Origin of the sequence: Tropicimonas omnivorans (assembly GCF_031846565.1) — a bacterium.
GTDB classification, from domain to species: Bacteria; Pseudomonadota; Alphaproteobacteria; order Rhodobacterales; family Rhodobacteraceae; genus Tropicimonas_B; species Tropicimonas_B omnivorans.
Map to the genome: position 1 here is coordinate 165,962 of NZ_JAVRHL010000001.1, position 110,827 is coordinate 276,788.

116 protein-coding genes and 2 tRNA genes (2 of these 118 cut by a window edge) are annotated in these 110,827 nt (G+C 68.2%); 42 read left to right on the forward strand and 76 right to left on the reverse strand.

Annotation, left to right across the window (positions count from 1 at the left end):
* From RM543_RS00830 to RM543_RS00855, 6 genes are all read right to left on the reverse strand, one after another.
* Positions 1–1,269 carry the 5' portion of an MFS transporter gene (locus RM543_RS00830; protein WP_311688716.1) on the reverse strand. Its footprint begins 105 nt before the window's first position, so only the first 1,269 of its 1,374 coding nucleotides appear in the window; it begins with the start codon at positions 1,267–1,269; its stop codon lies off the left edge, out of view.
* 102 nt (positions 1,270–1,371) lie between these two features.
* A complete protein-coding gene (locus tag RM543_RS00835; RefSeq protein ID WP_311688718.1) occupies positions 1,372–2,025 on the reverse strand; it encodes a YggS family pyridoxal phosphate-dependent enzyme in 654 nt (217 codons plus the stop codon).
* Positions 2,022–3,473, reverse strand: a complete 1,452-nt coding sequence (locus RM543_RS00840; RefSeq protein WP_311688720.1) for a tetratricopeptide repeat-containing sulfotransferase family protein — start codon at positions 3,471–3,473, stop codon at positions 2,022–2,024. Before RM543_RS00840 ends, RM543_RS00835 begins: the two co-directional genes overlap by 4 nt.
* A 104-nt stretch (positions 3,474–3,577) precedes the next feature.
* Entirely contained in the window at positions 3,578–4,798 is a 1,221-nt protein-coding gene (locus RM543_RS00845; protein WP_311688722.1) for a porin, read from the reverse strand.
* Positions 4,799–5,057: 259 nt separating this feature from the next.
* On the reverse strand, positions 5,058–6,281 hold the full coding sequence (locus RM543_RS00850; RefSeq protein ID WP_311688724.1) for a porin: 1,224 nt from the start codon (positions 6,279–6,281) through the stop codon (positions 5,058–5,060).
* 269 nt (positions 6,282–6,550) lie between these two features.
* Complete coding sequence (locus tag RM543_RS00855; protein WP_311688726.1) at positions 6,551–7,651, reverse strand: porin; 1,101 nt, start codon at positions 7,649–7,651, stop codon at positions 6,551–6,553.
* A gap of 245 nt (positions 7,652–7,896) precedes the next feature.
* Between RM543_RS00855 and RM543_RS00860 the strand changes: the two genes are divergently transcribed.
* The 3 genes from RM543_RS00860 to RM543_RS00870 are packed head-to-tail and all read left to right on the forward strand — an operon-like array spanning position 7,897 to position 10,280.
* Entirely contained in the window at positions 7,897–8,385 is a 489-nt protein-coding gene (locus tag RM543_RS00860) for a DUF3576 domain-containing protein (RefSeq protein WP_311688727.1), read from the forward strand.
* A gap of 19 nt (positions 8,386–8,404) precedes the next feature.
* Entirely contained in the window at positions 8,405–9,421 is a 1,017-nt protein-coding gene (locus RM543_RS00865) for a class I SAM-dependent methyltransferase (RefSeq protein ID WP_311688729.1), read from the forward strand.
* Positions 9,422–9,464: 43 nt separating this feature from the next.
* Entirely contained in the window at positions 9,465–10,280 is an 816-nt protein-coding gene (locus RM543_RS00870) for an SDR family NAD(P)-dependent oxidoreductase (protein ID WP_311688731.1), read from the forward strand.
* A 30-nt stretch (positions 10,281–10,310) separates the two neighbouring features.
* On the opposite strand, the gene RM543_RS00875 is transcribed toward RM543_RS00870, so the two are convergent.
* Entirely contained in the window at positions 10,311–10,721 is a 411-nt protein-coding gene (locus RM543_RS00875) for a hypothetical protein (protein WP_311688733.1), read from the reverse strand.
* Between the two features lie 113 nt (positions 10,722–10,834).
* Between RM543_RS00875 and hemF the strand changes: the two genes are divergently transcribed.
* Entirely contained in the window at positions 10,835–11,716 is an 882-nt protein-coding gene (hemF, locus tag RM543_RS00880; RefSeq protein WP_432280427.1) for an oxygen-dependent coproporphyrinogen oxidase, read from the forward strand.
* 327 nt (positions 11,717–12,043) lie between these two features.
* Here the strand turns inward: hemF and RM543_RS00885 are convergent, their stop codons facing one another.
* From RM543_RS00885 to RM543_RS00895, 3 genes are all read right to left on the reverse strand, one after another.
* Positions 12,044–12,388 carry a DUF2853 family protein gene (locus RM543_RS00885; protein WP_311688735.1) on the reverse strand — a complete coding sequence of 115 codons (345 nt, stop codon included), beginning with the start codon at positions 12,386–12,388 and terminating at the stop codon, positions 12,044–12,046.
* 148 nt (positions 12,389–12,536) lie between these two features.
* Positions 12,537–13,925: an adenosylhomocysteinase gene (gene ahcY / locus RM543_RS00890; protein ID WP_311688737.1), complete on the reverse strand. Its 1,389-nt coding sequence runs from the start codon at positions 13,923–13,925 to the stop codon at positions 12,537–12,539.
* Positions 13,926–14,007: 82 nt separating this feature from the next.
* On the reverse strand, positions 14,008–14,301 hold the full coding sequence (locus RM543_RS00895) for a hypothetical protein (RefSeq protein WP_311688739.1): 294 nt from the start codon (positions 14,299–14,301) through the stop codon (positions 14,008–14,010).
* Between the two features lie 140 nt (positions 14,302–14,441).
* Here RM543_RS00895 and RM543_RS00900 point away from each other — a divergent pair, with 140 nt between their 5' ends.
* Entirely contained in the window at positions 14,442–15,038 is a 597-nt protein-coding gene (locus tag RM543_RS00900) for an HD family hydrolase (RefSeq protein ID WP_311688741.1), read from the forward strand.
* 3 nt (positions 15,039–15,041) lie between these two features.
* Here RM543_RS00900 and RM543_RS00905 read toward each other — a convergent pair whose 3' ends face one another.
* The 7 genes from RM543_RS00905 to RM543_RS00935 all read right to left on the reverse strand — a co-directional run bounded on the left by RM543_RS00905 (position 15,042) and on the right by RM543_RS00935 (position 22,364).
* Complete coding sequence (locus RM543_RS00905) at positions 15,042–16,544, reverse strand: ArnT family glycosyltransferase (RefSeq protein ID WP_311688743.1); 1,503 nt, start codon at positions 16,542–16,544, stop codon at positions 15,042–15,044.
* Positions 16,516–16,827, reverse strand: a complete 312-nt coding sequence (locus tag RM543_RS00910) for a lipid-A-disaccharide synthase N-terminal domain-containing protein (RefSeq protein WP_311688745.1) — start codon at positions 16,825–16,827, stop codon at positions 16,516–16,518. The genes RM543_RS00905 and RM543_RS00910 overlap by 29 nt, the downstream gene beginning before the upstream one ends.
* Entirely contained in the window at positions 16,824–17,561 is a 738-nt protein-coding gene (locus tag RM543_RS00915) for a glycosyltransferase family 2 protein (protein ID WP_311688747.1), read from the reverse strand. Before RM543_RS00915 ends, RM543_RS00910 begins: the two co-directional genes overlap by 4 nt.
* 79 nt (positions 17,562–17,640) lie before the next feature.
* The gene (locus tag RM543_RS00920; RefSeq protein WP_311688749.1) at positions 17,641–18,678 is read right to left on the reverse strand and encodes a LacI family DNA-binding transcriptional regulator; all 1,038 of its coding nucleotides are present in this window, start codon (positions 18,676–18,678) and stop codon (positions 17,641–17,643) included.
* Positions 18,679–18,722: 44 nt separating this feature from the next.
* The gene (locus tag RM543_RS00925) at positions 18,723–19,793 is read right to left on the reverse strand and encodes a DUF1513 domain-containing protein (RefSeq protein WP_311688751.1); all 1,071 of its coding nucleotides are present in this window, start codon (positions 19,791–19,793) and stop codon (positions 18,723–18,725) included.
* A gap of 1 nt (position 19,794) precedes the next feature.
* Positions 19,795–20,742 carry an imelysin family protein gene (locus RM543_RS00930; RefSeq protein ID WP_311688753.1) on the reverse strand — a complete coding sequence of 316 codons (948 nt, stop codon included), beginning with the start codon at positions 20,740–20,742 and terminating at the stop codon, positions 19,795–19,797.
* 44 nt (positions 20,743–20,786) lie between these two features.
* Positions 20,787–22,364, reverse strand: a complete 1,578-nt coding sequence (locus RM543_RS00935; protein ID WP_311688755.1) for a di-heme oxidoreductase family protein — start codon at positions 22,362–22,364, stop codon at positions 20,787–20,789.
* Positions 22,365–22,460: 96 nt separating this feature from the next.
* Here RM543_RS00935 and RM543_RS00940 point away from each other — a divergent pair, with 96 nt between their 5' ends.
* Both RM543_RS00940 and RM543_RS00945 read left to right on the forward strand, forming a co-directional pair.
* Positions 22,461–22,889, forward strand: coding sequence for a hypothetical protein (locus tag RM543_RS00940; RefSeq protein ID WP_311688757.1), 429 nt, complete (start codon positions 22,461–22,463; stop codon positions 22,887–22,889).
* Positions 22,890–23,024: 135 nt separating this feature from the next.
* Complete coding sequence (locus tag RM543_RS00945; protein WP_116085265.1) at positions 23,025–23,498, forward strand: Dps family protein; 474 nt, start codon at positions 23,025–23,027, stop codon at positions 23,496–23,498.
* A gap of 27 nt (positions 23,499–23,525) precedes the next feature.
* Here RM543_RS00945 and RM543_RS00950 read toward each other — a convergent pair whose 3' ends face one another.
* The 4 genes from RM543_RS00950 to hemP all read right to left on the reverse strand — a co-directional run bounded on the left by RM543_RS00950 (position 23,526) and on the right by hemP (position 25,817).
* Positions 23,526–23,777, reverse strand: coding sequence for a DUF1289 domain-containing protein (locus tag RM543_RS00950; protein ID WP_311688760.1), 252 nt, complete (start codon positions 23,775–23,777; stop codon positions 23,526–23,528).
* An 81-nt stretch (positions 23,778–23,858) separates the two neighbouring features.
* A complete protein-coding gene (locus RM543_RS00955) occupies positions 23,859–25,130 on the reverse strand; it encodes an imelysin family protein (protein WP_311688762.1) in 1,272 nt (423 codons plus the stop codon).
* 67 nt (positions 25,131–25,197) lie between these two features.
* On the reverse strand, positions 25,198–25,650 hold the full coding sequence (locus RM543_RS00960) for a hypothetical protein (protein WP_311688764.1): 453 nt from the start codon (positions 25,648–25,650) through the stop codon (positions 25,198–25,200).
* A complete protein-coding gene (gene hemP / locus RM543_RS00965) occupies positions 25,647–25,817 on the reverse strand; it encodes a hemin uptake protein HemP (protein WP_311688765.1) in 171 nt (56 codons plus the stop codon). Before hemP ends, RM543_RS00960 begins: the two co-directional genes overlap by 4 nt.
* Before the next feature lie 186 nt (positions 25,818–26,003).
* Here hemP and RM543_RS00970 point away from each other — a divergent pair.
* Positions 26,004–26,080, forward strand: a tRNA-Arg gene (locus RM543_RS00970).
* A 218-nt stretch (positions 26,081–26,298) separates the two neighbouring features.
* On the opposite strand, the gene RM543_RS00975 is transcribed toward RM543_RS00970, so the two are convergent.
* Together RM543_RS00975 and RM543_RS00980 are read right to left on the reverse strand one after the other, a co-directional pair.
* Complete coding sequence (locus tag RM543_RS00975) at positions 26,299–27,003, reverse strand: winged helix-turn-helix domain-containing protein (protein WP_311688766.1); 705 nt, start codon at positions 27,001–27,003, stop codon at positions 26,299–26,301.
* On the reverse strand, positions 26,975–27,259 hold the full coding sequence (locus RM543_RS00980) for a hypothetical protein (RefSeq protein ID WP_311688768.1): 285 nt from the start codon (positions 27,257–27,259) through the stop codon (positions 26,975–26,977). Before RM543_RS00980 ends, RM543_RS00975 begins: the two co-directional genes overlap by 29 nt.
* 208 nt (positions 27,260–27,467) lie before the next feature.
* Between RM543_RS00980 and RM543_RS00985 the strand changes: the two genes are divergently transcribed.
* From RM543_RS00985 to RM543_RS00995, 3 genes are all read left to right on the forward strand, one after another.
* Positions 27,468–27,890 carry a hypothetical protein gene (locus RM543_RS00985; protein WP_311688770.1) on the forward strand — a complete coding sequence of 141 codons (423 nt, stop codon included), beginning with the start codon at positions 27,468–27,470 and terminating at the stop codon, positions 27,888–27,890.
* Between the two features lie 224 nt (positions 27,891–28,114).
* Complete coding sequence (gene rnhB / locus RM543_RS00990; RefSeq protein ID WP_311688772.1) at positions 28,115–28,759, forward strand: ribonuclease HII; 645 nt, start codon at positions 28,115–28,117, stop codon at positions 28,757–28,759.
* Positions 28,760–28,852: 93 nt separating this feature from the next.
* Complete coding sequence (locus tag RM543_RS00995; protein ID WP_311688774.1) at positions 28,853–29,968, forward strand: site-specific DNA-methyltransferase; 1,116 nt, start codon at positions 28,853–28,855, stop codon at positions 29,966–29,968.
* A gap of 96 nt (positions 29,969–30,064) precedes the next feature.
* Here RM543_RS00995 and RM543_RS01000 read toward each other — a convergent pair whose 3' ends face one another.
* The 3 genes from RM543_RS01000 to RM543_RS01010 all read right to left on the reverse strand — a co-directional run bounded on the left by RM543_RS01000 (position 30,065) and on the right by RM543_RS01010 (position 32,322).
* Positions 30,065–30,994, reverse strand: a complete 930-nt coding sequence (locus RM543_RS01000; protein WP_311688776.1) for a DMT family transporter — start codon at positions 30,992–30,994, stop codon at positions 30,065–30,067.
* 66 nt (positions 30,995–31,060) lie between these two features.
* Positions 31,061–31,915 (reverse strand): SDR family oxidoreductase, encoded by an 855-nt coding sequence (locus tag RM543_RS01005; protein ID WP_311688778.1) that lies wholly within the window; start codon positions 31,913–31,915, stop codon positions 31,061–31,063.
* Complete coding sequence (locus tag RM543_RS01010; RefSeq protein ID WP_311688780.1) at positions 31,912–32,322, reverse strand: DUF1810 domain-containing protein; 411 nt, start codon at positions 32,320–32,322, stop codon at positions 31,912–31,914. The genes RM543_RS01005 and RM543_RS01010 overlap by 4 nt, the downstream gene beginning before the upstream one ends.
* Before the next feature lie 104 nt (positions 32,323–32,426).
* Between RM543_RS01010 and ade the strand changes: the two genes are divergently transcribed.
* The 5 genes from ade (at position 32,427) to RM543_RS01035 (ending at position 37,546) form a co-directional block, all read left to right on the forward strand.
* A complete protein-coding gene (ade, locus tag RM543_RS01015; protein ID WP_311688782.1) occupies positions 32,427–34,232 on the forward strand; it encodes an adenine deaminase in 1,806 nt (601 codons plus the stop codon).
* Between the two features lie 2 nt (positions 34,233–34,234).
* Entirely contained in the window at positions 34,235–35,725 is a 1,491-nt protein-coding gene (locus RM543_RS01020) for an AMP nucleosidase (RefSeq protein ID WP_311688784.1), read from the forward strand.
* A gap of 150 nt (positions 35,726–35,875) precedes the next feature.
* Positions 35,876–36,163 (forward strand): HU family DNA-binding protein, encoded by a 288-nt coding sequence (locus RM543_RS01025; RefSeq protein ID WP_116085198.1) that lies wholly within the window; start codon positions 35,876–35,878, stop codon positions 36,161–36,163.
* A gap of 109 nt (positions 36,164–36,272) precedes the next feature.
* On the forward strand, positions 36,273–37,163 hold the full coding sequence (locus RM543_RS01030; protein WP_311689835.1) for a DMT family transporter: 891 nt from the start codon (positions 36,273–36,275) through the stop codon (positions 37,161–37,163).
* A 29-nt stretch (positions 37,164–37,192) separates the two neighbouring features.
* On the forward strand, positions 37,193–37,546 hold the full coding sequence (locus tag RM543_RS01035; RefSeq protein WP_311688787.1) for a PRC-barrel domain-containing protein: 354 nt from the start codon (positions 37,193–37,195) through the stop codon (positions 37,544–37,546).
* Positions 37,547–37,566: 20 nt separating this feature from the next.
* Here the strand turns inward: RM543_RS01035 and aroC are convergent, their stop codons facing one another.
* The 5 genes from aroC to petA form a co-directional block, all read right to left on the reverse strand.
* Positions 37,567–38,676: a chorismate synthase gene (aroC, locus tag RM543_RS01040; RefSeq protein WP_311688789.1), complete on the reverse strand. Its 1,110-nt coding sequence runs from the start codon at positions 38,674–38,676 to the stop codon at positions 37,567–37,569.
* 32 nt (positions 38,677–38,708) lie between these two features.
* Positions 38,709–39,656, reverse strand: a complete 948-nt coding sequence (locus tag RM543_RS01045) for a Gfo/Idh/MocA family protein (RefSeq protein ID WP_311688790.1) — start codon at positions 39,654–39,656, stop codon at positions 38,709–38,711.
* Between the two features lie 121 nt (positions 39,657–39,777).
* Positions 39,778–41,121: a cytochrome c1 gene (locus RM543_RS01050; RefSeq protein ID WP_311688791.1), complete on the reverse strand. Its 1,344-nt coding sequence runs from the start codon at positions 41,119–41,121 to the stop codon at positions 39,778–39,780.
* A 20-nt stretch (positions 41,122–41,141) separates the two neighbouring features.
* Positions 41,142–42,503 (reverse strand): cytochrome b, encoded by a 1,362-nt coding sequence (locus tag RM543_RS01055; protein WP_311688792.1) that lies wholly within the window; start codon positions 42,501–42,503, stop codon positions 41,142–41,144.
* 13 nt (positions 42,504–42,516) lie between these two features.
* Positions 42,517–43,098: a ubiquinol-cytochrome c reductase iron-sulfur subunit gene (gene petA, locus RM543_RS01060; protein ID WP_311688794.1), complete on the reverse strand. Its 582-nt coding sequence runs from the start codon at positions 43,096–43,098 to the stop codon at positions 42,517–42,519.
* Positions 43,099–43,380: 282 nt separating this feature from the next.
* Between petA and RM543_RS01065 the strand changes: the two genes are divergently transcribed.
* Positions 43,381–44,043: an outer membrane protein gene (locus tag RM543_RS01065; RefSeq protein WP_311688796.1), complete on the forward strand. Its 663-nt coding sequence runs from the start codon at positions 43,381–43,383 to the stop codon at positions 44,041–44,043.
* Positions 44,044–44,162: 119 nt separating this feature from the next.
* Here RM543_RS01065 and RM543_RS01070 read toward each other — a convergent pair whose 3' ends face one another.
* From RM543_RS01070 to dapF, 9 genes are all read right to left on the reverse strand, one after another.
* Positions 44,163–45,221 carry an endonuclease/exonuclease/phosphatase family protein gene (locus tag RM543_RS01070; protein ID WP_311688798.1) on the reverse strand — a complete coding sequence of 353 codons (1,059 nt, stop codon included), beginning with the start codon at positions 45,219–45,221 and terminating at the stop codon, positions 44,163–44,165.
* A gap of 73 nt (positions 45,222–45,294) precedes the next feature.
* A complete protein-coding gene (locus RM543_RS01075) occupies positions 45,295–46,680 on the reverse strand; it encodes an aspartate aminotransferase family protein (protein WP_311688800.1) in 1,386 nt (461 codons plus the stop codon).
* A gap of 48 nt (positions 46,681–46,728) precedes the next feature.
* Positions 46,729–47,811 carry a DUF3419 family protein gene (locus tag RM543_RS01080; protein WP_311688802.1) on the reverse strand — a complete coding sequence of 361 codons (1,083 nt, stop codon included), beginning with the start codon at positions 47,809–47,811 and terminating at the stop codon, positions 46,729–46,731.
* Complete coding sequence (locus RM543_RS01085; protein WP_311688804.1) at positions 47,808–49,037, reverse strand: CoF synthetase; 1,230 nt, start codon at positions 49,035–49,037, stop codon at positions 47,808–47,810. The genes RM543_RS01080 and RM543_RS01085 overlap by 4 nt, the downstream gene beginning before the upstream one ends.
* Entirely contained in the window at positions 49,034–49,804 is a 771-nt protein-coding gene (locus tag RM543_RS01090; RefSeq protein WP_311688806.1) for an MBL fold metallo-hydrolase, read from the reverse strand. The genes RM543_RS01085 and RM543_RS01090 overlap by 4 nt, the downstream gene beginning before the upstream one ends.
* Positions 49,801–50,772 (reverse strand): NAD-dependent epimerase/dehydratase family protein, encoded by a 972-nt coding sequence (locus tag RM543_RS01095; RefSeq protein ID WP_311688808.1) that lies wholly within the window; start codon positions 50,770–50,772, stop codon positions 49,801–49,803. The genes RM543_RS01090 and RM543_RS01095 overlap by 4 nt, the downstream gene beginning before the upstream one ends.
* Entirely contained in the window at positions 50,762–51,739 is a 978-nt protein-coding gene (locus RM543_RS01100; RefSeq protein WP_311688810.1) for a 3-oxoacyl-[acyl-carrier-protein] synthase III C-terminal domain-containing protein, read from the reverse strand. The genes RM543_RS01095 and RM543_RS01100 overlap by 11 nt, the downstream gene beginning before the upstream one ends.
* 72 nt (positions 51,740–51,811) lie before the next feature.
* Positions 51,812–53,074 carry a tRNA (N(6)-L-threonylcarbamoyladenosine(37)-C(2))-methylthiotransferase MtaB gene (mtaB, locus tag RM543_RS01105; RefSeq protein ID WP_311688813.1) on the reverse strand — a complete coding sequence of 421 codons (1,263 nt, stop codon included), beginning with the start codon at positions 53,072–53,074 and terminating at the stop codon, positions 51,812–51,814.
* Positions 53,074–53,910: a diaminopimelate epimerase gene (gene dapF / locus RM543_RS01110; RefSeq protein WP_311688815.1), complete on the reverse strand. Its 837-nt coding sequence runs from the start codon at positions 53,908–53,910 to the stop codon at positions 53,074–53,076. Before dapF ends, mtaB begins: the two co-directional genes overlap by 1 nt.
* 96 nt (positions 53,911–54,006) lie before the next feature.
* Here dapF and RM543_RS01115 point away from each other — a divergent pair.
* Positions 54,007–54,082, forward strand: a tRNA-Lys gene (locus tag RM543_RS01115).
* 113 nt (positions 54,083–54,195) lie between these two features.
* Here RM543_RS01115 and nusG read toward each other — a convergent pair.
* The 8 genes from nusG to RM543_RS01155 all read right to left on the reverse strand — a co-directional run bounded on the left by nusG (position 54,196) and on the right by RM543_RS01155 (position 62,383).
* On the reverse strand, positions 54,196–54,732 hold the full coding sequence (nusG, locus tag RM543_RS01120; protein WP_311688817.1) for a transcription termination/antitermination protein NusG: 537 nt from the start codon (positions 54,730–54,732) through the stop codon (positions 54,196–54,198).
* 166 nt (positions 54,733–54,898) lie between these two features.
* Complete coding sequence (gene nagB, locus RM543_RS01125) at positions 54,899–55,660, reverse strand: glucosamine-6-phosphate deaminase (RefSeq protein ID WP_311688819.1); 762 nt, start codon at positions 55,658–55,660, stop codon at positions 54,899–54,901.
* Positions 55,657–56,730 carry an ROK family protein gene (locus RM543_RS01130; RefSeq protein WP_311688821.1) on the reverse strand — a complete coding sequence of 358 codons (1,074 nt, stop codon included), beginning with the start codon at positions 56,728–56,730 and terminating at the stop codon, positions 55,657–55,659. Before RM543_RS01130 ends, nagB begins: the two co-directional genes overlap by 4 nt.
* Positions 56,730–57,770, reverse strand: coding sequence for an ABC transporter ATP-binding protein (locus RM543_RS01135; RefSeq protein ID WP_311688823.1), 1,041 nt, complete (start codon positions 57,768–57,770; stop codon positions 56,730–56,732). Before RM543_RS01135 ends, RM543_RS01130 begins: the two co-directional genes overlap by 1 nt.
* Complete coding sequence (gene argH, locus RM543_RS01140) at positions 57,770–59,275, reverse strand: argininosuccinate lyase (RefSeq protein WP_311688825.1); 1,506 nt, start codon at positions 59,273–59,275, stop codon at positions 57,770–57,772. The genes RM543_RS01135 and argH overlap by 1 nt, the downstream gene beginning before the upstream one ends.
* Before the next feature lie 2 nt (positions 59,276–59,277).
* On the reverse strand, positions 59,278–60,135 hold the full coding sequence (locus tag RM543_RS01145) for a carbohydrate ABC transporter permease (RefSeq protein ID WP_432280421.1): 858 nt from the start codon (positions 60,133–60,135) through the stop codon (positions 59,278–59,280).
* Complete coding sequence (locus RM543_RS01150; RefSeq protein WP_311688827.1) at positions 60,132–61,070, reverse strand: carbohydrate ABC transporter permease; 939 nt, start codon at positions 61,068–61,070, stop codon at positions 60,132–60,134. Before RM543_RS01150 ends, RM543_RS01145 begins: the two co-directional genes overlap by 4 nt.
* A 62-nt stretch (positions 61,071–61,132) precedes the next feature.
* Positions 61,133–62,383, reverse strand: a complete 1,251-nt coding sequence (locus tag RM543_RS01155; protein WP_311688829.1) for a sugar ABC transporter substrate-binding protein — start codon at positions 62,381–62,383, stop codon at positions 61,133–61,135.
* Positions 62,384–62,592: 209 nt separating this feature from the next.
* Between RM543_RS01155 and RM543_RS01160 the strand changes: the two genes are divergently transcribed.
* From RM543_RS01160 to RM543_RS01170, 3 genes are read left to right on the forward strand one after another with little or no spacing between them, the layout of a single operon-like run.
* On the forward strand, positions 62,593–63,825 hold the full coding sequence (locus tag RM543_RS01160) for an ROK family transcriptional regulator (RefSeq protein WP_311688831.1): 1,233 nt from the start codon (positions 62,593–62,595) through the stop codon (positions 63,823–63,825).
* On the forward strand, positions 63,822–66,203 hold the full coding sequence (locus tag RM543_RS01165; RefSeq protein WP_311688833.1) for a PIG-L family deacetylase: 2,382 nt from the start codon (positions 63,822–63,824) through the stop codon (positions 66,201–66,203). The genes RM543_RS01160 and RM543_RS01165 overlap by 4 nt, the downstream gene beginning before the upstream one ends.
* Positions 66,204–67,094 carry a DMT family transporter gene (locus RM543_RS01170; protein WP_311688835.1) on the forward strand — a complete coding sequence of 297 codons (891 nt, stop codon included), beginning with the start codon at positions 66,204–66,206 and terminating at the stop codon, positions 67,092–67,094.
* A gap of 13 nt (positions 67,095–67,107) precedes the next feature.
* On the opposite strand, the gene RM543_RS01175 is transcribed toward RM543_RS01170, so the two are convergent.
* The 3 genes from RM543_RS01175 to RM543_RS01185 are packed head-to-tail and all read right to left on the reverse strand — an operon-like array spanning position 67,108 to position 70,450.
* Complete coding sequence (locus RM543_RS01175; protein WP_311688837.1) at positions 67,108–67,428, reverse strand: hypothetical protein; 321 nt, start codon at positions 67,426–67,428, stop codon at positions 67,108–67,110.
* On the reverse strand, positions 67,425–69,896 hold the full coding sequence (gene ctaD / locus RM543_RS01180; protein WP_311688839.1) for a cytochrome c oxidase subunit I: 2,472 nt from the start codon (positions 69,894–69,896) through the stop codon (positions 67,425–67,427). The genes RM543_RS01175 and ctaD overlap by 4 nt, the downstream gene beginning before the upstream one ends.
* Positions 69,893–70,450 (reverse strand): cytochrome c oxidase subunit II, encoded by a 558-nt coding sequence (locus RM543_RS01185; RefSeq protein ID WP_311688841.1) that lies wholly within the window; start codon positions 70,448–70,450, stop codon positions 69,893–69,895. Before RM543_RS01185 ends, ctaD begins: the two co-directional genes overlap by 4 nt.
* Positions 70,451–70,579: 129 nt before the next feature.
* Here RM543_RS01185 and RM543_RS01190 point away from each other — a divergent pair, with 129 nt between their 5' ends.
* Complete coding sequence (locus RM543_RS01190; protein WP_311688843.1) at positions 70,580–71,104, forward strand: DUF2231 domain-containing protein; 525 nt, start codon at positions 70,580–70,582, stop codon at positions 71,102–71,104.
* Here RM543_RS01190 and RM543_RS01195 read toward each other — a convergent pair.
* Both RM543_RS01195 and RM543_RS01200 read right to left on the reverse strand, forming a co-directional pair.
* Positions 71,074–71,586, reverse strand: coding sequence for a CopD family protein (locus RM543_RS01195; RefSeq protein ID WP_311688845.1), 513 nt, complete (start codon positions 71,584–71,586; stop codon positions 71,074–71,076). The genes RM543_RS01190 and RM543_RS01195 overlap by 31 nt on opposite strands.
* On the reverse strand, positions 71,580–72,284 hold the full coding sequence (locus tag RM543_RS01200; protein WP_311688847.1) for a cytochrome c oxidase assembly protein: 705 nt from the start codon (positions 72,282–72,284) through the stop codon (positions 71,580–71,582). Before RM543_RS01200 ends, RM543_RS01195 begins: the two co-directional genes overlap by 7 nt.
* 448 nt (positions 72,285–72,732) lie before the next feature.
* Between RM543_RS01200 and RM543_RS01205 the strand changes: the two genes are divergently transcribed.
* The 3 genes from RM543_RS01205 (at position 72,733) to tspO (ending at position 74,795) form a co-directional block, all read left to right on the forward strand.
* Positions 72,733–73,773, forward strand: coding sequence for an Ldh family oxidoreductase (locus RM543_RS01205; RefSeq protein WP_311688849.1), 1,041 nt, complete (start codon positions 72,733–72,735; stop codon positions 73,771–73,773).
* 110 nt (positions 73,774–73,883) lie between these two features.
* On the forward strand, positions 73,884–74,348 hold the full coding sequence (locus RM543_RS01210) for a c-type cytochrome (protein WP_311688851.1): 465 nt from the start codon (positions 73,884–73,886) through the stop codon (positions 74,346–74,348).
* A complete protein-coding gene (tspO, locus tag RM543_RS01215; RefSeq protein ID WP_311688853.1) occupies positions 74,349–74,795 on the forward strand; it encodes a tryptophan-rich sensory protein TspO in 447 nt (148 codons plus the stop codon). It begins immediately after the preceding gene.
* A gap of 34 nt (positions 74,796–74,829) precedes the next feature.
* Here the strand turns inward: tspO and RM543_RS01220 are convergent, their stop codons facing one another.
* Genes RM543_RS01220 through dapD form a run of 8 tightly spaced genes read right to left on the reverse strand, consistent with a single transcriptional unit; the run spans position 74,830 to position 81,011 of the window.
* Positions 74,830–75,432, reverse strand: a complete 603-nt coding sequence (locus tag RM543_RS01220) for a TIGR04282 family arsenosugar biosynthesis glycosyltransferase (protein ID WP_311688855.1) — start codon at positions 75,430–75,432, stop codon at positions 74,830–74,832.
* A complete protein-coding gene (locus tag RM543_RS01225; RefSeq protein WP_311688857.1) occupies positions 75,429–75,860 on the reverse strand; it encodes a GNAT family N-acetyltransferase in 432 nt (143 codons plus the stop codon). The genes RM543_RS01220 and RM543_RS01225 overlap by 4 nt, the downstream gene beginning before the upstream one ends.
* Positions 75,857–77,005, reverse strand: coding sequence for a succinyl-diaminopimelate desuccinylase (gene dapE, locus RM543_RS01230; protein WP_311688859.1), 1,149 nt, complete (start codon positions 77,003–77,005; stop codon positions 75,857–75,859). The genes RM543_RS01225 and dapE overlap by 4 nt, the downstream gene beginning before the upstream one ends.
* 50 nt (positions 77,006–77,055) lie before the next feature.
* Positions 77,056–78,108, reverse strand: a complete 1,053-nt coding sequence (locus tag RM543_RS01235) for a TIGR00341 family protein (protein WP_311688862.1) — start codon at positions 78,106–78,108, stop codon at positions 77,056–77,058.
* A gap of 4 nt (positions 78,109–78,112) precedes the next feature.
* On the reverse strand, positions 78,113–78,439 hold the full coding sequence (locus RM543_RS01240; RefSeq protein ID WP_116085143.1) for a DUF8846 family protein: 327 nt from the start codon (positions 78,437–78,439) through the stop codon (positions 78,113–78,115).
* A gap of 59 nt (positions 78,440–78,498) precedes the next feature.
* Positions 78,499–79,338, reverse strand: coding sequence for an alpha-1,2-fucosyltransferase (locus RM543_RS01245; RefSeq protein WP_311688865.1), 840 nt, complete (start codon positions 79,336–79,338; stop codon positions 78,499–78,501).
* Complete coding sequence (locus RM543_RS01250) at positions 79,331–80,176, reverse strand: O-fucosyltransferase family protein (RefSeq protein WP_311688867.1); 846 nt, start codon at positions 80,174–80,176, stop codon at positions 79,331–79,333. The genes RM543_RS01245 and RM543_RS01250 overlap by 8 nt, the downstream gene beginning before the upstream one ends.
* Before the next feature lie 7 nt (positions 80,177–80,183).
* Positions 80,184–81,011, reverse strand: a complete 828-nt coding sequence (dapD, locus tag RM543_RS01255; RefSeq protein WP_311688868.1) for a 2,3,4,5-tetrahydropyridine-2,6-dicarboxylate N-succinyltransferase — start codon at positions 81,009–81,011, stop codon at positions 80,184–80,186.
* A gap of 103 nt (positions 81,012–81,114) precedes the next feature.
* Between dapD and RM543_RS01260 the strand changes: the two genes are divergently transcribed.
* Entirely contained in the window at positions 81,115–81,963 is an 849-nt protein-coding gene (locus tag RM543_RS01260; protein WP_311688869.1) for an LOG family protein, read from the forward strand.
* Positions 81,964–82,019: 56 nt separating this feature from the next.
* Here the strand turns inward: RM543_RS01260 and RM543_RS01265 are convergent, their stop codons facing one another.
* Complete coding sequence (locus tag RM543_RS01265; protein WP_311688871.1) at positions 82,020–82,538, reverse strand: Lrp/AsnC family transcriptional regulator; 519 nt, start codon at positions 82,536–82,538, stop codon at positions 82,020–82,022.
* 53 nt (positions 82,539–82,591) lie between these two features.
* Between RM543_RS01265 and RM543_RS01270 the strand changes: the two genes are divergently transcribed.
* Positions 82,592–83,755, forward strand: a complete 1,164-nt coding sequence (locus RM543_RS01270; RefSeq protein ID WP_311688873.1) for an MFS transporter — start codon at positions 82,592–82,594, stop codon at positions 83,753–83,755.
* A 67-nt stretch (positions 83,756–83,822) separates the two neighbouring features.
* On the opposite strand, the gene RM543_RS01275 is transcribed toward RM543_RS01270, so the two are convergent.
* From RM543_RS01275 to RM543_RS01285, 3 genes are all read right to left on the reverse strand, one after another.
* Positions 83,823–84,890 (reverse strand): ion channel, encoded by a 1,068-nt coding sequence (locus RM543_RS01275; RefSeq protein ID WP_311688875.1) that lies wholly within the window; start codon positions 84,888–84,890, stop codon positions 83,823–83,825.
* A gap of 11 nt (positions 84,891–84,901) precedes the next feature.
* Complete coding sequence (gene rlmN, locus RM543_RS01280) at positions 84,902–86,080, reverse strand: dual-specificity RNA methyltransferase RlmN (protein WP_311688877.1); 1,179 nt, start codon at positions 86,078–86,080, stop codon at positions 84,902–84,904.
* A gap of 161 nt (positions 86,081–86,241) precedes the next feature.
* Positions 86,242–86,766, reverse strand: a complete 525-nt coding sequence (locus RM543_RS01285) for an invasion associated locus B family protein (protein ID WP_311688879.1) — start codon at positions 86,764–86,766, stop codon at positions 86,242–86,244.
* Positions 86,767–86,931: 165 nt separating this feature from the next.
* On the opposite strand from RM543_RS01285, the gene RM543_RS01290 reads away from it, so the two are divergent.
* Entirely contained in the window at positions 86,932–87,939 is a 1,008-nt protein-coding gene (locus RM543_RS01290; protein WP_311688881.1) for an asparaginase, read from the forward strand.
* A gap of 17 nt (positions 87,940–87,956) precedes the next feature.
* Here the strand turns inward: RM543_RS01290 and RM543_RS01295 are convergent, their stop codons facing one another.
* Genes RM543_RS01295 through RM543_RS01315 form a run of 5 tightly spaced genes read right to left on the reverse strand, consistent with a single transcriptional unit; the run spans position 87,957 to position 91,784 of the window.
* The gene (locus tag RM543_RS01295) at positions 87,957–88,346 is read right to left on the reverse strand and encodes a DUF805 domain-containing protein (protein ID WP_311688883.1); all 390 of its coding nucleotides are present in this window, start codon (positions 88,344–88,346) and stop codon (positions 87,957–87,959) included.
* A complete protein-coding gene (plsY, locus tag RM543_RS01300; RefSeq protein WP_311688885.1) occupies positions 88,346–89,005 on the reverse strand; it encodes a glycerol-3-phosphate 1-O-acyltransferase PlsY in 660 nt (219 codons plus the stop codon). Before plsY ends, RM543_RS01295 begins: the two co-directional genes overlap by 1 nt.
* A gap of 33 nt (positions 89,006–89,038) precedes the next feature.
* On the reverse strand, positions 89,039–90,322 hold the full coding sequence (pyrC, locus tag RM543_RS01305) for a dihydroorotase (protein ID WP_311688886.1): 1,284 nt from the start codon (positions 90,320–90,322) through the stop codon (positions 89,039–89,041).
* Positions 90,322–90,840 (reverse strand): hypothetical protein, encoded by a 519-nt coding sequence (locus RM543_RS01310; RefSeq protein WP_311688888.1) that lies wholly within the window; start codon positions 90,838–90,840, stop codon positions 90,322–90,324. The genes pyrC and RM543_RS01310 overlap by 1 nt, the downstream gene beginning before the upstream one ends.
* Complete coding sequence (locus RM543_RS01315; RefSeq protein WP_116085125.1) at positions 90,837–91,784, reverse strand: aspartate carbamoyltransferase catalytic subunit; 948 nt, start codon at positions 91,782–91,784, stop codon at positions 90,837–90,839. The genes RM543_RS01310 and RM543_RS01315 overlap by 4 nt, the downstream gene beginning before the upstream one ends.
* A 104-nt stretch (positions 91,785–91,888) precedes the next feature.
* Here RM543_RS01315 and RM543_RS01320 point away from each other — a divergent pair, with 104 nt between their 5' ends.
* From RM543_RS01320 to RM543_RS01340, 5 genes are all read left to right on the forward strand, one after another.
* Positions 91,889–92,689 carry a uracil-DNA glycosylase gene (locus tag RM543_RS01320; protein WP_311688890.1) on the forward strand — a complete coding sequence of 267 codons (801 nt, stop codon included), beginning with the start codon at positions 91,889–91,891 and terminating at the stop codon, positions 92,687–92,689.
* A gap of 81 nt (positions 92,690–92,770) precedes the next feature.
* Positions 92,771–93,361: a metallophosphoesterase family protein gene (locus RM543_RS01325; protein WP_311688892.1), complete on the forward strand. Its 591-nt coding sequence runs from the start codon at positions 92,771–92,773 to the stop codon at positions 93,359–93,361.
* A complete protein-coding gene (gene moaB / locus RM543_RS01330) occupies positions 93,346–93,888 on the forward strand; it encodes a molybdenum cofactor biosynthesis protein B (protein WP_311688894.1) in 543 nt (180 codons plus the stop codon). Before RM543_RS01325 ends, moaB begins: the two co-directional genes overlap by 16 nt.
* A gap of 119 nt (positions 93,889–94,007) precedes the next feature.
* Positions 94,008–95,522: an efflux RND transporter periplasmic adaptor subunit gene (locus tag RM543_RS01335; RefSeq protein WP_311688896.1), complete on the forward strand. Its 1,515-nt coding sequence runs from the start codon at positions 94,008–94,010 to the stop codon at positions 95,520–95,522.
* 5 nt (positions 95,523–95,527) lie between these two features.
* A complete protein-coding gene (locus RM543_RS01340; protein WP_311688898.1) occupies positions 95,528–98,914 on the forward strand; it encodes an efflux RND transporter permease subunit in 3,387 nt (1,128 codons plus the stop codon).
* Positions 98,915–98,917: 3 nt separating this feature from the next.
* Here the strand turns inward: RM543_RS01340 and RM543_RS01345 are convergent, their stop codons facing one another.
* Positions 98,918–99,724, reverse strand: a complete 807-nt coding sequence (locus tag RM543_RS01345; RefSeq protein ID WP_311688900.1) for a protein-disulfide reductase DsbD domain-containing protein — start codon at positions 99,722–99,724, stop codon at positions 98,918–98,920.
* 116 nt (positions 99,725–99,840) lie between these two features.
* Between RM543_RS01345 and RM543_RS01350 the strand changes: the two genes are divergently transcribed.
* Positions 99,841–100,407, forward strand: coding sequence for a YqgE/AlgH family protein (locus RM543_RS01350; RefSeq protein ID WP_311688902.1), 567 nt, complete (start codon positions 99,841–99,843; stop codon positions 100,405–100,407).
* A gap of 28 nt (positions 100,408–100,435) precedes the next feature.
* Here RM543_RS01350 and RM543_RS01355 read toward each other — a convergent pair whose 3' ends face one another.
* Positions 100,436–101,380: an L-threonylcarbamoyladenylate synthase gene (locus RM543_RS01355; protein WP_311688904.1), complete on the reverse strand. Its 945-nt coding sequence runs from the start codon at positions 101,378–101,380 to the stop codon at positions 100,436–100,438.
* 159 nt (positions 101,381–101,539) lie between these two features.
* Between RM543_RS01355 and RM543_RS01360 the strand changes: the two genes are divergently transcribed.
* From RM543_RS01360 to RM543_RS01380, 5 genes are all read left to right on the forward strand, one after another.
* A complete protein-coding gene (locus tag RM543_RS01360; RefSeq protein ID WP_311688906.1) occupies positions 101,540–103,237 on the forward strand; it encodes an acyl-CoA dehydrogenase family protein in 1,698 nt (565 codons plus the stop codon).
* Entirely contained in the window at positions 103,227–104,279 is a 1,053-nt protein-coding gene (locus tag RM543_RS01365) for an MBL fold metallo-hydrolase (RefSeq protein WP_311688908.1), read from the forward strand. Before RM543_RS01360 ends, RM543_RS01365 begins: the two co-directional genes overlap by 11 nt.
* The gene (locus RM543_RS01370; protein WP_311688911.1) at positions 104,276–104,770 is read left to right on the forward strand and encodes a DUF6173 family protein; all 495 of its coding nucleotides are present in this window, start codon (positions 104,276–104,278) and stop codon (positions 104,768–104,770) included. The genes RM543_RS01365 and RM543_RS01370 overlap by 4 nt, the downstream gene beginning before the upstream one ends.
* A gap of 126 nt (positions 104,771–104,896) precedes the next feature.
* Positions 104,897–105,037, forward strand: a complete 141-nt coding sequence (locus RM543_RS01375; RefSeq protein ID WP_116085105.1) for an aa3-type cytochrome c oxidase subunit IV — start codon at positions 104,897–104,899, stop codon at positions 105,035–105,037.
* Between the two features lie 11 nt (positions 105,038–105,048).
* Complete coding sequence (locus RM543_RS01380; RefSeq protein ID WP_311688913.1) at positions 105,049–105,663, forward strand: hypothetical protein; 615 nt, start codon at positions 105,049–105,051, stop codon at positions 105,661–105,663.
* Positions 105,664–105,689: 26 nt separating this feature from the next.
* On the opposite strand, the gene RM543_RS01385 is transcribed toward RM543_RS01380, so the two are convergent.
* Both RM543_RS01385 and RM543_RS01390 read right to left on the reverse strand, forming a co-directional pair.
* Positions 105,690–106,037, reverse strand: coding sequence for an AzlD domain-containing protein (locus RM543_RS01385; protein WP_311688915.1), 348 nt, complete (start codon positions 106,035–106,037; stop codon positions 105,690–105,692).
* Positions 106,034–106,753, reverse strand: a complete 720-nt coding sequence (locus tag RM543_RS01390; RefSeq protein ID WP_311688917.1) for an AzlC family ABC transporter permease — start codon at positions 106,751–106,753, stop codon at positions 106,034–106,036. The genes RM543_RS01385 and RM543_RS01390 overlap by 4 nt, the downstream gene beginning before the upstream one ends.
* 30 nt (positions 106,754–106,783) lie before the next feature.
* Here RM543_RS01390 and mobA point away from each other — a divergent pair, with 30 nt between their 5' ends.
* Together mobA and RM543_RS01400 are read left to right on the forward strand one after the other, a co-directional pair.
* Positions 106,784–107,389 (forward strand): molybdenum cofactor guanylyltransferase MobA, encoded by a 606-nt coding sequence (mobA, locus tag RM543_RS01395; protein WP_432280422.1) that lies wholly within the window; start codon positions 106,784–106,786, stop codon positions 107,387–107,389.
* Complete coding sequence (locus RM543_RS01400; protein WP_311688919.1) at positions 107,386–107,967, forward strand: GNAT family N-acetyltransferase; 582 nt, start codon at positions 107,386–107,388, stop codon at positions 107,965–107,967. The genes mobA and RM543_RS01400 overlap by 4 nt, the downstream gene beginning before the upstream one ends.
* Here RM543_RS01400 and RM543_RS01405 read toward each other — a convergent pair.
* The gene (locus RM543_RS01405; RefSeq protein ID WP_311688921.1) at positions 107,964–109,085 is read right to left on the reverse strand and encodes a hypothetical protein; all 1,122 of its coding nucleotides are present in this window, start codon (positions 109,083–109,085) and stop codon (positions 107,964–107,966) included. The two genes, RM543_RS01400 and RM543_RS01405, sit on opposite strands and share 4 nt — an antisense overlap.
* A gap of 51 nt (positions 109,086–109,136) precedes the next feature.
* On the reverse strand, positions 109,137–109,607 hold the full coding sequence (greA, locus tag RM543_RS01410; protein WP_311689838.1) for a transcription elongation factor GreA: 471 nt from the start codon (positions 109,605–109,607) through the stop codon (positions 109,137–109,139).
* Positions 109,608–109,823: 216 nt separating this feature from the next.
* On the opposite strand from greA, the gene RM543_RS01415 reads away from it, so the two are divergent.
* Positions 109,824–110,827 carry the 5' portion of an electron transfer flavoprotein-ubiquinone oxidoreductase gene (locus tag RM543_RS01415; protein ID WP_311688922.1) on the forward strand. The gene runs 649 nt beyond the window's last position, so only the first 1,004 of its 1,653 coding nucleotides appear in the window; its start codon is at positions 109,824–109,826; its stop codon lies beyond the right edge, outside the window.

Here is a 110,827-nt window from a genome sequence, read left to right on the forward strand (position 1 = left end):
GATGAGGGGCGAAATCCCGATCTGCTGACTACCTGACAGGAACGTGACCGCGCCGATGAGAAGCGGCGCGACAAAGGAGGTCGCCTTTCCGGCGAGGGCGTAGAGGCCGAAGCTCTGCGTCATGCGGTGAGGATTGCCCTGCCGCACCATCATCGTCCGGCTTGCGGCCTGCAGGACACCACCCGCTGCCCCGATGACGGCGCCCATGACGTAGAAGGCGATATCCGGAGCCTTGGAGCCTTCGCCCAGCGGAATGCCGAACATGGAGTCCCGGGAGATCGCGACGAGGCAGACGGACACGCCGAGCAGCGCCCAGATGCAGATTGTGATGACGGGTTTGGGGCCGAAGCGGCTGTCGAGCTGGCCGCCGAGGAACGCGAAGACCGCGCCGGTGATGATCGCGACGACACCGAAGATGCCGCTGTCCGTCGGCGCCCAGCCAAGGACACCCGCTGCGTAGACGCCGCCGATCCCGTACATCGCGTTCAGCGCATCGCGGTAGAACATCGAGGAGGCAAGATAGGCCGCGAGCGAGGGCGTCTTCGGCAGGTCCCGGATCGACCGCCCCAGTTCCCTCAACGCCAGTTTCGTGGAGCCCGGCGGAGCCGGGGCCGTCCGCGCATCCCTGACCCACAGGAAGAACGGGACCATGAAGACGGCATACCAGATGGCCGTCAGCGGTCCGACGGCGCGGGTCCCTTCCCGCGTCTCCGGGTCCAGCCCGAACGCGGGATCGAGGCCGAGGAAGGTCTTGCCGTCTCCCCCTTGGGCGAAGAACGCGAGCATGATGAGCAGGGCGATCAATCCGCCGCAATAGCCGAAGGCCCACCCGTTCCCGCTGATCCGGCCGATCTCCGCCCGCGAGCCGAGATCGGGCAGCATCGAGTTGGTGAAGATCGTGGCGAATTCCATGCCGATCAGGCCGAGGGCGAAGAAGATCAGCGTGCGGATCAGGTCGAAATCCGACGGCGCAGCCCACCAGAGGCCCGCCGCACCGATGACGTAGAGCGCCGAGAAGCCCCAGATCCACGGCATACGCCGGCCGGAGGTATCCGCCATGGAGCCGAGGATCGGAGCGAGGAGCGCGATGACGAGGCCCGCGATGCCGATCCCGATGGCCCATACCGTCTGCGCGGTCGAGCCGTCGCCGAGGACCTCGGTGACATAGGGACCGAAGATGAAGGTCAGGAGAAGCGTGTTGTACGGCTGGCTGGCCCAGTCGAAAAAGAACCAGCCCCAGATCCGCTTGCGCAAGCTCGGCTCGGCCATGTCGCCCCCCGTTCCGGTTTGGCCGTCATTAGACACGGAGGGGCCGGCCGGGCCAGTGCCTTTCGGACGCGGCGCGCCGGTTCGTGGCCGATCCGCCCAGCCTCAGCCGTAGTCGCGCTCGCCGAAGATCGCGGAGCCGACGCGCACATGGCTCGCCCCTTGCGCGATCGCCCGCTCGAAATCGCCGGACATGCCCATGGAGAGCCCACCCAGACCGTTGCGCTCCGCAATCTTCGCCAGCAGCGCGAAGTGCAGCGCAGGCTCCTCGTCAACCGGCGGGATGCACATCAGGCCCCCCAGCGGCAGGTCGAGCTTGCGCGCCTCGGCGATGAACTCGTCCGCATCCGCCGGGCGGATACCCGATTTCTGGTCCTCCTCACCCGTATTCACCTGCACGAAGAGGTCGGGGCAGCGCCCCATCTCCTGCGCCAGGCGAGCGAGCGTGCCGGCCAGCTTCGGCCGGTCCAGCGTGTGGATCGCGTCGAACAGCTCCATCGCCGCACGGGCCTTGTTGGTCTGAAGCGGCCCCACGAGATGCACCTCGACCGGGCCGAACTCCTCGCGGAAGGCGGGCCACTTGCCCTGGGCCTCCTGCACCTTGTTCTCTCCGAAGACCCGGTGCCCCTCTTCGAGCACCGCCCGCACCCGCGCCTCGGGTTGAACCTTGGAAATCGCGATCAGCTGGACCGACCCCGGCGCCCGGCCGTGCTCGGTTTCCGCCTTGGCGATGCGATCCTTGATCTCGGACAGGCTCATGACAGGGTCACTCCGTTTCTCTCCAGCGCCTCCGTCAGCGGGGCGAGCGTGTCGCCCAGCTTCTCCCACCGGCCGGTCGAGCTTTTGTAGATCGGCTGCCTCACCTGCGCGACGGAGAGGGTGCGCACCTGCCGGTCGTTCTTGTGGAAATCGAGGCAGGACGCTTCCCAGTCCAGCCCGGCCGCCGCGATGAGCGCGCGGCTTTGCGGCTCGGGATCGGCGACGAGGTCCTCGTAGGCGACCGTGTGGAGCCGGTCGCCCATGCGGGATTTCCAGAACTCGAGCAGGTCGAGGTACCCGGCATAGTAATGCGCCATGCTGTCCCAGTTGGAGGCATAGCGATGCGTGCCCGGCCGGAAGAAGTTGCGCCAGACCGAGTAGAGCTGGTCCCGCGGGTCCCGCGTCACCACGACGAAACGAGCGGACGGCATGGCTGCGGCGGCAAAGCCGAGGAGCGCGTGCGTCATGATCGACTTGTCGGTGACATGCCGATCGAACGTCACCCGCGAACGCATCATCCGCTCGACCCGCGCCCCCCAGGCTTCGAGCCACTCGGCCTCGACCATGTCCCGCGTCCCCCTCGCCTGCCAGAAGGTCGGCGTGACGATGGCAAGCTCGCCGCCCCCCTCGACCGCGCTGTGCGAGGAAATGATCTGCTCCACCAGCGTCGTGCCCGAGCGCGGCATCCCGGTGACGAAGATCGGGGCGAAGTCGCCCTCCTCCTGCGGCGGGATGACCAGGCCGTCGGCCAGTTTCCTGATCTGCTCCAGTTCCCGCTCCCGGCGGTCGCGGTCATACGGATGCAGCTCCGCCTGGATGGCGTTCGCCCGCTCGAGGTAAGGCGCGGCCCGCTCCGGCGCGCCCAGATCGTCCATCGCCTTGGCAAGCGCATAGCCGAGCTGGCTGCGCGAGGGATCCTTCAGCGACGGATCGGCCCAGAGCGCCTCCATCTTCGTAACGAGGGCATCGCCCGGCTCGAAGTGCTGGCCGATGGCGATGATCCGCAGTAGCTCGCCGCTCTTCGGTTCGAGCTTCAGCGCGCGGTCCAGCACGCGCCGCGCCTCCGTGAACTCACCGATCTGCTGCAGGGCCATGCCTTTGTTCGCCAGAACTCGCGCCGATTTCGGCATGCGACGCTCCAGAAGCTCGAAGAGGCGCAAGGCCTTCTTGGGCTGATCCGTCACGAGATAGGCCTCGGCGAGCGCGCCGAGGATGTCGGGCTGATCGGGGCGGTAGCTGCGCGCCTTCTGAAGCCAGTCCACCGTCTCCGCCCAGTCCGACCGCGCCCGCGCGATGCGGGCCATCTGGAAATGCGCCTCGGCGAGGTTGGGCGCGACGGCGAGGATCTGGCGATAGATCGCCTCCGCCTGAGAGGTCCGGCCCGCGGCCTGAAGCTGCTGCGCCTTTCGGAAGACACCGGGAATGGTTTTGGGAGTGAGTGACTGCATGGCCGCTCGATAGCACCCCGCCGCGCGTGAGGAAACGCGCCTTCTTCAACGAAAAAGGGCGGACCCGGAGGCCCGCCCTTTCAAATTCCCCGATCCGGTTCGGATCAGAAGGCCATGGACAGGCCGAGGGAGTAGTTGTCGATGTCGAAGTCGTCTTCGGCGAGGAAGAAGATGTCCTCGACGTCGCTGTCGATGGAGGCCATGGACTTGCCGTAGCCGAAGAGCAGGTTCGCGCCGCCGCCGAGGTCATAGCCGAGGGCCAGGCCGTAACCGGAGACCGTGACGTCGCCGCCCGCACCGTCGAAAAGGCCGTCGAGCTCGTAGTCGTACTGGCCGTAGTTTGCGTGCACCGTGAAGGCGTCGAACGTGTAGCCCATGCCGATCCCGAAGTGACGGCCATCGAGTTCGAAACCAGTGCTATCGTACCGAACGCCGCCCAGGGCCTCGTCGTCATCGACACCCGGGAAGCCGCCCCCATCACCGAGGAGGATGAAGTCATCGCCGAAATTGAAATCGGTGTAGGTGAAGCCGGCGGTGAAGCCGCTGTCCAGCGTGAAGGCCGCGCCTACGCCGATGGCGTCCGCATCGGAGGCGTAGACCTCGGAGCCGTCGATGACGTCGAAGGGGAACACATCCGCGGAGGCGGCGTGCTGGTAGCCGAGGCCGAGGGTGACGGCCGCTCCGCCGAACTCCGTCTCGTAGGTGCCGCCAATGGAATAGTTCACGTCATCGAAATCTTCGGCGCCAAAGTCGTCGATAGAGTCAATGGCGCCCCCGCCAAAGTCGATGGTGCCGAGGATCTGGTCCTCGAGGACGAGACCGTCATCGCCGAAGGCATTCTGCTCCATGGAGACCGCGACCGCGAAGTCGCCGAAGGAGTAGTTGTAGCGGATGATCTGACCATCGGCGAAGCCCGCTCCGTCGAGATAGGAGCCGAGGTAGCCGAAGTGTTCCGTCTCGTTATCGGTGATGGAGCCGGGATTGCCGATGTCGCCGGCGTCGGTCAGCACGAAGTCGAGCGCGCCGTCCGTGTCGCCCATTGTCAGCGTGCCGAAGCCGCCGGAGACGAAGATCGCGACGCCCTGGTCGTCGAGCTCGTTGCCGAGGTTGCCGGCTTCGTCGAGGTCGACAGCCGCGCCGAAGGAAAGACCGCCATCGGTCTGACCGGTCAGGGTGAACTTGACGTCGACGTCCTGGAAGAACTGGGTGGCGGACTCCCCGCCACCGAAGACGCCCATTTCCGCGGAGCCGGTGATGGTGACTTCTGCGGCCACGGCGCCGGCGAAGGCGACCAGCGCGGTCGATGTGAGAAGGATATTTTTCATGGCTGGTCCTCGTAAAGGCGCGCGTATGCTGCAAACTTCTGCAATTCGGTGCTGGCTGTATCCTCGCCCGACGCGGCTCGGGCAAGGACGGCGACGTCACCTCAAATTCGATTGATGCCCTTTCGTCACAGATAATTGATCCCGAGGATGAACGGGGCGCGTCCAAGGCTATTGCGCGCCGAACGAAACCTGTGCGGGCCAAACGGAAAAAGGGCGGACCCGAAGGCCCGCCCTTTCAAATTCCCCGATCCGGTCCGGATCAGAAGGCCATGGACAGGCCGAGGGAGTAGGTGTCGGTGTCGAAGTCATCTTCGTCGATTCCGAAGCTGTCCTCGATGTCGCTGTCGATGGAGGCCATGGACTTGCCGTAGCCGAGGAGCAGGCTCGCACCGCCGCCGAGGTCATAGCCGAGGGCCAAGCCGTAGCCGGAGATCGTGATGTCGCCTTCGGCATCGTCGAACACGCCGCGGTCGAACTCGTAGTCGTACTGGCCGTAGTTCGCGTGCACCGTGAAGGCGTCGAACGTGTAGCCCACGCCGATCCCGAAGTGACGGCCATCGAGTTCGAAATCGGTGCTCTCGAATTGAATGCCGCCGACGGCATCGTCATCATCGGTGCCGGGGAAGCCGCCACCGATATCGCCGACGATGATGAAGTCATCGCCGAAATTGAAATCGGTGTAGGTGAAGCCGGCGGTGAAGCCGCTGTCCAGCGTGAAGGCCGCGCCCACGCCGATGGCGTCCGCATCGGAGGCGTAGATCACCGTGTCGTCGTCCAGGTCGGTGAAGCTGAACACATCCGCGGAGGCGGCGTGCTGGTAGCCGAGGCCGACGGTGACGGCCGCTCCGGCGAACTCCGTCGCGTAGGTGCCGCCGATGGCGTAGTTCACGTCATCGAAATCGTCGGTGCCGAAGGTGTCCTCGAAGGAGTCCCCGTCGATGTCGAAAGTGCCGATCACCTGATCGTCGAGGACGAGGCCGTCATCGCCGAAGGCATTCTGCTCCATGGAGACCGCGACCGCGAAGTCGCCGAAGGAGTAGTCGTAGCGGACGATCTGACCGTCGGCGAAGCCCGCTCCGTCGAGGTAGGAGCCGAGATAGCCGGCATGGGTCGTTTCGTCATCGTTGATGGAGCCCGGGTTGCCGATGTTGCCGGCGTCGGTCAGCGCGAAGTCGAGCGCGCCGTCCGTGTCGCCCATCGTCAGCGTGCCGAAGCCGCCGGAGACGAAGATCGCGACGCCCTGGTTGCTGAACTCGTTGCCGAGGTTGCCCGCTTCGTCGAGATCGACAGCCGCGCCGAAGGAAAGACCGCCGTCGGTCTGACCGGTCAGGGTGAACTTGACGTCGACGTCCTGGAAGAACTGGGTGGCGACATCCTCGCCACCGACGACGCCCATTTCGGCGGAGCCGGTAATGGTGACTTCTGCTGCCGCGGCGCCGGCAAAGGCGACGATGGCCGTCGAAGTGAGAAGGATGTTTTTCATGGCTGGTCCTCGTAAAGGCGCGCGTACGCGGCAAACTTATGCAATTCGGTGAGGCTGGTATCCTCACCCGGCGCGGCTCGGGCAAGGACGGCGGCTCCCCCAGCGTCATCGCAAATTAGATTGATGCGCTCTGATCACAGAAAATTCATCCTAAAGATGAGCGGGGCGCGCCCAGGGCTTCTGCACGCCGAACGGCACCTGTGCGGGCCAAACGGAAAAAGGGCGGACCCGGAGGCCCGCCCTTTCAAATCTCCCTGATCCGGTCTGGATCAGAAGGCCATGGAGAGGCCGAGGGAGAAGGTGTCGAAGTCGTCGTCGGAGCTGTCGACGACAGTGTCGGCGAAATCATCGTCGAGGTCGGAGTCGAGCTCGGAACGGCCGTAGCCGAAGAGGAGCGACGCGCCGCCGCCGAGGTCGTAGCCGGCCGCGATGCCGTAGCCCTGAACGTCGAACTCACCAACGCCGTCGATGTCGAAGTTGTAGAGGCCGTAGTTGAAGTGCACGGAGAACGCGTCGAAGGCGTAGCCCATGCCGATGCCGACGTGGCTGGCATCGTCGACGGCGTCTTCTTCGAAGTCGAAGCCGGTGTAGGTGAAGCCGGCGGTGAAGCCGCTGTCGAGCGTAAAGGTCGCGCCCAGGCCGATGGCGTCCACACGGTCATCGGTACCCACGATCGTCAGGTCGTCACCGGGGGTGGAGCTGTCGAACGCGAAGAAGTCGTCGACGCTCGGGCCGCCGTTTTCGGCGTGCTGGTAGCCAAGGCCGACGGAAACGGCGGCACCGGCGAACTCGGTGGCGTAGGAACCACCGATGGCGTAGTTCACGTCATCCTCGTCCGGATCGTCCTGGCCGTCGACCACGAAGCCGTCGGCGCCCTGCGGGTTCTGCTCCATGGAGACCGCGACCGCGAAGTCGCCGAAGGAGTAGTCGTAACGGACGACCTGGTTGTCGGCCGTGCCGGAACCGTCGAGATAGGAGCCGAGGTAGCCGATGTGGCTCGTCTCGTCATCGGCGATGGAGCCCGGGTTGCCGATGTTGCCGGCGTCGGTGAGCACGAAGTCGAGCGCGCCGTCCGTGTCGCCCATCGTCAGCGTGCCGAAGCCGCCGGAGACGAAGATCGCGACGCCCTGGTTGCTGAACTCGTTGCCGAGGTTGCCGGCTTCGTCGAGATCGACCGCCGCGCCGAAGGAGAGGCCGCCGTCGGTTTCACCGGTCATGGTGAACTTGACGTCAACGTCCTGGAAGAATTGGGTCGCCAGGTCGGAACCGCCGACAACACCCATTTCGGCGGAGCCGGTGATGGTGACTTCAGCAGCTGCGGCGCCGGCGAAGGCGACGATGGCCGTCGAAGTGAGAAGAACCTTTTTCATCGTTTTCCCTCGTGTGTTCAAAGGTGCACCGCAACCCGCTGATCCGAATTGGGCATGAGCATGTCTTGTCGACACGCACCCCTCGACGCAAGAAAGCCGAGCACGGCATGCATGTCCTCCCTCCCGAATGGTGCAGACGTGCCACAGTCCCGCCACACCGCCCGGCCACGACCGTGGGGCAAAAGACCTTGTGACGCTGAGGGGGCTTCGTTAGGACTTCCCAAAACGGCGAGGGGTAGAAGGCGATGACCTTCCATAAATGGGCAAGAACGGGCGCGCTCGTCACGCTGGCTGCGGCCCTGCTCAGCGCCTGCGGCGGCTCCGGGAACGAGCGGCGCGGCGTTCCGGTCGAGTTCGACGGGCGGTTCGATGACGAAACTGGCGCCCGGCGCTCGACGATCTTCGACCTTTTCAATTCCGGCGGCGATCCGAACACGACGATCGAGGTGAACCGGTATATCTGGAGCGCCTCCCTCGACGTGCTGAACTTCCTCCCCGTGCAATCGGTCGATCCGTTTTCCGGCGTGATCTCCATGGGGTACGGTACGCCTCCGGGCGGCGGCACCGCCTATCGCGCGACGGTCTACGTCACCGATCCCGCGCTCGACGCCCGCTCGCTCAAGGTGGCGCTGGCCACCCGGTCCGGGCCGGTCTCGGCGGATACGGTGCGGGCGGTCGAGGACGCGATCCTGACGCGCGCGCGTCAGCTGCGCATCCGCGACGGCGACCTGTAGACGACGCGTCGATACGCCATTGAGCACCTCCCGGCTTTCCCTCGCCCTCGACCAGGGCCTCGTCTCCGTCCCGGAAACGGGGGAGATCGTGGTGTTCCGCCCGCGCAGCGATGCGGATCTCTCCGCCTTGCCGAAGGAGCGCCTGAGGATCGTGCAGGGCTTCCGCCCCGATCACGACGCCTGGGTCCGGCGGGGGTACACCGTCTACACCGATGCGCCCGAGGGCTTTGCCGCCGCGCTCGTGATGGTGCCCCGCGCCAAGGATGAAGCGCGCGCGCTGATCGCCGAGGCGCTGGCTCCGGGCGGACCCGTGATCGTGGACGGGCAGAAGACGGATGGCATCGATTCGCTGCTGAAAGAGGTCCGTCGCCGCGATGCCGAGGTGTCCGAGGCGTATTCCAAGGCGCACGGCAAGACCTTCCGCATCGACGCGGCCCCCGGCACCTTCGCCGACTGGCTGCGCCCGCCGGCCGGCCCGGTGTCCGGCGGATGGGTCACCGCGCCCGGCCTCTTCAGCGCCGACGGGCCCGATGAGGGAAGCATCGCCCTGGGCAAGGTTCTCCCCGCCGACATGAAGGGCCGCGTTGCCGATCTCGGGGCCGGCTGGGGCTACCTCGCCTTTCAGGTTCTGGAACGCGAAAAGGTCGCCTCCTGCACGTTGATTGAGGCCGAGCACGCCGCCATCGAGGCCGCCCGTCGCAATGTCCGGGACGACCGGGCCGAATTCGTCTGGGGCGATGCGCGCAGCTATACGCCGGAGCGCCGATTCGATGCCGTGGTCTCGAACCCGCCCTTCCACACCACGCGCGCGGCCGATCCCGCGCTCGGAGCCGCCTTCATCGACAGCGCCGCGCGCATCCTCGCGCCCCACGGCACCTTCTGGATGGTCGCGAACCGGCACCTGCCCTACGAGGCACCGCTGCGGGCCGCCTTCCACGATGTGACCGAGCTCTCCGCGCCCGAGGGAAGCGGCCCCTTCAAGCTTTTCGCCGCCAAGCGCCCCTCTCGCGCGCAGGGTCGCGATAAGCTAAGCTAAGCTTCGACGCGCAAGCCCTTCACGGACGCGGGACCATAACCCCATGACATTCTCGATTCGCGGCAAGACCGCCATCGTCACCGGCGCAGCCAACGGCATCGGGCTGGCCATCGCGCGCCACTTCGTGTCCGCCGGCGCCAACGTGATGTTCGCCGACATGGACGATGCCGGCCTGTCGCAGGAAGTCAGCGACATGCGCGGCGACGATGACGAGGCCACCGCCCGCGCCTTTACCGGCGACCTGCGGGAGCGGCTGACGGTCGCGAACCTTCTGTCCGCCACGCTCGACTCCTTCGACCGGATCGACATTCTCGTGAACGCGAGCCGGCAGGTCGTCCATTCCGAAGCCCTGGACGCCGATTCGGACGCGGTCGAGATGTCCCTCCAGCAAAACCTCATCCCCGCCCTGCGCCTCAGTCAGCAGGTCGCGAAGCGGATGATCAGGCAGGCGGAAGAAGACGGGAATGAAAGCCACGCCATCGGCTCGATCGTGAACCTCTCGTCCATTGCCGCGCAGCGCACCCGGCGGAACCTGATGGGCTACTCCATCTCCTGCGCCGCGCTCGACCAGATGACGCGGTCCCTTGCCGTGGAACTCGCGCCGCACCGGATCCGGGTGAACGCGCTCGCGGTGGGATCCGTCCTGTCCGCCAGCCTCAAGGGCGCGCTCAAGGACAACAACGCCTTCCGCAACGACATCCGCGAGCACACGCCCATGGCCCGGATCGCGAAGCCGGGAGAGCTGGCCGAATCGGCGCAGTTCCTCGCCTCGGATGGCTCTGCCTTCATCACGGGCCAGATCCTGACGGTGGATGGCGGGCGCACGCTCCTCGATGCGGTCACGGCGACCGCCCACTGACGTCAGCTCATCGATGTTGAATGGGCCGGCTCAGCCGGCGGCGGGGAACCGCGCCCGGCAGGCGCTGGCCTCGGCTTCGGAGCGCAGCGCGAGGCGGGCGCGCGTCTGCCGCAGGTCCTCCAGCTTGCGTTGCTCCTCGACCCGGTCGATGGCGACGGGCTTGTCCACGATCTGGGGCCGCACGTCGTTGCAGAGGCTGAGGCCGATCGCGACCGTACCGCCCGAGCGATTGCCGATGCAGTAGCCGACCGAGGCCCGTCCGGTATTCGTCGGATAGGTCCGGTACCCACGTTCCAGCGCCTGCTCCGTCTCGAGAATCAGCGCGTCCACCGTCGACAATTCCTCGACCGCATTGCTCAGGCACGCCTCCCGCGGATCGGTGCAGGCGACGACGAGGGCGAGCGGGAGGAGGGCAAGGGCGGTGCGCATGATGCGGACCATAGCGCCCCGCATCGCACCTGCACAGCCACGCTTTCGAGAGTAGGGCGCAAGGCTGGCCCCTCCCCGGGCGGAATGCTAGCCGGTGAGGAAAAAGGAGATCGCCCATGTCCGAGATGCTGGAGCGCGAACGCGACCGCGCGGCCGACTGGTTCCGCGAGCTCAGGGACCGCATCGTCGCCGCCTTCGAGGGACTCGAGACGCAGGCCCCCCCGGAGCGGCTGGCCGACACCGCCCCCGGCCATTTCGAGGTGACGAAAACCACCCGCTCGGCGGATGACGGCAGCGATGCCGGCGGCGGGCTGATGAGCGTGATGCGCGGTGGCCGCGTCTTCGAGAAGGTCGGCGTCAACATCTCCACCGTCCACGGCACGCTTGGTGAGGCCGCGATTTCCTCCATGGCGGCGCGCGGCGTTCCGGGGATCGAGGAGGATCCGAGCTTTTGGGCCAGCGGGATCAGCCTCGTGGCGCACATGCAGAACCCCCACGCCCCGGCCGTCCACATGAACACGCGGATGTTCTGGACGCCGAATGCCTGGTGGTTCGGCGGCGGGGCGGACCTCAACCCCGCCATCGAGTACGAGGAGGACACCGCCCATTTCCACGCCGAGATGCGCGCCGCCTGCGACGGACATGGCGATGATCTCTACCCGCGCTTCAAGGCCTGGGCAGACGAGTACTTCTTCATCCCTCACCGCAAACGCGCGAGGGGGGTCGGCGGAATCTTCTACGACGATCTGAACACCGGGGACTGGGAGGCGGATTTCGCGTTCACCCGCTCTGTGGGCTCGGCCTTTCTACCAGCCTTCCTGCCGCTGGCCGAAAAACGCCGCAAGGCGGACTGGACCGACGAGGATCGCGCCGCGCAACTTGCCCATCGCGGCCTCTACGCCGAATACAACCTCGTCTATGACCGGGGCACCAAGTTCGGCCTCGCGACGGGGCATGATCCGAATGCTGTCCTGATGAGCCTGCCGCCGGTGGCGACGTGGCACTGAAGCCGCCTGCCCGGCGTGGAGGCGGTGACAGCGCAGGCCTGGCTTGCGCGAAGTGACGCCCGTGCGGCAACTACGACCCTGCCGGGCAGCAGCGACGACTTGAGGAGTTCGACACCGGAGGCCAACTGGCCCCCGGTCTCAAATGGTTGGAGGGCTCCAGGCCGGATCGCCCGGAACCCTCCAACTCCCCACGTGCCCCAACCGGGTCGCACCACGTGAAACTGGATCTCGCTCCGGACCATCCTGGTCCTTTGTCAGATCCTCGTACCAAATCCGGCGCCCTGTCTCAAACGCCAAGTCCGGACAATCCGAATCGATTTGGCCCGATCAGCTTCCGTAGACGGCGTCCTTGCCGAAATGCTTGGTCAGCAGATAATAGAAGACGGCGCGATACTTGGTCCGCTCCGAGCGGCCATAGGTCTCGATGGCGGCTTCGATCCCCTCGTCCAGCTTGTCGCTTTCGGACAGGCCCAGCTTCTTCATAAGGAAGTTCTTCTTCACCCGGTCCATTTCGTCCGGATCGGAGGAGGCGACCGTTTCCGCATCGCGCTGATAAATGACCGGCCCGCACGCCGCCGTGACCTTGCGAAGAAGATCCACGTCCGGCTCGAGGCCGCAGGTGTCCTTCACTGCGTCGATGTATTTTCCAACCTTTTCGTCGAGCTTGCTCATGGCGCTACCTCTCTTTTGCGTGATCGCTTGGAGATCAACCTAAGGCGCGAATCGAATCTGTGAATGAAAAAAGCGCCTCCCGGTATCGGAAGGCGCCATGGTTTCGCATGCACTTGCGTCCAGAACCCGGATGACCGGGCATTTCCGATCAGTAGCGGTAGTGCTCCGGCTTGAACGGGCCTTCGGGCGTGACGCCGATATAGGCGGCCTGCTCCTTGCTGAGCGGCGTCAGTTTCACACCGATGCGGCCGAGATGCAGGCGGGCGACCTTCTCGTCGAGATGCTTGGGCAGAATGTAGACGGCGTTGCCGTACTCGCCACCACGGGTCCAGAGCTCGATCTGCGCCAGCACCTGGTTGGTGAAGGAGGCGGACATCACGAAGGAGGGGTGCCCGGTGGCGTTGCCGAGGTTCAGCAGGCGCCCTTCGGACAGCAGGATCAGACGATTGCCCGAGGGCATCTCGATCATGTCCACCTGATCCTTGATGTTCGTCCACTTGTGGTTCTTCAGGTTGGCGACCTGAATCTCGTTGTCGAAATGGCCGATGTTCCCGACGATCGCCATGTCCTTCATCGCGCGCATGTGCTCGATGCGGATGACGTCCCTGTTGCCGGTCGTCGTGATGAAGATGTCCGCGGTGTCCGCCACGTCCTCCAGAAGGACGACCTCGAACCCGTCCATCGCAGCCTGAAGCGCGCAGATCGGATCGGCTTCCGTCACCTTCACCCGCGCGCCGGCGCCGCTGAGGGAGGCCGCGGACCCCTTGCCGACATCGCCGTATCCGCACACGACGGCGACCTTGCCGGCCATCATCGTGTCCGTGGCGCGGCGTATCCCGTCGACCAGCGATTCCTTGCAGCCGTACTTGTTGTCGAACTTCGACTTGGTGACGCTGTCGTTGACGTTGATCGCCGGGAACGGAAGCTGCCCGTTGCGCTGAAGGTCATACAGGCGATGGACGCCCGTCGTCGTCTCCTCGGAGACGCCCTTGATCTGATCCCGCATTCTGGTGAACCAGCCGGGGCTTTCCTTCATCCGCTTGGCGATCTGCGCCTTGATCGCCTCTTCTTCCTCGGATTGCGGGACCGCGATCACGTCTTCCCCCGCTTCGGCGCGCGCGCCGAGGAGGATGTAGAGCGTCGCGTCGCCTCCATCGTCGAGGATCAGGTTCGGCCCATCGGCGAACTGGAAGGAGCGGTCGAGGTAATCCCAATGCTCCACCAGGCTCTGGCCCTTGATCGCGAAGACCGGAACACCGGACTTCGCAATGGCCGCCGCGGCATGATCCTGGGTGGAGAAGATGTTGCACGAGGCCCAGCGGACGTCTGCCCCGAGCGCGACGAGGGTCTCGATCAGGACGGCGGTCTGAATGGTCATGTGGAGCGAGCCGACGATCCGCGCACCGGCGAGCGGCTTGCTGTCACCGTACTCTTCCCGAAGCGACATCAGGCCCGGCATCTCCGTCTCGGCGATGTCGAGTTCCTTCCGGCCGTATTCGGCCAGAGCGATGTCCTTGATGATGTAATCGTCCGCCATGGCGCCAGTCTTCCCCACAATTCGTTGACAGCCGCTTAACACCGGGTCGGGCAGCGGACAACGCCGGGGAGCGGCGGGGGACTTACATCGGGATGCCTGCCTTCTCGACCAGCCCGTCGCGCCAGTGCGTTCCCGCCGCGATGACGCAGGAGATGCCTTCGGCGTCAGTCAAGAGTACGGTCCACGTGCCGCCGATTTCGGAATGCCAGACCTCCAGGATCTTCTCGGACGACTGGAGCCCGCCGCCGGAAAAGCTCTCGTCGTATGACCCTTCGAGGCGCTCGATGACGGTCGAACGATCCGCGCAGTTATCCTGCGCAAGAGCGGCGCCCGGGACGAGGGCGGAGGCGGCGACGAGGCTTAGTGTCTTGAACATGCAGATCCCCCTTCCGGGCGACGCTGCGGCCCCCGGCGGTTGTGGTCTCACACCCGGTTGGTATTGATGATTTCCTGAACAAGCCGCGAGGGCCGCAAAGGTTCCCAAACGGTGTCAAGACCAAAAGACGGAAGCGCGATATGGGCAAGCCGGCACGGGCCTGGCAACGGATGCTGTCCGGGCGGCGGCTGGACCTCCTCGACCCCACCCCCATGGATATCGAGATCGAGGACATCGCCCACGGACTGGCCTTCGTGGCCCGGTGGAACGGGCAGACGCTGGGAGACCATCCCTACTCCGTCGCGGAGCATTGCCTGCTGGTCGAGGAGCTGCACCGGCGTCTGTGTCCGACCGCGCCGCCCCGATGGCACCTCGCCGCGCTCCTGCACGATGCGCCCGAATACGTCATCGGGGACATGATCTCCCCCGTGAAAGCTGCGATCGGGCCGGACTACAAGGCACTCGACGACCGGCTGACCGCCGCGATCCACCTGCGCTTCGGCCTGCCGGCGGCGCTTCCCGTCTCCGTCAAGACGCAGATCAAGCGGGCCGACCAGATCAGCGCGTGGCTCGAAGCGGTGCATATCGCGGGGTTCTCCGAGAAGGAGGCGACGTCCTTCTTCCGTCGCCCTCCTGCAGGGATCATCGAGGGCCTCGGCATCGCGCTGCGTCCGCCCGTCGAGGTGCGCGCGGAGTTCGTGGCGCGGCACGCGGATCTGCTGGCGCAGACGGGATGATCCCTACCTTAGCGGACACTCGGGCCCGGCGAGCCAGAGCGTCTGCTTTCGATCGCGATAGGCGCCGCGGGCCGGTGCGAGCCGGGTGAGACGCTCGGCCGCGCAGCCCTCCGGCAGACGATCCCGCTTCGTCACGAGAAGGAACGGGGCGTCCCCGCCCGGCCAGGGGAAGCTCTGGGCGTAATGGTTCATCGCCCGGCCCTCCGGCGGCACGGAGTAGATCGCGATGCCCGTGTCCCGCTCCGAGTAGAAGAGGTCCGCGAGGACATCCCTGTCATCCGCGACGATGGCCTCCGCCCCGGTGTCGCGGGCGGCCCTCACGATGGCGCCGGACATCTCGTCCCGCCCGAGGTAGCGCGCCAGGATGAGCCGGTCATCCGGCCCTGCGGCGAGGTGGGTTCCGAAGGCGGTCAGAAGCGGGATGGCGAGACAGAAGGCCCCGTGAAGCACGAGGCTGCCCCAGAGCCACGGCCGCCCCGTTCGCCACCACCACAGAGCCGGGATCGGATGCGCCGGCGGGAAGCTCGCCCACCCCTGCCCCGCCGCGAGGAGCCATGGCACGACCGCAACGGTTCCCGCCAGATATGCCGCCGCCGCCCAGTTCGCGTAGGCCCCGCCAAGGAGCGCCTGGACGCAGACGAATGCGACGATGGGCAGGGCGAAGAGAATCGGGATGCGAAGGGGCGCCCGGCGCAGGCGCCCGCCCATCCAGAGCAGCACGGCGAAGAGCACCGGACCGAAGACGGCGAACTGGCTGGCGAAGAAGGTTCCGAGGTCCCGCCAGAGCAGACCGCCCCCGCCGCCCTCGCGAACCCAGTCGGCATTGTCCATCGTGTGCTCGACCGTCGAGAGGCCGTGAGCGATGTTCCACGCGACATTGGGCGCGATGGTGAGCGCGAAGGCCCCGAGCGCCAGCAGCGCCTGCCGCCATGTCGGCCGCGCCTCGGGAAAGAATGCCGCGAGAGCCGCGCAGGGCAGGTAGTAGATTGCGGCGTATTTCGACAGGAACGCGAGACCGAGCGCGACCCCGGCCGCGAAGGCCCGCCCGCGGGTCCCTCCCGGAACGCCGATCCACAGAAGGAGCCCGGCGGCGAGGAAGGGGAACATGATCGTGTCGGTGGAGATCAAGTAGCTTCCGACGGCGACCATCGGCAGCGTCACGTAGATCGCCGACACCCAGATCGCAGCCCCGGCCCAAAGCCGCGAGGCGATCGCGCCGAGGATCAGTGCCGTCGCGGCGTGGAAGAGAGGCGCAGGCAGGCGCACCCAGAACGGCGCATCGCTGCCGCCGAGCTCGGTCGCCGCGCGGATCACCCAGGCGATCATCGGCGGCTTGGAGTAATAGCCGAAGTCGAGCGTCTGACCCCAGAGCCAGTACTGCGCCTCGTCCACGAACAGATCCGTGGCGCCCTGCGCCAGGAGCGCGACCCGAAGCGCCGTGACGGCGAGGACGATCAGGGCCGCGCGGGGCAGCCACTCATTCGGTGTGACGACGCTTCTCGGCATGGATCAACCACAGGTTCCGCGAATAGATGAATAGCCCCATCCCTTGCCCGAGCATGAAGACCGGATCCCTGCGGTAGACCGCATAGGCGCCGAGGACGAGCCCTCCGAGGACGGAGAAGTACCAGAAGGCCACCGGAACGACGGAACGCTCCGCCTTCTCGGACGCGATCCACTGGATCAGGAAGCGCGCGGTGAACAGCAATTGCCCGCCGAGCCCGACGCAGACCCAGAGGAATTCCCCCATGCTGTCGACGTGGAGGAACTGGAATATCGCCTCGATCATGGGAGCGTCGTCTCCTCGGTGGCCCGTGCGGTCTTGCGCCGGCGAACCAGCCACATGACGCCCAGGAGATCCGACGCGCCGGCAAGGGCGCGGCCGAAATTGCCGTAATTCGACTGACCGGCACCGCGCGGGCGATGGCCGACGTCGAGATGCAGGATCTCCCAGCCGTCGCGCGTGAAGAGCGCCGGCAGGTAACGGTGCATGTGATTGAAGTAGGGAAGCGCGAGAAAGGCTTCGCGGCGGAACGCCTTCAGACCGCAGCCGGTGTCGCGCGTGCCGTCATCGAGGGCCGCCGAGCGGATGCCGTTGGCGAGCTTGGAGGCGATGCGCTTGGCCTGGGTGTCCTTGCGGTCCGCCCGCTGCCCCGCGACGAGGGCAATGCCGGGCGCCGCGGCGATGAGGGCGGAGGCGAGCCTCGGGATCTCCTCGGGCGGATTCTGCCCGTCCCCGTCCAGCGTGCAGATCAGCGCACCGCGCGCGGCCAGGACGCCTGAATGGATCGCGGCGCTCTGCCCGGCGGAGACGGCATGGCCGAGAAGGCGCACCCGACCGTCCCGCGCGGCGAGCGCGAGGACTTCGGCGGCAGTCCCGTCCGTCGAGCCGTCGTTCACCGCGATTACCTCGATCTGGGGCAACCCGTCCGCCCCGTCGCAGGCCGCCAGGATGCCATCGATCAGCGGACCGGCATTGCCGGCCTCGTTCCGCATTGGAATAACGATGGAAAGCCCTGTCATGGGTGCCTCCGGGACGGCCCGCCCGCCGCGAACCAGCGGCCTGTAGCATGCACCCCCATGCCCTGCAAACGCGCCCGCCCTAGCGAAGCAACGTCTCGCCGGGATCGAGCTTCGGCGTCATCACCACGCGGTCCTCCGCAGAGGCCGGCGCTCCGCCCGCTCGGCGTGCGATGATCTGCGCCGCGGCCTCTCCGATTTCCCGGCGACAGGCATCCATCGTGGCGATCCGCCGCGGCAGACCGTTCAGCAGCGGCAGTCCGTTGAACCCGGCAAGGCCGATCTCGCCCGGGATCTCGACCCCCCGCTCCGCCAGCTCCAGAAGCCCGCCCGCGGCGATCATGTCACTGGAGTAGTAGAGAAAATCGAGGTCCGGCACGGTGTTCAGCATGTCCGCCGTCATCTCGCGGCCCTTGGACAGGCCTGAGCCTCCCTCGTAGAAAGAACGCCCGGCCACCTCCATCCCCGCCTTCGCCAGCGCCTCGGTAAAGCCCTCGAACCGCTTCCGTGCGCGGTGGTCCAGCGGCATCTTGGTGCCCATGAACCCGATGCGGCGGTATCCGGCATCCACGATCGCCTGGGCCATCATCCGCCCGGCGCGGCGGTGGGAGATGCCGACCATAGCGTCGATCGGCTCTCCGTCGGCATCCATGATCTCGACGATGGGAATGCCTGCGGACTGCAACATCGCGCGGGACGGTCCGGTATGCTCCAGCCCCGCGACGATGACGCCCGAGGGTCGCCACGACAGCATCTCGTAGAGCACCTGCTCCTCGCGGTCCGGCCGGTAGTGGGTCACGCCGAGCACGGGCTGCAGTCCCGTATCCTCGAGAACGCTGACGATCCCGTCCATCACTTCGGGGAAGACGAGGTTCGACAGCGAGGGGATGATGACCGCGACAAGGTTCACCCGCTGGCTCGCCAGCGCCCCTGCGATCTTGTTCGGCACGTATCCGAGGCGCTTGGCCGCGGCGAGCACCTTGTCCCGGGTCGCGGAGCTGACGTCGCCGCGATTTCGCAAAACGCGGGACACGGTCATCTCGCTGACGCCGGACGCCTCGCTGACGTCTCGGAGGGTGAGCGGGCGGCGCGGCGGGGGCACGTGGGTGTCCTGTGTCATCGGGCCTGAATAGCGGCTCGTGGCGGGGCGGGAAAGACCGCAGCCTATCCCAGTGCGACCAGGTGGTTATCCCAGGATCGGGCGGCATGGGCCAGTGGCCGGACAGCGGCGGCCGTATCGAGCGACAAGAGCCCACCGAGCCCGTCGGAAGCGACGAAGCCGGCGGGCGCGGGCGCAATGCCGCAGACGTCGCTCCGCCTCAGGATCCCGGCAAGCTCGCCGTTCAGCCCGAAGACATGCACCCGCCCGCCCCGCGGCGAGGTGATCGCGACGCGCTCGCCCGAGATCGCCACCGAGCCGGCATAGCCCTCCATCGCCACCTGCTCGGCGAACCCCGCCTCCAGAAGCTGCGGCGCCTCACCGCGAAAGTGGAGGCCGAGGAGTGGCACGCCGTCCATCGCCTCCCCCTGCCACTGCATCGCGAAGGCGACGCGCCCCTCGGCCGAGACGGCGAGATGACGGATGGAATCGAGGTGCAGGTCCGGATCGAGGGAGACAGTCTCCAGAACGCCATCCTCCCCCGCATAGGCGAGGTTCGGCGCCATCTGCGGGATGTTGAGCTTGTCCCGGCCGGTTTCGGGCCGCGTGAGGATGCCGCCATTGGCGACGGCGAGCGTCCTGCCGTCTGGCATGGTGCGCACCTCGTGCGGGCCGATCCCGCCGGACGCGACCTCGCCGATGCGGGCATAGCCCTCTGACGCGGCCCAGAAGCCGATCCGGCCTTCGCCGCTCTCGATATGGTTCTCGGTCGTCGCGAGCACCTCGCCGCCATGGAGGAAAGCGCCGTGACCGTAGAAATGCCGGCCCTCGGGGGCTTCGAGGCGCGCGGCGAGGCGCCCGCGCGCGCAATCGATGACGAGGGCGAAGGTGCCGGGGCGCCGGGCGAAGGCGACCGCTTCGGGGCGAACGGGATGCGCCGCGGCCGCATGACCACGTCCCGGCAGGGAGATGCGGAAGAGGTCCGCTCCGTCCGCCGACAGGCCGAAGAGCGCGAAACCGCCATCCGCCTCCCGCGCCGCACCGAGATAGGCCGGGTTCCCGGCCTCGGCCCATGTCAGCTTCGGCGCCGCGGCCGCGGCCAGAAGAGAGGCCATGAAGGTGCGGCGCGTGGTCATGTCAGTCTCCGTCCATCGAGTTGAAGCCAGCGGAGACGCCGAGCGCCGTGCCGAGTTCGGTGTCCAGCGTGCGCCTCAGGACACCGAGATCGGTCTGGAGCGCCTCGATCCGGAAACGCCCCGCGGGATCCTCGACACCGGCAAGCGCGGGATCGTCCAGCGCGTCCGCCCGCGCGATGGCCCCGCCGAACGCGTCGGTCGTCTCCGGGATCGGCGTGTCCGCAAGGGCCTCGGCCAGATCCTCGAGAGCCGTCAGCGACAGGATCACGTTCCGCACGGACCGCTCCGAGCGCCATGCTTCGGCCCGGGTGGGCCGCGGGCGATCGAGCGTGCCGAGAGGGCGGCCGAGACGCTGATCCTGATTGTATTCCAGCCCTGTCGCCAGCGCCGTGTAGAGGGCCTGCACCGCCTCCCGATCCGTCAGGTACGGGCTGCCGCCGGGATCGGTCAGGGCCGCGGCGAACCCGTCCCTCCACCCCGCCTCGATCTCACCGGCCATGCGCGCAAGGTCTTCCGCGATGGCGGTGGCGAGGCGGCAGGTGTAGCTCCCGGACGAATAGCCGGAGAAGTCCGGCTCGTAGAGAAGCTGCTCCAGCGCGAAGAGCCCCCGCGCGGCGACGGAGACCTGGCCGAACTCGTCCGGGCGATCCACGATGGCATCGCGGTCCGCGATCATCCCGGCGAGGCTCCGCGGCATCATGCCCCGCGTGTCCGGCCAGAAGGAGATCGCAAGGCCGCGGCCCTCCTCCTCGATGGGGCCGAGCCGCAGGTGCGCGACGCCGAGCCATGCATCGAACGCGTCGTTCCAGGGGTCCTTCAGCGTCTCGGGGGTGCAATCGGCCTCCGCCGCCGCGGCAAGGTTTGCCGTTTCGGACGCGAATCGCGCCTGCGCGGGGAGGATGACGTCCGTCACCGCCTCATCCACGCCGGCCGAGACGAGGGAAGGCACGGGGGTAAAACAGAGGGCAAGGCAAAGGGCGGCAAGTCGGCGCATCAGAGGCTCTCCAGGAAACGGATCAGGTCGTCGCGCTCGGCTTTCGGCATCTCCGCCACGCGGTCCCGCGACGCCTGCGCCTCACCGCCATGCCACAGGATCGCCTCCAGAAGCGAGCGGGCGCGGCCGTCATGCAGGAAGCGGGTGTGCCCGTTGACCTGCTCCGTCAGGCCGATGCCCCAGAGCGGCGAGGTGCGCCATTCGCGGCCCGTGGCGCGGCCCTCGGGCCGGTGGTCCGCCAGACCCTCGCCCATGTCATGGAGCAGCAGGTCGGTATAGGGCCAGATCAACTGGAAGGACTGCTCCGGCTGGCCATCGAGCCGCGCCGTGACGTGCTTCGGGACATGGCAGGAGGGACAGCCGGCGCCGTAGAACGCCTCCTTCCCGCGCAGCACCTGGGGATCGTCCACGTCGCGCCGCTCCGGTACGGCGAGGTTCTGCGAATAGAACGTGACGAGGTCCATGCCTTCCGCGTCGATCTCGGTTCCGCGGGCATCGTCGTCGCCATGCGGGCCGGCAAGGCAGTCCGGCTGGTTCTCGGTGCAGTCGCCCGCCGGCGTGTCGAAGAGGGGAGAGGAGATGCCGATGTCGCCGGCAAATGCGCTCGCCGCCTGCTCCCGGATCGTCGCGGCCCCGGCCTTGAGGCCGAACCGCCCGAGCATCGCGCGCTCCTCGAGGAACGACCAGACGATCTGCGGCCGGCCCGAGATCCCGTCCCCGTCGCTGTCTTCGGGATCGGCATGGGCGAGGATCTCCTCTGCCGGGATGGCCTCCAGGAGGCCGAGGCCGATCATCGGCGGCGCGACGCGCGGACTGAGCATGGCGGACCCCGAAAGTGGGCCGTAACCCGGATCCTCGAGCGTGTAGGTCGGATCGAGAAGCGTCGCCGTCTCGCCGCCGGACAGCTGGACCTCGAGCTCCTCGTAAGAGGTCCCCGTCCGCCCCTCGGCCTTGCGTCCCGGCAGGGCTCGATCCTGGATCTGGCCGCCGTAGACCGGATCGGGCCGGGTCCGCTCCCCGCCCGGTCCGACGGAGAGCAGGAAAGCCTCGATCTCGCTCATCGGCGCCTCATCCGCGGCCGGCACGGAGATCCGCAGGAACATGCCCGCGCCCCGGTCAGCTCCCATCGGGGGCCGCCCGCGACCGTCCTTGAGGTGGCAGCGCTGGCAGGACCGATCGTTGAACAGGGGCCCGAGACCGTCCGAGGCGAGCGTCGAGGAGGGGGCGGAGACCCAGAGCTTCTTGAACAGCCCGTTGCCGACCTTGAAGTCCAGCTCGCGCTCGAAGGAGATGTTGCCGGACGCCTGCGAGAACGCATCCGCATCCTCGCGCGCCCGCACCGTGGCGCTGCCCCCCTGGTTCGCCTCGAACGGCTCCGGCGCATCGAATTCAGTGGCGGGAGCGGTGACCTGATCGATCCGGGCGCGCTCGTCCGGCGTGCGAGGCAGAGCATCGAGATGCGTGTGCGACAGGGCCTCCGGGTACGTGTTTCCCTGGCCGTCCGACCCGGCCGCGAAGGCTCCCGCCGAAACCAGTCCAGCCATCACGATGGTGCTGCCGATCGCCACAAATCGCATAAGGGTCTTCCCGTGCCGTTCAATAACCTATAAATACACTCGGGATTTGGGAACGGCCAGCCACGGATTGGCCGGAAACAGGATCGGGACCGCGACATGACCGCACTCCGTCTGGAACTGCCACACGTGGAAGACGGCGACCGCGCCACGCAGGGCCTCACGCCCGAGCTTGCGGCACGTCTTGCGCGGCTTCGCGTCGCGGCGCTGCGCTGCCGTGTCTCCACGCGCCTCGATTTCACCGAAGCCTGCGCCCTGATCGGACGGGGCGGCGCGCAGGACGGGCGCACGGCCGACGCACTCCTTCGCGTTCTCGGCGAGGGGCTCGGACGCCTGCCGGTCTTCTTCCGACCCGGCGCAGGGGATCTTTCCTTCGACGAACGCTGGCTGGTGGCCCTTCTGAGTGCCCTCGACCGGGGGGACGAGGCCAGCGCCACGTTCCTTCTGAAGAGCCGCATCGCCCCGCATTACAGGCGATTCCTCGGCTTCCTCGCGGCACAGGTCGCGGTGTCGGACGACGTGGCGTGACACGATAGAAGCACTGTCGCCGCTTCGGCGCAGCGCCCCCTCGACATAATTTAGAATGGTTCTATATTGGCTGTCACAAGGCAAGCCGACGCCAGCCGTACCATGTGCGATACAGACGACCAGAGGACCATTTTCATGACCCAGACCGCCATTTCCCTCGAACCGAACGCCCTCGACGCCATCGCGGACGCCCTGAACCAGAGCGTTGCCGAGACCGTCGTGACCACGATGCTTGCCCAGAACTTCCACTGGAACGTCAAGGGCATGGCCTTCGGCCCGCTTCACGCCCTCTTCCAAGAGATCTACGAGGACCACTTCGTGGGCCAGGACGACCTCGCCGAGCGCGTCCGGGCGCTCGACAAGCACGCCGAGGGCAAGCTTGCCGGCATGCTGAAGCGCTCCAAGGTCGAAGAGCAGGACGGCACCCAGACCGACAAGGAGATGATCCGTCTCCTCATGGAAGCCGAGCAGACCATCGCCGCGACTCTCGCCGGCGCCGGTGAACTCGCCGCCGAGCACGGCGACACGCTGACCGAGGATCTGTGCATCGAGCGCGGCCGGACGCATGAGAAATTCGCCTGGATGCTCCGCTCCCACCTTCAGGGCTGAGGACCTGCCGGCCCCGCCGGCTCGGGATCACTCGAGCGCGGCGGGCGGCACGGCGCCTTTCTTGCGACACTTGCGCAGATAGGCCGGCGCCCAGTGCGTGAAGCGTCCCATCGCGGCTTGCTGATGTATCAGAAAATCGACGAAAGCCCGCTGGAAGGCGGGCTTTTTCAATGTCTTGTACATCTTCTTCTGGGTCTTGGTCATCGAGCAGCCAATGCAGTGACCTTCCCGGCGGAACTTGCAGACCCCGATGCAAGGCGACGGCATCTTCTTCGGCATGTCGCGCGTCTCCCTCGATAGCAAAGGGCGGCCCCCGATCGGGAGCCGCCTTGGTCCGCTTCAGATAGGGCGCGGGCGCGCCTACTGGAAGACCGCGTTCGGGTTGTCGAGGCTGTCGGAGCCTTCCACCGTGACGTCGTCCGCGCCAAGCGTCGTGACAGCACGCTCGATGACGCGGGTCTGCGCGACGAGGCCGTCGACCGCCGCCGTGATCAGCGCCTCGCCCCCTTCGTTGCCCCGCTCGAGCATCTGGTCGTAGGAGAAGCCGGCTTCGGCCGCGGCCTTGATCTGGGCGACCTCGGCAAGGCTCGTGTCGATCGCCGCGGCGAGATCGTCCGCCAGCGCCTCGTCCTCTTCCGCAAGGAGCGAGCGCAAGGAGCTGCCGGACACCACGCTGCCGTCCGTGCGGACATACTCGCCCTCGTAGACGTTCCGAATGCCCATCACGTCGTAGAAGTGACTGTTGTGCGTGTTGTCCGAGAAGCAGTCATGCTCCTCCTCGGGGTCGTTCAGCATAAGACCGAGCTTCATCCGCTCACCGGCCTGCTCGCCGTAGGAGAGGGAGCCCATTCCGGTCAGGATCGCGGTGATGCCCGCGGCCTCCTCCCCGGTCACCGTGGTGCGCGCCTCACCGCCATCTTCCCACTGGGCCGTCATCCACTCCAGATCGGAGATCAGAAGATCGGTGGCGGCGGTCAGGTACTCGGCGCGGCGATCGCAATTGCCGTTCGTGCAGTCTTCGCCGGTGGCATAATCGCTCCAGGGACGCTCGCCCGCGCCATGCTCGGTGCCATTCAGGTCCTGCCCCCAGAGCAGGAACTCGATGGCGTGATATCCGGTCGCGACGTTCGATTCGACGGCGTCGGCCTCGTGCAGGGTGCCTTCGAGCAATTCCGGCGTGATCTCGGACGCGTCGATCTCCTCGCCCGAAAGCGTGAAGGTGGGGGACGCGACGACGTTGAGCGCGGCATAGGCGTTCTCGTCTGTCGCGCCGCCGTAGGAGGAATCGACGTAATCGATCAGGCCCTCGTCGAGCGGCCAGGCGTTCACCTTGCCCTCCCAGTCATCGACGATCGCATTGCCGAAGCGGAAGACCTCGGTCTGCTGGTAGGGCACGCGCGCCGCGATCCAGGCGCTGCGGGCCTCGGCGAGCGTCTCGGCGGAGGGGCCGGCGACGAGCGCATCCACGGCTTCTTTCAGAGTGCGGGCGCTGGCGAGGCTGTCCGCGTAGGAGGCCTCGGCAATGTCCGCGTAGGTCTCGAGGACGGCGGCGCGATCGGCGAAGGCCGGCGCGGCCCCCATCACGCCGAGTGCGGCGGCGGCCACGGTCAGTTTCAGGTGTGCCTGGGTCATGTGAATCTCCCGATTTTGCTGAGCCCCGCTGCCGGGGGCTGTTGCTCTAATTTGAATGAAGGGTGTGTCAGTGGTGCAGGGACGAGCCTGCATGGGTCTGCATCCGCGCGGCAATCTGCGTGCGACGCAGCACGGCGAGGCCAACCGATTCGGAGAGATGAGCCGCGGCTCCGGCAAGATCCGACCGGACGATGAGGGTCGCGATCAGCATCGCGTCCTCCCGCTCGCCCGTGGCCGCCGCCATCACCATGTTCGCGAAGGCCGACTCGTCGGCGCCGACGCAGAGGCACTCGGCGCGGTGGCAGGCGAAAGGCCGGCGACCGCGCTCGATCAGGAGCGCGCACAGATCGGCGAAATCCGGCGCGGCGCCGTCCTCTGCCAGGTCGCACCAGACCAGCGCCTGCCCGTCCGGGCCGTCGAGCCACCGGCGCAGATACCTGATGACAGTCGCCTCGGCCTCCGGCATCGCATCGAGCCGGGCGACCGGGGCGCCACCGCGGTGCCGCCAGGCCATGCTCATTTCGTGAGGATCAACTTGCCGGCGCGGGTGATGCGCAGGGTATAGACCTGACCGTCGAGAACGATGCGGGCGCAGGAATCGGGCCCGGTCAGATCGCGGGCATCGTGGATGGGGGTAACACTCGAAGCCGCTTCGAGCAGGTCGCCCCGAGGGGTCTGGGCATTCATGAGAGTCAATCTCCGGCAAATGGCTCACGACGCAAGTTTGCTGGCTTCCCGGCTTCGGGTGGCTCGACACGACGGAAAGCTGACTGATTTTGTAGGGTAAGTCAAACCCCATAATCCCCCCTTCTTTTTGAGGGAACCAATCAGGGTGACATGCCCGCCCGCGCCGTCTAAGACTGCATCCCGTGCGGCCCCGTGGCTCAACTGGATAGAGCAGCCCCCTCCTAAGGGGCAGGTTGCAGGTTCGAATCCTGCCGGGGTCGCCAGCTCCTCGCCTCGAATCGATGCGTCCTTCGGGATCGGTGCCCGGCCGGTTTTAGGGTCGAGGGTCAGGCCCAGCCGAACCTTCCCCGGCATCCGCCCCGGTCGCCCGTACCACTCGGGCGAAAGGTCCTCAGGCGCGCCGCAGGCCTCGTGAAGACTAGGACGGAGCGCGGGTGGCGATGAGGTTTTGCAGAGGCTCACATGCGACGCGACGGGCGCCTCACTGCATCCGGATGACGTTTTTGTCGATCGCGAGGACGTAGCCCTTTCGGGCGATGTTGCGGACCAGAAGCTCGCTGACGATCTGGTTGCCGAGGGCGTCGCGCAGGCGCTTGATCCGGGTCGCGCCGGCGGCTTCGTCGCAATCGGCGGAATTCTTGCTCTGGATCACCGCCTCGATCTGCGCCCCCGAGAGAATGTCGTCATCCATGCGGGCCTCCGCGAGGACGGCAAGCGTCTCGATGGCTGCGCCGGTCAGCTTGAATTCCATCTCGTTGAGCGCGACGATCTGCTCCTCCCGGTTGATGACGAGGGAGCCGATCTGGATGCCGGTGCGCTCGATCTCCTCCATCCTCCGATTAAGCTGGGCGATGGTCGCCAGGAGCACGATGGCGACGATGAGGACGGCGGTCGCAAAGAGCAGCAGGACGAAGATGATCACCCTGTAGCTGCTCAGGACGTCCGAAAAGGTGGTGCCGCTCGCGGCGAGTATCTCCAGCAGACGAATCTCCGCGGCGCCGACGAGGTCGTCATTCTCGAGGAAGATCCGTTCCACGCGGTCGTTGAAGACCGACGCGTCGGGCAGGGAGATGAACAGCACAAGGGCGCCGGTGAGAAGGATGCCGACGATCGCGGCGACGCCCACCGTCACCACCCGTCCGCCCGATTTCCGCATGTCAGTAACGGAGAAAGTACTGCCCGGCACTGTCACGCCTCTCCTTCAGTCCATCTTCGCCGAAGGTACCGAGGACCGTCAGAAGTTCCCAGCCGTCCTTTTCGATTCGGCTGGAAATCACCCCCGGGGCACTTCCGCCCGAGCAGGCGCTCTCGGGCAGCTCTATGACGCCGTAGTGCAACCGGAGCGGATCGGTGCGCTTGGCCTTGTAATCGGCATAGCACGCGGCCTCGGCGAGGGCCGGCACGGCGAGAATGACAAGGGCAAGGACGATCTGACGCTTCATGGCCCGACACTGGCCCCGCGCGCCCCGTCATTCAATATCTCAGAGGCCCGGGCCCTCCGGATATTCGATAACATCGTGCTGAAATTGCCTGTCAGAGGGGGGATGCCCCAAGTCTGAACCACGCCGCCACGGCATCGCCCCGCACAAGAGGGCAGGGCCGTGAGGTGGCAGGTTACAGGCAACCGGATCTCGGATGAGGAGCGAACGGATGATCAAGGTAATGGGCGGAGCGATCCTGTCCGCGGTTCTGGCCTTCGGAGCCCTCGCACCGGCACCGGCCGCGGCGGACCAGAACGGACGGTCCATGCATCCCCTCCAGGAGGTCCTTCGCAAGAAGAACGGCACGTATGAGGAGGATCGGAAGCAACGCACCGAACGGCGCTGGAAGGACCATCGCGGCAATGAGGGCCGGCACCGCTACGACGGGCGGACGCACCGCATCCCCGCAAGCTGCATTCAACAGGTCGGCGGCCGCACGCTGGTGGGTCAGCGCTGCCTGACCCGCAACAGCGATCTGCGGACGGCATCCTTGCCGCGGAAATGTCAGACGAGCATCCCGGTCCGGGGCCGCGTGATGCCGGCCTGGTCGGTCAGCTGCCTCTCGAGGGAAGGCTACAGGTTTCAGGGTTGAGGCAGGCAAGCACCGCGATCTGTCCAGCGGTGCACCTGTCCAGCAGTGGCGTGAGAGCACGTACCCCGCTCTTGCGTCGGCGGGGGAGCTTCGGCTCCCCCGCCATCGATTCGGGGAGGCCGTGTCCCGCGTCCCTCCACGGTTGGCCCACACTGCCAGGCCATGACAGCCACGCGTCGCGGTGGGGGCTTGCCCGTCAGCCGCGTTTGCGCGACCGAGGGGACATGAGTGACGCGCCCTCCCTCCCCGATCTTTCCTTCGAACGCGACGCCATCGCCCTCGGGGCCCGCCTCGTCGCGGGCGTGGACGAGGTGGGCCGCGGGCCGCTGGCCGGCCCCGTGACCGCAGCGGCCGTGGTCCTGGACCCGGACCGCCTGCCCGAGGGATTGAACGACAGCAAGAAGCTGACGGCGGCGCGCCGCGAGGCCCTTGCCGGCGCGATCCATGACTGCGCTTCGGTGGCCATCGTTCATGTCGAGGTGGACGAGATCGACCGCATCAACATCCTGCGCGCCGCTCAACTCGCGATGCGGCTGGCCCTCTGCCAGCTCGCCCCGGCCCCCTGTCACGCGCTGATCGACGGGAACCTCCTGCCGGCCGACCTGCCCTGCCCCGCGCGGGCCGTGGTCAAGGGCGACGCGCTCTCCGCCTCCATCGCGGCGGCCTCGATCGTGGCCAAGGTGGCGCGCGACCGGCTGATGGTGGACTTGGCGCAACAGCATCCGGGCTATGGCTGGGAAACGAATGCGGGATACGGCACGAAGTGTCACCTCGATGCACTCCGAAATCTCGGCCCGACACCATTCCATAGACGTTCCTTTCGGCCAGTGCGCGATATCTTGTGCCAAGCCGAAAGCTTAAGGGTCTGATTAGAAAAAACTTTTGACCCCGATTCCCCTTTGCGGAATGCTGCCTCTCATCAATCAGGCGCCGATAAAAGAGCGCCGACACGAGGCAGAGACATGACAAACACGACCATCACGGCAGCCCGCTCGGGCGTGCCACGCGATACTATTCTCTCCGGCGACTGCATCGAGGCCATGCGCGGCCTTCCGGATGCCTCGGTCGATCTGGTCTTCGCCGACCCGCCCTACAATCTGCAGCTCAAGGGCACGCTTCATCGCCCCGACAATTCCCTCGTGGATGCGGTAGACGACGACTGGGACAGCTTCTCCTCGTTCCGCGCCTATGACGAGTTCACCTCCGCCTGGCTCGCCGAGGCGCGGCGCGTCCTGAAGCCGAACGGCGCCCTCTGGGTGATCGGCAGCTATCACAACATCTTCCGCGTCGGCGCGAAGCTCCAGGATGCCGGCTTCTGGATCCTGAACGACGTCGTCTGGCGCAAGTCGAACCCGATGCCCAACTTCCGCGGCAAGCGGCTGACCAATGCCCACGAGACGATGATCTGGGCCAGCCGCGGCGAAGGCTCCAAGTACACCTTCAACTACGAGGCGCTGAAGGCGCTGAACGAGGGCACGCAGATGCGGTCGGACTGGGTCCTGCCGATCTGCACCGGCCATGAGCGCCTGAAGGATGCCGAGGGGCAGAAGGCTCACCCGACCCAGAAGCCCGAGAGCCTGCTCTACCGCGTCATGGTCGGAACGACGAACGCGGGCGACGTGGTCCTCGATCCGTTCTTCGGCACCGGCACCACGGGCGCCGTCGCCAAGGCCCTCGGCCGCTCCTGGATCGGGATCGAGCGCGAGGAAAGCTACCGCAAGATCGCCGAGGAACGGATTTCCCGCGTTCGGCGGCTCGAAGCGGGCGCCCTCGCCGTAACCCAGTCGAAACGCGCCGCGCCGCGCATTCCCTTCGGCCAGCTCGTCGAACGGGGTCTCCTGCGCCCCGGCGAGACCCTGACCTCGATGTCCGGCCAGCGCGCCGCGAAGGTCCGGGCCGACGGCACGCTCGTCGCGGATGACATGACGGGCTCGATCCACCAGGTCGGCGCCGCGCTCGAGGGCGCACCGTCCTGCAACGGCTGGACCTACTGGCACTTCCGCAAGGATGGTGCGCGCGTTCCGATCGACGTGCTGCGCCAGCAGATCATCTCGGAGCTCGGGCCGCGCCCCAACTGACGCCGCCCCGAGCCCTGACCCCCGACACTCAAAGCGTTCCGCCGGCGCCTGTAACCTGACCTCTCTCGAGAGAGGGGGCCGGCCCACCTCGCCCCGTCATCCTTCTGCCGGATGACGGGGCATTTTTTTGGCTGCGCGCCGCTCCCGGCGTCGGCGCAGCGCGGCCGGCAGGGTCGAGAGCATGGCCGCGGCGACGATGGCGCCCGCCCCCGCGAGGGACCACGGCCCCGGAAATGCGCCGAGGAGGACGACGTCGAAGGCAAGGGCCCAGACGAGCCCCGAATATTCGAAGATCGCGAGGGTGGAGACCTGCGCCCGCGACTGCGCCTCGGTCGAGAAGATGTGCGCCGCACCGCCGAGCAGGCCCGTCAGCACCAGGAGCGCCATGGTCCCCGCGTCCGGCACCACCCAGCCGAGCGGAAGGGTCATGAGGCCGATGACTGACCCGGCGACGGTGAACCAGAAGGCGATGGCGGGGCCGGATTCCGTCGCCGTCATGCCGCGGATATGCACGCGTACGAAAGCCGACGTCCCCGCAAAGGCGACGCCTGCGATGATCCCGTAGGTCGCATCGTTCCCCGGCAGGGACATGGCGGGCCAGAGCATCAGGCCCACACCGGCGAAACCGAGGCCGATGGCCGCGAAATGCCGCGCGCCGACGGCCTCGCCGAGAAGCAGCCCCGCCAGCGGCAGCGCCATGACGGGCGCGAGATACCCGAGCGCCTGCGCATTCGCGAGGCTGAGCTGGGACAGGGCATAGAAATTCAGGCCCATCGCGGTGACGCCGATGGCCGCACGCTGCAGGTGAACGAGCGGCTTTCTCGTCCCGAGGGCGCGCGGGAACTGCCCCCGGATCATCGTGTAGATCGCGATCGGGACCATTCCGACGAAGCACCGGAAGAAGATGATCTCCCCGAGAGGCACGCCGTCCGAGAGCAGTTGGACGATGGCACTCATCGTGGTGATCAGGAGGGTCGCGGTCAAAAACAGCGCGATCCCACGGGAGCTGGACGCGGCGGGTCTCATGAACGCCAGCGCTACGCCCTTGCGCCGGGGGCCACAAGTGGACGCGGGAGGGCGAGACGCTCGCCGCTACCCGCCCCGCGAGAGCAAATCCGCAAGCCCCGCCCTGTAATCCGGGTAGAGCAGCGTCACGCCGAGTTCCCGCTTCATCCGGTCGTTCCTCACGCGCTTGCTCTCTGCGTAAAAGGAACGGGCCATGGGGCTCATGTCCGCATCCTCGAACCGAACTTCGGGCGGCGTCGGCAGGCCGAGCAGCTCGGCGGCGTGGGCAATGACGTCCTGCGGCGGGGCGGGATCGTCGTCGCAGACGTTGAAGACGGTACTCGTCGTCCCGGCCGTCATCGACGCGTCCAGCACCTGCGCGATGTCCTCGACATGGATGCGGGAGAAGACCTGACCCTCCTTGACGATCCGCCGCGCCGTTCCGGCCCGCACCTTCTCGAACGGGCCGCGGGACGGCCCGTAGATCCCGGCGAGGCGAAAGATACGGAGCGGCCAGCCGCCCCGCTCCGCCGCCGCCCGCCATTCGGCCTCCGCCATCTTCCGAAAGGCGCCGCGCTTCGTCGATGGCGCGAGCGGGGTGTCCTCGTCCACCCAGTCTCCGCCATGATCGCCGTAGACCCCGGTCGTGGAGAGATAGCCGACCCAGTCCGGCGTCGCCGCCTCCAGCGCCCCGCCGATCTCGGCGAGAAAGGGATCGCCGGTCTCGCCCGGCGCGGCGGAGGCGAGGATATGCGTCGCCTCGGCGATGTCAGCCGACAGGTCCGACGGCCACAGACGCGCCTCGACGCCCTCCGCTTCCAGCGCCTCCGCCTTGCCCTCGGAGCGGGTCGTTCCGATCACGCGCCAGCCCTTGGGCAGAAGCCGCGCCGACAGGGACCGGGCCGAGTAGCCGTGGCCGAGGGAGAGAAGTGTGCCGCTCACAGTCGGTCCAGCGTGGCCGGATCTTCGGCCCCCTCGTAGAAAGCATCGAGGATCCGCCGGAACACGGGCTCCCCCGGCGCCGCGGCGTGGAACAGCGTCGCGCAGGAGCGGACCTTCATGTCATCCGGGCTACCCAGGATCTCCCGCGCCGGCGTCCCCGCATGGCTGAGCAGAAGCTCCGCGATGGCGCGGAGCCGCGGACCGAGGACCGGATGCCCGATATAGCTCTCCGCCTCGGAAACGTCGCGGATGCCATAGAGCTGCGCCGTCTCCGATTTGCCGAGGCCCTGGATCTGCGGGAAGACATACCAGATCCAGTGCGTCTCCTTCCTGCCGCGGGCGATCTCGCCGAGCGCCGTGTTGTAGTCCCGCGCCTGTGCCGCAAGGAACCTGTCCAGATCGCGCATCGATCCCTCCTGTCCTACTCGTGTGAGCGCATCTAGAAGGACGCGCCGCCGCGACCACCCGTAGCTGTCTTGCGGCTGTCATGCGAAGTCGACATGCTGCCGCAATGACGCAAAATCCCCTCAAGAGCTGGGCCGACGCTGCCCCCACCCTCATCGCCGTCGCCGCGGGGCGGCAGCCGGCCGACATGGTCATCCGCGGCGGAACGTGGGTGAACGTGCATACGCGCGAGATCCTGCCGGGGCACGACATCGCCATTGCCGAAGGCCGCATCGCCTATGTCGGCGAGGACGCCTCCCACTGCACCGGCGAGGGGACCGAGGTTATCGAGGCGAACGGCCGCTACATGATCCCCGGCCTCTGCGACGCGCACATGCATGTCGAAAGCGGGATGCTCACCCCGGCGGAGTTCGCCGCTGCCGTGATCCCCCACGGCACCACGTCCATGTTCCACGACCCGCACGAGATCGCCAACGTGCTCGGGCTGGAGGGCGTGCGGCTGATGCATGACGAGAGTTTGCTCCAGCCGGTGAACATGTTTACCCAGATGCCCTCCTGCGCCCCGTCGGCGCCCGGCCTCGAGACGACGGGCCACGAGATCGGACCCGAGGACGTGGCGGAGGCGATGACCTGGCCCGGCATCGTCGGCCTCGGCGAAATGATGAACTTCCCCGGCGTATCGAACGCCGACCCGAAGATGCTGGCGGAGATCGCGGCGACGCAGGCTTCCGGAAAGACGGTAGGCGGGCATTATGCCGCGCCCGCTCTCGGCCCCGCCTTCCATGCCTATGTCGCCGGCGGTCCGGCGGACGATCACGAGGGGACGCGCAAGGAAGACGCGATCATGCGCGCCCGGCAGGGAATGCGCGCGATGCTCCGCTTAGGCTCCGCCTGGTACGACGTGAAGGCCCAGATCACCGCGATCACCGAGGATGGCCTCGATCCCCGCGGCTTCATCCTCTGCACCGACGATTGCCATTCGGGCACGCTGGTGAACGACGGCCACATGAACCGCGTCGTGCGCCACGCCATCGCGTGCAGCTGCGATCCCGTCGTGGCGCTCCAGATGGCGACGCTGAACACGGCCTGCCACTTCGGGCTGGAGCGGGAAATCGGGTCGATCGCGCCGGGGCGCAGGGCGGACGTGATCCTGACGTCGGACCTCGAGACGCTGCCCATCGAGACGGTGATCGCGCGCGGCCGCGTCGTGGCCGAGGACGGCGCCATCCTGTGCGAGTGCCCGCATCTCGACTGGCCGGACCATTCGCGCAGCACGGTCCGGCTTGCGCGGGGCCTGACGGCGGACGATTTCCGGCTGCCGGCCCCCGCCGGCGCGAACCGCGTCAGGGCCAACGTCATCGGCGTCGTGGAGAACCAGGCGCCGACCCGCGCGCTCACCGCCGACCTGCCCGTCCGGGACGGCGCGGTGGAGGCGGAGGGGGACGTCTGCCACATCGCGCTCGTGGAGCGGCACAAGGCGACCGGCGATGTCTCGAACGCCTTCGTCTCCGGCTTCGGCTACACCGGATCGATCGCGCTGGCCTCCACCGTGGCCCATGACAGCCACCACATGATCGTCGTCGGCACCGACCGCGCGGAGATGGCACGCGCGGCGAACCGCCTCGGCGAGGTCGGCGGCGGAGTGACGCTCTGGCAGGACGGCGAGGAGAAGGCACTGGTCGAACTGCCGGTTGCGGGCCTCATGTCCGACAGCCCGGCGATCGACGTCGCGGCCAAGGCGCACAGGCTCGGACAGGCGATGGAAGCGGCGGGCTGCACGCTCAACAACGCCTTCATGCAGCATTCCCTTCTCGCCCTCGTGGTGATCCCGGAGCTGCGGATCAGTGACAAGGGCCTGATCGACGTCCGCAGCTTCGAACGGATAGACGTCCTGACGGGAGAGACTTCATGACCATGCCCGGCGCATTTCCGTCGAACACCCTGCCGGTGCACTCGCCGGACCAGGGCGAGCCCCGTTCCTATACCGATCCCGCCGAGGCGGTGGAGCGGCTCTGCGAACTCTACGGCGAGGCCACGCATTTCCTTGCGAAGAGCTTCGCGGGCGCCATCACCGGCCCGACGCCGACCGCCCGGTTCCGGGCCTTCTACCCAGAGATCAGGCTGCGCACGACGACCTATGCCAAGGCGGACAGCCGCCTGGCCTTCGGGCATGTGGCCTCTCCCGGAACCTATTCGACCACGGTGACACGGCCCGACCTGTTCCGCGAATACCTCACCCAGCAGATCGGTTTCCTGATCCACAACCACGGCCAGCCCGTGATGATCGGACCCTCGACCACCCCGATCCCGATCCACTTCGCCGATGACGGGCAGGGCGCGCTTGCCGTGCCGCAGCAGGGCGCGCTCGATTTCCTCCTGCGGGACGTGTTCGACGTGCCGGACCTGACGACGACCCACGACGACATCGTCAACGGCTTCAACGTCACCCACGAGGACGGCTCCGGCCCGCTCGCGCTCTTCACCGCGCAGCGGATCGACTATTCGCTGGCCCGGCTCTCGCACTATACCGCGACCACGCCGGACCATTTCCAGAACCATGTCCTCTTCACGAACTACCAGTTCTACATCGAGGAATTCGAGGTCTACGCCCGGCAGATGCTGCGCGATCCGAAGAGCGGGTACACCGCCTTCGTCGGCCCCGGCAATGTCGAGATCACAGATCCCGATGCGCCGCTGCCGGCGCCTGCGAAGATGCCGCAGATGCCGACCTACCATCTCAAGCGGGACGACCACGACGGGATCACGCTCGTGAATATCGGCGTCGGCCCCTCCAATGCGAAGACGGCGACGGACCATATCGCCGTTCTGCGTCCCCATGCGTGGCTGATGGTCGGGCATTGCGCGGGGCTGAGGAACAGCCAGTCGCTCGGCGATTTCGTCCTCGCCCATGGCTACCTCCGGGAGGACCACGTCCTCGATGACGACCTGCCCGTCTGGATGCCGATCCCCGCGCTTGCGGAAATCCAGCAGGCGCTGGAGCAGGCCGTGGCGGAGGTCACCGAACTGGAGGGGTTCGAGCTCAAGCGCATCATGCGCACCGGCACCGTGGCCACGATCGACAACCGCAACTGGGAGCTGCGCGATCAGTCCGGCCCTGTGCGGCGCCTGTCCCAGTCCCGCGCCGTGGCGCTCGACATGGAAAGCGCGACCATCGCGGCAAACGGGTTCCGCTTCCGGGTGCCCTACGGAACGCTCCTCTGCGTCTCCGACAAGCCCCTCCACGGGGAGCTGAAGCTGCCTGGCATGGCGTCCGACTTCTACAAGACGCAGGTCGCGCGGCACCTGCTCATCGGCATTCGCGCGATGGAGGTACTCCGCGGAATGCCGCTGGACCGCTTGCATTCCCGGAAACTGCGCAGTTTCGAGGAAACCGCGTTTCTTTGAGGCGCCTTAGGCCGGAATTCGCCCGCCCGGTTGCAATCGGCCTTGTTTTCTTGGGAAGTGCGACAATAGACATAACCAGCGACGCGGCAGCCGTTCTTTTGCCGCGCAAGCTACAAAACAATCTACGGGCGACAACGAGGAGACCCCCAAATGGCCAAACCGATGACCAAGGCGCAGCTCGTCAGCGCGATTGCGGAACGGATGGACACCGACAAGAAGACCGCCACCAGCGCGCTCGACACCATCACCGCGATCATCACCGACGAAGTGTCCGGCGGTGGCGCGGTGACCCTTCCCAACGTCGGGAAGATCTATTGCCGCGAGCGCCCCGAGCGCATGGTCCGCAACCCGGCCACGGGCGAGCAGATCAAGAAGGACGCGGACAAGGTCGTGAAGATGACCATCGCCAAGGCGCTGAAGGAAAGCGTCAACGGCTGATCAGGCCGCAACCTGTAGCCCGCTTTCATGGCCTGCCGCGGGAACGTGGCGGGCCATTTTTCTTTCCCCGAGGAGTCTTCCGTTGAAATTCGATCTCCGCGCCGTCCTGATGGGACTGGCCTTCGCCTTCATCTGGTCCTCCTCCTTCAGCTCGTCCCGGATCGTCGTCACCAACGTTCCGCCGCTGACAGCGCTCGTCATCCGGTTCATGCTGTCGGGACTGATCGCCATTGTCATCGCGAAGGCCATGGGACAGTCGCTCCGGCTGACGCCGAGCCAATGGCGCGCGACGATCATCTTCGGGATCTGTCAGAACGCTCTCTATCTCGGGCTCAACTGGATCGCGATGCAACGGATCGAAGCGTCCCTCGCGGCGATCATCGCCTCCTCCATGCCGCTCGTCGTCGCCTTCTTCTCATGGATCGCGCTCGGCAAGCGCCTGCCGCCGCTCGGTATCGCCGGAATAGCGGCCGGGATGGCCGGCGTAATCCTGATCATGGGCACGCGGATGACCGGAGCGGGAGCGGACACGTTGTCCGTCGCGCTCTGCGTGATCGGCGTCGTGGCCCTCGCAATCGCGACCATGTCGGTCTCCGGCGCCTCCTCGGGCGGGAACGTCATCGCCGTCGTCGGGCTGCAGATGCTGGTGGGCGGGGCCGCGCTGGTGCCCTTCGCGTTCCTCCTGCATGGCCCGGCCAACTGGACCCCGGTCGTGATCGCCTCGCTGACCTACGCGATCTTCATATCGGGCGTCGTGGCGACCATCGTCTGGGTGTTCCTCGTTCGCCGCATCGGGGCGACGCGGGCGGCGGTCTTCCACTTCCTCAACCCATTCCTCGGCGTCGCCATCGCCGCGGTGCTCCTCGGGGAGCGCTTCGGCTGGCTCGACGTGCTCGGCGTCGCGATCATCATGGCCGGCATCCTCGCCGTCCAGGTCTCGAGCAGAAGCCCGCGCGCCCCGGCGGCCGAACCGGAACCGGTGTCACGCTCTGCCGGTTGATCTTCTGTCAACCTGAACGGAGGTCAGCCATGCTGTCCGGACCCGATACCGATCTCATTTCCTCGCAGGACGTCAACGGCACGCGCGTCTACGGCGCCGGTGGCGATCATGTGGGGGATATCGACCATCTCCTGATCGACAAGAAAAGCGGCCGCATCGCCTACGCGGTGATGAGCTTCGGCGGTTTCCTCGGGATCGGGGAGGACTTCCACCCGATCCCCTGGAGCGCACTGACCTACGATACCGAGCGTGGCGGGTTCGCCAGCGGGATCACGGCCGAGCAGCTCCAGAGCGCCCCCGACCGCCACGAGGGCTGGCATCAGGACAGGGCATGGGAGGAAGCCTACTTCGCGCATTACGGTGCGCCGATGTACTGGATCTGACCCCCGTCATCTGACCACCGTCAGGCGGGGCCGATCCGGCCCCGCAGCCCCTCGCCCACCTGCCCGCGATTCAGGAGCAAGTGGTCGAGCATCACGCAGGCCGCCATCGCCTCCGCCACCGGCACGGCCCGGATGCCGACACAAGGGTCATGCCGTCCCTTCGTGACGATCTCCGCATCAGCGCCATCCTTCGTGATCGTGCGGCGTGGGGTTAGGATCGACGAGGTCGGCTTCACCGCGAAGCGCAGGACGATGTCCTGACCGGTGGAAATGCCGCCAAGGACGCCGCCCGAGTGGTTCGAATGGAAGACCGGGCCGTCCGGTCCCATCGTGATCTCGTCGGCATTCTCGTCGCCCTTGAGCGCCGCCGCCGCCATGCCCTCGCCGATCTCGACACCCTTCACCGCGTTGATTGACATCATCGCCGCCGCGAGGTCCGTATCGATCTTGCCGTAGATCGGCGCGCCGAGGCCGGCCGGGGCGCCGGAGACCGCAAGCTCGATCATCGCTCCGACCGAGTTGCCCTCCTTTCGGAGCGCGTCGAGATATCCGGCCCAATCCTCGGCCGCCGCGGCATCGGGCACCCAGAACGGGTTCCGGCCCACCTCGTCGAGGTCGAACCGGCTCCGGTCTATCCCCCTCTCGCCCATCTGCACCATGTAGGCGGTAACTTTCATCTGGGGCGCCAACGCGGACAGCGCCGCCCGGGCAACGCCGCCCGCCGCGACCCGCGCCGCGGTTTCCCGGGCGCTCGACCGACCGCCGCCGCGATAATCCCGGATGCCGTATTTCTGCCAGTAGGTGATATCCGCGTGACCGGGGCGGAACTTCTCGGCAATCTCGCCGTAATCCTTCGAGCGCTGGTCGGTATTGCGGATCATCAGCTGGATCGGCGTGCCGGTGGTCTGCCCCTCGAAGACGCCGGACAGGATCTCCACCTCGTCCGCCTCCCGGCGCTGGGTCGTGTACTTGTTCTGGCCCGGCTTGCGCCGATCGAGCCAGACCTGGATCGCTTCAGCGTCCACCTCGATGCCGGGAGGGCAGCCGTCGACCGTGGCGCCTAGTGCGGGGCCGTGGCTTTCGCCCCACGTGGTGACGCGGAAGAGATGACCGAATGTGTTCAGGCTCATGGGAGGGGCTCCTGTTGCCGCGGCTTCGAGCCTTACTTGTCCGGTGCTCTTCCCTCAAGCCGGGCTATGACATTCGAGGCACGGACCGCGTCCGCGGGGGAGACGCAGTCCTCCCAGTTGCCCGTCCCGATGGCGCGCAGGAAGGGGCGGATCCCCCGCCCGGCATCGGGGACGAGCTGGCCGAGTTCGGTCGCGGGCCCGTCACCTTCGCGCAAGAGAAGCGTGCCGTCGTCGCACCACGCCCCGCCGCGCGTACCGAGGATCTCGATCTCGAGCCGTGTGCGCAGGTCCGCCCAGCCCGTCTCGATCTGTGCGATGCCGGAACGGAGGGGGAGAGTGGCAATGCCCGTGTCGGCTATGCCCTGTCCCAGGATGGAGATCTGACGAAGATGGCCCGGACCGAAAGGCCCGAGGCCGAGCCAGGACAGCAGATCGGCCGCGTGCAGAGCGAGATCGCCGAACGCGCTCGTTCCGGCACGCTCGGGATCGGCAAGCCAATGCGACCCGGGCAGCCATCCCGCACGAAGGCCGTCATGGGTGAACCGAATACGCGCTAAGGACACCTCCCCGAGCGCGCCGGCCCGAAGCCGATGCGCGAGCTCGGCCAGGGCAGGATAGGTTCGCAGGAAGAAACCGGTATGGAACCGGGTGCCGTCGCCCACGATGCGGCGGGCGACGGGGTCAGGGTCGAACGCCAGCGGCTTTTCGACGAAGAGCGGGCAGCCGAGGCCGAGGACGGCGTCCACGTCCCGCGCATGGTGACGCGTTTCGGAGCATATGAGGATCCCGGCCAGATCTGACGGGAAGTCCTCCGGTGGACGGGTCAACGCTCCGCTCGCGCGGGCCACTTCGCCCCGGAGACCGGCGTCATCGTCCCAGACATGGGCGACGCGCGCGGTCCCGTCCTCCGCGATCACACGGAGGTAATCCGCGACATGGGGATGGGCCGCACCGAGAAGGGCGAGTGGAGCGGGGGTCATGTCGTCCTGCCTGAAACGCTCGCCCACCATGGCACATCGCGGAGGTCTCCGCGCGCCGGGCGCCTACGAAAAAGGGCGCCCCCTTCGGGACGCCCCTCGAAACTCGGCGGGTGGAGAGGACTTACGCGTCCCCGTCACCCTTGTAGCGATGCTTGATCGGCGCCCAGACACGCTTGTTCGTCAGGTAGAGCAGAACCGCGAAAAGGCCGAGGAAGATCACCGCGACAAAGCCGACCCGTTTGCGCTCCATCAGCTTCGGCTCGGCCGTCCACATCATGAAGGCCGTGACATCGAGCGCCATCTGCTCGACAGTCGCGGGCGTTCCGTCCTCGTACTCGACCAGCCCTTCGGAGAGCGGCGGGGGCATCGCGATGCGGCCGCCTGGGAAGGTCTCGTTGCCGTAAAGGATCGTGCCGGCCTGCTCGTACTCCTCACCGGTATAATGCGTGAGAAGGGTGGCGACGTATTCCGGCCCGCCGATCCCGTTGACGAACTGCGAGATACCGGTGCCGGCGGGGCCGTGGAAGCCGGTCCGGGATTTCGCCATCAGCGACAGGTCCGGCGCGTTTTCGAGAGCCGACGGCGGGAAGTGATCCGGCGGGGTCGCCGTGCGGAAGTTGTCGAGGTCCGGATCGAACACCTCGTAGAAGGCGGCGTAGGCGCGAACCTGATCTTCCGGAAGGCCGGGACCGCTCTCGGCGCTCAGCGTGCGGAAGGGGACATAGCGCAGACCGTGACAGGCGGAGCAGACTTCCGTGTAGACCTGAAGGCCCCGCTGAAGCTGCATCTGGTCGTAGGCGCCGAACGGCCCCTCGAAGGAGAAGTCGTAGTTCACGACGTGACTGTCGTGCCCGCCTTCGGAATGCGCCTCGTCGTCCTCGTGGCCTTCGGCTGCATGCTCTTCGCCGGCCTCGATGCCCTCGGCGCTGCCCTGTTCGGCAGCTTCGAGCGCGGGAGAGGTCTCTTCGCCATCTTCGGCGGCGTCGTCGCTCTCTTCGGCAACAGCCTCGTCCGCGCCTGGCTCTGCCGCGTCGACCCCTTCAGCGCCCTCGGGCTCTTCAGCAGCCTCTCCGGTCACTTCGGCGTCCGTGGCCTCGGGCTCTTCAGTAACCTCGTCGGTCACCTCGGCGTCCGCGGCCTCGGGCTCTTCAGTAACCTCGTCGGTCACCTCGATGTCCAGGGCCTCGTCGGCATCCGCCTCGGGGGCCTCGTCCGCTGCGTCGAGGGTCACCGCGTTTTCCGCGGGCTCCTCTTCGGCAGCGTCCTCGCCGTCCGCAAGGTCCGGCGCCGCGTCCACATCGTCCGCTTCGGCCGGCGCCGCTTCGGCGTCCGCCTGCGGCGTCACGGTTGACGGCGCCACCTGAAGGACGGGCCGGGAGGGTTGGTCGGCGTCACTCTCCTGAGCGGCAACCGGCAAGGCGACACCTGCGGCGAGGACCGCCGCGATGGTCAGGGGTCGAAACATCGCGAAATCGTCCTTTCCGATCATTCCGCCGGGCTCTTCGCGCCGGGCACGAGCCCGCTCGTGGAGCTCTCGTGGGTTTCGCCGGGATAGTGCGCGGCGAAGTCGTCCTCGATGGTGGCGGGCTGGCGCAGCGGCTTCTCGAAGACGCCGAGCAGCGGCAGGACCACGAGGAAGTAACCGAACCAGTAGGCCGACGCGACGAGCGAGATCGAGGCGTAGGGCTCCTCGGCCGGCATCGCGCCGCACCACATCAGAACGAAGAAATCGACAACGAGGCCAGCGAACCACCACTTGAACATCGGCCGATAGCGTCCGGAGCGCACCGAAGAGGTGTCGAGCCACGGCGCCAGGGCCATGACCGCGATCGCGCCGAACATGGCGATCACGCCGAAGAACTTCGCATCGACGAGGCCGAAGGTGATCCAGTTCGCCGCGATGACGATCCACACGTCGCCGGTGAAGGCCCGCAGGATCGCGTAGAACGGCAGGAAGTACCATTCGGGCACGATGTGCGACGGCGTCGAGAGGGCGTTCGCCTCGATGTAGTTGTCGGGGTGTCCGAGGTAGTTCGGCATGAAGCCGACCACGGCGAAGAAGATCACCAGGATCACGGCCAGCGCGAACAGGTCCTTGAGCACGAAGTAGGGCCAGAACGGGAGCGTGTCCTTATCGGCCTCCTCCTTGGACGTGCGCCGCACCTCGACCCCGGTGGGGTTGTTGTTGCCGGTGGAATGGAACGCCCAGATATGGACGATCACGAGACCGGCGATGAGGAACGGCATCAGGTAGTGCAGGCTGAAGAAGCGGTTCAGCGTGGCGTTGTCGACGGCGGGCCCGCCGAGGAGCCACGTCTGGATGCTCTCGCCGATGAAGGGGATCGCGCCGAACAGGCCGGTGATGACGGTCGCGCCCCAGAAGGACATCTGGCCCCAGGGCAGGACGTAACCCATGAACGCCGTGCCCATCATCAGAAGATAGATGAGCATGCCGATGATCCACGTGACCTCGCGCGGCGCCTTGTAGGAGCCGTAGTAGAGGCCGCGGAAGATGTGGGCATAGACCGCGATGAAGAACAGGGACGCGCCGTTGGCATGCATGTACCGCAGCATGAAGCCGCCGTTCACGTTGCGCATGATGTGCTCGACGGAGGCGAAGGCCATGTCGACATGCGGCGTGTAGTGCATCACCAGAACGATGCCGGTGATGATCTGCATCGCGAGGCAGAAGACGAGGATGATGCCCCAGATCCACATCCAGTTCAGGTTGCGTGGGGTGGGGATCATGAGCGTGTCGTAGAGCAGACCGATCACCGGGAGGCGGCCGTTCAGCCAGCGCTCGCCCCGGGTCCTGGGCTCGTAATGGTCGTGCGGAATACCTGACATGGCGTCTCCCCCCTCAGCCCAGAACGATTGTTGTTTCGCCGTCGAACCCAGCGACCGGGATCGGAAGGTTCTCGGGTGCGGGACCGCGGCGGATGCGGCCGGCGGTGTCGTAGTGCGAGCCGTGGCAGGGGCAGAACCATCCACCGAAATCGCCGGCACCGTCACCGAGCGGGACGCAGCCGAGGTGGGTGCAGACACCCATCATGACGAGCCATTCCTCGCTGCCCTCGTCGCCCGGAGGCGGCAGGGCGCGGTTGGGATCGGTCGCCGGCGCGGCCAAGTCGATATTGGCATTGCGGGCCACCGGGTCCTGCAGGTCGGACAGATCGACGGCCCGCGCGGCCTCGATCTCCTCCTCGGTGCGGCGCCGGATGAACACCGGCTTGCCGAGGTACTGAACCGTCAGCTGGGTGCCCGGCTCCACGGAGGAGACGTCGACCCGGATCGAGCTCAGTGCCTGAACGTCGGCAGAGGGGTTCATCTGGTTCACGAGCGGCCAGACGGCCGCACCAACGGCGACCGTCCCTGCGCCCGCAGTTGCGTAATACAGGAAATCCCGTCGAGTGGCGGTGTGCGAATCGTCGGCGTGGGACAAGGAAAAGCTCCTCTCCTTGGCTGGCCCCGCCCGTAGGGGCCTCTTCGTCTCAATGGCCCCTGAGAGGGCCCATCCGTCATCGCTCCGGGGAAACACTCCACGGGCGGGTCGGGGCGGGTTTATGCCGACGGGGCGCCTCCGTCCAGTCGCCAATTGCGATTGTGGCGGCGCCAAAGGGTCGCAACCCGGCGCGTCACCCCCGTTCAGTTGCGCCCTTACAACGCCGCCGGCTTGTGCTAATCGCAAATGAAACGTCGGCTTCTTCCCTACAGGACATGACACATGCGCAATCTCCCCATCGCCGCCTCGGCTGCTGTCCTTGCCACGGGCCTTACCGCCCTGCCCGCCGCCGCCGAGATCGAGCTCAGCTTCTACGGCGGCGTTCAGGACGCTCCTCACAGCCGCGTCGAGGGCGATGACGGCACCGATGACTTCAACTTCCTCGCGGACTGGGAAGGCCGTTCGGGCGAGGCGCCGCCGCATTACGGCATCCGCGCGACGTGGTGGCGCTCGGCGAATCTCGGCTTCGGCATCGAGCTCGACCACTCCAAGGTCTATGCCTCCGACGACACGCTCGAGGATGAAGGCTTCGACCAGCTCGAGATGACGGACGGCATCAACTTCCTGACGGCCAACGTCTTCTATCGCTGGCCGCGTCAGTTCGCCTCCGGCGCCATCACGCCCTATGTCGGCGCGGGCGCCGGCCTCTCGGTTCCCCATGTCGAGGTCGAGCGCAACGGCTCCGACACGTTCGAGTACCAGGTGACCGGCCCCGCCGTCGCCCTGATGGCCGGCGCGTCCTACGCGCTCACCGACGCCTGGTCGGTCTTCGGGGAGTACAAGGTGACCTACTCCTCCAACACCGCCGATCTCGACAATGGCGGCGAGCTGAAGACGGACATCGTGACGAACGCGCTCAACATCGGTCTGAGCTACAGCTTCTGAGGACGCCCCCGGCAGGTCCTCCCGGGCGTCTGGCTGACGAGGGGACAAAATGAAAGCGCCGGCCCCGCCTCGACGGGGCCGGCGCTTTTCGTTTCGAGGGGGGGGCGAGGAGGAGCGCGTCAGTGCGCCTCGGCCCTGCCCTCCAGCGCGGCGTCCAGCGTGGTGCGCGCTTCGGACATGTCGTCCGGCCGCAGCTCGGGTGCCTCCCGCCCGGACGGGCGATGACAGAGCGTGACCTCGACGGGGTAGTGGTCCGAGCCGAAACCGGGGAGCACCTCCATCTCCATGACGGACAGGCCGCTTCCGTGCAGGACCTGATCGAGCGGCCATGACATCCACCACGATTTCGCGTCGTAGGTCGGAAGGAATCCCGAATCGTCCCGCGGATCGATCAGGGCGCCGATCCGCTGGGTCCGCTCCACCGTGCGCTCCCAAGGCGTCGCGTTCATGTCCCCGGCAAGGATCACGCCCGGCCCAGCCTCCCGCGCCCGAAGCGCGGCCCACATCAGCTCGGCATCCCGCCCGGTCGAGGATTGCCCCGGATGCGGCGGCCTGGGGTGCAGGCCGATGAAGCGCGCGGTGTCCTCTGAAGGGAGCGTGACGGTCGCGAGGATGGCAGGGGTGTCCTGCTCCACCGGGTAGATCGTCTCCGTCTGGGACAGCGGCAGCCGGGAGAACAGGTGCATCCCGAAATAGCTTCCGGTGATCTCCGAGACGGTATGGGGCATCTCGCCCGCAAGCGCGGACAGCTCCTCGTCCCACCATTCGTTGGTTTCGAGGGCGAGAAGAAGATCGGGCGAGCGGTCCCGGACGAGGCGTACGAGACCGCCCGCATCGCGGTTCCGCAATTGCACGTTCGCGACCATGACCGAGATCTGGCTGTCCGGTGCGCAGGCGGCCAGCTCCCCGCGCGTGCCGAGGAGATAGGGACCGATCTTCACCGCGTTGTACGCCAGAGCCGCAAGCGCTGCGGCCGCGAGCATTGCGCGCACCCGGACGGGAACGGCGCGGGCCATGCCGATGAGAACCAGCAGGACGAGAAGGCCGATGGCATATTGCAGCCGCGGGAAATCCGTCATCCGGATCCACCAGCGGTTCGTTTCGATGAGCGCGGCGAAGGACGCGGCCGCGAGGCCGAGCGTCGCGAGGATGAGCGCCCATTTGATCAGGTTACGCATGGGCGCTCCTTTCGGGATGGCTTCGCGAAGGGCCGGAGCGACGGGTCCATCCCCGCTCCGGCCCTTGATCGGTTCAGCCCTTCAGGCCCTCGGCCTGCACCCACTCCCATGTCCGGTCGATGATGCGGGTGAGGCGGGCGAGGATCGCGTCCACGTCCTCCTCGGTCACGATGAGCGGCGGGCAGAGCGCGAGGGTGTCGCCGGCATTGCGGATGATCAGCCCTTCCTCGTGGCCGATCTCGAAGGCGCGTGTGCCGACCTTGCCGATGGGATCGAACGGCGTCTTCTTCGCCTTGTCCGCCACCAGCTCGACCCCGGCGATGAGGCCCTCGCCGCGAACTTCGCCGACGAGCGGATGATCCTTCAGGATCGCGAGGCCCTCCTGCAGGCGCTCGCCCATCCGGGCCGCGTTGCCGACCAGATCCCGCTCCTCGATGATCGCGAGGTTCTCCAGCCCCACCGCCGTGGCGACCGGGTGGCCGGTGGCCGTGTAGCCGTGGCCGAAGGTGCCGATGGTGTGGGTGTTGTCGGCGATGGCGTCGTAGACCTTCTCCGAGAACAGGATCGCCGCAAGCGGCAGGTAGGAGGAGGTGAGCTGCTTGCTGGTGACGAGGATGTCCGGCGTGAAGCCGTATTTCTGGCAGCCGAACGTCGTTCCGAGCCGGCCGAAACCGTTGATGACCTCGTCGGCGACGAGCAGGATGTCGTATTTCTTGCACAGCGCGGCGATGCCGTCCCAGTAGCCCTCGGGCGGGGGCATGACGCCGCCGGCCCCCATCAGGGGTTCGCCGATGAAGGCGGCGATGGTGTCCGGATCCTCGCGCAGGATCGTCTCCTCCGCCTCCGCGATCAGGCGCTTCGCGAAGTCCTGCTCGCTCTCGCCCTCATGGCCGAAGCGGTAATGGTGCGGACAGGTCAGGTGCACGACCGGGATCGCCGGCAGGTCGAAATCGCGGTGATTGTTCGGCAGGCCGGTGAGGCTCCCCGAGGCGATGGTGATGCCGTGATACCCCTTCGTCCGCGCCAGGAACTTCTTCTTCTTCGGCCGGCCGAGGGCGTTGTTCATGAACCAGACCATCTTGATGACGGTGTCGTTCGCCTCGGAGCCCGAATTGGTGAAGAAGACGCGCGTCAGCCCCTCGGGCGCCATCTCCACGAGCTTCTCGCCGAGCCGGATCGAGGGCTCATGCGCCTTGTGGGTGAAGGAGTGGTAATAGGGCAGCTTTTCCATCTGCGCCGTCGCGGCCTTCACCAGACGCTCCTCGGAGAAGCCCAGTGCGACGGACCACAGGCCGGACATCGCCTCGATGTAGTCGCGTCCCTCGCTGTCGAAGACGCGTACCCCCTCGCCCCGCTCGATGATGAGCGGACCGCGCTGCTCGTGGGCGCGCGCATCGGTGTAGGGGTGAAGCGCGGTGGCGAGATCCGCCTGCGCCAGCGAGTTCGACCGGGTCGTCATGTCGTGGCCTCCATCAGTGAGCGTTGCAGCCATCTGTAGTCCCCTGCGTCATCCGGTGAAACCCCGGCCGCCGGTGATCCGCCCCGCGTGGACCCGGTAGACGATGGCCCGGTCGCGTTCCGACAGGTGCGCGGAGAGGGCCGGGTCCTCCTCTGCGTGTGGGGGCCGCGGCAGGGCGTTCAGGAAGGTCCGTTCCGCGTAGCGCGCGCCCGGCGCGGCGGCCGCCGCGATCCTCTCCCAAAGCGCGGCATGCATGGCGGCATCGGTATACGAGCCGAAATCGGAGAGGGAGAAGGCGTCGAAACCGGCGAGCGCCCCCTGCCCCAGATCCCCGATCCCGCCGGTGACGATGCGGATCCGGTCCAGCCTGTCGCGGGTGATGGCGATGGCCTCGGGGCGCAGATGCAGCGGCAGCGCGGCGGCGTCGTGCCGCCCCCTCAGGATAAGGGACGCGAAGTCGCTGTCACGAAAGAGGAAACGGGCCGAGGCGCGACGGAAGGCGCCGGCCAGCCGCTGCTCCACCAGGGCCGGGGAGGGCAGGAAGGCGCCTCCCGGCTCTCCGACGATCCGCGTCCAGATCCAGCGCCGCGCCAGAAGGCGGATCGCCCCGCGCCAGAGCCCGTCGTCGAACTGGCGCTCCCAGATCGCCGCCTGCTCCCCTACGCCACCCGCCGCAAAGAGGCGCGCGATCGCCCGGCCCCGGTACAGCCCGTTCAGCCGCGCCCCGATTCGCAGGACCTTCTCCCACCGTCCGGCATACCAGACACCGCCGAGCGCCAGCCCTTCGCGCGGCTCCCAGAAGACGCGCCCCTCCCTGTCCATGGCCTGCAGGACGCGGGCATGGAGCGCGGCGCGGGTCTCGGCCGGAGCGATCCCGAGATAGGCCGGGATCTCCGCATCGTCCAATGCCCGGAATGCCGCGATCTTCAGCCGAAGGAGTGCGTTCTGCGCCGGGTTCAGATCAAGCGCGACGACCTCGCCGGGATCCGCCATCAGCATGTCGAGCGGCCGCCCCCCGCTGCCGGTCAGGCACAGGACGCGCGCGGGCGGACCGCCTCGCGTCAGGGCCTCGACCTCGGTCGCGCCATCCTCGTTCGAGGACGTGAAGTTGAGCGTGTCGAAGAAGCTCACCGCAATGCGCGGCGCACGCGGCGGCGCTTCTCTCCGGGCGCCTCCGCGGGCCACCCCTTGCGCACCTCGATCAGGGGCGAGATCCCGCGCCCCGCGAGCAGCCCCTCCAGCGCACCAGCCGCCGCTCCCGCAGCGTCCTCGGGCGCGTACGCCTCAAGCGACAACCGCAACGTCTCGGGGCCTGTCTGTTCCAGCCTGAAATCCGAAATCCGCCGGTCCGCCCCGATGATCGCGTTCCTCAGGATATCCGGCGTCAGAAGCACGCCTCCGATCCGGAGCGCATCGTCCATCCGGCCCACCACCGCCTCCACCGCCAGAAGCGGGGAGCCGCAAGGGCACGGAGCCTCGGACAGGCGTACGAGATCGTTCATCCGGTAACGCGCCATGATCTGCACATGTCGCCGGAAGCCCGTGACGAGCGGGGAAACGAGGCCCTCTCCCGCCGGTTCGAACTCGAACAGCGTCGCATCCTCGGCGAGGTGCAGCGTGCCATGCGCGCAGGTGACACCGAGCAGCCCCTCCGTCGCCATGTAGATCTGCCCCAGCGTCCCGCCGAGCCAGTCTTCGATGGCCGGGCGATCGGCGGGATCCAGCACCTCACCGGCCGAGAAGCAGCGGCGAGGCGGCGCCATCCGCCCGGCGAGATGCCTCAGGATCGAGGGCGGCGCGACGAGCGTGGTCGGCGCGAACCGGATTAGGTCGTCCTGCCAAGCATCTGGGCCCGCCTTCAGATCGAAGAACCGAAGGCGGGTGCGGCCGGCCCGGTTGGCCGCGTCGTAGAGGCGGGTATGGGTCGGCAGGAGGATCGCCACCCGCTCCGCCCGCCGCCAGATGTCCGGCAGCGCCTTCGCGAGGACCGCACCGAGCCAGTCCGCCCGCTCCGCCTCGTCGATGACGTAGAGGCCCTTGTTGCCGCTGGTGCCCGTGCTCGCACCGACGGTGAGGTCTCCGATCCGGCTGTCGTCCTCGATGGCCTCCCATGCCGCCTCTGCCGTCACGCCGCGGGAGTTGAAGGCCGCGAAATCGGCCATGAGGGTCGCCTTGTCGGTGACGGGAAGGTCGGCAAGACGTTCGGGGACCTTCCCGTAGAACGGCGCGCGGGGCAGATCGCGGGCGAGCCAGCGGGCGAGCCGCCGCGCCTGCCACGCCTCGAAGCGCGCGCGGGAGAGGCCGGGGCGCGTGACCCTGGTGGTCAGGGCGTAGGAGGCGGCGGCCCGGAGGATCATGCGTCGTACGTCCCTTTCCCGGGCTCGTGACAGAGCACCACATCCCCGCCTCCATCCGCGAACCGGCGGACGAGCCGCGTGCTCTCCCCTGCCGCGTACCTGTCATCGGCGATCCACATCGCGGGCGCGCCGGGCGCCCGGCCCGGCGCGAGGCCGGCGGCGCACCATTGCACGTCCGCCGCGTAGAGAAGCGGGGGATCGCATCGCGTGAAGACCAGCCCCCGTTGCCCCGCGGCGTGGCCGGGAAGTGGAACTGCGAGACAGGAACCGTCCCCGAAGACATCCGCGCCCTCCGGCAGGCCGAGCGGGGCGGGCAGGTGCGGCAAGCTCTCGTAGGCCGTTCGGCAGGAGGGCCAGTCCCGCGGAAGAAGCGCCGGAAACACACCGTGGCGCAGGCCCGGCGTGACGCCGGGAGCGAAGAGGCGGGCATGGGCGAGCGCCGGCAGGCCGCAGACGTGATCGGCGTGCAGATGGGTGAGAAGGACCCAGGACACGTCTTCGGGCGCCGCCCCCTTCTTCGCCAGCACCTCCTGCCACGCCCCTCCGCGAAGGAGACGGGGCCTCAGCACCCTGGCATAGATCCCGAGCGCGCCCCCTCGCCCGAACAGGGCCGGGCCGTAGCCGAGATCGATCAGGCCGAGCCCCGCCGCCGGATGCTCGGCAAGCCCCCACCGCACACGCAAGGACACCCGCGCCCAGCGCCCGCCTCGGAGGACAAGCCGCTCCGGAGCGCGGACGGTGGCGGAGGTGTGGAAGACCGGGATCATCGGAATGTCCGCTCCAACCCTTCGGCGAAGGGGATCCCCGGATGCCAGCCCAGAAGGGTGGCAGCGCGGGTGAGATCGAGCGATTGGGCATAGGCGAAGAGCCCGGCGGAATAGCGGGTGACGCGGGGCTCCCGCCGGGTGATCCGCGCCGCCGCCTCGGAAAGGCGCGCCGCTGCGAGGACCGGCCCGAGCGGCATCTTCCGCCAGCGAACGCGGATGCCGGCGCGCCCCGCGGCTGCCTCCACGATCGTCCGCACCGGCAGCACCTCGCCGCCCGAGACGTTGACCACCTTCCCGTCCGCCGCCGGCCCGGCCCGGAGCGACGCGAGCACGGCGGACACGACATCCTCCACGTGCGTCAGGTCGATCCGCGCGGCACCGTCCCGCAGCTCGGGAAGCGGCCCGGTCGCAGCGGCACGCAGAAGACGGGGAAGGAGCGCCGTGTCACCCGCCCCGTAGATCCCGCGCGGCCGCAGGATGACCGGCCCGAGGTCCGGGCTCTCCAGAACGAGGCGCTCGGCCACGGCCTTGGTGGCGGCGTAGTGATTGATGGGGCGCGGCAACGGCGCATCCTCCCGGAGGCCGATCTGGTCGGCCATCCGGAAGGCGACGCTGGGGGTGGAGATATGGACGAAGCGCCGCGTGCCGGCCTCCCGCGCGGCGGCGAGCACGTTTCGGGTCGCCACGACATTCGCGCGCTCGAAGGCGGCGCGGGAGCCGAAGGGAGCGGAGAGCGCGGCGCAGTGGACCAGGGCGCCCGCCCCTCCCGCAAGGGCCGTGCGCACCTCATCCCGCCGGGTCAGGTCGGCGGTGCGGACCTCGAAGCCCTCCGAGGCCAGACCATCGAGCCGCCCCCGGTCCCGGCCGATGCCCACCGCCCGGGTGCCGTCCGCCGCGAGACGCCGCAGGACGGCGCCGCCGAGGAACCCGGTGGCGCCGGTGACAAGGACGGGACCGTCAAAGGGCAAGGGCCAGCCCGCCGAAGGAGACGCCGGCAGAGGTGCCGAGGAGCAGCACCTTCGCGCCGTCTAGGGCCCGTCCCTCCCGGATCGCGATGTCGAGCGCGGTCGGGATCGAGGCGGCGATCTGGTTGCCATGCGTCCGCGAGATATCCACCACGCGCTCCTCCGGCAGCCCCATATGACGGATCATGTGACCGAGCGCATGGGGAGAGGCCTGATGCGGTACGACGAGGTCGATCTCTTCGGGCGCCCAGCCCGCCTTCTCCAGAAGCGCGTCCACGAAGCCGCGGAAATGCCGCGCCGTCACGCGAAAGAGCGCAGGGCCGTCCATGGCGAAGCGGGAATGGGCGGCGAAGGTTTCGGGCTCGGCATGGTAATCGATTCGCGTGCCACCAGCGCCGATTTCGCAGGATTCGTAGGCGGACGGGTAGGTCCGCATGAGGAAGCGAGGACCCTCCCCCGGCCCGATCACGGCGGCCGCCGCCCCGTCCCCGAAGAGCGCGGCGACGTCCGGCTGGGCGTCCCACGGCAGGGCGCGGCTGGCGATTTCGGAGGAGATCACGAGCGCCCTCTGCGCCTGCCCCGCCGCCACGGCCCGCGCGGCCATGTCCCACGCCGCGAGGAAGGAAAGGCAGGTAGCGTTGACGTCGTAGGCCGCCGCCCGACCGTCCTCGATCCCGAGCGCACGCATGTAGAGCGGCGCGGTTGCGGGAAGCGTCTGGTAGGGAATGCCGGACGCGGAGAGAACCAGATCGATCCCGGATGGCGCCACGCCGGCAGCGTCGAGCGCGGCCCGCGCCGCCGCGGCGCCGAGCGAGATCTGGTCCTCGTCGCCCGAGACATGGTACCGCGCGGCCACGCCGCTCCGCGCTTCGAGCGTACCGGGGGAAAGCGACAGCCGCGCATCGAGATCGGCCGATGTGTGGCGCGCCGCTGGCAGCGCATGACCCGTTCCGAGCAGTCCCGGCGGCATGGAACGTCTCCTCCCCCTCAAGCTGACCTACAGATCGGTACGGCGCGCGGCCTCTGCAACTCTTCCGAAGGGTCAGGCGAGAAGCTGCGTGCCCTCGTGGCCCGACACCGTCGCGGGCACGATGTCGCCCACCGGGCGATCCTCGGAGAAGAGAACCTCCGCGAACTGTTCCGTCCGCCCCATCCGGGCGTTCTCCATCAGCACCGCATGGGTCCGGCCGACCTGCGCCGACAGATGCGCCTCGGCGGCCCGTGCGCCTGCCTCCCTGAGCCGTGCCGCGCGCTCCTTGACGAGCTGCCCGTGAAGCTGCGGCATCCGGGCGGCCGGAGTTCCGGGCCGCGCCGAGTACGGGAAGACGTGCAGCCAGGTCAGGCCGCACTCCTCCACGAGCCGGAGCGAGTCCTCGAAATGCTCCTCCGTCTCGGTCGGAAAGCCGGCGATGATGTCCGCGCCGAAGACCATGTCCGGCCGCAGCCGCCTAGCCTCCTCGCAGAAGCGGATCGCGTCGTCCCTCAGGTGCCTGCGCTTCATCCGCTTCAGGATCAGGTCGTGTCCGTGCTGGAGCGACAGGTGCATGTGCGGCATGAGGCGCGGCTCGGTCGCGATGGCCTCCATCAGCGCCTCGTCCACCTCGATGGAATCGATGGAGCTGATCCTGAGGCGCGGCAGGTCCGGCACCAGCTTCAGGATCCGGCGCACAAGATCGCCGAGCTTCGGCGTTCCCGGCAGGTCCGCCCCCCAGCTCGTCAGGTCCACGCCGGTCAGCACGACCTCGTTGAATCCGTTCTCGCGCAGCCGCCGGATCTGGTCGACCACGACGCCCGCCGGTACGGAGCGCGAATTCCCGCGGCCATAGGGGATGATGCAGAAGGTGCAGCGATGGTCGCACCCGTTCTGGACCTGCACGTAGGCGCGGGAGCGGGTGCCGAAGCCGTCGATCAGGTGGCCGGCCGTCTCGGTGACGGACATGATGTCGTCGACCTGCACCCGTTCCGTCTCTCCGACGAGGTCGGGGGCGGCGAAGCTGCGCCACGTCTGGGGTGCCATCTTCTCGGTATTGCCGATGACGCGATCGACTTCGGGCATGGCGGCGAACGTGTCCGGATCGGTCTGCGCGGCGCAGCCGGTAACGATAACGGTGGCGTTGGGGTTCTCCCGGCGGAGGCGCCGGATATCCTGCCTGGCCTTGCGCACCGCTTCCTGCGTCACGGCGCAGGTATTCACCACGACCGCATCTCCGAGGCCCGCCTCGTCCGTCAGACGCTTCATCGCCTCGGTCTCGTACGCGTTCAGGCGGCAGCCGAGGGTATGGAAGACGGGCGCGCGGCGATCCATCAGAGGGCCTCCAGAAAGGCGGGGGTGAGCGTTCCGGAGAACACGTGAGCGCTCGGCCCCGTCATGTGAACCCCGTCATCGCGCCAATCGATATCCAGGGTGCCGCCGTCGAGCCGCACGAGGACGCGCCGCTCCGTCAGACCCCGACGCGCCGCCGCCACGGCCGCCGCGCAGGAGCAGGAGCCGGACGCAAGCGTGATGCCGGCCCCCCGCTCCCAGACGCGCACGCGGATCTCGGTCCGGGACAGGATCTGCACGACCTCGACATTGGTGCGCTCGGGGTAGAGCGGATGGATCTCCTGCGCCGCGCCGAAGAGGGCGAGGTCCACCGCCTCGGCATCGTCCACGAAGAACGTGCAATGGGGGTTGCCCATGCCCGTCGCCACGGGGTCGCCCTCGATCGGCAGGTGAAGCGTGTCCATCTGCCCAGCGATCGGCACCGCGTCCCACTCCAGTAGCGGCGCACCCATGTTGACCCGCACGAGCCCGCCTCCGGCATCGACGCAGCGAAGCAGCCCGCGGCCGGTCTCGAGCGTGACGGTATCGGCGCCCGTCTCGTTCAGCAGGTGGCGCGCGACACAGCGCGTCGCGTTGCCGCAGGCCGAGGAAAGCGAGCCGTCCGCGTTGTGAAAGACCATGCGCGCATCGGCATCCTTTGCCGCCTCGATCAGGACGAGCTGATCGAACCCGACGCCGAAATGCCGGTCCGCAAGGGCGCGCACGAGCGCCTCGCCCGGCGCGGCACTACCATCGCGCAGGTCGATCACGACGAAATCGTTGCCGAGGCCATGCATCTTCATGAAGCGCAGGCCGGAGGAGGAGGAGCTGTCCCGCATGGCGCCGGTCCTTACAGCAGCCGCGACGTCCACGCCATAGGGACCGTTTTTGCACTTGACCCCCGCGCCACCGTTCCGTAGGTCCGCGCCTCGAGTGGGCCGTTAGCTCAGTTGGTAGAGCAACTGACTTTTAATCAGTGGGTCACAGGTTCGAATCCTGTACGGCTCACCACTGACTCCAGACTATGCAAGATGCGGTGGACCGCGGGGGATCGACAGGTTCGGCCCCGGTCTGCGCCGGGACTCAGGGACCGCGCGAGGTGGCCGCGCGCCATGCCGCGCATGTCAGTCTTGCAGGATGCTCGTGGACGCCGGATCGAGTTTCACCCGTGTCGGGCGTCCGAGCAGGTCCAGCAGAACATGCAGGCGCGCGTCCGAATCGATGCTCTCGACGGAAGTCACGAAGTCCGCAAACGGGCCGCTGACGATCCTGATCGTGTCTCCGGCCCCGAATTCGGCGATCTCCGGCTGCAAGAGCCCCTCCGGGTCGCATCGCGCCATCAGGCCCGCGACAACCTGCGGCGGAACGATGGCGGGCGCTCCCGACGCCGATGTCACGACGCGGGACACGCCGCGCGCCGATTTGACCTTGGGCCAGGACGGATGAGCGGGATCCATGGCGAAGAAGATGTAGCCGGCGAAGATCGGCCGCTCTTGGGCGATCACCTTGCCGCGCCAGCGCCGTTCAGCCCGATGCCGGGGGATGAACACGTCGCACCCGATCCGCTCGAGGGAGTGTTGCGCGGCTTTGTGCTGGTTCGGCTTGCAGAGGGCCAGGTGCCACTGAGCCTCGACGAGATGGTGCTGTCGCAACGCGAACATGTCTCACCTTCCGTTCAACCGTGAACGACCTACCCTCACGCGCGAGCGCCCGGAGGTCAATTCACGGAATCGGGGGTGTCTGGACGCAGGAAATGGAAGGGGGCGACCGAAGCCGCCCCGGACCGTCGGGATACCGCGCTAGTTCGCTCTCCGCCCGCGATGCCGGCTACCGAACCGCGGCGTTCCCGTCCTGAAGGCAGGAGGCTGCCTCCTTGTCGCAGAGGATCGTGACCGCCGGGTGCAGTCTGAGGGCGGACGCTGGAACCGCCGGATCGATCGTCCCCGACAGCATCGCGTCGAGGGCTTTCGCCTTTTTCGACCCCGTTGCCAGAAGGACGATGCGGCGCGCCTCGAGGATCGTGGCGATGCCCATGGTCAGCGCGTGCGAGGGCGGCGTCTGACCGTCCGGAAACTCGGAAGCGTTGGCCGCGATCGTCGACGCGGCGAGGGCGACCTTCCGGGTCCGGCTGTCGAAGGGCGCACCCGGTTCGTTGAAGCCGATATGCCCGTTCTCGCCGATCCCGAGGAGTTGCAGGTCGATCCCGCCGGCCTGCCGGATCGCCACCTCGTAGCGCCCGCCCGCCGCCGCCGGATCGTCCGCCATGCCGTCTGGCAGATGCCAGTCGCCGGCGCGCAGATCGACGTGATCGAAGAACTCGCGGCGCATGTAGCTGTGGTAGCTCGCCGGGTGCTCCGGCGGGAGGCCGAGATACTCGTCGAGATTGAAGCTGCGGACCCCCTCGAAGCTCAGCTTTCCCGCCGCCGCGTCCTCCCGCAACCTGGCATAGACGGCCAGCGGCGTACGGCCCGTGGCAAGGCCGAGGACGGCGCCGGGAGTGTCGGCGATCACTGCCGCGATCATCCGGGCAGCTTCGGAGGTGACGGCATCGCCGTCATCGAGGATGGTCAGCTCGGGAGCGTGGGTCATGACAGGGTCTGCGCCAATCTCAGACGGGCGGCACGGGCCGCACCGACGACGCCGGCGCGGTTCCCCAGCGTGCTGATCCGGCATTCGGGCGGCTCCGGCATGCAAAGGGCGAGTTTTTCCTCGAGAAGCGCGAGGAGTTCCGGGCGGGAGCCGACGCTGCCGCCGAGAACGACGCGGCCGGGATCGAGGATCGAGCAGATCGAGAGGATCGCCTGCGCCACCAGCGTCGCCAGCCGGTCGATGACAGCGGCGAAGGCCGGGTCCGGGCCGAGGGCAAAGAGGTCTTTCAGCGTTCCCTCGGCGGTACCGCCGCGGGCCCGGTAGTCCTCCAGCAGTGCCGCGCTCGAAATCGCGCTCTCGAGGGCCCCGTTGCGGAAGGTGTCCCGGTCGAACGGATCGGCGCCGATCGGCAGGGCCGCGACCTCCCCCGCCGCACCGCTGGCGCCGCGCAGGAGTTCGCCCCGCACCACCGTCCCCATGCCGATCCCGGTGCCGATGGCGATGAACACGGAGCAGTCGCCGCGCGAGGGCGCACCGCGCCAGCTTTCGCCGAGCGCCGCCATGTTCACGTCGTTCTCGACCGCGACCGGCACCGAGAGGGCATCGCCGAAGAGGTGAACGAGATCGTGGGTCTCGAGGTCGTCGATGTTGGGCCCGCGATGGAGGCGCCCCGTCGCGGGGTGGATGGAGGCGGGAAGGCCGATCCCGGCGGCCGCGATCCGCGAGGCCCCGGCACCGGTCTCGGTCAGGAGCAGATCCCGCTGGGACAGGATCTGGTCGATCAGGGCGAGCCCGCCGGCCTCGCTCGTCGGGGCCTTGGTTTCCGCCAGAACGGTGCCGTCCAGGTCGCAGAGCGCGGTCTGGGCCTTGGTGCCGCCGATATCCGTGGCGAGGAGCAGAGCGCGGGAGGGATCGAGTGCGCCTCCCTGCCGGATCCAACCCGCGGCGGCGAGCTCGTCGCACCCGGACGCCTCTGCCGCCCCGCCGAGATCCGCCAGGAGGGTGCCGAGCGCGCGGCGCGCGGCCTGCGGCAGATCGCCGAGGCCGGGGAGCGGGGACGAAACCTGCATCACCGTCTCTCCAGCGCCTTCTCCGTCTTCGCATCGAAGCGGTGAAGGTGAGCCTTGCCCGCATGGGCTGTCACGGTGCTGCCGACCTCGGGGATCTCCGTGGCGGGAGCGGTGCCAATAACGGTGTCATCGCCGAGCTGGAAGTGGACGAGCGTCTCGGGACCGAGCGGCTCGACAGCGGTCACGGGGCCGGATAGCGAAAGGGCGTGGCCCTCGCCCGCCTCGGGGCCGACATGAAGGTCCTGCGGCCGAACGCCGAGCAGGAGGGGCGTGCCGCCATCCCCGCCGAAGTCACCTCCAGCCTGACCGGAGGAGATGACGTTCATCGAGGGCGTGCCGATGAACCGGGCCGTGAAGACATCGACGGGATTGCTGTAGATTTCCATCGGGCGGCCCTGCTGGAGGATGTGACCGTCCTTCATCACCACGATCCGGTCCGCCATGGTCATCGCCTCGACCTGGTCGTGCGTCACGTAGGCGATGGTGGAGCCCAGGCGCTGGTGCAGGGCCTTGATCTCGATCCGCATCTGCGCGCGCAGCTGCGCGTCGAGGTTGGACAGGGGCTCGTCGAAGAGGAACGCGGCCGGATCGCGGACCATGGCGCGCCCCATCGCGACGCGCTGACGCTGACCGCCCGAAAGCGCTGCGGGGCGGCGGTCGATGAATTTCGTCAGGCCCAGGATCTCCGCCGCATTCTCGACGCGGCGCGCCTTCTCCGCCTTGTCCAGCTTCTGCGTGTAGAGCCCGATGGCGATGTTCTCGCGGACAGTCATGTGCGGGTAGATCGCGTAGTTCTGGAAGACCATCGCGATGTTGCGCTGCTTGGGGTCGAGCTCGTTGACCACGCGATCGCCGATGCGGATCTCACCGCCCGAGACCTCTTCCAGGCCCGCGATCATGCGCAGCGTCGTCGACTTGCCGCAGCCGGAGGGCCCGACGAAGACGACGAACTCCCCGTCGGCAATCTCGAGGTCGATCCCGTGGATGACCTCCGTCTTGCCGTAGGTCTTCGTCAGTTTCTTGAGCGAGATCGTCGCCATCACCTCACCTCCAGCAGTTCGGAGAATTTCTTGTCGAGTTCGGCCGCGGCGGCCGCCTCGCGATCGGTCCTGTCGCTGGCTGCCCGAGCGAAACCGCCGAGCGCGGCCTCGTAGGCGGCCAGAGCTTCGGCCATTGGTTCAGGGGCCGGTCCGCCATACCGGGTTCGGACCGCCACGAAATGTTCAGGGGACGCGGCCTCGCGGAAGGCCGCTTCATCAAGCTCGGGCGCGCGGGCCGTCGCCTCTTCGAATGCCGCGGAGAAGGCCGCATAGCCGGAGGGCAGATCCGCGCCCCGCGCCACCACGTCCCGCGCCGTCGCCGCCGCGATCTCGTGGGCCTGCCGGAAGGACAGCCCCTCGCGCCGCACCAGCGTATCGGCAAGCTCGGTGATCGTGATGCAGGAGCGCCGGATATTCGCCTCAACACGGGCCCCGTCGACCTTCAGCGCGCCCATGAAGGCAGCCAGCAGGTCGAGCACCCGGCCGCCGCTGGCAAAGGCGCTGTAGCCCGCCGCCTGGCTCTCGCCCTCGCTGTCGTTCATGTCGGTGAAGGGGGTGTTGTGCATGATGTCCTTCATCATCCGCGCCCGGCCGACCGTCTGGCTGGAGAGGTGGCGCATGTGCTCGATGGGCACCGGGTTGCGCTTCTGCGGCATGATGGACGAAATCTGCACGAAGGCGTTCGGGACGTAGATCTGGCCGACCTCGAAGGCGGACCAGAATTGCAGGTCCTGGATCAGACGCCCCAGGTGAAGGAACAGAAGCTCGACCGCCGAATAGGCGCCGGTCGTGTAGTCGACCGCCGCGATGCAACTGTAGGAATTGCGCTGGGGCGCCGCGAAGCCGAGGAGATGGGCGACGCGGGCGCGGTCCACCGGGAAACCGGAGGTGGTGATCGCGGCCGCGCCCATGGAGCAGAGGTCACAAGTCGCACGCGCGGCCTCCAGCCGTTCGATATCCCGGATCAGGACCTCGATGGCCGCGGAGAGGTAATGCCCGAGCGTGGTCGGCTGGGCGGGCTGACCGTGGGTGTAGGCGACGATGATTGTCGCGGATTCCCGCTTCGCCGTGCCGATCAGCGCCTCGAGAAGCGCCCTCGCCTGCGTCAGCATCCCGTCCAGATGTCCCTTGAGCGCAATCTTGAACAGCGTGTGGTCGATGTCGTTGCGCGAGCGGGCGGTATGGAGCCAGCCGCCCGTATCGGGACCGAGACGCGCCTTCAGCTCCGCCTCCACGAGGAAGAAGTAATCCTCGACCTCGCCGGTATATTCGAGCGCTCCGGGATCGACCTCGGCGTCGATCTCCTGCAGCGCGCGGGCGATCTTACCGGCGGTGGCGGGCTCGACGATACCGCACTCGGCCAGCATCACGAGATGCGCGCGGTCGATGCGGCGAAACCCCTCCGCGTGGTCGGTGCGGGCATGGTCGAACAGCGGCGCGAGGACGGTGCGACGGTAGACGGGGTCGGGAAAGCGACTGTCGTCGCTCTGGCGTGGGTCGGTCATGGTCATCCCTTGAGCCCCGCCAGCATCACGCCGCGGACGATGAAGCGCTGCAGCACCAGGAAGATCACCAGCGTCGGGATCGTCGCAAGCGCGGCGCCCGTCATGATCATCTCCCAGCGGATCGCCTGTTCCACCGCGAAGGAGGTGAGGCCGATGGGCAGCGTGTAGAGGTCCTTGCTGGTCGTCACGATCAGCGGCCAGAAGAAGGCGGTCCAGTTGCCGAGGAAGGTGAAGATCGCGAGTGCCGACAGGGCCGGCGTGACCAGCGGCATGGCGATCTTCCACCAGATGGTGAACTCGTTCATCCCGTCGATGCGCGCCGCCTCGAGGAAGTCGTCCGGGACCGTCTCGAAGAACTGCTTCATCAGGAACGTGCCGAAGGCCGTCGTCATGCCGGGGAACATGATGCCCCAGTAGGTATCCAGCCAGCCGAACTGCGCGGACATCAGGTACCACGGGATCACGAGCATCTCCGTCGGGATCATCAGTGTCGAGAGGATGGCGATGAAGACGAAGCGGCGACCCCGGAACTTGAACTTGGCCAGCGTGTAGCCGACGAGGCTGTCGAAGAAGAGGTTCGAGGCGGTGACGACGACCGCGACGATCGACGAGTTGATGAACCACCGCATGAAGTCCCCCTCGCGGAGCACCTCCATGTAGTTCGTGAGCGTCGGCGCGGACGGGATCAGGCGCAGGTCGTAGATCTGCCCCGGCGTCTTCAGCGACGTGGAGAACATGTAGAGCAGCGGCGTGACCATCAGCACGCCGCCGATGAAGAGGATCGTCCAGCGGACGATGGCCTTGGGATTGATGCGGGACATCGGAAGGCCGGTCCCGGGCGTTTCGGTGACGGAGCTCATGCGCGGTCCCTCAGTATCCAGAGCTGCAGGAGCGACACCACGAGCAGGATCGTGAAGAGCACGACCGTCTGCGCGGCGGCATAGCCCATGTCGTAGGAGGAGAAGGCGGTCTGGTAGATCATCAGCACGAGCGGCTTGGTGGAGCCGAGCGGCCCGCCGGGATCGTTCGTGGTCATGTTGTAGACCTGGTCGAAGATCCGCAGGAAGGCGATGGAGATGAACACCACGAGGAAGACGGTGGTCGGTTTCAGCAGCGGCAGCGTGATCTTCCGCAGGATCGTCCACTCGCCGAGCCCGTCGATCCGCGCCGCCTCGTAATAAGTGTCCGGAATGGCGCGCAGGCCGGCCATGAAGATGATGATCTGAAAGCCGAGGCCGGCCCAGATTGCCGTCACCATGATCGCCGGGAGCGCGTTGGTGGTGGACCCCAGGAACTCGATCTGCCCGAAGCCGAGCTCACCCAGCGCGCTGTTGATGAGGCCCGTCGGCGGCGGCTGGTAGAACCAGCGCCAGACCCAGGCCATCGCCGCGGCGGTGGTGATGTAGGGCATGAAGTAGAGAGCGCGCAGGAAGTTGTGCGCGAAGCGGACCCGGTCGAGGTAGTAGGCGACGACGAAGGCGATCAGCAGGCTGATCGGCGTGCCGTAGATGAGGTAGGCGAAGGTGTTGCGGAAGGTCTGCCAGAACCCGGGATCGGCGAACATCCGGCGGTAGTTCTCGAAGCCGATGAACTCGGCGTCCGACATCAGGTCCCAGTCCGTCAGCGACAGCCAGAACGCGTTGAACGTGGGGTAGAACCGGATCACGCAATAGAAGAGCACCGGGATCGCCAGGAAGCTCCAGACCCAGATCGCGCTGCGCGTCCGCATGGACAGGCGCGGAGCGGGCTGGATCGGGTGCGTGGGGATGGTATCGGATTCGGTCGGGTGGACCATGCTTCACCTCCGCAGGGTCATGAGCCGCCCCGGAGTGGTCCGGGACGGCTCGGGTGCGATGCTCAATCGCGGGCGTCGTCGATGATGGCCTGTTCCTGCTCGGCGGCCTCGGCAACGGAATCGGCCGGCGCCTGGTCCTGCAGGAAGACGCGGTTCGCCATGTCGATGGCGGTCTGGCGCTGCGCGGCCTCGTCCACGAAGAGCGTGGTGTGCGCGTAGGGAAGCGCGGCGAGGAAGGGCCCGTAGATCGGGTCGTTCATGTTCGCGTCCGTCATCGCGGCCTCGCGGCGGGCCGGAAGCTCACCCACGACCTCGAGCCAGATCTGCATTGCCTCGTCGGAGGAAATGTACTCGAGGAACTTGATGGAGGCCTCGAGCTCCTCGCCCTCGGCGCTGCTGCCGATCGCGTTGGCGAAGTAGCTGGCGTAGTTGGACTGGACGCCCTCTTCATTGGCCGGAAGCTCGGCCACGCCCCATTCGAAATCCTCGATGCTGTTGAACGAGCCGAGGCGGAAGGTGCCGTCGATCGTCATGGCCGCGCGGCCGGCACGGAAGGCGGCCTGCCCCTCGTCCATGAAGCCGGCTGCGCCGATCCCGTGCTCCGTCTGAAGGTTGGTGTAGAATTCCAGGGCCTCGGCGCCGGCGGCGTCATCGTCGTAGGTGACCTGGCTGTAATCGTCGTTGTAGGGCACGCCGCCCATCTGCCGGACGAGCACTTCGCGCCACCACTGGTGATCCTGACCGGCCATGTCGAGCGTGAGGCCCACGGTCTCGAAGTTGCCGGCGTCGTTCTTGACGGCGAGCTTCTTACCGTATTCCACGAGCTCGTCCAGCGTCTCGGGCGGGCCGTCGATGCCGGCCTCCTCGAAGAGATCCTTGTTCCAGAAGAGCGCGAGCGAGCGCACCGCAGTCGGCAGACCGTAATACTCGCCGTCACGCTGCATGGCGGAGACGATGGGGAAGAACTCTTCCTCGATCTGCGCCGCCGGGAAGGTGTCCTCCGGCAGCGGCTGGATGAGGTTGCCCTCGATGAACTTGTCCGCCCAGCCGTAGAAGAGCTGCATGACGTCCGGCCCCTTGCGCGCCATGTTCGCGGCGACGATGCGGGTCTGGTAGTCGGCGTAGGGGAAGGTGACCTGCTCGACGGTGATGTCGGGGTTGGCTTCCTCGAAGTTCTCGATGAGCTGGTCCATCGCCTCGACGCGGGTGTCGTAGATGTACTGCCAGTACTCGATTTCGACCGCGGAGGCCGAGGTGGCCGCCGTGATGCAGGCCGCAGCCGAGATGCCGGCCATGAGAATACGCTTCTGCATTTCATTCCTCCGTTGGATGCGCCCGCTCCAAGTTGGGGAGCGCCTGTTGTTATGGCACCGCGATCGGACCCGCGGCGGGGTCGTGGGCGCAAACTTCGGCGCCGGGAGGGCCCTCTGTCAATACTTAAAAAAACTTGTCTTATTAGGGCAGGCCCTTCACTCTGGCGCTCTGACCCGTCACGAAAGCCCGTAAAAAAGGGAAATTGTCGATGGCGACACCTGCCGAGACGCCGCGCCGAACGGCACGGGGCAAGAACCCGAATCGCAGCCGCGAGCATAACCGCCGCGTCGTGCTCGACCTGTTGCGCACCCACGGCCGCACCGGGCGGCGGGAGCTTGCCGAGCTGACCCAGCTGACCCCGCAGGCCGTCACGAACATCATCGAGGACCTGATCGCGGCGGACCTCATCGTCACGGCCGGGCGCCGCCGCGAGGGCCGCGGCCGCGGTCAGCCGCCGCACGAATATGAAATCAACCCCGCCGGCGCCTTCACCATCGGCGTCGAACTTGCCGTCACGCGGATGGTCACCACCGTCGTCGATCTCGCGGGAACGCTGCTCTACCAGGACGTGACCCCGATCGAGGAGAGCGGGCCGGACGCGCTTCTTCCGGCCATAGGCGCGCTGGTCGACCGGTTGCGGACGGCCCACCCCGGCCGCCTCATGGGCCTTGGCCTCGTGATGCCGGGCCCGTTCGAGATCGAGGGCTTCTCGGGCGTCGGCCCGACCACGCTCCCCGGCTGGGCCGGCATCGACGTCGCCGCGGAGCTGCGCGAGCGCCTCGGTGTGCCGGTGGTCGTCGAGAACGATGCCAATGCGGCGGCGGTGGGGGAAACCCTCCTCGGCGTCGGACGGGACATGAGGGAATTCTGCGTCGTGTATTTCGGCACCGGCATCGGCCTCGGGCTGATCTCGGAAGGGCGCCCGATGCGCGGCGCGTTCGGCAATGCCGGCGAGATCGGCCATATCGTCGTCGCCCCCGGCGGCCGGCCCTGCCCCTGCGGCCAGAATGGCTGCCTCGAGCGCTACGCCTCCCTCCACGCCCTGCGGGAGCGTCTTGCGGATGCTGGCCGCTCGCTTCCCGCCGAGGACCTGGGCAGCCTCGACCCCGACGGCGACCCGGTTGTCGCGGCGTGGCTGGAGGATGCCGCCGCGCATCTCTCCCCCATGATCTCCATTCTCGAGAACGTGCTCGACCCCGAGACCATCATCCTGTCGGGCGGACTGCCCACGGCCTGCCTCGACGCGATCATAGGTCGGCTGAGCTTCGGTCCGAGCGTGGCACGCCGCAGCGACCGCGCCGTCCCGCCGGTGATCCGCGGGCAGAGCGGACTTCTGACCGCGGCCCTCGGCGCCGCGGCCCTGCCCATGCACGACGCCATCACGCCGCGGCTCGAACTGTCCGAGCTGCAAGAGACCATCTCCAAGGGAGCCAACCCATGACACCGCAAGAGCGCCTTGAGCGCGACGAGGCGTCCCCCGCCCTTCTGCGCCTGCACCGCGCCCTGTCCCGCCTCGGATCCGTCCTCACGATGATGAACACCGGCGCGCACCCCGATGACGAGCAGAGCGGCCTTCTGGCCTGGCTGCGCTTCGGCATGGGGATGAGGGTCGTCGTCGCCTGCTCGACCCGCGGCGAGGGCGGTCAGAACGTGCTCGGCCCGGAACGGGGCGGCGCGCTCGGCGCGCTCCGCACGCGGGAGATGGAGGAAGCGGCGCGGGTGCTGGACTGCGACATCGCGTGGCTCGGCTTCGGACCTGAGGATCCGGTGCACGATTTCGGCTTCTCCAAGGACGGGGACGACACCTTCTCGCGCTGGGGCGAAGACCGCATCGTCGAGCGGCTCGTGCGGGCCTATCGCCGGGAGCGCCCCGACATCGTCGTGCCGACCTTCCTCGACGTGCCGGGCCAGCACGGCCACCACCGCGCCATGACCCGCGCCGCCGAGACCGCCCTGCCCCTCGCGGCGGACCCCTCCGCCTATCCGCATCACATGGAGGAGGGCCTGAAGGTCTGGACCGTCTCCAAGTACTACCTTCCCGCCTGGCCCGGTGGCGGCGGAACCTATGACGACGAGGTCCCGCCCCCCGAGGCCACCCTGATCGAGCGCGCAACCGGGCGCGACGCCGCCACCGGGGCGGATTTCGCCCGGATCGGCGAATGGTCCCGCCTGCGTCATGCCTCGCAAGGAATGGGCCGCTGGCATGATGTGCCGCAGACGGAGTGGCCGCTGCACCTGAAGGCCGGCGAGACCGAGACCCGGATCATCGACGGTCTGCCCGCCACGCTCGGCGATCTGGCGCAGCTTCTGCCCGCCGCCGCGGCCGGGCTGGAGGCCGCCTCCGCCGCCATCGATGCCGCGATGCTCGCCTTCCCGGACCGGACCGCGATCCTGGAGGCGCTTGCCGAAGCGGACGCCGCCCTCGAAGGCGCGGAGGCCGCGATCGCAGGCGATCCGGGCGCCATCTCGTCCCACGGCCATCGCCTCGCCGCGAAGCGGCGGGAGCTCCAGGTCGCCATGATCGAGGCCTCCGGCATCGAGCCCCGCCTCACCGCATCGAGCCCGGTCCTGTCGCCGGGAGGCCGCGCGACACTGACCCTCCGGACCGCCGATCCGCTGACGGACGCCTCAGACCTGACCGCCACCGTGGTCACGCCGGAAGATGTCCATGCCGCGGCAGGGTCCGGCGGCGCGCCAACCTTCGAGTTGACCGCCAGCGAGGACGCCTCCTACAGCCCCCAGTTCACCGAGACCTGGTCGGCCTTGGGGGGCAACGGCGCGATCCATATGCGCCTCAGCACCACGCTCGCCGGCAGGCCCGTGGCCATGCCCCTCGATCCCGAAGAGCCCCTGACCATCGCCCCCGCCGCTCCCTTCGACGCGGAGCCTGCGAACTTTCTCCACCTCCGCGGCAACCCTCCCCGGCCGTTTCGCTTCCGCTATCGGGGCGATGTGTCCGCGGGCGAGACAGAGCTGCCGGACGGCTGGTCCCTCGAGCTGAACGAGGGCCAGGGCGAACTGACGCCCCCCGCGGGTCCCGCCGCGGGCCTCGTCCGCATCGCCCCCCGCACGAACGGCCGCCCGGCCATGCGCGGAACGGTCTCGCGTCATGCGCATACCGGCGCCTTCACCTACCGCGAAGCGGCGGCCCTGCGCGTCCTCAGCCTCGATCTGGACCTGCCGGAGGGCGCGAAGATCGGCTGGATCGGCGGCGGCAGCGACCGGACCGACATGTGGATGCGACGCATGGGCCTCGAGGTCCACGATCTCGACCGGATCGGAGAGGACACCGATCTTTCGGCCTACACCACGCTCGTCATCGGTGTCGTCGCCCTCGCCTCACGGCCGGACGTCCTGGCGCACCTGCCCGCGATTCATGGCTTCGTCCGCGAAGGCGGCACGCTCGTGACCCTCTATCAGCGCCCCGATCAGGGCTGGGATCCCGAAACGGTGCCGCCGAAGCGCCTGAAGATCGGAACGCCCTCCTTGCGCTGGCGCGTCACGGACGAGGCGGCGGACGTCACCGTTCTCGAGCCGGCGCACCCGATCCTCACCACGCCCAACACGATCAGCGACGAGGACTGGACCGGCTGGGAGAAGGAACGCGGTCTCTACTTCGCCGCCGAATGGGACGACGCCTACAGCCCGCTTCTGTCCATGTCCGACGCCGGGGAGGCACCGCTCACCGGCGCCCTGGTCTCGGCCGCGATCGGCAAGGGCCGGCATACACACGTCTCTCTCGTGCTCCATCACCAGCTCGATCGCATGGTCCCCGGCGCGTTCCGCCTTTTGGCCAATATCGTCCGGCCAGAGCGCTAGGTGCCGAACGAGCCGTCCCCCGCCACCGATCGCAACGACCCTGCCATCGGCATCGCATGGCTCCTGACCGACATGGCGCTGGTGACCGGCGTCAACGTTCTGGTGAAGTTGCAGGGGCAGTCCCTTCCTGCCCTGCAACTGGTGTTTCTGCGGGCGCTCATCGGCCTTGCGGTGATCCTGCCGCTCGTGTGGGTCCGGCGGGGGCAGCTGCGGCGGATGACGTCCCCGTGGCGCAATGCCGGGCGTGTGGCGTGCAACGCCGCCGCGCTCAGCCTGACCTTCTACGCCCTGACGCAGTTGCCGCTGGCGCTCGTGAACGCGGTCGGGTTCACCCGGCCCTTCATCGCGATGATCCTTGCGGCGCTGCTCCTCGGAGAAAATATCGCGCGGCGGCAATGGGCGGGCCTTGCGCTCGCGCTCTGCGGTGTCGCGCTGATCGCCGCTCCGGGGCAGACCGCCCTCGGACCGGTCCCGGTGATCGGCCTCGGCGCGGCGGCCCTCGCCGTTCTCTTCGGCGCCATGGCCACGGTCCAGACCCGCGCCCTCCGCCACGAGGGCACCATGGTGATGATGCTGTTCTACACCGCGGGCCTCTGTCTCTTCACCGGCGGTCCTGCGCTCATTCTCTGGGAGCCGGTCGCGCCCGGGTCCTACCTGCCGATCCTCGCCATCGGTCTTCTCGCGCAGATCGCACAACTCTGTTTCCTGCGCGCCTACCGGGCCGCCCGCGCCTCGGTCCTGTCGCCCGTCTCCTATGCCTCGCTCCTCTTCGCGACGGCGGCCGGCTGGATCGTCTTCGGCGAGCGCCCCGGCCTCGTCTTCGCGGCGGGCGGTGTGCTCGTCATCGCAGGCGCCGCCCTGAACCTGCGGCGGCCGGGCGGACGGACATGAGCCGCGCCCGCCCTCAGCCGCAGTAGCTCGTCATCGCCACGGGGAGCAGCGACCAGATCGTGGCAATGAGGCCGACCCACCCGGTCGCCCGGCTCACGAACCGCACGAAGGGCGAGGGCGAGGCGAAGCGGGGCATGTAGAGCGCCCAAAGGATCGGCAGCTGCACGAGGATCGCAGCGGCGTAGGCCGCCACCAGGAGCAGGCGGGGAAGCGGCAGGCCGAACGCCTCCCCGCCGATCCCGAACCCGCAGATCAGACCGTGCAGGCCGTAGACCGCGCTGAACGCCGCCAGCCAGACGAGGGGCGCGATCAGGATGCGGATGATATCCCTCATGACAGCAATCCCGGCAGATGCCCCGCGAGCAGGATCAGCAGGGCGATGGCCGCGAGGTAATCGATCCAGAGGCCGACGATGGGAAGCTCGGCACGCCGCAGGGGCGAGACGAAGCCGCGACGGACCCGCGCGGCGAGGAACGCGACCATCAGCGCGGCGAGCGCCGCGTGGAAGAGCCCGTAGCCGCCGAGAACGAGGAGCGTCGCGCCATAGGCGTGCCCCGTGGGATCTGGCGTGCGCAGCATCATCGCGCCGCAGACCGCCCCGATGGCGAGGATGCCGGCACCCGCGATGGCGAGGAACGGCAGCGGCGCTCCGCTCCGCCGCGCAAGGCGGGCGGCGATTGGCGCGGCCACGATCCCGGCAAGACCGATGCCGAGCTCGAGAGCCGACGGCGCGAGCCATGCAGGCGGCGGCCAGCCGGGCGCCACGGTCCAGAGGAAGGCGAAGCCGAAGAGAAGCGAGCCGAAGAAGGTCGCGTTGGCCGTCAGCAGGAACGTGGTCCCCCACCAGCCCGGCGAACGGGCGACGGACGCGGCATGCGGCACCTCCTGCCCCCGCCCGATGCCCTGCGGCGCGATATCCTCCTTGAGGCCCAGTCCCCACACCCATCTCCAGGCGAGGATCGCGACGCCGATCATCGCAACCGGGATCGTCCAGTAGAATTTCAGCAGAAGCGACAGGAAGAACACCCCCGTCACGGCGGACATGAGGATCGGAAGGCGCGTGTTGGCCGGGTAGATCACGTGGTAATCCGGCCTGCCGCTCGCGATCTCGACGGTCAGCGTCTCCCGCCAGCCATGCCGCGGCACGCCGAGATAGCCCTCCCCCTTGGCCAGGGCGACGCACAGGGCGGGATCCTCGGCGACCGGCTCCCGGCTCGTCACGTGCGGCAGGGACGCGAAGTTGTAGGCGGGCGCCGGGGTCATCATCGCCCATTCCAGCGTCCCCGCCTTCCACGGATTGCGCCGCCCCCGCACCGCGGTCAGGACGTGCAGCACCACGTCGATCAGCAGCACCGCGATGCCGATGGTCAAAACGAAACTCCCGACCGAGGAGATCAGGTTGATCGTCGTCCAGCCGTCCTCTGGCGAATAGGTCGGAATGCGCCGCCGCTGCCCAAGCAGGCCGACCCAGTGCATGGCGAGGAACGTCACGTGGAAGCCCGCGAAGATCAGTCCGAAGGCAAGCTCTCCAAGCCGGAAGAAGCGCTTCCGGCCGGTGAAATGCGGCAGCCAGTAGTAGATGCCGGCGAAGATCGGGAAGACGAACCCCCCGAAGAGAACGTAATGCAGGTGCGCGGTGATGAAGGCGGTGTCGTGCGCCTGCCAGTCGAACGGAACGACGGCGACCATGACGCCGGTCAGCCCGCCGATGACGAAGGTGAAGAAGAAGCCGAGGATGTGCAGCATCGGCAGATGCAGCTCCGGCCGGCCTTTCCACATCGTGCCGATCCACGCGAAGATCTGCACCCCCGTCGGCACCGCCACCAGCGTCGACGCGGCGGAGAAGAAGGCCAGCCCCATATGCGGGATGCCGGTCGTGAACATGTGGTGGACCCAGAGCCCGAAGGACAGGAATGCCAGCGCCACCGCCGCCGCGACGATCCAGCCGTAGCCGAGAAGCGTCGTGCGGCACATCACCGGCAGGACGGTGGAGATCACGCCGGCCGCCGGCAGGAAGATGATGTAGACCTCCGGATGCCCGAAGAGCCAGAAGAGGTGCTGCCACAGGAGACTGTCACCGCCGAGGTCGACCTGGAAGAACGGCAGGCCGAAGGCACGCTCGACCTCCAGCAGCACGGAGCCGAGGATCAGGGGCGGGAACCCCGTCAGGATCATCAGGGCGGTGACGAGGGCATACCAGGCGAAGATCGGCATCTTGTCGAGAGACATCCCGGGCGCGCGGTACTTCAGGATCGAGACGGTCAGCTCCACCGCCGCCGCGATCGCGGAGATCTCCACGAAGGTGATCCCGATCAGCCAGAAATCGGTGTTTATGCCGGGAGAGAAGAGCGGCCCCGACAGCGGCGGATACATGAACCACCCGCCGTCCGGCGCGATGCCGAGCAGCATCGAGACGAGCAGCATCGCCCCGCCAAAGACGTAGCACCAGAACCCGTAGGCGGTGAGCCGCGGGAAGGCGAGATCGCGCGTGCCGAGGATCTTCGGCAGCAGGTAGATCGCCAGCCCCTCGAAGGTCGGGATGGCGAAGAGGAACATCATGATCGTGCCGTGCATGGTGAAGATCTGGTTGTAGATCTCCGGCCCTGCGAACGCCGAATGCGGCGTCGCGAGCTGCGCCCGGATCAGCATCGACAGGATGCCGCCCACGATGAAGAAGAAGAACGCCGTCACGAGGAACATGCGGCCGAGGTCGGTGTGGTTCACGGTGGAGAACCAGCCGCGGAAGCCGCGCTCGGACGCCCAGATCTCGGTCAGCCTGCGGTGACGCTGGAGTGCGTTCATTGAGTTTCGCCTCTCAGGAAGGCCTCCCAGCCATCCGCGTCATGCGCGGTGACGGCGAAGGTGAAGCTGTCGTAGCCCGGGCCGCTGAACTCGGCGCTGACGCCCTCGTAGGTGCCGGGCGCGTCCGCCTCGATCCGCAGGACGTTGACGTAGCCCGGGATCGCGTCGAGCTTGCCGGCAAGGCGCGGAACCCAGAAGCTGTGGATGACGTCCGTCGTGGTGATGGCCACATCGACCGGACGCCGGGCGGGAATGTGCAGGACGCCCTCAGTCGCGCGGCCCGGCGCATCCTCGTAGCTGAACGTCCAGGCGGACAGGCGCCCTTCTGCGCCGACGCGAACGACGTCGTCCGTTTCCCGCGGCAGCAGCCTCTCCCCCACCACCAGCCCGTAGGCGAGGAGCGCGGCGAGGACGACCATCGGGAAGACGAGCCCGAGCCCGACGATCCAGATCCTGACCCGGCTGCCTTCGCTCCCCGCCCTGCCGCGGCGCAGGAAGGGCAGGACGAGGAGCGTCATCACGAGAGCGAAGATCAGGGCCGCGCCACCCAGCATCACCCACCAGAGCTGCGCAATCGTCCGGGCCGCGGGCCCCGCCGGGTCGACCGTCGAGAGGACTCCCCCGCAACCGCCGAGCGCTGTAAGCGTTAGGGCGGCGAGAAGCGGGGCAGGGAAGGGTTTCAGATGGCGGCGGACACGACCGACAGAGCGCGCGACGAACATGAGGAACTGATCGACCCGATCGCCGAAAGGCCGGGTTTCGATGAGACCCAGTCGAGGATTGCGGTGCTCGGACACCCGATCCACGCGATGAGCGTGGCCTTTCCCGTGGCGCTGACCTTCTGCGCCCTCGGGGCGGACATGCTCTACTGGTGGACGGGAGATACGTTCTGGGCCCGCGCCGCGCTCTGGGCTGCCGGAACCGGCTTCCTGTTCGGCATGCTCGCCGGCTTTTCCGGAACCGCGGAATTGTTGCTCGTCTCCGGCATCCGCGCCCGCGCGCCGGCCTGGACCCACTTCATCATTGCGGTGACACTCCTCGCGCTCCTCGGCGCGAACTGGGGCCTGAGGCTCTACGGCTTCGAGGACGCGGTCCTGCCCTACGGCATCCTCATGTCGGCTCTGTGCGTCTGCGTCGTGGGGTTCACGGGATGGCATGGTGGCAAACTTGTCTTCGATTACCGGCTCGGCACGTCGAAGGGCAGCTGACCGCCCCTCGGCTCGAGCAGCCAGTCGGGGAACGTAAGCCAGTCGAAAGCCGGCTTGGCGAGAACGATGAAGAGGATCGCGACAGCCGGGATCGCCACGGCGAGGCCCGGCAGCACCGGGTGCGGCGGCTTGTGGTGTCCGGGCTCCTCGGCCACGCGCACGAGGATGTAGCCGATCCATGCATGAGCGACGACGAGCAGCGCGACGAAGGCGAGCTTGGCGAAGAGCCACGGAACGAAGACCTCCCGCAAGAAGATCAGCCACGTCCCCGCGATCACCGCGATCACGGCGGCGGGGGTCACGAAGCTCGTGTAGGTGATATGCGTCGCACGGCGGATGATGCGGTAATCCTCCGCCAGCATGTTCGGATCGGCCCGCGCCAGCATGAACGGCAGGACCAGAAGCCCCCCGCACCAGAGCGAGAGGGCCGCGATGTGCAGCGCTTTGAAGATCGGCACGAGGTTTACGACCCAGTCTACCACGCGCGGTTGTCTCTGAGGCCGGCCCAGCTCTGCCGCGCCAGAACGATGGCGGTCGCGGCGTAGGGCAGCCCCGCGGGCACCCACATGATGAGCCCGCCGAGCTGCTGATCGCGCAGCGGTGTCAGGCCCCAGTCGAAAGGTGCGACGGCATGGGCCGCGTAGAGCGCATCGGGCGCGAAGGTCAGCACCGCACCCAGCATCCCCATCTGGGCGAAGGATGCGACGACGAAGACCAGCCGCTCCACCGGCGCGCCATCGGACGCGATGACCGAATGCCAGAACCAGACGGCGCTTCCGAGAAGAGTGATCTGCATCAGCCAGTAGACCGCCACGTTGGACAGGGCGAGGTCGTAGGCCGCGGGGGCGTGCCACGCCCAGAGGATGAGGGTCGAAACTGCGAAGGGCATCGCGATTCCGCCCAGCGCCCGTCCGCCCAGCGCCACGGCCAGAAGCGGCGCGGCCCCAGCGACGAGAAGAACATGATGCACGACCCGCGCGGAGAAGAGCGCAGCGGAGAGGGCGCAAAGGGGAGAAACGAAGGCGACGATCAGAACGGCAACGGCCGCGAGACCGGCGGGCTCCCGCCTCACGGCAATCGTAAGGATGACGAGCGCGATCAGCAGGAGGGGATCGAGGTTCCAGCTTGTCCAGATGTCAGCCGGAAACGGCGGCGGGCCGCAATAGGTCCTGTCCAACACTGCGTGCGCCCCTGAAATTCGCTCACCACCCGCTCGCGTAACGATTGAATGCGGGGGCGGTTCCCCCATGCGCCGGATACTTGTCACACCCTGTGCGTAATGGAAATGGCGGGCACATTGCCCCGTCGCGCATGAGGCGCGGCCTTGGTACCCCGCGGGCCGCAGGGAAAGAAGTCGTTTCTGCGCGCCGGGACGTGCGCCACCAGCAATCTGACCTGTCACGTCTGGGCGGGATGAACGCGCCGCGACTCGTCCAGAACCTCCGCGGAATGGCAGGCCTCCGATCTCCGACACCCGTACTCATCATGGGCGGATCGGTCTTGAGGCGAAGGCGCCCGTCGCGGTGACCGCACCTCGCCCCATCCCTCATCGCCTCGTCTTTTCCCTTGGGGAACGCGCCCGGAGTTGGTATCCAACGGGACACAGGCACGCCGCCCGGGAGACAAGAATGACCGACGCATCCGCACCGCTTCTGAAAGAGGAGGAGCTCGTCACCCTCGCCTGCCGCGCCTTCGAGGCACAGGGCGTCGCACGGGACCGCGCCCGCGTGACCGCGCAGATCCTCGCCCTCGGCGACATGATGGGCATCCACACGCACGGCCTTCTGCGCGTCGTGAATTACTGCGAGCGGATGAGCCTCGGTGGCATCGACGTCGACGCGGAGCTTGAGATCGAGACCCTCGCCCCCGCCCTCGCCCGCGTGGACGGGCATGCCGGCCTCGGGCCCGTCACCGGCATCACCGCGCTGGAGCTGACCATGGAGGCCGCGCGCAAGACCGGCATCGCCGCGACGTTCTGCAAGGGCTCCAGTCATTTCGGCGCCATCGCGCCCTATTCCCTCCTCGCCGCGGAGCAGGGGTTCGCCTCGATCATCGCGACCAACGCCTCCGTCACCATAGCGCCGACCGGCGGGTCCGAGGCGCGGCTCGGCAACAACCCCATCGGCTTCGGCTTCCCGGATCCCGGCGGCGATCCGGTCCTCATCGACATGGCGATCTCCGTCGCCGCACGGGGCAAGATCCGCGCGGCGCTCAAGGAGGGCAAATCGATCCCCGAGGACTGGGCGACGGACCGCGACGGCCGCCCGACGAGCGACCCCGCCGAGGCGCTCAAGGGCTTCCTGCAACCGATGGGCGGGCACAAGGGCTACGGCCTGTCCCTTGCGGTGGACATGCTCTGCGGCGTGCTGTCGGGCGCGACCTACCTGACCCATGTAAGCTCATGGGTGGATCACCCCGAGGCGCAGCAGAAGATCGGACATGTCTTCATCCTGATCGACACGGGCAAGCTCGGTTCGCCCGACTGGCTGGCGAAGCGGATGCGGGATGCCACGTCGCTCCTGCGCGAGACGCCTGCGAGCGATCCGTCCCGCCCGGTCATGGTTCCGGGGGATCGCGAGCTGGCACGGCTCAGCGCGGCGCGGACCGAGGGCGTAAGGCTGGACGCCTCTCTGGTGGAAGAGATCAGGGCGCTCGGCGCGGGGGCCTAGCCCGGCGAGCGTCGATCACGCCCCCCTGGCCGGGACAACTCGCCGCCTTGCCCGCCCCGAAATCCGGGCGCACATCTGAGACACTCACGCAGTCACGGAAAGCCAGTCCCATGCCACGGTCCCTGCCCCTTCTCGCCACCCTTCTTCTTCTGCCTGCCGGCATCGCGGGGGCGCAGGAGGAGGGCGATGCCGCTGCCGGAGAGAAGATCTTCGCGCGCCGCTGCGTCTCCTGCCACGTGATCCAGACGCCGGAGGGCGAGACCCTCGCCGGGCGGAACGGAAAGATCGGGCCGAATCTCTACGGCATCGCGAACGACCAGGCCGGCACGCGGGAGGACTTCAAGTACGGCAAATCCCTCGTCGAGGCCGGCGCCGAACACGGCCTCCACTGGGGCGCCGCCGAGATGATCCCTTATCTTCAGGATCCGACGGGCTACCTGCGCGAGGTGACGGGCGACGGCCGGGCGAGAAGCAAGATGTCCTTCCGCCTGCGAAAGGAACAGGAGGCGGCGGACGTCTACTCTTTCCTCCTCTCGCTGGACCCCGAGGATGCAGCTTCGGATACGGACAACTAGATGCCCTGGACGGTCTTTCTTCTCTTCCTCATCGCCTGCGCCGCGGCCGCCTCGACCGGCTCCATCTTCAAGCCGGGGACGTGGTATCAGGAGCTGGCAAAGCCGTCCTGGACGCCGCCGAACCTTGCCTTCCCCATCGTCTGGCCGATCCTCTACGTGATCATCGCCTGGGCGGCGGCCCGCGTCGCGGTTATGCCGGGCACGGCGCATGCGGTGGGCTTCTGGGCGATCCAGATCGCCCTCAACACGCTCTGGACGCCCGTCTTCTTCGGCGCGCACCGCATGGGCACCGGTGCCGTCGTCATCGGTGTTCTGTGGGTCGCCGCCCTCTGCACCTGCATCGCCTTCTGGAGGCACGACACGTTGGCGGGTGCGCTGATCCTGCCCTATCTCGCCTGGCTGACCTACGCCTTCGCGCTGAACGTCGCGATCCTGCGCCTGAACTGACGGCCCGGCGAGAGCATCGGCCGGGCGAAAGCGTCTATCCGCTCCGCCCGGCCGCGACGCCAGGCGCCTTCAGATCTGCCGCGGCGTCCACGTCCCGAAGCGTCTCCAGCATCGCCACCCGTCGCCCCTCCAGCGTTTGAAGCGTGTCCTCTAAAGCGTGGGAGGTGGACCAGCGGACCTTGCCGAACGCGCCGATCGGCAACCCGCGCCGGGCGCTCCGACCGATCAGCCAGTAGCCGCCATCGCTCGCCGGGCCGATCGCGACATCCGCCGCGCGCATGACCCGGAACGCCTCGGCGACGTGGCGCCGGTCCAGCGCTGGGATATCACCGCCGACGACGATTACGGGGCCAGTCCCGTCCGCCAGGATCCGGGCCATGCGAGCACCGAGATCGCCGCGCCCCTGGGGGCGGCGCGGCAGATGGGCCGGAAAGACGCGGGACGCGAGCGCCCCGTCCGGCGCCACGGCAAGCTCGAGGTCCCAACGGGGATCGGACAATCGCCGCAGCACGCGGGCAATCTGCCGCCGCATCCACCACGCCGCCTCGATCCGCCCGATGTCCCGCGCGAGGCGCGTCTTGACCCGGCCCGGCCGCGGCTCCTTGAGCATCAGGACGACGCGGGGCCGCGCGCTCACAGCTCCAGCGCCATGCTCCGATGCGCGATGCCGGAATCATCGTAGATCTCGCCATGGGCGGTGAAGCCGAGCCGCTCGTAGAACGGGATCGCCGGAACCTGCGCCCCGAGGATCACCCGCACGATACCGGGCGTGCTTCGGAGCTTCGCCAGTGCAGCGCGGGTCATCGCGGCGCCGGCGCCGGTACCGCGGCGCTCCTTGAGGACGCAAACCCGCTCCAGCTTGCCCGCATCCCCGACGATCCGCACCCGCATGGCGCCGACCGGGCGCCCGTCCTCGCGCGCGAGGAAATGCATCGCCTCGCCGTCCCGGCCGTCCCTGTCCTGCTCGATGGTCACCTTCTGCTCACCGATGAACACCTCGTGACGGACCGCGAAACACGCCTCGAGATCCGCCTCCTCCGTCGCCTCGACGATCTCGACACTCATGATACGAACTCCCTTGCAATACGGGTGAAGACGCGGGCGAGGGTCTCGATCTGCTGAACGTCGACGCGCTCGTCCGTCTGGTGCATGGTCAGCCCCACGAGGCCGAACTCGACGACCGGGCAATGCGCCCGGATGAACCGCGCGTCGGAGGTGCCGCCACCGGTGGACAGGACGGGAATGACCTTCGTCTCGTCGGCGACGATGCGGGCCACGATGTCCGAAAGCTCGCCCGGAGGCGTGAAGAACGATTCGCCCGAAATCCGCGCCTTGAGCGTGATCTGGAGGCCGTGGGCCTGTGCCACCTCGTCCCCGATCCCGCGCATCCTTTCGGTGAGGGAGGCGCCGCTGTGCAGATCGTTGAAGCGGATATTGGCGCGGACGGCGGTTGCGCCGGGAATGACATTCGTCGCCAGGTTGCCGGTATCGATGCCGGTCAGGGCGAGCGTCGAGGGGTCGAAATGCTCGGACCCTTCATCGAGCCTGAGCGTGGCGAGGCGGTGGGCAAGCTCGGCGGCGCCGTCCACCGGGTTCTTCGCGCGGTGCGGATAGGCGACGTGGCCCTGAACGCCCTTCACAGTGAACACAAGGTTGAGCGAGCCCCGGCGGCCGATCTTGATCATCTCGCCCATGATCTCCGGGCAGGAGGGTTCGGCCACGATGCAGGCGGTCATGCTTTCCCCCGCCTGTTCCATCCAGTCGAGGATCGCGAGCGTTCCGTCCCGGCCCGGTCCCTCCTCGTCCCCGGTGATCAGGAGTGAAAGTGCGGTGTCCGGCGGCAGGTCCTGCCCGGCCTCCACGGCCGCAGCGACGAAGGCTGCGACGCCGGATTTCATGTCCGTCGCCCCGCGACCGTAGAGCACGCCGTCCCGGATCTCGGCGCCAAAGGGATCGCAGGACCACTCGGCCTCGTCACCGACCGGGACCACGTCCACATGCCCGCCGAAAGCCAGCGTCCGGGCCGCGCCCTTCGGTCCCTTGCGGGCATAGAGGTTCGGCACGCCGCCCCTGTCGCAGCGATGGCACTCGAAGCCCGCGGCCTCGAGGATCGGCACCAGGATGGCGAAGGTTCCGGCCTCCTCCGGCGTGACGGAGGGGCACCGGACGAGGTCGGCGGTGAGGCGTACGGGATCTACGGTCTGGCTCATGGGGAGCGGCGTAGCGCGTTCGTGATACCGCCTCAAGCTCGCGCCGCGCCTCAGTCGGGGTCGGCGGGCGCCGCGGTCTGCTGTCCACCGTCATCGCCCTCCGAGGCGAAACTGCCTTCGACGAAGAGGATCCCGCCCAAGAGCGCGCCCAGGAGGATCACCCAGGCGCCGAGCATCCAGACCCGGGATTGGCCGGCCTTCGCGTCATCCGACAGCCAGCGATGCGGGCGGATGCCGCGCCACATGAAGACGGCCTGCGCAGCGAGGTTGATGGCGACGATGTTGGCGATGACCGTCACGGCCGCCCGCCCCGCCTGATACCACGCGCCCGATCCCACGAGCAGCCCCATCGCCGCGATGGGCGGCAGGAGCGCCGCGGCGACCATCACGCCGACGAGGGCGGAGGCCTGCCCCTGCACCACCATCAGCGCGGCGGCGACCCCGGAGGCCAGCGGCAGCGCGGCGGTGGTGAGCCCGAGGGGTTCGGAAAAGTTCACCATCGAATCGTCGATCTGAAGCGGCAGGACCGTCCCCATCACCGCCGACACCGCGATGGCGACACCGAGCCCGGCCCCCAGCGCCCGAAGGCTGATGAGGAGCAGCCGGCGGTTGCCGAGCGCCGCCCCGAAGGCAAAGGCGAGGATCGGTCCCAGGAGCGGCGCGATCACCATCGCCCCGATCACCACGGCGACCTGTCCGCTGGTCAGTCCGATCGCGGCCACGAAGGCGGCCGCGGCCGTCAGGATAAGGAAATCCCAGGTCAGGAGAGCGTTGTTCAGCACGTCGTCGTAGATCTCGGCACGGGCGCTCGAGGTCTCGGTCTGTTCGAGCCGCTCCTGCTCCTCCTCGTTGTCGATCTGCGGAAGGACGCTCTCGAGCGCGAGGGTCACGAGCCGGAACTGGTTTTCCTCGAACCTCTCGGAGAGTTTGTCCTGAAGCACCTGGGAGCGGCTTTCGTGCAGCACGACGTAATACTGGACGATGTCCTCGCCGCTCTGCGCCTCCGAGCGCCACCAGGTGCGCGGCTCGATCTCATCGATCACGTCCTCGACGCCGTCCGAGCGATCCGGAGCGACGTTGAGCATCAGCATGCGATAGGCCAAGGCGTCAGTCCTCGTCGCCGAAGAACGGCGTCATCTGGGCGACGATGACCGCGTTCTCTTCGAGCGCCCGCGCCATCAGCCCGCGCTCCTCGCCGGAGATCTCGTGGCCCTCGGCCAGCCGTTCGTCGAGCGTTCCGTAGCCGGAGACATCGAGGGGGGCGAGATCCGCCTGCTTGAGGGTCGCCACGGTCTCCCGCACCGCCTCCGCTTCGTCCACGCCGGAGGCGAAGCACATCAGCGCGGCCCCCGTGGCCCCGTCCGGAAGACCGTCGCCGGACTTGCGTCCGACCTCCACCAGAAGCGTGAAGACCTGCTGCTCGCGCTTCGCCATGAGTGCCCTTCCGAAATTGTGACGGCCCTTCTATCGGGCGGTGGAGACGGGGGTGCAAGTCACAGGAGCGTCCAGTGTTCCGGCAGCACCGGCGAGGCACGCCCGTCCACGCGCCACTCCCCCGGCGCGACCACGGCCCCGCCCGACAAAAGCCCGCCCCAGAGGGAAAAGGTCGAGTTCGCCGTCACCCCGCCGGATGCGCCCGCCATGAGGGCGAGGTCTTCCAGCGTGGACGTCGCCGGGCTCGTCTCGATACTGAACCCCTCCGGCATCGTCTCCAGCGCCGCCGGCGGGTCGTCCGAACAAAGGATCCACCGGGCCTTTCCGTTCGCCTCCTCGTAGGCCGACATCGCGGCCCCGTACCAATCAGGCCCGAGCAGGCGGAACTTCCGGGCAAATTTCTTGCTCAGATAATCGCCCCGGCGGACGTGGAGGAAGGCATAGCGCCCTTCGGGAGCCCTGTACCGCGCGGCCAGACGCGCCCGCACGGCAGGCAGGATGTCCGGCAAGGCGGGGGCCATAAGGCGCGTATCGAAGGATATGTCCTTGATATAGAGGGGGGCGGCGAGGGTCGCCGCATCCTCCGTCCTGCTCCAGTATGCGTCCCACACGGGCAGTCCGAAGCGGGTCTCCCGCCCTGTCAGACCCTTGCGCAGTCCGTCCGTCACGGTGGTCCACCGGCCCTGGCGGCACAGATTTCGGTAGAGGTGGTCAGGCACGAGCGCCGTCAGTTCCTCCGCCCGAGCCGTGGTCTTGTCGCCATGGGTCGCCCCGAACCAGCTCAAGTCCAGGTCGAGCGGCACGCCAAGACGGCGCGCGATGGCATAAGCCGCTCCGAACTGGAGAAGCTGATTCCCGAGGCCGAACGAGATCTGGGCAACGATCCTCGCCTCAGCCATCTCGGATGAGAACCCAGTCCGGCGGCAGGATCGGCGAGCGCTTCTTGATGCGCCAGACTTCGGGCGCCACCACCGGCCCCCCTTCGCTCAGGAGGCCACCCCAGAGGGAGAAGGTGGAATTGGCGGTCACGCCGCCTCGCGCGGCCGCCATCACCGCAAGATCTCCGAGGGTGTCCGTGGCCTGGCTGACCGTGACGTCGAAGCCGCCCGGCAGCATGTCCAGCGCGTCGTAAGGCTCATCGGAACAGAGGACCCACCGCGTGGGACCTGTGATCTCCTCGTAGGCCCGCATCGCCCTGCCGTACCAGTCGGGCCCGAGGGAAACGAACCCCTTGGCCACTTCGGGCGTCCGGTAATCGCCGAGACGGACATGGACGAACGCCCGGTCCTCCCGTGGCGCCATGCGGGCCGCGAACAGACGCTCCCGGATCGCAGGCAACAGCTCCGGCAGGCAGGGCGCCATGATCCGGGTGTCGGTGCAGACGCGCCGCGCGTAGACGGGGGCCGCGATCGCATCGGCCTCCTCGAGTTCAGCGGGGTTGGCATCCCAGATGGGCAGACCGAAGCGCGTCTCCCGTCCCGTCAGCATCTTGCGAAGCCGATCGAGCCGCTTGTCGATCGGCCCGTAATAGCGAGTCCGGCGATAGAAGCTCTCCGGAATGAGCGCGGTCAGTTCCTGCGCCCGGCCGGTCTCGCCGGCACGCTCCTTCTTCGCGTGCCAGGTCAGGTCGAGATCGAGGGGAACGCCCAGGCGCTTCGCGATCGCATAGGCCGTCCCGAACTCGAGAAGCTGGTTCCCGAGCCCGGAGACGATCTGCGCGATGACGGCCTTGCCCAAGCGTCCCTCAGTCCCGCAGGAGTTCGTTGATGCCGGTCTTGGCGCGGGTCTTTTCGTCCACGCGCTTCACGATCACCGCGCAATAGAGGTTCACGCCGCCCTTGGAGGGCAGGGAGCCGGAGACGACGACGGAATAGGGCGGGACCTCGCCATAGGAGACTTCTCCCGTCTCGCGGTCGAAGATCTTGGTGGACTGGCCGAGATAGACACCCATGCCGAGCACGGAGCCCTCGCGCACGATCACCCCCTCCACGACCTCGGACCGGGCGCCGATGAAGCAGTTGTCCTCGATGATCGTCGGCTCCGCCTGAAGCGGCTCGAGCACGCCGCCGATGCCGACGCCGCCGGACAGGTGAACGCCCTTGCCGATCTGGGCGCAGGACCCAACCGTGGCCCATGTGTCCACCATCGTGCCCTCGTCGACATAGGCGCCGAGGTTCACGAAGGAGGGCATCAGCACGACGCCGGGGGCGATGTAGGCGGACTTGCGGACGATGGCGTTCGGGACGGCGCGGAAGCCGGCGTCGCGCCAGCGGTTCTCGCCCCAGCCGGCGAACTTGCTGTCCACCTTGTCCCACCAGCCGCCGCCTTGCGGGCCGCCGGGCTGCTGCTCCATGTCGCGAATCCGGAAACCGAGGAGCACGGCCTTCTTGGCCCACTGGTTCACCGTCCAGTCGCCGCCGTCACCGCGCTCGGCGACCCGCAGGCGTCCGCTGTCCAGCGCTTCGAGCGTGGCCTCGATTGCCTCGCGCGTCTCGCCGCCCGTGGTGGGGGTGATGTCGGCGCGGGCATCCCATGCCGCCTCGATCGCCCGTTCGAGATCTGCGTGTCCCATCGCTCCGCTCTCCTCTGGCCTCGGTCCGGCGGAGGCTATAGACCTTGGCTCCCGGGCGCGCAACGCGAGCCCGCGCCTCCCGGAGCAGTGCAGGGGACGAACCATGACAGACCGCCACGACAGACAGAGCGGCTTCCGCGACGCCGGCGAGGACATCCGGACCTCTCGCGGCGTGCCGGACACGCCGCAGACCCGCGCGCCGGCCTATCGGCTCGCATTTGCCGACGACGAGTTCCTCTGCCGGGACGAACTGCGCCCCGTCCGGCTCCAGCTCGAGCTCCTCAAGCCGGAACTTGCCATGAGCGAGGCGGGCGTCGAAAGCACCGTCGTGCTCTTCGGCGGCGCCCGCGTTCCGCGCCCGGCGAGCGAAGACGAGGAGGTCGAGGCGACCGGCATGGCGCGCTGGTACCGCGTCGCGCGGCTCTTCGCCCAGGCGGTGACGGAGCGCTCGATGAAGACCGGCGGCCGCGAGGAGGTGATCTGCACCGGCGGCGGGCCGGGCGTCATGGAAGCGGGCAACCGCGGTGCGGAGGAGGCCGGCGGCAAGTCCATCGGCCTGTCCATCGTGCTGCCGCACGAACAGGCGCCGAACGCCTATGTCTCCCCCGAGCTGTGTTTCAACTTCCACTACTTCGCCGTCCGGAAGATGCACTTCCTGATGCGCGCGAAGGCGGTCGCGGTCTTCCCCGGCGGCTTCGGCACGCTGGACGAGACCTTCGAGACGCTGACATTGATCCAGACCGGCCGCATGAAGCGCGTACCCGTCCTGCTGTTCGGTCGGGAGTTCTGGGAAAGCGTGGTGAACTTCGACGCTCTGGTGAAGGCCGGCACCATCGCCGAGGCCGATCTCGACCTCTTCCGCATCGTGGAGACGGCCGAAGAGGCGCTCGAGGCGATGGACGGATGGGAAGGCGCCGGCACGAAGCGCAGCCACGTTCCCGGACGGACCTGACCCCTGCGGGCGCGCTCGGCCGGTGAGTGCGCCGGCGGAGCGGCGCCCTGAGCGGCCTACCCCCTCGGTCCGGCGGCGGGCCCCGGCATTTCCGGCATCGGACCTCGTTCGAGATAGGTGCCGAGAGCGACGTAGCTGTGCGTCGAACGCACCCCTTCGATGTCCTGTATCCGCAAGAGGAGCCTTTCCAGCCCCGCCGGACCGCTGCACCGAAGCTTCAGGATCAGGCACGCGTCCCCGGCAACCGTGTGGATCTCTTCCACATCGGCCAGGCTGCGCAGCGCTTCTATCGGAGCCGTCATGCCCCAGCCCTCGGTCATGACGTGAACGAAGGCGAGGAGCGGGCATCCGATCCGTTCGCCATCAAGCCGTGCGACGGTCTGGCGAATGACGCCGTCACGCCGCAGACGTTTGACGCGTTCGTGGACCGCGGGCGGAGACAGATGAACAGCCTCGGACAGCTCGGCGTAGGAGCGATCCGCCCGCTCGGCCAGAAGCCTTAACAGCATTCGGTCGATCCGGTCGAGTCCGGACGGATGGGAGGTGGATGTTCGAATGCCCTTCGTTTCTGCCATTCCGAACCCCGCTTTTCCTTGAACCGGTGGAGATCGCCACGCGATCATGCCGTATGTCATACAGCAATACCCCGACCGAGACGAACCACCTTCTATTCCGGCTGCGCGTTCCCGTCCTCCTGATGGGCGTGATGATGGTGGGCGCGAACTCGTTCGTTCTCAGCCCGATCCTGTCCAACGTCGCGGCGGGTCTCGCCGCAGAGCCCGCGCAGGTGGCATGGGCGATCTCCGCCTTCGGTGGAGCCACGGCCCTCTCCGCGCTCGGCTTCGCCACGGCGATCGACCGATGGCCCGCCGGCCATGTCCTGGGGAGCGGGGCGCTCCTTCTGGCCGTGGCGCAGGCTCTGAGCGGCATGAGTGCGGGGTGGGTCTGGCTCTGCGCGGCGCAAACCGTTGCCGGGCTCGCGACAGGCGTCCTGCTGCCCGGTGCCTACGCAACCACCGCCGCGACCGCGCCGGAGGGCCGCGCGCCCGCCCGGCTGGGCGTCGTGATGACGGGATGGGCGGTCTCCCTGGTTCTGGCAGTGCCCCTGGCGGCGTTCGTCGCGGAGCATTCGGGGTGGCGGATGGTCTACGCCCTGCTCTCGGGGGCATCCCTGCTGACGGCGGTGGGACTGTTCGTGACCTTGCCCCGTATCGTCAAAGCCGCCTCCATCCGCACCGGCCCCATTCAGGCTGCCAAGCTTCCGGGGGTGGCGACCCTTCTGGTGATCATGTTCGCCTACATGACGGCATTCTACGGCAGCTTCGCATTCTACGGCGAGGGCTTGCGAAACGCCTTCGGCATGGATGCCCAGGGCGCAGGGCTGTTCGTCCTAGCCTACGGGATTGGTTTCGGAGCGGCCGGCATGGGGCTGGGATTCGTGGCGCCGCGAATTTCCAGAGGCTACATGCTCGCCATCTTTCTCTGCCTCGTGGTGAGCTACGCGGGGTGGCGCTTTGCACTGACGTCGTCGGTACTGGCATTCCTCGCCGCCATCGTCTGGGGCGGGTTGAACCAGCTGGGGCTGAATGCCCTCGTGGTCTCCCTCAACCGGCAGGCACAGGCGGCGCGCGGCGCAGTGATGGGCCTCAACAGCGCTGTCACCTACTCGGCCGTCTTCGCAGGACCCGCGATCATGGCGCCGCTCTATACCGCCTTGGGGTTTGCAGGCGTCACCCTCGTCTCCGCGATGTGCGTGTCCGCCGGGGCCGTGCTCGCCTGGCGATCCTTCTGAGCGGCCCGTGAGTCGGAGCAGGCGTGCACGGGACGGGGTGCAGGGAGCGATCCGTCCCGCCGCCTCGTCAGAAGAGCCCGGTTCCGTCCGTTGCGACATACCCGTGCAGGGTCCGCCAGCCGGCCTCCCCGTTGATCGTCTCGAGAAGAACGCGGTCGATCACGCCGGACAGGTCGGACCCCTTCGCCGTCCCGAAGCCGATCATGACCGGATCGAGAACGGTGGCCTGGACGTCGAAGCTGAAGCCGCCGTCGTCGATGCTCGCCTCCAGCCCGAGCCGCTCGCCGGCGGCGATCTCGATATCGCCCGCGTCGAGCGCCTCCAGCATCAGGGTCATGTCGGTGTAGGGGCGCAGGTCGTCCACCCGGTCTTCGAGGAACGCCTCGGCGTTGCTGCCTTCGATCACGCCGATGGTGCGGCCGGGAAGATTCTCGGACAGGTTCGTGCCGCCGGTATCGGCCAGCGTCACGATGGTGGCCGTCAGGGCGGAACTCACGGCAAGACCGACGAGCATCCAGAGCATCGCGACGGCCCGCCCGGTAAAGGTGATCGGCGCCTTGTCCCCGTAGCCGATGGTCGTCAGCGTCACGCCGGCCCACCAGAACCCGTCCCCGAGGCCCCGGAGCGGCCTGCGGCTGAACATCTCCTCGTTCTTGCGCCGCTCGATGGCCCAGAGAACGGCGCCGACGGCCAGCAGAAGCGCGGACAGGGCGAGCACGACGCGCAGGAAATCGAGGGAGAGCAACCCCGTCACGACGGGCAGGATCGATGAGCGCTCCGGCGTCGCGAGGCCAAGCTTGGCGGTATGGATCGGGAGGGACACATCGATCCGGTCGAGCACGGACAGCGAGGCCGGGACCGGCATGGCCAGATCGACATCGCCCGCTTCCACGGCCCCGACGATCTCGGAGGGATCAAGCGGGACGAGATCGTAGGCCACGCCCTCCCGCTCGGCGATCAGCCGCCAGATCTCGGGTGCCAGACCCATCCAGGCCTCGTCACCGGTCTGGGTGGCGTAGGGCGCCATCTCGGTCACGCCGACGCGGACGGGCCGGTCTGCCCGGCCACTATCCTCCTGCGCAGCGGCCATGCCGGCAAGGCCCAGAAGGGCAACGACGATCAGCGCAAAACGCATGCAACCGGCCCTCAGGATGCCGCCGCCTCGGCGCCGGGCCGCGCCCGCTTCGCACGTTCGCTCGCGCTCTTGAGCTGGCCGCAGGCGGCCATGATGTCCTCCCCGCGCGGGGTGCGGATCGGGCTGGCGTACCCGGCCTTGTAGACGATGTCGGCGAAGGCGCGGATCCGGTTGTTGGACGAGCGCCCATAGGGCGCGCCGGGCCAGGGGTTGAACGGAATGAGGTTGATCTTGGCCGGGATGCCCTCGATCAGCTTCACGAGCCGCCGCGCATCCTCGTCGCTGTCGTTCACGCCGTCGAGCATGACGTATTCGAAGGTGATCCGCTCGCTGTTCGAAAGCTTGGGATAGGCCTTCAGGGCCGCCAGCAGCTCCCCGATATTCCACTTCTTGTTGATCGGCACGAGCGTGTCGCGCACCTCGTCCGTCGTCGCGTGGAAGGAGACGGCGAGAAGGCAGCCGATCTCCTCCGCCGTCCGCGCGATGGCGGGGACGACGCCGGAGGTGGACAGCGTGATGCGGCGGCGGGAGAGGCTGATGCCCTCGCCGTCCATCGCGATCTTCATCGCGTCCCGCACGTTCTCGAAATTGTAGAGCGGCTCCCCCATGCCCATCAGCACGACATTGGACAGGAGCCGCTGCTCGTCCTTCGGCTGACGGCCGGGCTCGGGCCATTCGCCGAGATCGTCCCGCGCCAGCATGATCTGTCCCACGATCTCGCCGGGGGTCAGGTTGCGCACGAGGCGTTGGGTGCCGGTATGGCAGAACGAACAGGTGAGCGTGCAGCCGACCTGGCTGGAGATGCAGAGCGTCCCGCGGGACTCTTCGGGAATGTAGACCGTCTCCACCTCGTGCCCCCCGGCGATGCGGACGAGATACTTCCGCGTCCCGTCGGAACTGACCTGGCGGCTGACGATCTCCGGGATCTCGATGGTGAAGTGCTCGGCAAGCTCGGCACGGTAGGCCTTCGCGAGGTTGGTCATCTCGCCAAAGTCCCGCACGCCCTTCTGGTAGATCCACTGCCAGAGCTGGCCGGTGCGCATCTTCGCCTGCTTCTCGGGGGTGCCGGCGGCGATGAGCGCCTCCCTCAGGCCATCGCGCGTCAGGCCGACGAGGTTCAGCCGTTCGCCGGCCTCCACCTTGCGGGGGATGGTCAGGACGTCCTGAGTGATCGGCGTGGTGACAGTCATGGCGGCACATCCCCGGATGGGCCCGGAAGGGCGGTTGCGAAGCGGGTTACATAAACGATTTGACGCGCCGAGTCCAAAGAGGATCGGCGCGCGAGCCGCACGGGATGCGGCGGTGTCAGCGATAATGCGGGGCGTTCAGGCGCCCCGCCCCGGACCGGGCGCTACTGGTTGCAGCGGGTTTCGGCTTCCTGCATCGCGGCCGTGAAGCCCATCAGCGAGAAGGTGTCCTGCGTCTGCGTCCCGCGGCTGGAGCGCGCCGTCAGCTGAGCTTCCGCCCCGCGGCGGAGCGAGGCCATGATCGCGGCGTCGTCCTCGGCGGAGGCGGGCCAGGCCCACTCCCCTTCGGTGAAGAGCTCGTAAGTCGTCCCGCCGATATCCATGCTCACGGTGGAGCCGTTGGCGAACGGGTATCCACCCGTGAAGCTGATCTCGCCGTCGCCGGCACCGGGCCGGAACGTGACGAAGAGGAGGATGTCCCCGCGGCGCACGGCCACGACCTGCCCGTCCCGCGAGTTCACCGTCTCCTTGGGCGCCGAGACGCCCCAGCATTCGGTTGGATTGTCCTCCACGAACACCGACCAGTCGGTCTCCGCGGCGACACGGTTTGTAGATTCCTGGGCGGTGGCATTGCCCGCGCCGAGTGCGACCGCCATGGCGAGCGCACCGGATACGATCCGAAACGTCATTGGTCTTGCAGCCTCCAGCTGTCTCTGCCTCATGTCTGCCCGCCCGTCGCGGTCCTTGTGGACTCTCATCGGAAAAGCGGGTGGGAAAGCAACCCGATGGCGTTACTGTAACGCAGAATTGGCCGGTTCCGAAAGATGATCCGGCGGAAAACTGCCGGGATCGTGATGTCGGACGGAACAAGTGAGAACATGGCTCGGGTCACGCTGACCCGCGGGCCCTTCGACGAATCGGTGCACGAGGGTCGCGTCGCCGTCTGGCGCCACGAAGACGGCCTCGTCGAGGCGTGGGGAGATCCCGCGCGCACGGTGCTGCCCCGCTCCTCGGTGAAGATGATCCAGGCGCTGCCCCTGATAGAGAGCGGCGCGGCGGAGGCCGCGGGCCTCGAGGCGCGGCACCTCGCCCTCGCCTGCGCCAGCCACCAGGGCGCGCCGGCGCATACGGCGCTCGTGCGCGAGTGGCTCGGGGCCGAGGGGCTGGCCGAGGCGGACATGCGCTGCGGCGCGCACTGGCCGCAGGACAGGGCAACGTCGAACGCGCTCGTCCGGTCGGACGGCCGCCCGGACCAGACGCACAACAATTGCTCCGGCAAGCATGCAGGGTTTCTTACGCTGAACCGGCGCCTCGGCGGCGGGACCGAGTATGTCGAGCCGGATCACCCGGTTCAGCGGGCGGTGCGCGCGGCGTTCGAGGAGGTCACGGAGGAGGACAGCCCCGGCTACGGGATCGACGGTTGCTCCGCGCCGAACTTCGCTGCCTCGCTCGAGGGAATCGCCCGCGCCATGGCGGGCTTCGCCGCCGCCGCAGACGGCGCCGGGAGCGGCGCGCGGGCGGAGGCGCAGGCCCGTCTCGTCCATGCGATGATGGCGCATCCCCTCCTCGTTGCCGGCGAGGGACGCTGCTGCACCGAGCTGATGAAGGCCGCGAAGGGGCGCGCCGCGGTCAAGACCGGCGCCGAGGGCGTCTTCGTCGCGATCATTCCCGAGAAGCGTCTCGGCATCGCGCTGAAGGTGGAGGACGGAGCGACGCGGGCCGCCGAGGCCCTGATCGCCGCTCTCCTCGTGCGTTACGGGATCCTCGATGCAGCAGACCCTGCCGCACGGAACCGAATGGCGCCGGTGATGACGAACTGGCGCGGGATCGAGACGGGGACGACGCGGGTGAGCCTCGCCTGATCACGCCTCCCGAAGCGTCAGGCGGCGGCCATGCCGCTCGGCGTCCGGCCAAGCGGATCCGGCCCGAAGCGGTTCGGCCCGTCCGTGCCGGGCAGGCAGAACAGCACCAGAAGGATGATCGCACCGAGCCCCGGGATCAGCGCGAGCAGCAGCCACCAGGCGGACATGTCCCGATCGTGCAGACGCCGCCCGCCGACGCAGATGCCCGGCAGGAGCACGGCCAGGGACCACAAGAGCGAGATGAGGCCGAAGGTCAGTCCCTGCAGGACGAGCGTCTCGACGAGGTTGAGCACGATCGACACCGCGAAGACGAAGAGGGCGAACCACCAGTACTCGCTCCGGCGCGCGCGACCGGAGATGACGACGTATTTCGCCAGACAGGTCCGGACGGACTCTTCCATGCTCATCATAGTCGATTACTTTCCTTGCTCATATGCTCGCCATGGGGTGCCTCTGGGACGCTCTTCCGGCCGATCTTCGGTTCGGTCCCGAGCTTCAGCCGCGAAATGTTCGCCGCATGACGAATGTAAATCAAGATCGTAAGGGCGATGGAAAGCCATACGCTCTCACCGTTGTCGAGAAACAGCACGTAGATCGCCGACAGCGCCGCCGCGACGAGCGCCGCGAGGGAGGAATAGCGCGTCGTCGCCGCCACCAAGAGCCAGGTCGCGCAGCAGGCCAGGCCGACGGGCCATGCCAGGGCAAGCATCACGCCGAGAAACGTCGCCACGCCCTTCCCGCCGTTGAAGCGTTGCAGCACCGACCAGATGTGCCCCGCGAAGGCAAAGAGGGCCGCGACCTGGGCGCCGTCCTCCCCCATCAGCGCTCGCGCGATTAGGACCGCCGCCGCGCCCTTGGCCCCGTCGAGCAGCAGCGTGAGCGCGGCGGCGCCCTTGTTCCCGGTGCGCAGCACGTTCGTCGCGCCGGTATTGCCGGACCCGACCTTGCGCAGGTCCCCCAGCCCGAACACCCGCGCCATGACGACCCCGAACGGCACGGAGCCCGCGAGGTAGGACAGCAGCGCCGTCACGGCGAGCCAGAGAAGGGGCGTGTCGATCACGGGCATGGTGTCAGGCTCCTGAGGCGCTGGCGGAGAGGATCATTCGCCGAAAACCCGCTGACCGCCGACCCACGTGCCGAGGACCCGGCCCTCCATCCGCGTGCCGTCGAACGGGGTGTTGCGGGACTTGGAGCGCAGGGCGAACCGATCGAGCACGAACGGCGCATCGGGATCGAAGAGCACGAGATCCGCAGGAGCGCCCTTCGACAGACGCCCGGCCTCGAGACCGAGACGCTTCGCGGGGTTCGTGGACATCGCCCGGAAAAGCTGCGGCAGGCTCAGCGCACCCGAGTGGTAGAGGCGCATGGCGGCGGGCAGGAGCGTCTCCAGCCCCACGGCGCCGGACGCGGCCTCCTCGAAGGGCAGGCGCTTGCTCTCCTCGTCCTGCGGCGTGTGGAAGCTCGAGATGGTGTCGATCAGGCCCGACGCCACCGCCTCCACGATGGCCTGTCGATCCTCCTCGGAGCGCAGCGGCGGCTTGATCTTGAAGAAGGTGCGGTAATCCCCGACGTCGATCAGGTTCAGCGTGAGGTGGTGGATCGAGGTACCGGCGGTGACGTCGAACCCGTTGGCCTTGGCCCGTTCGAGGGACGGCAGGGCGCGGGCGCAGGTGATCTGGTCGGCATGGTACCGCACGCCCGTCATCTCCACGAGGGAGATATCCCGGTCGAGCCCCATCCGCTCCGCCATCGGCGAGACCATCGACAGGCCCCGGAGCGCGGCGAAGGCGGAGGAGGTCGCGGACGCGCCGGCCGAGAGTCCCGGCTCCTGCGGGTGGGACACGATGAGCGCGCCGAGCTCGCACGCATAAGCCATGGCGCGGGAGAGGATGCGGGTATTCGCGATCACGATATCCCCGTCGGTGAAGGCCACCGCCCCGGCATCGCGCAGAAAGGCGATCTCCGTCATCTCGCGTCCCTCGCGGCCCTTGGTCAGCGCCGCCATCGGGGCGATGCGCACAGGCGCGGCCTCGGCCGCGCGGCGCAGGGCGAATTCGAGCGTCTCCGGGCTGTCGATGGTGGGCAGCGTATCCGGCCGCGTGACCATCGTCGTCACGCCTCCCGCCGCGGCCGCGCGGCCGGCGGAGCGGAAGCTCTCCTTGTGACGCTCGCCCGGCTCGCAGACCTTGACGCCGAGATCCACGATCCCCGGTGCCAGGGCGCGCCCGCCGCAGTCGATGCGCGTCTCGCCGCCCTGCGGCTCAGGCGCCGCATCCTGCCCCGTCGCGACGATGCGGCCATTCTCCACGAGGAGCCAGCCGCGCGCGTCCGTTCCGGCAACCGGGTCGATCAGTCGGGCGTCGTTGAAGACCGTGCGCGCCATCAGCTTGCCAGCAGCCAGATGAGAACGCCGAGCGCGACGAGGACGAGGATCAGCGCCGCCAGCGGTGTGGCGAGCCTCGGGGCGCGGGAGCCGCGGCCCGGACGATCCATGGAGCCCGCTGCCGCCTGGCTTTCGAGCGGGCCGGTCGCGGGCGTCGCCTCGATTTCCCTGTAGGCCCCGATTTCGGTGAGCGGAGCGCGCGGCTCCAGCGTCACCGCCCGCCCCTCGAACGCGGAGGACGGCACGATCACGGCCTGCCCCGACAGGTTGTCCAGCTTCTGCCGGTCGGGCGCGACCTCGTCGGGATCGGCCCCCAGCCCTTCGATCAAGTAGCCCGTCAGCCCGACCCCGAGAAGATCCTCGAGGTTCACCACCTCCAGCTTCCCCTTGTCGAGCGTGTCGCCGCCCAGAGCCGCCTCGGCCTCCTGCGCGGAGAACGGCGTGCCCGCCGCGGCGTCCACCGCGAAAACGCGGATCACGCCGGTCTCTCCGGCCGGTACATCGACGCGCCCGCTCATGCTGCCGCGCTCCGCTCCGCGCGAAGGTTCCGCGCCAGGAGGTCCATCGCCGCCATCCGCACGGCCACGCCCATCTCCACCTGCTCCTGGATGACCGAGCGGTTGATGTCGTCCGCGATGGTCCCGTCGATCTCGACACCGCGGTTCATGGGTCCGGGATGCATCACGATGGCGTCCTCCCTGGCATGGGCGAGTTTCTCGGCGTCGAGCCCGAAGCGGTGGTAGTATTCGCGCTCGGAGGGAATGAAGCCGCCGTCCATCCGCTCCTTCTGGAGCCGCAGCATCATCACCACGTCGCAATCCTTCAGGCCGGTCTCCATGTCGTGCGTGACCTCGACCCCCCAGTCCCGCGCCTGCGAGGGGATCAGCGTCGGCGGCCCGACGAGGCGCACGCGGCTTTCCATCCGCCCCAGGAGCAGGATGTTCGACCGGGCCACCCGCGAATGGGCGACATCGCCGCAGATCGCGACGGTCAGCCGGTGCAGCCGGCCCTTCTTGCGGCGGATCGTGAGCGCATCGAGAAGCGCCTGCGTGGGATGCTCGTGGCGCCCGTCTCCCGCGTTCAGGACGGCACAGGCGACCTTCTCCGCGAGCAGGTTCACCGCCCCCGAATTGGGATGCCGCACCACGAGGATGTCCGGATGCATCGCATTCAGCGTCAGCGCCGTGTCGATCAGGGTTTCGCCCTTCTTGATCGAGGAGGCGGCCATCGCCATGCTCATCACGTCCGCCCCGAGGCGCTTGCCGGCCAGCTCGAAGCTCGCCTGCGTCCGGGTGGAGTTCTCGAAGAACATGTTGATCTGGGTCAGGCCGGCCAGCGCGTCGCCATGCTTCTGCGTGGAGCGATTGAGGGACACGTAGTCATCGGCGAGATCGAGAATCGCCGTGATCTCGTCTGGCGCGAGATGCTCGATTCCGAGCAGATGTCTGGCGCGGAAGGTCATCAGGCGTCCCCGTCTGTCGGCTCGGTCCGAGCTTATGTCAAAGCCGGGCGGTCGGGGCAACGGCCCGCTTCCAGCGCCGGCGCAGATGAGCTAGCGGTGAGGGCGTGGATCAGGGTCTGACATATGAAGCCGCGCTCGCGGCGCTGGCCTGGCAGGTCGAACTGGGGGTCGACGAGACGATCTCCGAGTCCCCGCTCGACCGGTACGCGCTGGAAGAACCGAGCGCCCCGAAACCGGCCGCCGCGCCGCCCACCCGCGCCGAGGCGAAGGCGGAGGCGCCCCCGGCGCCGATCGTCCAGCCACAGGTGGATCCCGTCCAGGCCGCGCGGGACACCGTCGCGGCCGCGAGCGATCTGGGCGCGCTCCGGGGGGCGCTCGAGGCCTTCGAGCTCTGCGATCTGAAGAAGGGTGCGCGGCACACGGTCTTCTCGGACGGACACCCCGCGGCCCGGATTATGGTCATCGGCGAAGCGCCGGGCCGGGAGGAGGACGAGGCAGGCCGCCCCTTCGTCGGCAAGGCCGGCCGACTGCTCGACCGGATGTTCGCCGCCATCGGCCGTGCGCGACAGACGGACGGACCCGATGGCCTCTACATCACCAACATCCTGCCCTGGCGCCCGCCGCAGAACCGCGACCCCGATGCGGAGGAGATCGCCATGATGGTGCCCTTCGTGAAACGGCATGTCGAGCTTGCGGACCCGGACGTCATCGTGCTGGCCGGCAACATCGCCTGCCACGCGCTGATGGGCCGCCGGGGCGTGTCGCGCCTGCGCGGCCGCTGGACGGAGGTGGAAGGGCGACCTGCCCTGCCGATGTTCCACCCCGCCTATCTGCTGCGCACGCCCGACGCGAAGCGCGAGGCCTGGTCCGACCTTCTGTCGCTTCAGGCCCGCCTGCGCGGCTGAGGCGCTGGACAGGGGGCGACGGCGGCATAGTCTCTCGGGCGAGCCCCGCCCGCGCGGCGCGATCCCCCAGGAGCGATCCACATGCGAATCCTCGCCTTTTCCGATGTTCACCGAGATCTGGAGGCCTGCGCCGGGCTGATCGAGGCCGCCGAGGAGGCCGATCTCGTCCTCGGCGCGGGCGACTTCGCCACCTCCCACGAGGGGCTGACGGAGGTGATGGACGCGCTTGCCCCCCTCGCCGCCAAGTCCGTCTTCGTCCCCGGCAACAACGAGTCGCTGACGGCCCTGCGAGATACGACGACGGCAACCGTGCTGCACGGAGAGACCTGCACCAGAAACGGCGTCACGATTGCCGGCCTCGGCGGCGGCATCCCGCCCCTGCCCCCGCTGCCATGGGGGTCGTGGGACCTGACCGAGGAGGAGGCCGAAACGGCGCTCGCCGGGATCGGGAGCGCGGACATCCTCGTTCTGCATTCACCGCCGAAGGGCGTCGCCGACGTGATCGACGGCAAGGGCTCCGTCGGCTCGGTCGCCCTCCGCGATGCCATCGAACGCATCCAGCCGAGACTCGTGGTCTGCGGTCATATCCACGATTGCTGGGGCCGTTCGGGGACCATCGGCACGAGTTCGGTCAACAACCTCGGCCCGGCGCCGACATGGTTCGAGCTGTGAGCGACCGCGCATTCATTCCCGTCCGGATCGCCGTCCTGACCGTCTCGGACACGCGCACCCCTGAGGATGACCGGTCCGGCGACACCCTGGCCGAACGCATCGAATCCGCCGGTCACATCCTCTGCGCGCGCACCATCGTCGCGGACGACCGGGACGCCATCGCGCGGCAGCTTCTGAACTGGATCGCGGACCCCTCGGTCGAGGCGATCATCTCGACCGGCGGGACCGGGCTGACGGGCCGGGACGTGACGGTGGAGGCGCATCGCGACGTCTACGAAAAGGAGATCGACGCCTTCGGCACGATCTTCACCCTCGTCAGCATGGACAGCATCGGCACCTCCGCCGTCCAGTCCCGGGCCTGCGCCGGCGTGGCGGGAGGAACCTTCCTCTTCGCGCTGCCCGGAAGCCCCGGCGCCTGCCGCGACGGGTGGGACAGGATCCTTGCCGCCCAGCTGGATTACCGGCACCGGCCCTGCAACTTCGTCGAGATCATGCCCCGTCTCGATGAACATCTTCGCAGAAAGTAAACCGATTCCGAGGCAGAGTTCGCGACGGAGTTGACGTGTCCGTGCGTTGGTCACGTCAGGGCTATGACCTGCCCGCAGCCACCTCTACCCTTGCGCTGCATTCGGAAGGACGGAATTACATGCGCTTTCTCGGACGTTCCCTGACCGGCCTGTTCCTGCTCGCCGCGACGCTCGGCCTTCTGGCCTATGCCGGCGGCCTGCTGCGCGGCGCGGTGGAGGAGCGGATGAATCGCGAGGTTCGCCAGAGGCCGGGGCAGGAAACCGTGATCGCCGTCAACACCGCCGAGATCGTGCCGGAGGTGATCGCGCCGACGCTCACCGCCTTCGGCAACGTCCAGAGCCGCCGCACCCTTCAGATCCGCGCCAGCCTCGCCGGGCGGATCGTGGAACTCGCGGACAATTTCGAGGACGGCGCGACGGTGGAGGAAGGGGAGCTTCTGGCCCGGATCGACCCCCTCGATGCGGAGACCGCGCTCGACAACGCCCGCACCGATCTGGCCGAGGCGGAGGCTGAGCTTCGGGAGGCCGAGCGCGCGGTGGAGATCACGCGTGACGAGCGCGCCGCCGCCGAGGCGCAGGCCGAGCTGAGGCAGGCCGCGCTCCAGCGCCAGCAGGACCTTCAGGATCGCGGGATCGGCACGGCGGCCGCCGTCGAGGAGGCGGCGCTCGCCGAATCGAGCGCGCGCCAGTCCATCCTCACCCGGCGACAATCCGAGGCGGACGGGGAAGCGCGGGTCGAAACCGCCCGCAATGCCCTCTCCCGCGCCCGCCTGGCCCTCGCAGCCGCCGAGCGCGCCCTCGAGGATACCGAGATCCGCGCGACCTTCACCGGCACGCTCGCCGATGTCGCTGTCGTCGAGGGAGGTCTCGTCACCGCCAACGAGCAGATCGCCACGCTGATCGACCCCGACGCGCTCGAGGTCGCCTTCCGCATCTCCACCGCGCAATATGCCCGCCTCCTCGACGAAGAGGGAGGTCTGCGGGATGCCGAGGTGCGCGTCACGCTCGATGTCCTGGGTTTGGGGCTCGAGGCGCAAGGCCGGCTCTCCCGCGTCAGCGCCGCCGTTGGGGAGGGGGTCACCGGGCGGCTCCTGTTCGCCCGCCTGTCCGAATTCGCGGGGTTCCGGCCGGGGGACTTCGTCACCGTCCATGTCAAGGAGCCGGCGCTGGAAGACGTCTCCCGCCTGCCCTCCACCGCGGTTGCGTCCGACGACACGGTCCTCGTCCTGGACGAGGAGGAGCGCCTCGTTCTCGCCGCCGTGGAGCTGCTCCGGCGTCAGGGCGACGACGTGATCGTCAGCGCCCCCGATCTGGCCGGCCTTCGCGTCGTGGCCGAGCGCACCCCGCTCGTCGGTCCCGGCATCAAGGTCCGGGACCTCACCGCCGAGCGCGAGGCGGCGGGCGAAACGCCTGCCGCCGAGGACGTCGCCTCCCGCGGCACGGGGAGCGCGGAGCCCGGCGCAGACGAGGGCACCATCCCCCTGACGCCCGAACGCCGCGCCGCCCTGATCGCGGCGGTGGAAGACATGGGCGCCATGCCCGAGGCGGCCCGCGCCCGCGTTCTCGCGCAACTGCAGCAGGAAAGCGTGCCCGCCTCCGTCGTCGCGCGCATCGAAGCCCGGACGGGAGGCTGAACGCCATGGCAGGACAACGCGGCGGCTTCTTCGGCTATTTCACTCGCCATCGCACCGCGGCGAACCTGATCCTCGTCCTAATGATCGCGGCCGGCATCGCCGCCTTCCCGAACATGCGGGCGCAGTACTTCCCGGACATCGTCAGCGATGAGGTGGACGTCAACGTCACCTGGACCGGAGCCGGGGCGGAAGATGTCGACCGCGCCATCGTCGCGCTGCTGGAGCCCGCCCTCCTCGCCATCGAAGGCGTGGCGGAAAGCGAATCCCGCGCCTCCGAGGGCCGCGCCCGCATCGAGCTGGAATTCGAGCCCGGCTGGGACATGTCCCGCGCGACCGACGACGTGCAGCAGGCGGTGGACGGCGTGACCAACCTGCCCGACGATGCGGACGAGCCCACGGTATCCCGCTCCGCCTGGCGGGACAGGGTGACGGACACGATCATCACCGGCCCCATCGGCGTCGAGCAGCTCGGCCGGATCGCCGACACGCTCATCACCCGCCTCTTCGCCGAGGGCGTCACGCGCACGTCGATCCGGGGCATCGCCGCGCCCAACACGCTGATCGAGGTTCAGACGGCCTCGCTCATCCGCAACGACGTGACCATGCAGGAGATCGGGGCCGCCATCGCCGCGGAGGCCGACGCGAGCCCGGCCGGGGATGTCGCCGGCGCCAATGCCCGCATCCGCACCGGCACCGCGAAACGCACGCCCGAGGCCATTGCCGGCATCGTGCTGCGCTCCAACACGGACGGCTCGCAGCTCACGATCGGGGACGTCGCGACGATTTCCGTGGAGGGCGCCGCCCGCGACATCGGCTACTTCGTCGGGGACAATCCGGCGCTCTCCGTCAGCGTCGCCCGCTCCGCCACGGGAGATGCGATCGGGATCCAGCGCACCGTCGAGGAGGTCGCGGCTGAGCTCGAGACCACGCTGCCCCGCGGCGTTTCCATCGACCTCATCCGCACACGGTCGGAGCAAATTTCCAGCCGCCTCGACATCCTCCTGGAGAACGGCCTGACGGGTCTCGCCCTCGTCGTCGGACTGCTGTTCCTGTTCCTGAACGCGCGGACCGCGATCTGGGTGGCGGCCGGCATCCCCGTCGCCATGTGCGCCGCGATCTTCCTTATGTACACCGCCGGCCTCACGCTCAACATGATCTCGCTCTTCGCGCTGATCCTGACCCTCGGCATCGTGGTGGACGACGCCATCGTCGTCGGCGAGCACGCCGATTTCCGCGCCCGGACGCTCGGGGAGCCGCCGGACGTCGCCGCCGCCACCGCGGCCTCCCGCATGGCGGGGCCGGTCTTCTCCGCCACGGTCACCACCATCATCGCCTTCATGGGCCTCACCGCCATCGGCGGGCGCTTCGGAGAGATGATCGCGGACATCCCCTATACCGTGATCGTGGTTCTCATTGCCTCGCTCGTCGAGTGCTTCGTGATCCTGCCCAACCACATGGCCCATTCCGTCGGCGGGCCGGACCGCTGGTACGACTGGCCGTCGCGCCAGGTGAACCGCGGGTTCGACTGGGTGAAGGAGCGCGCGTTCCGCCCGGTGATGCGCTTCGTCCTCTGGGCGCGGTACCCTGTCCTTGCCGCGCTCGTCGTCCTCTTGGCGCTCCAGATGTCGCAGCTCGTGGCGGGATCCGTGCAATGGCGCTTCTTCTCGGCGCCGGAGGAAGGTTCCGTGGACGGGAACTTCGCCATGGCGCCGGGCGCGACGCGGGAGGAATCGCTGGACCAGATGCGCGCGATCCAGGCCGCGGTGGAGGCGGTCGGGGCGGGCTACGAGGAGGAGTTCGGCACCAACCCGGTGGACTACGCCATCGCGCAGATCGGCGGGAACACCGGCCGCGGCCTTGCCTCCACCGAGACCAAGGAAAGCTACCAGCTCGGCTCGATCGCGGTGGAGCTGATCGACGCCGACGCACGCCCCTATTCCAGCTTCGAGTTCGTCGGCCGCCTTCAGGACGCGGTGGAGCGCCACCCGATGCTGGAGACGATCAGCTTCCGCGGCAATTACGGCGGCCCCGGCGGGGATTCCCTCGACGTGCAGTTCTACGGCGCGGAAACGGCGACCCTGAAGGCCGCGGCGGAGCGGCTCAAGGAGGAGGCGGGCGCCTTCCCGGAGGTCTCCGGCCTCGAGGATACGCTCTCCTACGACAAGGAGGAGCAGATCCTCGATCTGACGCCGCAGGGCGCCGCTCTTGGCTTTACCATCGACGGGCTGGGCCTCGCCCTGCGCAATCGCCTCAACGGGATCGAGGCCGCGACCTACCCGGACGGCAATCGCAGCGCGACGATCCGGGTCGAGTTGCCCGAGGACGAGCTGACCGCCGACTTCCTCGACCGGACCCTGCTGAGGACGCCGGAAGGCGCTTACGTTCCCCTCGCCGACATCGTCAACGTCGAGCGGCAGAGCGGCTTTTCCTCCATCCGGCGGGAGAACGGCCTGCGCGTCGTTTCGGTCTATGGCGAGATCGCCGATGACGACCCGGCCGCCGCCGCCGAGGTCACGCGCGCCCTTCAGGAGGACATCCTGCCCCGCATCGAATCGGAGTTCGGCGTGGGCTGGAACCTGTCCGGCCTCGCGGAGCAGGAGCGCAGCTTCCTCGCGGATGCGGCCTTCGGCTTCGGGCTCTGCCTTCTCGGGATCTTCCTCACCCTCGCCTGGGTCTTCTCCTCCTGGACGAGGCCGCTCCTGATCATGGCGGTCATCCCCTTCGGCCTGATCGGCGCCATCTACGGACATGCGGCGTGGGGCATCCCGATGTCGATGTTCACCGTGGTCGGCCTGATCGGAATGTCCGGCATCATCATCAACGATTCCATCGTGCTCGTGACGACGGTGGACGAATATTCCGCCGAGCGCGGCCTCCGGCCCGCCATCGTGGACGGCGCGGTGGACCGGCTCCGCCCGGTGATGCTGACGACGCTGACCACCGTCTTCGGCCTGATGCCCCTCCTTTACGAGCCGTCGAGCCAGGCGCAGTTCCTGAAACCGACGGTCGTCACGCTGGTCTACGGTCTCGGCTTCGGCGTCATTCTCGTCCTGATCGCGGTGCCGGCGATGCTGGCGGTGCAGCATGACCTGCGCCGGCAGCAGGTGGCGCTCAGGCGCGCCGTCGGTCGGCCGGGGCGGGGGCGGAGCGTCACTGCGGCGGTCGCGCTTGCGGGCCTCGGGACGCTCGCGCTGTTCGCGGCGACGCTCGGGCACGCGCTTGTCCTGAGCGGGATCTGGCCGCCGCTCGCGACAGCCGCCGGGATGGAGGGTGCAGGATCCGGCGCGGCGCTCGGGCTGTTCATCGCGGGCACGTTCGGGATCGTGATCGCGGCCTACCTGATCGCGATGGCAGCCATCGCCATCGCGGGACGGCGCCGGCTCGCCGCGTAAGCCTCAGTTCGCGGTGCAGCCCAGGATCTCGACCGCGCCGCCGGCGCCCACCAGCGTGAAGCGAAGCGCACCCCGGTTGACCCCCGCGGTGCCTCCGGCCAGCGTCGAGCGGACGTGGAGCGTCCCGCCCCGGCGCTCCGATTCCGTGCCGATCGCGTAGAGGTTCGGATCGCCCGTCTCCACGATCGCGGTCTCCTCCCCGCCGAGATCGGGCGCAGCTATGGCGGCTGTCAGCGCAAGATCGCGCCCCGCGGCATCGATCCTGCAGCGCGCATCGGCCGCTATCCGCGCCGGACGATCGGCGAGAGCGGCCCGGATGCGGGGGTCGGAGGCGCCGTGCCCGTCCAGCCGCGCAGTCAGGTGCATCGACACCGGAACGCAGACCTCGGCGCAGACGCCGATTTCCACCAGCGCGTCTAGCTCGATCGGTGCGCCTGGCTCCGCCGGCTGCAGGGCGATGGGGAGAATCACCTCGCCCTTGTAGCCGATCACATCCCCGAGGCGGCTCCGGAAGATCGTCGGTTCCGGCCAGAGCGGCTCGGCGTGGACGAGGTTGCCCGATCCGGTCCAGTCGAAGCGCGGCGGCAGGCCGATCTCGCCGGGGCTGCGCCAATAGGTCTTCCACCCCTCCGCAAGATCGAGTTCGAGGGCGACGATCCGGCGCCCGTCCGCCTCCACCCAGCCCGGCAGGATGCGCGCGGCGCGAAGCCCCTCCTCGGGACCGTTCGCGTGCGCCGGCAGCGCGGCAAGGGACAGACAGGCGGCGGCCAGTGCGGCACGGGCCGGACGAAGGAGGCGGGGCGTGATCATGGGCGCGAAGCTAGCGGCCCGCCCCCGCACGGGAAACTCACAAATCGGCTACGGGGCCCACACCTTTCGCCGGGGTGCCCTTGCCGCGACACCCTCGGAAGCCCATCCTTACCACCATGACCGAAATGACCGACCTCACCGCCAAGCTCCTGATCGCCATGCCGGGCATGGACGATAGCCGTTTCGACAAGACCGTGATCTTCGTCTGCGCCCATTCGGACGAGGGCGCGATGGGTCTCGTCGTCAACCAGCCGGCGGATGAGCTGGAGTTCGTCGACCTTCTGGAGCAGCTCGACCTCTCCCCCACGCCGCCCGAGCGGGACATCCGCATCCATGTCGGCGGTCCGGTGGAGCACGGTCGCGGCTTTGTTCTCCACTCGGGCGATTACGTCGAGAGCGAGTCGACCATGCCGGTCGGCGAGGGCTATGGCATGACCGCGACGCTCGACATTCTCGAGGACATCGCCCGCGGCAACGGCCCGGGGCGCGCGCTCCTGGCGCTCGGCTATGCCGGGTGGGGGCCGGGTCAGCTCGAACACGAGATCGCCTCGAACGGATGGCTGACATGCGACGCGACGCCGGACCTCGTCTTCGCCGAGGACAGCGAGGCGAAGTGGAAGATGGCGGTGGAGACCATGGGCGTCGACCCGCGGATGCTCTCGTCGATGGCGGGCCACGCCTGATCTTTGAGCGATACGGGCCGCACCCGTCTCAGCGCGGCGCGGCGGCCCGGCGAAGGCGGTCGTTGATCGCGCGCCCGAGGCCCGTCTCCGGAATGGGCGACACGGCGATGACCGGAGCCATTCCGTCGAGATCCCGAAGATAGCCGAAGAGATTCGCCGCCGCCTCCCGCAGATCTCCCCCGGGCGAGAGGTTCATCGCTGCCCCGGGCGCGTCCCCGAACCCGAGCAGAACCTCGCCCGCCTCGATGCCCGTGGCCCCGAGACGCACCGACGCGCCGGGCGCGTAATGCGAGGCGAGCATGCCGGGCGCGGCGGGCGCCCCGGCGTCCGGCGGCCCAGCGAGGGGACGGCCCAGCGCGTCCTCGATCTCCTCGGCCGGGAGCCCGCCGGGCCGCAGGAGCCGCGGCACGTCCCAGAGCCCGAGAATCGTCGATTCCACGCCCACATCCGCCGGCCCGCCGTCGAGCACCGCATCGATGCGACCCGAAAGCCCGTCCATCACATGCGCCGCCCGCGTGGGACTCACACGCCCCGAACGGTTCGCGGAGGGCGCTGCCACCGGCCGCCCGGTTTCGCGCAGCAATTGGCGGGCCAGCCGCAGCGCCGGCACCCGGAGCGCGACGTTCGGCAGGCCGGCGGAGACGAGGGGCGAAAGCTCCGTGTCCGCCCGCATCGGCAGGACCAGGGTCAGCGGGCCCGGCCAGAACCGCTCCGCCAGTGCCTCCGCCTCGGGGGATAAAACGGCGTAGCGACCGGCCTCGGGCGCGTCCGGCAGATGCACGATCAACGGATTGAAGCTGGGCCGTCCCTTTGCCGCGAAGATGCCCGCGACGGCTTCACCATTCGTCGCATCGCCGCCGAGGCCATAAACCGTCTCCGTGGGCAGCGCGACCAGCCCGCCCTGCCGCAGAAGCTCTGCCGCGCGGGCGATCCCTGAGGCATCGGACGCAAGGAGCGCGGTCTTCCGGTCCATCGTCGGTGCCTCGCGATCGTGACGCTGCGTTTGCCCTAGCGAGGCCGGGGACGGGTGCTAGGGTTCGGATCATCCGCTCTTAAGCCACTGGATCTCCGGCGCCAAGCCGGGAGGGACCGCCGGCGGGGGGACGGATGACGGAGGAGGAGTGACCAGCCCATGCCCTATCGCGCCCCGACGCACGATATCCGTTTCCTTCTGGAACACGTTGCCGGTTTCGACCGGGTCCGGGAGACCGGGCATTACGAGGACGCCGGCCCGGACGTGACCGAGGCCATTCTCGAGGAGGCCGGAAAGGTCTGCACCGAGGTCCTCGCCCCGCTCCAGCGCCCCGGCGACACGCATCCCGCACGGCTCGAGAACGGCGTCGTCCGGACGAGCCCCGGCTACGGCGACGGCTTCCGTGCGATTGCCGAAGGCGGCTGGGTCTCCCTCAGCGCAGATCCCGAATACGGCGGCATGGGCCTGCCCATCGCCATCCAGACAGCCGTCAACGACATGATGAGCGGAGCGTGCCTGTCGCTTCAGCTCAACCCCCTCCTGACGCAGGGCCAGATCGAGGCGATCGCCGCCCATGCCTCGGACGAGATCAAGGCGCTCTACCTGCCGAAGCTCATTTCCGGCGAATGGACCGGAACGATGAACCTGACCGAGCCCCAGGCGGGCAGCGACGTCGGCGCGCTGACGACGAAAGCGGTTCCGGACGGCGACGGCGCCTACAGGATCAGCGGTCAGAAGATCTACATCACGTGGGGCGACACCGATTTCGCCGACAATGTCTGCCATCTCGTCCTCGCCCGGCTGCCCGACGCGCCGAAGGGCACACGGGGGATCAGCCTCTTTCTCGTGCCGAAGCGCCTGCCGGACGAGGCCGGCAATGCCGGTGTCGCGAACGGCGTCTCCGTGGTCAGCCTCGAGGAGAAGCTCGGCCTACACGGCTCTCCCACCTGCGTCATGCAGTACGAGGACGCCAAGGGCTGGCTCGTCGGCCCCGAACAGGGCGGCATGGCGGCGATGTTCACCATGATGAACAACGCACGCCTCGGCGTGGGGGCACAGGGCATCGGCGTGGCCGAAGCGGCGTGGCAGCAGGCGCTGAGCTACGGGATGGACCGCAAGCAGGGCCGCGCGGATGGCACCGGCACCATCGCCGAGCATCCCGACGTGCGCCGCATGCTGTCCCTTATGAAGGCGGAGATCCGGGCGGCCCGGTCCATCGCGCTGATGAACGCCGTCGCGCTCGACATGGCCCGCGCCACCGGGGACGAAGGCTGGCGCGCACGCGCCGAGCTGCTGATCCCGATCACCAAGGCCTACGGCACCGATACCGGCATTGCCGTCTCGGACCTCGGCATCCAGGTCCATGGCGGCATGGGCTATGTCGAGGAAACGGGCGCCTCCCAGTTCTTCCGGGACGTGCGGGTCACCGCGATCTACGAAGGCACCAACGGCATTCAGGCCATGGACCTCGTCGGCCGCAAGATGGCCGACAACGGCGAGGCGGCCCTGGCCCTGATCGACGAGATCGCCGCGGAGGCCGAAGCGGCGCGGGCCGAGATGCCAGAGCTTGCCGAACCCGTCTGGCACGCCGCCGAGAACCTGCGCGAAGGGGTCGAGGCGATGGTCGCCCTCGAGGGGAAGGACCGTCTCGCCGGCGCGACACCGTTCCTGCGCGCCTTCGCCCGCGTGCTGGGCGGTCACTGCCACCTGCGCGCCGCGCGGGCGGGCGGCGCACATGCGACGCTGGCCCAGGTCTTCGTCTCCCGGCTCCTGCCCGAACACGAGTCGCTCCTTGCCGAAGCGAAGGAAGGCGCCGGAACGCTCTACGCGCTCAGCCTGGACGATCTTGCGGCCTGAACGCGCCTCCCGTCCGCCGGACCCGCTGCGCTACCCGTTTCCCGAGCCGCCGGGACCGGGGGAGGCCGTGGAGGTCGCACCCGGCATCCTCTGGGCGCGCCTGCCGCTGCCCATGGCGCTCGATCACGTCAACATCTACGCGCTGGAGGAGACGGACGGCTGGACGCTGGTCGATACCGGGGTGAACACGGCGCCCTGCCGCGCCGCGCTGGACGCGTTTCGCGATGGCCCGCTGGCCGGCCGGCCGATCAGACGCGTCTTTCTCACGCATCACCACCCCGACCATGTCGGCCTTGCCGGCCGCCTCGCCGGGGACGGCGCCGAGATCGTCACGACGCGAACCGCCTATCTCTATGCGCGGATGCTCCGGCTCGACGAGCAGGCGACGCCGCCGCCCGAGACCGTCCGGTTCTGGCGCTCCCTCGGCATGGACGCGGACACTCTTGCCGAGCGTCAGGCAAGCCGGCCCTTCAACTTTGCCGATGCCGTCGCGCCGATCCCGCTGGGATTCCGGCGCATCGCCGAAGGGGATCGCATCGACCTCGGGGGACGGCGCTGGGTCGTGCGCTGCGGGGACGGACATGCGCCCGAGCATGCCTGCCTGTTCGACGAGGCGGCCGAGGTGGTGATCGGCGGGGACCAGCTCCTGCCGACGATCTCCCCCAATCTCGGCGTCCACCCGACGGAGCCGGAGGCGAATCCCGTCGCGGAGTTCCTCGCCTCCTGTCATCGCCTCGCCCCCCATGCGACGCCCGAACAGCTTGTCCTTCCCGGGCACAAGCTGCCGTTCACCGGCCTGCCCGCCCGCATCGCGGCGCTCATTGCCAACCACGAGGGCGCCCTCGAGCGGCTGGAGGCGCACCTGACCGAACCGCGGACCGCCCATGAGTGCTTCGCGCCGCTCTTCAAGCGCACGATCGGGCCGGCGGAATACGGTCTCGCGATCTCGGAGGCGATGGCGCATCTCAATTGCCTGCATCAATCGGGCCGCGCGGTGCGTCGACGTCGCGCTGACGGGGCCTATCTCTTTTCCCGATCATGACAGACCACATCAAAACCGCCGCCGAAGCCGAAGAGGCCGCCGCCCTCCCCCGTGCCGTCGCCATCCGCACCGAGGACGGCGACCCGGGGATCGAGGACGAGCCGCTTCCCGCTGCCATGTCCGCCACCCCTCCAGAGCGCAAGAGCCCGGCCCGCTGGGCCTACGAACGACTGGCCCTCTACATCCGCAAGTTCGAAGAGGGGCTGGACGAGGACCACGAGGCGGCCATCGCGATCACCGGCAGCGGCGGCGACCTCATGCGCATCAGGGGGATCGGGTACTTCGATCCCGATATCGTCACCTTCTACGGCATGGACCCGCGCGGCATCCGCGCGCAGCTCATCCAGCACGTCTCCCAGCTCGGCGTCATGCTGCGCGCGATTCCGAAGGCAAAGCCGGATGCCCCGCCGAAGCGCATCGGCTTCCGCCTGACCGGAACACTGGACGGGGACGTTGCGGCGGAGGCGGCCGAAAAGGACGGACCAGCCTGAGGCGTGCCGCCCCGCCGCCTCATGTGACCACTTGCCCTGAGCTCCGCGGCAAGTCCGGCCTTTGCAGCCCGCCCTCGTTGGGCTATCAGCGAGCCTGATTGAACACTTGCGGGCCGAGGACTGGGCATGGCGGAACACAAGCACGAACCGGGAACCATGGACATCACCGATCAGGAGAGGACCTTCGAAGGCTTCGTCCGGATCGTGAGCTATGCCGCCACGGTCATCGTCGTCCTTCTCATCCTGCTTTATCTGCTGAACGGATGATGGCGCCCTGCATGGCGAGGCTCGCCCCCGCCGCCCGCCGTCTCCTCGCTGCGCTGCTTCTTCCGCTCGCCCTCGCCGCTTGCGGGGCGGAACCGGTGTGGGCGCCCGCGCCCGAGGTGCAGCGCGCGGCCTACACGCATCCCGGCCCCAAGACGCTGACGCTCTTCACCGTCATCAACAACCGCTCCAACGAGGGGGCGCATACCGGCCTCATGGTGAGTGCGGACCAGCGCGCGATCTTCGACCCGGCAGGCACCTTCAAGTCACCCGCGCTGCCCGAGCGCAACGATGTGCATTACGGCATGACCCCGCGGGCGGAAGAGATCTACATCGACTACCACGCCCGGCAGACGCATCACGTCGTCAAGCAGGAGGTGCAGGTCACCCCCGAGCAGGCCGCCATCGCACTGCGCCTGATCGAGGAGAACGGCGCCGCGCCCAAGGCCTACTGCGCCTCAGCGACCTCCGGCATCCTCAAGCAGATCCCCGGCTTCGAGAGCATCAACTCGACGTTCTTCCCGAGGAACCTGATGAGACAGTTCGCCGATGTTCCGGGCGTCGTCACGACGCGGATCTACGACGACAGCGAGGACAATCGCGGCGCACTCAGATACGTCCCCGGCTGATCCCGGCCGGGACGACCGCCGTCCCGCTACCCCAGAAGCCAGAGCATCGCGTAGAGAACGGCGAACCCCGCGAGGATGGAGCCGAGCACGCTGCGCAGGGCGATGCCCACGACCGTGGCGGCGATGGCGGCGATGAGACGCGCGGGCTCCGGTGCGCCGCCGCCGGCGGCCGGGAAGAACACCAGCGGCGCGATCAGGGCCGGGATCACGGCGACGGCGGTGTAGCGCAGGTGCCTCAGGATCCAGCCGGGCAGCGGGCGATCCCCGATGAGCCCCGTGAACGAGAACCGCAGCAGCCACGTTCCGAAGCCGACCACGAGGATCACGGTCCAGACCGGCGCATCCGCCGGCATCGTGCCCTGGAGCCCGCTCACGACGCCTTCTCCGCACGGGCCAGTCGCCGCTCCGTCTCCGCCCCCACCATCATCGCGGCGATGCCGGCGACGAGGAGCCCTGTATTGTAGGGCAGTCCCCTGAGGAGCAGCGACAGCACGATGGCCGACACCGCCGCCGCGACATGCGGCCGGGTCCTGAGCGCGGGCGCGATCAGGGCGATGAAGGTGATCGGCAGGGCGAAATCGAGCGCGAAGCTGTCCGGAATTCCCTGCCCGGCAAGCGCGCCCGCCAAGGTCGAGCCGTACCAGACCGGCACGAGGCAGAGCGCGACGCCGAAGAAGAACGCCGCCTTCTCCCTCACGGTCATCTCCGGATGCTGCTCGTACTGGTAGGCGGAGGCCGCGAAGCTCTGATCGATGCACAGATACGCCGCCACCGCCCGCGTCCTCAGAGGAAGCGATCCGAAGTGCGGGACGAGCCCGGCGGAATACATCGCCATGCGCAGGTTTACCGCCAGCGCCGTCGCGATGATGATCAGAAGGGGCGCGCCGTCGTTCAGGAGCTGAAGCGCGGTGAACTGCGCGGCGCCTGCAACGATGAAGACCGTGAACCCCATGACCTGAGCCAGGGGCAACCCGGTCTCCGTCGCCACGACGCCGAAGAGGATGCCGAAAGGCGCGATGACCAGAAGATGCGGGGCGCCGGCCCGGAGGCCGTCGACGAACGCGGAACGCTGGGGCTTTGACAGGCTCATGCAAACGCGCTTAGGCCAGCTTCGGGGGGCTTGCAACATGGGACGGATGTGACGCGGCTCGGACTGATCCTCGCAGGTGGCGGTGGCCGCCGCATGGGCGGCGCTGACAAGGCGCTTCTCCCCTTGGGCGGACGGACGCTGGTCGCGCGGGCGGCGGCGCGCCTGGCGCCGCAGACCGATGCGCTGGCCGTGTCCGCGGGGGGCGATCCCGCACGGTTCGGCGGCCTGGGCGTTCTGCCCGATCCCCTCCCTGGCGGTCTCGGCCCCCTCGCCGGGGTGCTCGCGGGACTGGAAGAGGCGGCGCGCCAAGGCAGGACGTCGGTGCTGACGGTCGCGGTCGACACCCCCTTCTTTCCCCCGGATCTCGCAGCGCGGCTTGCGGCGGCAGGCCCCTTCGCCATCGCCGCCGCCGGCGTGCCCCTGCGTCATCATCCGGCCTGCGCGCTCTGGCCCGTCTCGCTGGCCGGCGCCTTGAGGGACGACCTGATCGCCGGCGAGCGCAGGCTCGGCGCATGGGCGCTGGCAGAGGGTGCCGCGATATGCGCGTTCCCGGACGAGGACACGTTTCTCAACATCAACCGCCCCGAGGACCTCGCCCGCGCCGAGGAGATGCTGGCCGCGGGGCGCGCCTCGTGATCGTCGAGCCGGGCTTTGCGGGCAGCGAGCGGGCCGAGGTCGCCGCGATGTTCTGGGATGCGTTCGGCCGGAAGCTCGATCGCCTCCTGTTTCCGAAAGCGAATGCCCTGCCCTTCATCGCAGGCGCGCTCGATCCCCGCTTCGCCCTCTCCGCGCGGGAGGCGCCCGGCGGCGCGCTCATCGGGATCGCGGGGCTGAAGGATACCGGGGGCGGGCTTCTGTCGGCCACCGCGCTCGATCTCGCACGGCACTACGGACGCTTCGGCGCGCTCTGGCGCGGGCCGCTTCTCGACATGACGGACCGACCGGCCGCGCCGGGCGAGCTGCTGATCGACGGCCTTTTCGTTCGCCCGTCCATGCGCGGCCGTGGCGCGGGGACCCGGCTGATCGACGCCACGATGGAGGAGGCGCGGGCGCGGAACCTGTCCCGTGTCGGGCTCGACGTGGCGGAATGGAACGTCCGGGCGCGGGAGCTCTACCGGCGCGAGGGCTTCACCGATCGAGGGCGCAAGTCGGCCGGCCTTCTCGGCCCCGTTCTCGGCGTGCCCGCGTTCCTGCGGATGACGCGGGACCTCTAGTCGAACGTGCCGGAGATCCGGCCGAGGAGCATGAAGGCGCGGGCGGACCGGGTCTCGGCCAGCGCCGCGATCTCCTCGTCGCTCGCCTCCTTCGTCCAGGCCGACACGGTGTGGTCGAACTTGCGCAGGAAATGGTGGGTCGCATCGCGGAAGATCGGGTCCTGACGGGCGCGGCCGGCCGCCTGCGCCAGCGCCTCCCGGTCCCGGATCCCGCCGAGCGCCGCAATCGCGCGTCCGCGCTCGCCGTCCGCGAACTGGCGCCAGATCTCGGGCCGGGCGCGGTCGGGCGACAGATCGTCCATGTAGATCCCGTCCTCGGACAGGAGCGTCAGCACATCCTGCGCGGCGCGGACGAGACCGGAACTGTCACGATCCCGCAGGGCGAGGCGGAGGGCGCGAAACCCTTCGGCGTCCTCGGCATCTTCGGGGAAGTTCAGCGCGAGGACGAAGTCGGCGGCGGAGATCGGCTCCGAAGGCGCGGCCGGTGTTCCGAGGGCAAGCGCGGTCTGCTGCGGCTCCCGGACAGGAGAGACGCCGCGCGCCGGCCCTCGATGACGGGGCGGCTGGGACGCAGGGGGCCGCTGGGCCTTCCCGGACGTCGTCGCGGCGGGCTTCGGCGCCTCGGCGGGCGCGGCGGGCGGTGGCGCGCGACGGATGGCTTCCAGAGCTTCTGCCAGCTTCTCCTGCCCCTCCGCCAAGGCCTCCAGTTGCTCGGCAATCCCGGCATCCGCAACCAACGGCCCCTCGCCGCCTCGGGCCGGCGACTGCTTCAGGTACGCGCGGTGGAGCGCGTCCACACCGGCCGCGAGCCGCCGTGCCTCGGCCCGCACGATCCGGGCATTGCGCGCCGAGATCGCCAGCACCCAGATCAGTGCGACGGGCATCGCGATCGCCAGCACCGTCATGACAGCGCCGGCCGCTCCAGCGGCGGCATCGCGCGGCATCGCGGCGAGCGCGATCAGCGACACCACGATCCACACGGCCGAGACGCCGCACGCGATCCAGTCCGCTCGATCGAGGCCTGCAATCCACTGCGCAGGCGCCGACCGTTGAGATGCCGGCTGATGCCGCGCGGGCGTGGCGCTACCGCGTTCGGAACTCGCGTTGCTGGCTGCCATGTCGCCCTCCGCGCCGCACCCGGCTGCGCTCTGCCTCCGAGGTCCGGAGGCTCAGATGTACTTGATCGTGAGGACTTCGTAGCTCTTCCCGCCGCCGGGCGTGGCGACGTCGACACTGTCGCCCTCCTCCTTGCCGATCAGGGCACGGGCGATGGGGGAGCGGACGTTCAGAAGGCCCCGTTCCAGATCCGCTTCGGGCTCGCCGACGATCTGGTAGGTCTTCTCCTCGTCGGTGTCTTCGTCGACGATGGTGACGGTCGCACCGAACTTGATGGAGCCCGAAAGCTTCGTCGGGTCGATCACCTCGGCGGCGGACAGCGTGCCCTCCAGCTCCTTGATGCGGCCCTCGATGAAGGACTGCTTCTCGCGGGCGGAGTGGTACTCGGCGTTCTCGGACAGATCGCCATGCTCGCGCGCTTCGGCGATCGCACGGATGATGGCCGGACGCTCGGTCTGCTTCAGGTGCTTCAGTTCGGCGTCGAGGCCGTTGTAGCCCCCGCGCGTCATCGGTATCTTTTCCATCATGCCCCTTCATCGTTCGGTTGCGGGACGCCGCGAGCCGGATCGTCCGGCCCGGAGCGTGGGCAGCTTTCGTCCATCAAGTGCGGCAGCGGCGCAAAGTCAAGCAGTCGGGCCTCGACCCGGAGCGCATCGCACAGCGCAACGTCTTGTGCGAACCCGTTTGCCATTGCGCGGGTTAAGAGAAAAGAATGCGGGCAACGCAAGCTGGAGGAACGAATGGCCGACATCGAACGCGAGTCCATGGATTACGACGTGGTGATCGTGGGAGCGGGACCGGCCGGTCTGTCCGCCGCGATCCGCCTGAAACAGCTGGACCCCGAGCTGTCCGTCGTGGTGCTTGAAAAAGGCTCGGAAGTCGGCGCCCATATCCTGTCCGGCGCCGTGCTGGACCCGGCGGGCCTCGATGCACTGATCCCCGACTGGCGGGAAAAGGGCGCGCCGATTAAGACGGAGGTGACGCAGGATCACTTCTACGTCCTCGGCGAGGGCGGCAAGTTGCGCGTCCCGAACATCGCGATGCCCCCCCTGATGAGCAACCACGGCAACTACATCGTCTCCATGGGCGAGGTCTGCGCCTGGATGGCGGAGCAGGCCGAGGAGCTGGAGGTCGAGGTTTTCCCGGGCATGTCCTGCTCGGAGCTGGTCTACGGCGAGGACGGGCGGGTCACCGGCGTCGTCGCCGGCGAGTTCGGCCGCAACCCGGACGGCACGCCCGGCGAGGGCTATGAGCCCGGCATGGTCCTCAACGGCAAGTACGTCATGCTGGGCGAGGGCGTGCGCGGGTCCCTGACGAAGGAGGCCATGGCGACGTTCGGCCTTCAGGACGGCCGCGACCCCCAGAAGTTCGGCCTCGGAATGAAGGAGATCTGGGAGATCTCCCCCGAGAAGCACCACGAGGGCCGTGTCGTCCACACGATGGGCTGGCCGCTCGGAAAGAACGCCGGCGGCGGCTCCTTCATCTACCATGCGCCGGGCAACAAGATCCTGATCGGCTTCGTCGTCCACCTGAATTACGCCAACCCCCATCTCTATCCCTACATGGAGTTCCAGCGCTTCAAGCATCACCCGATGGTGGCCGACCTGCTGGAAGGCGGAAAGCGCATCTCCTACGGCGGGCGCGCGATTTCGGAAGGCGGGTTCCAGTCCATGCCGAAGGCGGTCTTCCCGGGCGGGGCGATCCTCGGATGCGGCGTCGGTCTCGTGAACGTCCCGCGGATCAA

Coding starts and splice junctions, on each gene's coding strand:
- RM543_RS00835 (WP_311688718.1), bottom strand. CDS start 2,025: ATGAGCCTGTCCGAGATCAAGGATCGCATCGCCAAGGCGGAAACCGAG.
- RM543_RS00840 (WP_311688720.1), bottom strand. CDS start 3,473: ATGCAGTCACTCACTCCCAAAACCATTCCCGGTGTCTTCCGAAAGGCG.
- RM543_RS00845 (WP_311688722.1), bottom strand. CDS start 4,798: ATGAAAAATATCCTTCTCACATCGACCGCGCTGGTCGCCTTCGCCGGC.
- RM543_RS00850 (WP_311688724.1), bottom strand. CDS start 6,281: ATGAAAAACATCCTTCTCACTTCGACGGCCATCGTCGCCTTTGCCGGC.
- RM543_RS00855 (WP_311688726.1), bottom strand. CDS start 7,651: ATGAAAAAGGTTCTTCTCACTTCGACGGCCATCGTCGCCTTCGCCGGC.
- RM543_RS00860 (WP_311688727.1), top strand. CDS start 7,897: ATGACCTTCCATAAATGGGCAAGAACGGGCGCGCTCGTCACGCTGGCT.
- RM543_RS00870 (WP_311688731.1), top strand. CDS start 9,465: ATGACATTCTCGATTCGCGGCAAGACCGCCATCGTCACCGGCGCAGCC.
- RM543_RS00875 (WP_311688733.1), bottom strand. CDS start 10,721: ATGGTCCGCATCATGCGCACCGCCCTTGCCCTCCTCCCGCTCGCCCTC.
- hemF (WP_432280427.1), top strand. CDS start 10,835: ATGCTGGAGCGCGAACGCGACCGCGCGGCCGACTGGTTCCGCGAGCTC.
- RM543_RS00885 (WP_311688735.1), bottom strand. CDS start 12,388: ATGAGCAAGCTCGACGAAAAGGTTGGAAAATACATCGACGCAGTGAAG.
- ahcY (WP_311688737.1), bottom strand. CDS start 13,925: ATGGCGGACGATTACATCATCAAGGACATCGCTCTGGCCGAATACGGC.
- RM543_RS00895 (WP_311688739.1), bottom strand. CDS start 14,301: ATGTTCAAGACACTAAGCCTCGTCGCCGCCTCCGCCCTCGTCCCGGGC.
- RM543_RS00900 (WP_311688741.1), top strand. CDS start 14,442: ATGGGCAAGCCGGCACGGGCCTGGCAACGGATGCTGTCCGGGCGGCGG.
- RM543_RS00905 (WP_311688743.1), bottom strand. CDS start 16,544: ATGCCGAGAAGCGTCGTCACACCGAATGAGTGGCTGCCCCGCGCGGCC.
- RM543_RS00910 (WP_311688745.1), bottom strand. CDS start 16,827: ATGATCGAGGCGATATTCCAGTTCCTCCACGTCGACAGCATGGGGGAA.
- RM543_RS00915 (WP_311688747.1), bottom strand. CDS start 17,561: ATGACAGGGCTTTCCATCGTTATTCCAATGCGGAACGAGGCCGGCAAT.
- RM543_RS00920 (WP_311688749.1), bottom strand. CDS start 18,678: ATGACACAGGACACCCACGTGCCCCCGCCGCGCCGCCCGCTCACCCTC.
- RM543_RS00925 (WP_311688751.1), bottom strand. CDS start 19,793: ATGACCACGCGCCGCACCTTCATGGCCTCTCTTCTGGCCGCGGCCGCG.
- RM543_RS00935 (WP_311688755.1), bottom strand. CDS start 22,364: ATGCGATTTGTGGCGATCGGCAGCACCATCGTGATGGCTGGACTGGTT.
- RM543_RS00940 (WP_311688757.1), top strand. CDS start 22,461: ATGACCGCACTCCGTCTGGAACTGCCACACGTGGAAGACGGCGACCGC.
- RM543_RS00945 (WP_116085265.1), top strand. CDS start 23,025: ATGACCCAGACCGCCATTTCCCTCGAACCGAACGCCCTCGACGCCATC.
- RM543_RS00950 (WP_311688760.1), bottom strand. CDS start 23,777: ATGCCGAAGAAGATGCCGTCGCCTTGCATCGGGGTCTGCAAGTTCCGC.
- RM543_RS00955 (WP_311688762.1), bottom strand. CDS start 25,130: ATGACCCAGGCACACCTGAAACTGACCGTGGCCGCCGCCGCACTCGGC.
- RM543_RS00960 (WP_311688764.1), bottom strand. CDS start 25,650: ATGAGCATGGCCTGGCGGCACCGCGGTGGCGCCCCGGTCGCCCGGCTC.
- hemP (WP_311688765.1), bottom strand. CDS start 25,817: ATGAATGCCCAGACCCCTCGGGGCGACCTGCTCGAAGCGGCTTCGAGT.
- RM543_RS00980 (WP_311688768.1), bottom strand. CDS start 27,259: ATGAAGCGTCAGATCGTCCTTGCCCTTGTCATTCTCGCCGTGCCGGCC.
- RM543_RS00985 (WP_311688770.1), top strand. CDS start 27,468: ATGATCAAGGTAATGGGCGGAGCGATCCTGTCCGCGGTTCTGGCCTTC.
- rnhB (WP_311688772.1), top strand. CDS start 28,115: ATGAGTGACGCGCCCTCCCTCCCCGATCTTTCCTTCGAACGCGACGCC.
- RM543_RS00995 (WP_311688774.1), top strand. CDS start 28,853: ATGACAAACACGACCATCACGGCAGCCCGCTCGGGCGTGCCACGCGAT.
- RM543_RS01000 (WP_311688776.1), bottom strand. CDS start 30,994: ATGAGACCCGCCGCGTCCAGCTCCCGTGGGATCGCGCTGTTTTTGACC.
- RM543_RS01010 (WP_311688780.1), bottom strand. CDS start 32,322: ATGCGCGATCTGGACAGGTTCCTTGCGGCACAGGCGCGGGACTACAAC.
- ade (WP_311688782.1), top strand. CDS start 32,427: ATGACGCAAAATCCCCTCAAGAGCTGGGCCGACGCTGCCCCCACCCTC.
- RM543_RS01020 (WP_311688784.1), top strand. CDS start 34,235: ATGCCCGGCGCATTTCCGTCGAACACCCTGCCGGTGCACTCGCCGGAC.
- RM543_RS01025 (WP_116085198.1), top strand. CDS start 35,876: ATGGCCAAACCGATGACCAAGGCGCAGCTCGTCAGCGCGATTGCGGAA.
- RM543_RS01030 (WP_311689835.1), top strand. CDS start 36,273: ATGGGACTGGCCTTCGCCTTCATCTGGTCCTCCTCCTTCAGCTCGTCC.
- RM543_RS01035 (WP_311688787.1), top strand. CDS start 37,193: ATGCTGTCCGGACCCGATACCGATCTCATTTCCTCGCAGGACGTCAAC.
- aroC (WP_311688789.1), bottom strand. CDS start 38,676: ATGAGCCTGAACACATTCGGTCATCTCTTCCGCGTCACCACGTGGGGC.
- RM543_RS01045 (WP_311688790.1), bottom strand. CDS start 39,656: ATGACCCCCGCTCCACTCGCCCTTCTCGGTGCGGCCCATCCCCATGTC.
- RM543_RS01050 (WP_311688791.1), bottom strand. CDS start 41,121: ATGTTTCGACCCCTGACCATCGCGGCGGTCCTCGCCGCAGGTGTCGCC.
- RM543_RS01055 (WP_311688792.1), bottom strand. CDS start 42,503: ATGTCAGGTATTCCGCACGACCATTACGAGCCCAGGACCCGGGGCGAG.
- RM543_RS01065 (WP_311688796.1), top strand. CDS start 43,381: ATGCGCAATCTCCCCATCGCCGCCTCGGCTGCTGTCCTTGCCACGGGC.
- RM543_RS01070 (WP_311688798.1), bottom strand. CDS start 45,221: ATGCGTAACCTGATCAAATGGGCGCTCATCCTCGCGACGCTCGGCCTC.
- RM543_RS01075 (WP_311688800.1), bottom strand. CDS start 46,680: ATGACGACCCGGTCGAACTCGCTGGCGCAGGCGGATCTCGCCACCGCG.
- RM543_RS01085 (WP_311688804.1), bottom strand. CDS start 49,037: ATGATCCTCCGGGCCGCCGCCTCCTACGCCCTGACCACCAGGGTCACG.
- RM543_RS01090 (WP_311688806.1), bottom strand. CDS start 49,804: ATGATCCCGGTCTTCCACACCTCCGCCACCGTCCGCGCTCCGGAGCGG.
- RM543_RS01100 (WP_311688810.1), bottom strand. CDS start 51,739: ATGCCGCCGGGACTGCTCGGAACGGGTCATGCGCTGCCAGCGGCGCGC.
- mtaB (WP_311688813.1), bottom strand. CDS start 53,074: ATGGATCGCCGCGCGCCCGTCTTCCATACCCTCGGCTGCCGCCTGAAC.
- dapF (WP_311688815.1), bottom strand. CDS start 53,910: ATGCGGGACAGCTCCTCCTCCTCCGGCCTGCGCTTCATGAAGATGCAT.
- nusG (WP_311688817.1), bottom strand. CDS start 54,732: ATGTTCGCGTTGCGACAGCACCATCTCGTCGAGGCTCAGTGGCACCTG.
- nagB (WP_311688819.1), bottom strand. CDS start 55,660: ATGACCCACGCTCCCGAGCTGACCATCCTCGATGACGGCGATGCCGTC.
- RM543_RS01130 (WP_311688821.1), bottom strand. CDS start 56,730: ATGCAGGTTTCGTCCCCGCTCCCCGGCCTCGGCGATCTGCCGCAGGCC.
- RM543_RS01135 (WP_311688823.1), bottom strand. CDS start 57,770: ATGGCGACGATCTCGCTCAAGAAACTGACGAAGACCTACGGCAAGACG.
- argH (WP_311688825.1), bottom strand. CDS start 59,275: ATGACCGACCCACGCCAGAGCGACGACAGTCGCTTTCCCGACCCCGTC.
- RM543_RS01145 (WP_432280421.1), bottom strand. CDS start 60,135: ATGAGCTCCGTCACCGAAACGCCCGGGACCGGCCTTCCGATGTCCCGC.
- RM543_RS01150 (WP_311688827.1), bottom strand. CDS start 61,070: ATGGTCCACCCGACCGAATCCGATACCATCCCCACGCACCCGATCCAG.
- RM543_RS01155 (WP_311688829.1), bottom strand. CDS start 62,383: ATGCAGAAGCGTATTCTCATGGCCGGCATCTCGGCTGCGGCCTGCATC.
- RM543_RS01160 (WP_311688831.1), top strand. CDS start 62,593: ATGGCGACACCTGCCGAGACGCCGCGCCGAACGGCACGGGGCAAGAAC.
- RM543_RS01165 (WP_311688833.1), top strand. CDS start 63,822: ATGACACCGCAAGAGCGCCTTGAGCGCGACGAGGCGTCCCCCGCCCTT.
- RM543_RS01175 (WP_311688837.1), bottom strand. CDS start 67,428: ATGAGGGATATCATCCGCATCCTGATCGCGCCCCTCGTCTGGCTGGCG.
- ctaD (WP_311688839.1), bottom strand. CDS start 69,896: ATGAACGCACTCCAGCGTCACCGCAGGCTGACCGAGATCTGGGCGTCC.
- RM543_RS01185 (WP_311688841.1), bottom strand. CDS start 70,450: ATGCTGGGTGGCGCGGCCCTGATCTTCGCTCTCGTGATGACGCTCCTC.
- RM543_RS01190 (WP_311688843.1), top strand. CDS start 70,580: ATGGCGGCGGACACGACCGACAGAGCGCGCGACGAACATGAGGAACTG.
- RM543_RS01205 (WP_311688849.1), top strand. CDS start 72,733: ATGACCGACGCATCCGCACCGCTTCTGAAAGAGGAGGAGCTCGTCACC.
- RM543_RS01210 (WP_311688851.1), top strand. CDS start 73,884: ATGCCACGGTCCCTGCCCCTTCTCGCCACCCTTCTTCTTCTGCCTGCC.
- tspO (WP_311688853.1), top strand. CDS start 74,349: ATGCCCTGGACGGTCTTTCTTCTCTTCCTCATCGCCTGCGCCGCGGCC.
- RM543_RS01225 (WP_311688857.1), bottom strand. CDS start 75,860: ATGAGTGTCGAGATCGTCGAGGCGACGGAGGAGGCGGATCTCGAGGCG.
- dapE (WP_311688859.1), bottom strand. CDS start 77,005: ATGAGCCAGACCGTAGATCCCGTACGCCTCACCGCCGACCTCGTCCGG.
- RM543_RS01240 (WP_116085143.1), bottom strand. CDS start 78,439: ATGGCGAAGCGCGAGCAGCAGGTCTTCACGCTTCTGGTGGAGGTCGGA.
- RM543_RS01245 (WP_311688865.1), bottom strand. CDS start 79,338: ATGGCTGAGGCGAGGATCGTTGCCCAGATCTCGTTCGGCCTCGGGAAT.
- dapD (WP_311688868.1), bottom strand. CDS start 81,011: ATGGGACACGCAGATCTCGAACGGGCGATCGAGGCGGCATGGGATGCC.
- RM543_RS01260 (WP_311688869.1), top strand. CDS start 81,115: ATGACAGACCGCCACGACAGACAGAGCGGCTTCCGCGACGCCGGCGAG.
- RM543_RS01265 (WP_311688871.1), bottom strand. CDS start 82,538: ATGGCAGAAACGAAGGGCATTCGAACATCCACCTCCCATCCGTCCGGA.
- RM543_RS01270 (WP_311688873.1), top strand. CDS start 82,592: ATGTCATACAGCAATACCCCGACCGAGACGAACCACCTTCTATTCCGG.
- RM543_RS01275 (WP_311688875.1), bottom strand. CDS start 84,890: ATGCGTTTTGCGCTGATCGTCGTTGCCCTTCTGGGCCTTGCCGGCATG.
- rlmN (WP_311688877.1), bottom strand. CDS start 86,080: ATGACTGTCACCACGCCGATCACTCAGGACGTCCTGACCATCCCCCGC.
- RM543_RS01285 (WP_311688879.1), bottom strand. CDS start 86,766: ATGACGTTTCGGATCGTATCCGGTGCGCTCGCCATGGCGGTCGCACTC.
- RM543_RS01290 (WP_311688881.1), top strand. CDS start 86,932: ATGTCGGACGGAACAAGTGAGAACATGGCTCGGGTCACGCTGACCCGC.
- RM543_RS01295 (WP_311688883.1), bottom strand. CDS start 88,346: ATGAGCATGGAAGAGTCCGTCCGGACCTGTCTGGCGAAATACGTCGTC.
- plsY (WP_311688885.1), bottom strand. CDS start 89,005: ATGCCCGTGATCGACACGCCCCTTCTCTGGCTCGCCGTGACGGCGCTG.
- pyrC (WP_311688886.1), bottom strand. CDS start 90,322: ATGGCGCGCACGGTCTTCAACGACGCCCGACTGATCGACCCGGTTGCC.
- RM543_RS01310 (WP_311688888.1), bottom strand. CDS start 90,840: ATGAGCGGGCGCGTCGATGTACCGGCCGGAGAGACCGGCGTGATCCGC.
- RM543_RS01315 (WP_116085125.1), bottom strand. CDS start 91,784: ATGACCTTCCGCGCCAGACATCTGCTCGGAATCGAGCATCTCGCGCCA.
- RM543_RS01325 (WP_311688892.1), top strand. CDS start 92,771: ATGCGAATCCTCGCCTTTTCCGATGTTCACCGAGATCTGGAGGCCTGC.
- moaB (WP_311688894.1), top strand. CDS start 93,346: ATGGTTCGAGCTGTGAGCGACCGCGCATTCATTCCCGTCCGGATCGCC.
- RM543_RS01335 (WP_311688896.1), top strand. CDS start 94,008: ATGCGCTTTCTCGGACGTTCCCTGACCGGCCTGTTCCTGCTCGCCGCG.
- RM543_RS01340 (WP_311688898.1), top strand. CDS start 95,528: ATGGCAGGACAACGCGGCGGCTTCTTCGGCTATTTCACTCGCCATCGC.
- RM543_RS01345 (WP_311688900.1), bottom strand. CDS start 99,724: ATGATCACGCCCCGCCTCCTTCGTCCGGCCCGTGCCGCACTGGCCGCC.
- RM543_RS01350 (WP_311688902.1), top strand. CDS start 99,841: ATGACCGAAATGACCGACCTCACCGCCAAGCTCCTGATCGCCATGCCG.
- RM543_RS01355 (WP_311688904.1), bottom strand. CDS start 101,380: ATGGACCGGAAGACCGCGCTCCTTGCGTCCGATGCCTCAGGGATCGCC.
- RM543_RS01360 (WP_311688906.1), top strand. CDS start 101,540: ATGCCCTATCGCGCCCCGACGCACGATATCCGTTTCCTTCTGGAACAC.
- RM543_RS01370 (WP_311688911.1), top strand. CDS start 104,276: ATGACAGACCACATCAAAACCGCCGCCGAAGCCGAAGAGGCCGCCGCC.
- RM543_RS01375 (WP_116085105.1), top strand. CDS start 104,897: ATGGCGGAACACAAGCACGAACCGGGAACCATGGACATCACCGATCAG.
- RM543_RS01380 (WP_311688913.1), top strand. CDS start 105,049: ATGGCGAGGCTCGCCCCCGCCGCCCGCCGTCTCCTCGCTGCGCTGCTT.
- RM543_RS01390 (WP_311688917.1), bottom strand. CDS start 106,753: ATGAGCCTGTCAAAGCCCCAGCGTTCCGCGTTCGTCGACGGCCTCCGG.
- RM543_RS01405 (WP_311688921.1), bottom strand. CDS start 109,085: ATGGCAGCCAGCAACGCGAGTTCCGAACGCGGTAGCGCCACGCCCGCG.
- greA (WP_311689838.1), bottom strand. CDS start 109,607: ATGGAAAAGATACCGATGACGCGCGGGGGCTACAACGGCCTCGACGCC.